This is a genomic window from Geobacillus thermodenitrificans subsp. thermodenitrificans DSM 465, assembly GCF_000496575.1.
Taxonomy (GTDB): domain Bacteria; phylum Bacillota; class Bacilli; order Bacillales; family Anoxybacillaceae; genus Geobacillus; species Geobacillus thermodenitrificans.
In genome coordinates this window covers 167,284-275,363 of record NZ_AYKT01000006.1, presented here as the reverse complement: position 1 = coordinate 275,363, position 108,080 = coordinate 167,284, and the positions used below count along the sequence as shown (strand labels likewise).

General features: G+C 48.9%; 101 protein-coding genes, 3 pseudogenes and 1 riboswitch (1 of these 105 running past the window's edge). Of the genes and pseudogenes, 88 read left to right on the top strand and 16 right to left on the bottom strand.

What is annotated here, in order from left to right; genetic code table 11:
* The 6 genes from comGC to DSM465_RS0108020 form a co-directional block, all read left to right on the top strand.
* A partial coding sequence (gene comGC, locus DSM465_RS0108045) for a competence type IV pilus major pilin ComGC (RefSeq protein WP_029761070.1) occupies nt 1-296 on the top strand: 296 nt, incomplete at its 5' end.
* A complete protein-coding gene (gene comGD / locus DSM465_RS0108040) occupies nt 286-723 on the top strand; it encodes a competence type IV pilus minor pilin ComGD (RefSeq protein WP_008879849.1) in 438 nt (145 codons plus the stop codon). The genes comGC and comGD, both read left to right, overlap by 11 nt.
* The gene (locus DSM465_RS0108035) at nt 707-1,033 is read left to right on the top strand and encodes a hypothetical protein (protein WP_011887799.1); all 327 of its coding nucleotides are present in this window, start codon (nt 707-709) and stop codon (nt 1,031-1,033) included. Before comGD ends, DSM465_RS0108035 begins: the two co-directional genes overlap by 17 nt.
* Complete coding sequence (comGF, locus tag DSM465_RS0108030; protein WP_029761069.1) at nt 1,012-1,455, top strand: competence type IV pilus minor pilin ComGF; 444 nt, start codon at nt 1,012-1,014, stop codon at nt 1,453-1,455. The genes DSM465_RS0108035 and comGF overlap by 22 nt, the downstream gene beginning before the upstream one ends.
* Nucleotides 1,456-1,588: 133 nt before the next feature.
* On the top strand, nt 1,589-1,978 hold the full coding sequence (comGG, locus tag DSM465_RS0108025; RefSeq protein ID WP_008879846.1) for a competence type IV pilus minor pilin ComGG: 390 nt from the start codon (nt 1,589-1,591) through the stop codon (nt 1,976-1,978).
* A 45-nt stretch (nt 1,979-2,023) separates the two neighbouring features.
* Complete coding sequence (locus tag DSM465_RS0108020; protein WP_008879845.1) at nt 2,024-2,203, top strand: YqzE family protein; 180 nt, start codon at nt 2,024-2,026, stop codon at nt 2,201-2,203.
* 76 nt (nt 2,204-2,279) lie between these two features.
* On the opposite strand, the gene DSM465_RS0108015 is transcribed toward DSM465_RS0108020, so the two are convergent.
* Nucleotides 2,280-3,074: a YqhG family protein gene (locus DSM465_RS0108015; RefSeq protein WP_008879844.1), complete on the bottom strand. Its 795-nt coding sequence runs from the start codon at nt 3,072-3,074 to the stop codon at nt 2,280-2,282.
* Complete coding sequence (locus tag DSM465_RS0108010; protein WP_011887795.1) at nt 3,061-4,725, bottom strand: DEAD/DEAH box helicase; 1,665 nt, start codon at nt 4,723-4,725, stop codon at nt 3,061-3,063. Before DSM465_RS0108010 ends, DSM465_RS0108015 begins: the two co-directional genes overlap by 14 nt.
* Before the next feature lie 217 nt (nt 4,726-4,942).
* Nucleotides 4,943-5,031: riboswitch (glycine riboswitch) on the top strand.
* Between the two features lie 189 nt (nt 5,032-5,220).
* On the opposite strand from DSM465_RS0108010, the gene gcvT reads away from it, so the two are divergent.
* The 5 genes from gcvT to DSM465_RS0107985 all read left to right on the top strand — a co-directional run bounded on the left by gcvT (nt 5,221) and on the right by DSM465_RS0107985 (nt 11,478).
* Nucleotides 5,221-6,318 (top strand): glycine cleavage system aminomethyltransferase GcvT, encoded by a 1,098-nt coding sequence (gene gcvT, locus DSM465_RS0108005; RefSeq protein ID WP_008879842.1) that lies wholly within the window; start codon nt 5,221-5,223, stop codon nt 6,316-6,318.
* A gap of 19 nt (nt 6,319-6,337) precedes the next feature.
* On the top strand, nt 6,338-7,684 hold the full coding sequence (gcvPA, locus tag DSM465_RS0108000) for an aminomethyl-transferring glycine dehydrogenase subunit GcvPA (RefSeq protein ID WP_029761068.1): 1,347 nt from the start codon (nt 6,338-6,340) through the stop codon (nt 7,682-7,684).
* The gene (gcvPB, locus tag DSM465_RS0107995; RefSeq protein WP_029761066.1) at nt 7,677-9,140 is read left to right on the top strand and encodes an aminomethyl-transferring glycine dehydrogenase subunit GcvPB; all 1,464 of its coding nucleotides are present in this window, start codon (nt 7,677-7,679) and stop codon (nt 9,138-9,140) included. Before gcvPA ends, gcvPB begins: the two co-directional genes overlap by 8 nt.
* 141 nt (nt 9,141-9,281) lie before the next feature.
* A complete protein-coding gene (locus DSM465_RS0107990) occupies nt 9,282-10,265 on the top strand; it encodes an aldo/keto reductase (RefSeq protein WP_008879839.1) in 984 nt (327 codons plus the stop codon).
* A gap of 22 nt (nt 10,266-10,287) precedes the next feature.
* Entirely contained in the window at nt 10,288-11,478 is a 1,191-nt protein-coding gene (locus DSM465_RS0107985; protein ID WP_008879838.1) for an ROK family transcriptional regulator, read from the top strand.
* Between the two features lie 63 nt (nt 11,479-11,541).
* Here the strand turns inward: DSM465_RS0107985 and DSM465_RS0107980 are convergent, their stop codons facing one another.
* A complete protein-coding gene (locus DSM465_RS0107980; RefSeq protein ID WP_008879837.1) occupies nt 11,542-11,916 on the bottom strand; it encodes a rhodanese-like domain-containing protein in 375 nt (124 codons plus the stop codon).
* Between the two features lie 212 nt (nt 11,917-12,128).
* Here DSM465_RS0107980 and DSM465_RS0107975 point away from each other — a divergent pair, with 212 nt between their 5' ends.
* From DSM465_RS0107975 to DSM465_RS0107935, 6 genes and pseudogenes are all read left to right on the top strand, one after another.
* The gene (locus DSM465_RS0107975) at nt 12,129-12,965 is read left to right on the top strand and encodes a lipoate--protein ligase family protein (protein WP_008879836.1); all 837 of its coding nucleotides are present in this window, start codon (nt 12,129-12,131) and stop codon (nt 12,963-12,965) included.
* 256 nt (nt 12,966-13,221) lie between these two features.
* Nucleotides 13,222-14,007, top strand: a pseudogene (locus DSM465_RS0107965) (ribonucleotide reductase N-terminal alpha domain-containing protein); the annotation flags it as partial.
* Nucleotides 14,008-14,651: 644 nt separating this feature from the next.
* Nucleotides 14,652-16,439, top strand: a pseudogene (locus DSM465_RS0107955) (vitamin B12-dependent ribonucleotide reductase); the annotation flags it as partial.
* 278 nt (nt 16,440-16,717) lie between these two features.
* Nucleotides 16,718-17,017 (top strand): DUF2089 family protein, encoded by a 300-nt coding sequence (locus tag DSM465_RS0107945; protein ID WP_008879832.1) that lies wholly within the window; start codon nt 16,718-16,720, stop codon nt 17,015-17,017.
* Entirely contained in the window at nt 17,017-17,304 is a 288-nt protein-coding gene (locus DSM465_RS0107940; RefSeq protein ID WP_008879831.1) for a hypothetical protein, read from the top strand. Before DSM465_RS0107945 ends, DSM465_RS0107940 begins: the two co-directional genes overlap by 1 nt.
* Nucleotides 17,305-17,478: 174 nt before the next feature.
* Nucleotides 17,479-18,891, top strand: coding sequence for a LysM peptidoglycan-binding domain-containing protein (locus DSM465_RS0107935; protein WP_011887791.1), 1,413 nt, complete (start codon nt 17,479-17,481; stop codon nt 18,889-18,891).
* Between the two features lie 252 nt (nt 18,892-19,143).
* On the opposite strand, the gene DSM465_RS0107930 is transcribed toward DSM465_RS0107935, so the two are convergent.
* Nucleotides 19,144-20,376 carry a dicarboxylate/amino acid:cation symporter gene (locus tag DSM465_RS0107930; RefSeq protein ID WP_008879829.1) on the bottom strand — a complete coding sequence of 411 codons (1,233 nt, stop codon included), beginning with the start codon at nt 20,374-20,376 and terminating at the stop codon, nt 19,144-19,146.
* Between the two features lie 382 nt (nt 20,377-20,758).
* On the bottom strand, nt 20,759-20,932 hold the full coding sequence (locus tag DSM465_RS19840; protein WP_223812889.1) for a hypothetical protein: 174 nt from the start codon (nt 20,930-20,932) through the stop codon (nt 20,759-20,761).
* A gap of 230 nt (nt 20,933-21,162) precedes the next feature.
* On the opposite strand from DSM465_RS19840, the gene DSM465_RS0107920 reads away from it, so the two are divergent.
* The 4 genes from DSM465_RS0107920 (at nt 21,163) to DSM465_RS0107905 (ending at nt 24,863) form a co-directional block, all read left to right on the top strand.
* Nucleotides 21,163-22,203, top strand: coding sequence for a DUF2332 domain-containing protein (locus DSM465_RS0107920; protein ID WP_011887789.1), 1,041 nt, complete (start codon nt 21,163-21,165; stop codon nt 22,201-22,203).
* A 102-nt stretch (nt 22,204-22,305) separates the two neighbouring features.
* Nucleotides 22,306-23,331 carry a spore photoproduct lyase gene (gene splB, locus DSM465_RS0107915; RefSeq protein ID WP_029761062.1) on the top strand — a complete coding sequence of 342 codons (1,026 nt, stop codon included), beginning with the start codon at nt 22,306-22,308 and terminating at the stop codon, nt 23,329-23,331.
* Between the two features lie 132 nt (nt 23,332-23,463).
* The gene (gene mntR / locus DSM465_RS0107910; protein ID WP_008879826.1) at nt 23,464-23,889 is read left to right on the top strand and encodes a transcriptional regulator MntR; all 426 of its coding nucleotides are present in this window, start codon (nt 23,464-23,466) and stop codon (nt 23,887-23,889) included.
* Nucleotides 23,890-23,978: 89 nt separating this feature from the next.
* On the top strand, nt 23,979-24,863 hold the full coding sequence (locus DSM465_RS0107905) for a patatin-like phospholipase family protein (protein WP_008879825.1): 885 nt from the start codon (nt 23,979-23,981) through the stop codon (nt 24,861-24,863).
* A gap of 111 nt (nt 24,864-24,974) precedes the next feature.
* Here the strand turns inward: DSM465_RS0107905 and DSM465_RS0107900 are convergent.
* Together DSM465_RS0107900 and DSM465_RS0107895 are read right to left on the bottom strand one after the other, a co-directional pair.
* A pseudogene (locus tag DSM465_RS0107900) lies at nt 24,975-25,328 on the bottom strand (SA1362 family protein); the annotation flags it as partial.
* A 22-nt stretch (nt 25,329-25,350) separates the two neighbouring features.
* Entirely contained in the window at nt 25,351-26,277 is a 927-nt protein-coding gene (locus DSM465_RS0107895; protein WP_171355469.1) for a DUF1385 domain-containing protein, read from the bottom strand.
* A gap of 195 nt (nt 26,278-26,472) precedes the next feature.
* On the opposite strand from DSM465_RS0107895, the gene DSM465_RS0107890 reads away from it, so the two are divergent.
* From DSM465_RS0107890 to spo0A, 26 genes are all read left to right on the top strand, one after another.
* Nucleotides 26,473-27,003 (top strand): YqhR family membrane protein, encoded by a 531-nt coding sequence (locus DSM465_RS0107890; RefSeq protein ID WP_008879822.1) that lies wholly within the window; start codon nt 26,473-26,475, stop codon nt 27,001-27,003.
* Between the two features lie 257 nt (nt 27,004-27,260).
* Nucleotides 27,261-28,322 carry a M24 family metallopeptidase gene (locus tag DSM465_RS0107885; RefSeq protein ID WP_008879821.1) on the top strand — a complete coding sequence of 354 codons (1,062 nt, stop codon included), beginning with the start codon at nt 27,261-27,263 and terminating at the stop codon, nt 28,320-28,322.
* Nucleotides 28,323-28,350: 28 nt separating this feature from the next.
* The gene (gene efp, locus DSM465_RS0107880; protein ID WP_008879820.1) at nt 28,351-28,908 is read left to right on the top strand and encodes an elongation factor P; all 558 of its coding nucleotides are present in this window, start codon (nt 28,351-28,353) and stop codon (nt 28,906-28,908) included.
* A 196-nt stretch (nt 28,909-29,104) separates the two neighbouring features.
* On the top strand, nt 29,105-29,386 hold the full coding sequence (locus DSM465_RS0107875) for a YqhV family protein (RefSeq protein ID WP_008879819.1): 282 nt from the start codon (nt 29,105-29,107) through the stop codon (nt 29,384-29,386).
* Nucleotides 29,387-29,447: 61 nt separating this feature from the next.
* Nucleotides 29,448-30,368: a stage III sporulation protein AA gene (gene spoIIIAA, locus DSM465_RS0107870; RefSeq protein ID WP_008879818.1), complete on the top strand. Its 921-nt coding sequence runs from the start codon at nt 29,448-29,450 to the stop codon at nt 30,366-30,368.
* Entirely contained in the window at nt 30,365-30,877 is a 513-nt protein-coding gene (gene spoIIIAB / locus DSM465_RS0107865; RefSeq protein WP_008879817.1) for a stage III sporulation protein SpoIIIAB, read from the top strand. Before spoIIIAA ends, spoIIIAB begins: the two co-directional genes overlap by 4 nt.
* A 17-nt stretch (nt 30,878-30,894) precedes the next feature.
* Nucleotides 30,895-31,101 (top strand): stage III sporulation protein AC, encoded by a 207-nt coding sequence (spoIIIAC, locus tag DSM465_RS0107860; protein WP_008879816.1) that lies wholly within the window; start codon nt 30,895-30,897, stop codon nt 31,099-31,101.
* Between the two features lie 6 nt (nt 31,102-31,107).
* Nucleotides 31,108-31,509: a stage III sporulation protein AD gene (spoIIIAD, locus tag DSM465_RS0107855; RefSeq protein ID WP_008879815.1), complete on the top strand. Its 402-nt coding sequence runs from the start codon at nt 31,108-31,110 to the stop codon at nt 31,507-31,509.
* A 12-nt stretch (nt 31,510-31,521) separates the two neighbouring features.
* Nucleotides 31,522-32,685: a stage III sporulation protein AE gene (spoIIIAE, locus tag DSM465_RS0107850; protein ID WP_008879814.1), complete on the top strand. Its 1,164-nt coding sequence runs from the start codon at nt 31,522-31,524 to the stop codon at nt 32,683-32,685.
* Nucleotides 32,686-32,695: 10 nt separating this feature from the next.
* A complete protein-coding gene (spoIIIAF, locus tag DSM465_RS0107845) occupies nt 32,696-33,307 on the top strand; it encodes a stage III sporulation protein AF (protein ID WP_008879813.1) in 612 nt (203 codons plus the stop codon).
* A gap of 5 nt (nt 33,308-33,312) precedes the next feature.
* On the top strand, nt 33,313-33,951 hold the full coding sequence (spoIIIAG, locus tag DSM465_RS0107840) for a stage III sporulation protein AG (RefSeq protein WP_008879812.1): 639 nt from the start codon (nt 33,313-33,315) through the stop codon (nt 33,949-33,951).
* Between the two features lie 23 nt (nt 33,952-33,974).
* Nucleotides 33,975-34,535: a SpoIIIAH-like family protein gene (locus DSM465_RS0107835; protein WP_008879811.1), complete on the top strand. Its 561-nt coding sequence runs from the start codon at nt 33,975-33,977 to the stop codon at nt 34,533-34,535.
* A gap of 146 nt (nt 34,536-34,681) precedes the next feature.
* Nucleotides 34,682-35,200 carry an acetyl-CoA carboxylase biotin carboxyl carrier protein gene (gene accB / locus DSM465_RS0107830; protein WP_008879810.1) on the top strand — a complete coding sequence of 173 codons (519 nt, stop codon included), beginning with the start codon at nt 34,682-34,684 and terminating at the stop codon, nt 35,198-35,200.
* Between the two features lie 15 nt (nt 35,201-35,215).
* The gene (gene accC, locus DSM465_RS0107825; protein ID WP_008879809.1) at nt 35,216-36,571 is read left to right on the top strand and encodes an acetyl-CoA carboxylase biotin carboxylase subunit; all 1,356 of its coding nucleotides are present in this window, start codon (nt 35,216-35,218) and stop codon (nt 36,569-36,571) included.
* A 10-nt stretch (nt 36,572-36,581) separates the two neighbouring features.
* On the top strand, nt 36,582-36,986 hold the full coding sequence (locus tag DSM465_RS0107820) for an Asp23/Gls24 family envelope stress response protein (RefSeq protein ID WP_008879808.1): 405 nt from the start codon (nt 36,582-36,584) through the stop codon (nt 36,984-36,986).
* A gap of 200 nt (nt 36,987-37,186) precedes the next feature.
* A complete protein-coding gene (nusB, locus tag DSM465_RS0107815) occupies nt 37,187-37,579 on the top strand; it encodes a transcription antitermination factor NusB (protein WP_008879807.1) in 393 nt (130 codons plus the stop codon).
* Nucleotides 37,580-37,669: 90 nt separating this feature from the next.
* Nucleotides 37,670-38,524, top strand: coding sequence for a bifunctional methylenetetrahydrofolate dehydrogenase/methenyltetrahydrofolate cyclohydrolase FolD (folD, locus tag DSM465_RS0107810; protein ID WP_011887783.1), 855 nt, complete (start codon nt 37,670-37,672; stop codon nt 38,522-38,524).
* Between the two features lie 11 nt (nt 38,525-38,535).
* Nucleotides 38,536-39,882 carry an exodeoxyribonuclease VII large subunit gene (xseA, locus tag DSM465_RS0107805; protein WP_008879805.1) on the top strand — a complete coding sequence of 449 codons (1,347 nt, stop codon included), beginning with the start codon at nt 38,536-38,538 and terminating at the stop codon, nt 39,880-39,882.
* Nucleotides 39,879-40,109 (top strand): exodeoxyribonuclease VII small subunit, encoded by a 231-nt coding sequence (locus tag DSM465_RS0107800; protein WP_008879804.1) that lies wholly within the window; start codon nt 39,879-39,881, stop codon nt 40,107-40,109. Before xseA ends, DSM465_RS0107800 begins: the two co-directional genes overlap by 4 nt.
* 3 nt (nt 40,110-40,112) lie before the next feature.
* Nucleotides 40,113-41,006: a polyprenyl synthetase family protein gene (locus DSM465_RS0107795; protein WP_008879803.1), complete on the top strand. Its 894-nt coding sequence runs from the start codon at nt 40,113-40,115 to the stop codon at nt 41,004-41,006.
* A gap of 264 nt (nt 41,007-41,270) precedes the next feature.
* On the top strand, nt 41,271-43,163 hold the full coding sequence (gene dxs, locus DSM465_RS0107790) for a 1-deoxy-D-xylulose-5-phosphate synthase (RefSeq protein ID WP_011887782.1): 1,893 nt from the start codon (nt 41,271-41,273) through the stop codon (nt 43,161-43,163).
* Between the two features lie 5 nt (nt 43,164-43,168).
* On the top strand, nt 43,169-44,014 hold the full coding sequence (locus DSM465_RS0107785; RefSeq protein WP_029761060.1) for a TlyA family RNA methyltransferase: 846 nt from the start codon (nt 43,169-43,171) through the stop codon (nt 44,012-44,014).
* A gap of 83 nt (nt 44,015-44,097) precedes the next feature.
* Complete coding sequence (gene ahrC, locus DSM465_RS0107780) at nt 44,098-44,547, top strand: transcriptional regulator AhrC/ArgR (protein WP_008879800.1); 450 nt, start codon at nt 44,098-44,100, stop codon at nt 44,545-44,547.
* A 144-nt stretch (nt 44,548-44,691) separates the two neighbouring features.
* Entirely contained in the window at nt 44,692-46,413 is a 1,722-nt protein-coding gene (gene recN / locus DSM465_RS0107775; RefSeq protein ID WP_008879799.1) for a DNA repair protein RecN, read from the top strand.
* Nucleotides 46,414-46,640: 227 nt separating this feature from the next.
* The gene (gene spoIVB / locus DSM465_RS0107770; RefSeq protein ID WP_011887780.1) at nt 46,641-47,936 is read left to right on the top strand and encodes a SpoIVB peptidase; all 1,296 of its coding nucleotides are present in this window, start codon (nt 46,641-46,643) and stop codon (nt 47,934-47,936) included.
* A gap of 291 nt (nt 47,937-48,227) precedes the next feature.
* Nucleotides 48,228-49,007, top strand: coding sequence for a sporulation transcription factor Spo0A (gene spo0A / locus DSM465_RS0107765; RefSeq protein WP_008879797.1), 780 nt, complete (start codon nt 48,228-48,230; stop codon nt 49,005-49,007).
* 131 nt (nt 49,008-49,138) lie between these two features.
* Here the strand turns inward: spo0A and DSM465_RS0107760 are convergent, their stop codons facing one another.
* Nucleotides 49,139-49,558: a hypothetical protein gene (locus DSM465_RS0107760; RefSeq protein ID WP_029761059.1), complete on the bottom strand. Its 420-nt coding sequence runs from the start codon at nt 49,556-49,558 to the stop codon at nt 49,139-49,141.
* 140 nt (nt 49,559-49,698) lie between these two features.
* The gene (locus DSM465_RS18885) at nt 49,699-49,851 is read right to left on the bottom strand and encodes a YycC family protein (protein WP_078172643.1); all 153 of its coding nucleotides are present in this window, start codon (nt 49,849-49,851) and stop codon (nt 49,699-49,701) included.
* A 108-nt stretch (nt 49,852-49,959) separates the two neighbouring features.
* Here DSM465_RS18885 and DSM465_RS0107750 point away from each other — a divergent pair, with 108 nt between their 5' ends.
* Nucleotides 49,960-50,694: a glycerophosphodiester phosphodiesterase gene (locus DSM465_RS0107750; protein WP_011887777.1), complete on the top strand. Its 735-nt coding sequence runs from the start codon at nt 49,960-49,962 to the stop codon at nt 50,692-50,694.
* Between the two features lie 3 nt (nt 50,695-50,697).
* Here the strand turns inward: DSM465_RS0107750 and DSM465_RS0107745 are convergent, their stop codons facing one another.
* Nucleotides 50,698-50,946, bottom strand: a complete 249-nt coding sequence (locus DSM465_RS0107745; protein WP_008879793.1) for a DUF2627 domain-containing protein — start codon at nt 50,944-50,946, stop codon at nt 50,698-50,700.
* A gap of 139 nt (nt 50,947-51,085) precedes the next feature.
* Here DSM465_RS0107745 and DSM465_RS0107740 point away from each other — a divergent pair, with 139 nt between their 5' ends.
* From DSM465_RS0107740 to DSM465_RS0107655, 17 genes are all read left to right on the top strand, one after another.
* The gene (locus tag DSM465_RS0107740; RefSeq protein ID WP_029761058.1) at nt 51,086-53,149 is read left to right on the top strand and encodes a sigma-54-dependent Fis family transcriptional regulator; all 2,064 of its coding nucleotides are present in this window, start codon (nt 51,086-51,088) and stop codon (nt 53,147-53,149) included.
* Between the two features lie 127 nt (nt 53,150-53,276).
* Nucleotides 53,277-54,188: a phosphate butyryltransferase gene (gene yqiS, locus DSM465_RS0107735; RefSeq protein ID WP_255350176.1), complete on the top strand. Its 912-nt coding sequence runs from the start codon at nt 53,277-53,279 to the stop codon at nt 54,186-54,188.
* A gap of 19 nt (nt 54,189-54,207) precedes the next feature.
* Nucleotides 54,208-55,308 carry a leucine dehydrogenase gene (locus tag DSM465_RS0107730; RefSeq protein WP_008879790.1) on the top strand — a complete coding sequence of 367 codons (1,101 nt, stop codon included), beginning with the start codon at nt 54,208-54,210 and terminating at the stop codon, nt 55,306-55,308.
* 56 nt (nt 55,309-55,364) lie between these two features.
* Nucleotides 55,365-56,477 (top strand): butyrate kinase, encoded by a 1,113-nt coding sequence (buk, locus tag DSM465_RS0107725; protein ID WP_011887774.1) that lies wholly within the window; start codon nt 55,365-55,367, stop codon nt 56,475-56,477.
* A 30-nt stretch (nt 56,478-56,507) separates the two neighbouring features.
* On the top strand, nt 56,508-57,929 hold the full coding sequence (lpdA, locus tag DSM465_RS0107720; RefSeq protein ID WP_011887773.1) for a dihydrolipoyl dehydrogenase: 1,422 nt from the start codon (nt 56,508-56,510) through the stop codon (nt 57,927-57,929).
* A gap of 85 nt (nt 57,930-58,014) precedes the next feature.
* Nucleotides 58,015-59,010 (top strand): thiamine pyrophosphate-dependent dehydrogenase E1 component subunit alpha, encoded by a 996-nt coding sequence (locus tag DSM465_RS0107715; protein ID WP_008879787.1) that lies wholly within the window; start codon nt 58,015-58,017, stop codon nt 59,008-59,010.
* Between the two features lie 14 nt (nt 59,011-59,024).
* Nucleotides 59,025-60,008 carry an alpha-ketoacid dehydrogenase subunit beta gene (locus DSM465_RS0107710; protein WP_008879786.1) on the top strand — a complete coding sequence of 328 codons (984 nt, stop codon included), beginning with the start codon at nt 59,025-59,027 and terminating at the stop codon, nt 60,006-60,008.
* A gap of 197 nt (nt 60,009-60,205) precedes the next feature.
* The gene (locus tag DSM465_RS0107705; protein ID WP_029761057.1) at nt 60,206-61,531 is read left to right on the top strand and encodes a dihydrolipoamide acetyltransferase family protein; all 1,326 of its coding nucleotides are present in this window, start codon (nt 60,206-60,208) and stop codon (nt 61,529-61,531) included.
* Between the two features lie 118 nt (nt 61,532-61,649).
* On the top strand, nt 61,650-62,627 hold the full coding sequence (locus DSM465_RS0107700; protein WP_029761055.1) for a YncE family protein: 978 nt from the start codon (nt 61,650-61,652) through the stop codon (nt 62,625-62,627).
* Nucleotides 62,624-63,298, top strand: coding sequence for a response regulator transcription factor (locus tag DSM465_RS0107695; RefSeq protein WP_008879783.1), 675 nt, complete (start codon nt 62,624-62,626; stop codon nt 63,296-63,298). The genes DSM465_RS0107700 and DSM465_RS0107695 overlap by 4 nt, the downstream gene beginning before the upstream one ends.
* 3 nt (nt 63,299-63,301) lie before the next feature.
* Nucleotides 63,302-64,708 (top strand): sensor histidine kinase, encoded by a 1,407-nt coding sequence (locus DSM465_RS0107690; RefSeq protein ID WP_029761054.1) that lies wholly within the window; start codon nt 63,302-63,304, stop codon nt 64,706-64,708.
* Between the two features lie 757 nt (nt 64,709-65,465).
* Nucleotides 65,466-67,514, top strand: a complete 2,049-nt coding sequence (locus DSM465_RS0107680) for a methylmalonyl-CoA mutase family protein (protein ID WP_029761053.1) — start codon at nt 65,466-65,468, stop codon at nt 67,512-67,514.
* Nucleotides 67,498-69,693 carry a methylmalonyl-CoA mutase gene (gene scpA, locus DSM465_RS0107675; RefSeq protein WP_008879779.1) on the top strand — a complete coding sequence of 732 codons (2,196 nt, stop codon included), beginning with the start codon at nt 67,498-67,500 and terminating at the stop codon, nt 69,691-69,693. The genes DSM465_RS0107680 and scpA overlap by 17 nt, the downstream gene beginning before the upstream one ends.
* The gene (gene meaB / locus DSM465_RS0107670; RefSeq protein WP_029761052.1) at nt 69,690-70,835 is read left to right on the top strand and encodes a methylmalonyl Co-A mutase-associated GTPase MeaB; all 1,146 of its coding nucleotides are present in this window, start codon (nt 69,690-69,692) and stop codon (nt 70,833-70,835) included. Before scpA ends, meaB begins: the two co-directional genes overlap by 4 nt.
* 27 nt (nt 70,836-70,862) lie before the next feature.
* On the top strand, nt 70,863-71,300 hold the full coding sequence (locus tag DSM465_RS0107665) for a BrxA/BrxB family bacilliredoxin (protein WP_008879777.1): 438 nt from the start codon (nt 70,863-70,865) through the stop codon (nt 71,298-71,300).
* 573 nt (nt 71,301-71,873) lie between these two features.
* A complete protein-coding gene (locus DSM465_RS0107660; protein WP_008879776.1) occupies nt 71,874-72,857 on the top strand; it encodes an aromatic acid exporter family protein in 984 nt (327 codons plus the stop codon).
* A 75-nt stretch (nt 72,858-72,932) separates the two neighbouring features.
* Nucleotides 72,933-73,439, top strand: a complete 507-nt coding sequence (locus tag DSM465_RS0107655) for a L,D-transpeptidase (RefSeq protein WP_008879775.1) — start codon at nt 72,933-72,935, stop codon at nt 73,437-73,439.
* A gap of 49 nt (nt 73,440-73,488) precedes the next feature.
* On the opposite strand, the gene prli42 is transcribed toward DSM465_RS0107655, so the two are convergent.
* Entirely contained in the window at nt 73,489-73,581 is a 93-nt protein-coding gene (gene prli42 / locus DSM465_RS19260) for a stressosome-associated protein Prli42 (RefSeq protein WP_012820630.1), read from the bottom strand.
* A gap of 150 nt (nt 73,582-73,731) precedes the next feature.
* On the opposite strand from prli42, the gene mce reads away from it, so the two are divergent.
* The 8 genes from mce (at nt 73,732) to DSM465_RS0107610 (ending at nt 82,828) form a co-directional block, all read left to right on the top strand.
* Complete coding sequence (gene mce, locus DSM465_RS0107650; protein WP_029761051.1) at nt 73,732-74,154, top strand: methylmalonyl-CoA epimerase; 423 nt, start codon at nt 73,732-73,734, stop codon at nt 74,152-74,154.
* Nucleotides 74,151-75,701, top strand: a complete 1,551-nt coding sequence (locus tag DSM465_RS0107645; protein ID WP_029761050.1) for an acyl-CoA carboxylase subunit beta — start codon at nt 74,151-74,153, stop codon at nt 75,699-75,701. Before mce ends, DSM465_RS0107645 begins: the two co-directional genes overlap by 4 nt.
* 314 nt (nt 75,702-76,015) lie before the next feature.
* On the top strand, nt 76,016-77,137 hold the full coding sequence (locus tag DSM465_RS0107640; RefSeq protein ID WP_008879772.1) for a tripeptidase T: 1,122 nt from the start codon (nt 76,016-76,018) through the stop codon (nt 77,135-77,137).
* A gap of 113 nt (nt 77,138-77,250) precedes the next feature.
* Nucleotides 77,251-77,724, top strand: a complete 474-nt coding sequence (locus tag DSM465_RS0107635; protein ID WP_008879771.1) for a chemotaxis protein CheW — start codon at nt 77,251-77,253, stop codon at nt 77,722-77,724.
* 80 nt (nt 77,725-77,804) lie between these two features.
* Nucleotides 77,805-77,987: a hypothetical protein gene (locus DSM465_RS0107630; RefSeq protein WP_008879770.1), complete on the top strand. Its 183-nt coding sequence runs from the start codon at nt 77,805-77,807 to the stop codon at nt 77,985-77,987.
* Nucleotides 77,988-78,138: 151 nt separating this feature from the next.
* Nucleotides 78,139-79,551 carry an NADP-dependent phosphogluconate dehydrogenase gene (gndA, locus tag DSM465_RS0107625; RefSeq protein WP_008879769.1) on the top strand — a complete coding sequence of 471 codons (1,413 nt, stop codon included), beginning with the start codon at nt 78,139-78,141 and terminating at the stop codon, nt 79,549-79,551.
* 321 nt (nt 79,552-79,872) lie between these two features.
* Complete coding sequence (locus DSM465_RS0107615) at nt 79,873-81,048, top strand: M24 family metallopeptidase (protein ID WP_029761049.1); 1,176 nt, start codon at nt 79,873-79,875, stop codon at nt 81,046-81,048.
* A 109-nt stretch (nt 81,049-81,157) separates the two neighbouring features.
* Nucleotides 81,158-82,828 carry a PucR family transcriptional regulator gene (locus DSM465_RS0107610; RefSeq protein ID WP_230459209.1) on the top strand — a complete coding sequence of 557 codons (1,671 nt, stop codon included), beginning with the start codon at nt 81,158-81,160 and terminating at the stop codon, nt 82,826-82,828.
* Nucleotides 82,829-83,179: 351 nt separating this feature from the next.
* On the opposite strand, the gene DSM465_RS0107605 is transcribed toward DSM465_RS0107610, so the two are convergent.
* The 4 genes from DSM465_RS0107605 to DSM465_RS0107590 all read right to left on the bottom strand — a co-directional run bounded on the left by DSM465_RS0107605 (nt 83,180) and on the right by DSM465_RS0107590 (nt 87,448).
* On the bottom strand, nt 83,180-84,340 hold the full coding sequence (locus DSM465_RS0107605; RefSeq protein WP_008879766.1) for a M20 metallopeptidase family protein: 1,161 nt from the start codon (nt 84,338-84,340) through the stop codon (nt 83,180-83,182).
* Nucleotides 84,341-84,419: 79 nt separating this feature from the next.
* Nucleotides 84,420-85,400 carry an electron transfer flavoprotein subunit alpha/FixB family protein gene (locus DSM465_RS0107600; RefSeq protein WP_029761044.1) on the bottom strand — a complete coding sequence of 327 codons (981 nt, stop codon included), beginning with the start codon at nt 85,398-85,400 and terminating at the stop codon, nt 84,420-84,422.
* A gap of 16 nt (nt 85,401-85,416) precedes the next feature.
* On the bottom strand, nt 85,417-86,193 hold the full coding sequence (locus DSM465_RS0107595; RefSeq protein WP_008879764.1) for an electron transfer flavoprotein subunit beta/FixA family protein: 777 nt from the start codon (nt 86,191-86,193) through the stop codon (nt 85,417-85,419).
* 28 nt (nt 86,194-86,221) lie between these two features.
* Complete coding sequence (locus tag DSM465_RS0107590; RefSeq protein WP_008879763.1) at nt 86,222-87,448, bottom strand: NAD(P)/FAD-dependent oxidoreductase; 1,227 nt, start codon at nt 87,446-87,448, stop codon at nt 86,222-86,224.
* Nucleotides 87,449-87,839: 391 nt separating this feature from the next.
* Between DSM465_RS0107590 and ehuB the strand changes: the two genes are divergently transcribed.
* The 15 genes from ehuB to DSM465_RS0107510 all read left to right on the top strand — a co-directional run bounded on the left by ehuB (nt 87,840) and on the right by DSM465_RS0107510 (nt 107,221).
* Complete coding sequence (ehuB, locus tag DSM465_RS0107585; RefSeq protein ID WP_029761043.1) at nt 87,840-88,706, top strand: ectoine/hydroxyectoine ABC transporter substrate-binding protein EhuB; 867 nt, start codon at nt 87,840-87,842, stop codon at nt 88,704-88,706.
* A gap of 58 nt (nt 88,707-88,764) precedes the next feature.
* Nucleotides 88,765-89,442, top strand: coding sequence for an amino acid ABC transporter permease (locus DSM465_RS0107580; protein WP_174375701.1), 678 nt, complete (start codon nt 88,765-88,767; stop codon nt 89,440-89,442).
* Nucleotides 89,442-90,155 (top strand): ectoine/hydroxyectoine ABC transporter permease subunit EhuD, encoded by a 714-nt coding sequence (ehuD, locus tag DSM465_RS0107575; protein WP_008879760.1) that lies wholly within the window; start codon nt 89,442-89,444, stop codon nt 90,153-90,155. Before DSM465_RS0107580 ends, ehuD begins: the two co-directional genes overlap by 1 nt.
* Nucleotides 90,152-90,955, top strand: coding sequence for an ectoine/hydroxyectoine ABC transporter ATP-binding protein EhuA (ehuA, locus tag DSM465_RS0107570; protein WP_008879759.1), 804 nt, complete (start codon nt 90,152-90,154; stop codon nt 90,953-90,955). The genes ehuD and ehuA overlap by 4 nt, the downstream gene beginning before the upstream one ends.
* Before the next feature lie 463 nt (nt 90,956-91,418).
* Complete coding sequence (gene proP / locus DSM465_RS0107560; RefSeq protein WP_029761041.1) at nt 91,419-92,903, top strand: glycine betaine/L-proline transporter ProP; 1,485 nt, start codon at nt 91,419-91,421, stop codon at nt 92,901-92,903.
* Nucleotides 92,904-93,083: 180 nt separating this feature from the next.
* The gene (gene eutB / locus DSM465_RS0107555; RefSeq protein WP_035498292.1) at nt 93,084-94,094 is read left to right on the top strand and encodes a hydroxyectoine utilization dehydratase EutB; all 1,011 of its coding nucleotides are present in this window, start codon (nt 93,084-93,086) and stop codon (nt 94,092-94,094) included.
* Between the two features lie 27 nt (nt 94,095-94,121).
* Nucleotides 94,122-95,558, top strand: coding sequence for an aspartate ammonia-lyase (gene aspA / locus DSM465_RS0107550; RefSeq protein ID WP_029761040.1), 1,437 nt, complete (start codon nt 94,122-94,124; stop codon nt 95,556-95,558).
* 68 nt (nt 95,559-95,626) lie between these two features.
* Entirely contained in the window at nt 95,627-97,363 is a 1,737-nt protein-coding gene (locus DSM465_RS0107545) for a PucR family transcriptional regulator (RefSeq protein WP_008879754.1), read from the top strand.
* A 951-nt stretch (nt 97,364-98,314) separates the two neighbouring features.
* A complete protein-coding gene (locus DSM465_RS0107540) occupies nt 98,315-99,499 on the top strand; it encodes a M24 family metallopeptidase (protein WP_029761038.1) in 1,185 nt (394 codons plus the stop codon).
* A 29-nt stretch (nt 99,500-99,528) separates the two neighbouring features.
* Nucleotides 99,529-100,533: a cyclodeaminase gene (locus tag DSM465_RS0107535; protein WP_029761037.1), complete on the top strand. Its 1,005-nt coding sequence runs from the start codon at nt 99,529-99,531 to the stop codon at nt 100,531-100,533.
* A 14-nt stretch (nt 100,534-100,547) separates the two neighbouring features.
* Nucleotides 100,548-101,744 carry a cystathionine gamma-synthase family protein gene (locus DSM465_RS0107530; protein ID WP_152524566.1) on the top strand — a complete coding sequence of 399 codons (1,197 nt, stop codon included), beginning with the start codon at nt 100,548-100,550 and terminating at the stop codon, nt 101,742-101,744.
* 78 nt (nt 101,745-101,822) lie between these two features.
* Complete coding sequence (locus tag DSM465_RS0107525; RefSeq protein WP_051358520.1) at nt 101,823-103,106, top strand: M20 metallopeptidase family protein; 1,284 nt, start codon at nt 101,823-101,825, stop codon at nt 103,104-103,106.
* Between the two features lie 4 nt (nt 103,107-103,110).
* Nucleotides 103,111-104,175, top strand: a complete 1,065-nt coding sequence (locus DSM465_RS0107520; RefSeq protein ID WP_029761033.1) for a homoserine dehydrogenase — start codon at nt 103,111-103,113, stop codon at nt 104,173-104,175.
* A 21-nt stretch (nt 104,176-104,196) separates the two neighbouring features.
* Nucleotides 104,197-105,636 carry an aldehyde dehydrogenase family protein gene (locus DSM465_RS0107515; RefSeq protein ID WP_008879747.1) on the top strand — a complete coding sequence of 480 codons (1,440 nt, stop codon included), beginning with the start codon at nt 104,197-104,199 and terminating at the stop codon, nt 105,634-105,636.
* A 217-nt stretch (nt 105,637-105,853) separates the two neighbouring features.
* Nucleotides 105,854-107,221 carry a glycoside hydrolase family 1 protein gene (locus DSM465_RS0107510; protein WP_029761032.1) on the top strand — a complete coding sequence of 456 codons (1,368 nt, stop codon included), beginning with the start codon at nt 105,854-105,856 and terminating at the stop codon, nt 107,219-107,221.
* 259 nt (nt 107,222-107,480) lie between these two features.
* Here the strand turns inward: DSM465_RS0107510 and DSM465_RS0107505 are convergent, their stop codons facing one another.
* On the bottom strand, nt 107,481-108,080 hold the 3' portion of the coding sequence (locus tag DSM465_RS0107505) for a cyclase family protein (RefSeq protein WP_008879745.1). Its footprint extends 18 nt past the window's final position; the window shows 600 of its 618 coding nt (coding positions 19-618); its start codon lies off the right edge, out of view; the stop codon is at nt 107,481-107,483.

The window sequence follows — 108,080 nt, the reverse complement described above, 5'->3', positions numbered from 1 at the left end:
ATAATGGGTATTCCCTAATATTTATTGAAATGCTCATTGTGTTAATGGTCATTTCAGTGTTGCTGTTAGTTGCGATTCCAAACATCACAAAGCATAACGGCATGATTAACGACAAAGGATGTGAGGCGTTTTTGAGCATGGTACAGGCGCAAGTGAAGGCATATGAGATGGAGCATAACAAAATTCCAACCGTTCAACAATTGCTTGATGGCCGTTATATTAAATCGGACAAATGCCCGAACGGTCATGCGATCAAAATTAACGAGAATGGCGATGTGAGCGAAATTGGCTCGTAACGGTGGGTTTACGCTGCTTGAAATGCTAGTCGTTTTGTCGATCGTGCTTCTGTTGGCGGCACTGGCCGTCCCGGAGCTTGGTGGGATCATGCAGCAGCGTGAGGAAGCGTATATGCTGGCGCTGCTGCGAGCCGATTTGTATGGCGCTCAGCAGCATGCCATCGCCAAGCGAGGGAAAGTATCCGTGTTTTTCACCGAAGGACGCGGTGAGTATCGGGTGGTTGATGCGGAGAGTGGTCAGCAGATCGTCGTCCGCACGCTCCCGGCGCCATGGCGGTTTCAGATTGGCACGCTGCGCAATCCGGTCGTCTTTACTGATAACGGCAATATTGAACAAGGCGGGACTGTTTGGGTAAAAAGTAGCGAAAACAGTTATAAAGTGACGTTTTTGCTCGGAAAAGGGCGGTTTTATGTACAAAAAATGTAGCGGCGGATTTTTGCTCGTTGAGGCGTTGTTTGCCCTAGCATTGTTATGGACGGCGGCTGTTGTCCTCCTTCCCTTGTATATGCAAATCACACTTGAGCGAAACAATCTCGTGCTCGAGGAAAAAGCGCACCGGCTGTTAACGATCGCTTTGTATGAAGAGCCGCTTGTCGGCGAAACGGCGGTGGCAGATGGACGAACGGTGTTTCGTTTGCAGGCGCGCAACGAAGGAGGGCAGATGTGGAAAGTATGCGTGCGTTGGAACGACTACGTCGGCCGCGAGGTGGAACGGTGCGGGTACGGCAAGCGGTAGCAGGGGGAGAGTCCGGATTTACGCTTTTGGAAGCGTTGTTGGCGCTGGCGGCCGCGTTGACCGTTGCTGCGATCATCCCGGCGCTGCTATCCGTCCGCCCGCTTGGTGCTGATGTGTCAGTTGATGGGTTTACGCACCTTGAGTGGCGTTTGTTTTTGCAGCAACTGCAAATCGAATTGCATGAAACGGAACGATGGTCGACGGACGGGGCGACGCTTTATTTGCAAAAATGGAATGGCGACAAGGTGAGCTTTTCGTTAGTAAAATCCAACATCATCCGCCAAGTGGACGGCACTGGCAACGAAACAGCACTTCGTCATGTGCGTGCTGTTTCATACAGTACGGGCATCCGTGGTCTGTTTGTGCAAGTGACAGCTACCGATGGAATGGTTTATGAAGCGTTTGTGGCGCGGGCGTTTTAGTGGGAGGATCTTTTACTGAATGGCTAGCGGCTCTTAGCAGCCGTTATACCTCCTTTCGCTTGCTTGGGCGACGAGCTGTATCGGCTTGAGAGCAAAGGACGGAGGAACAAAGAGAAAGGAGCAGAAGGGGAAGATGGGACGTCAGGACGGCGTCGTTTTTCCGCTTGTAGCGGTTGTTGCTTTGCTGCTCGCTTTTTCCGTCACGCACATCGTGCTTTTGTATGAAGTGGAACAACAGGCGGCGCATGCCGATCGACAGGCGGCCGAAGCCGATGAGCTCGTGCAGATGGCCGTGTTTGACGTGAAAGAACAAATCGCACTGTCGGATCCAACGATGACCGTGCGCGAAGGGGAATGGACGTACCCGCGCGGGACGGCTGTCTACCGTTGGGAAAAAGAAGGAGAAACGAGCGTCCGTGTCGCCTTGTCTGTCCGCTCGTCATCCGGATTTAGAAGAAGTGTCGTGTTTACGGTCATGCTTCCAGCGCTCCATATCACCGAGTGGAGCGAGCAAAACGATTAAAAAAGGAAAGAGACGGAAAAACTAAAAGGAAAAGGGGGGACTTTGATGGCGGTCAATGATTATGTCAAATTTGTCACCCAGCAGTTTGTCGCATACATGGATATGCCGAAAGAGGAACGGACACGGCGGCGAAGTGAGCGGAAACAAGAGAAGCCTCCGCTCTCTTACCGCCTGTTCGGGCTGATGCCGCTTTCGTTCCGCTTGTTGTTTCGGCGCCGCTCATGACGGACACCCGCTGGCCTTGTCGGCTGGCGGGTGTTTTTTGGTTGAAACGGCGCCAGATTGCCCGGTTATAGGGGTGTCATGAGGAGCGGGGCATTAAATAGAACAGGCCGCCGTTAATGATAGAAACGGTGATGCGCGGTTTATATTGCTTTTCAAGCGCTTCTTTTTCGATATAATAGCATTCTGGCTTTTCTTCTGTATCTTTGTAAAACTCATCAAGCAGCGCCAAATCATCGGCCCAGCGTTGGCGCGCTTCGTCGGCCCATGTGTGGTCGTCAGCGGCGATGCGGCCGCGAATATATTGTTCAAGGCGGCTGATGCCGCTTCGTGGCTTAATGAGCGGAGAAATGGTGAAGCAATAATCCGGGATTTTCGGCGTCAACCGCCGCTCACGCAGCCGTTCATGAAACGATTCGATGATTGTTCCACTGATTAGATGAAGACCAAGTGAAACGAGATCATCTTTTTTTCGGTCGCATTCATACGAAATGACAACGTTCATGCCAAGCCACGGATGAAGGGCAGCATTTCCATTGAGCGGGGACTCTGGTTCTTCGTACAGCCGGATAAAGCTGCCGCGTTTTTGGGCCGAGCGGAACAGCTGGTGCAGCCGTGGCGCTCCGAAATGAAGCCGTTCTCCTTTTAGCTTGTTCGTCTGCTCGTTTGGACGGGTGATCAGTGTCAGCTGCATCGGTTGCGGAACGCCGCCCGTCCGTTCGATGTAATGCCAATAGAACGGCCGATTCATCAGTTCTTTATCCATTTCTGCCGTCAGCTGGATCGTCATATAGTTGTCGTTTGCTTCTAAAAAGGTGCAGCCGTTCGCCGTAAAGTAACGCTCGACAAAACGGCGGATTTCATGTTGCTGCATGCCGTTCGCCCCCTTTTTTTCCGAGTTGCTCCGCCAGCTCGATCATGGCCATAATATTTTCCATTTTAATTTTCATTTCCCCTTCGCTCCGCGAATGGACGAGGGCGTCTTCAAAATAATGCTCGAGGTTGGCGAGGTTCATTTTTGCCAAAATGTCATCCAGTTCACCAACGACTCGCTCGAATAAGCGGATTTTTTCGTACAGAAGCGTTAAAATATGTTCTTCAACCGTCTGTTTGACGGCGAAATTGTAAATGTGGACATCATCCGTTTGGCCGAGCCGGTGGACGCGGCCGATCCGTTGCTCGAGGCGCATCGGATTCCACGGCAGGTCGTAGTTGATGACGTAGCGGCAAAATTGCAAGTTGATCCCTTCACCGCCCGCTTCGGTGGCGATAAACACTTGAGCATGGTTTTTAAACAGCTCTTGCATCCAGTCTTTTTTGCCGCGCCGGAAGCCGCCGCGGAACGGGACGGACGAAATGCCGTGCTGCTTTAAAAACCATTGCAAATAGAGCTGTGTCGCCCGATATTCGGTGAAAATAATCACTTTGTCATTAATGGAGCGGATGAGCTCGAGCGCTTTTTCCGCCTTTGAGTTCGTTGTGACAGCGTTGATTTTTTCAAGCACATGTTCAAGCGCTTCCGGAACCGCCCCTTCACACTTATCGATCATGTTTTTAATCGTTAAAAACAACGCTTCACGACTGCTGCACGCTTCGCGAAGGAGCGTGATAAGCGAAAACGAACCGGCGAACGATTCATGGCGGAGCGCCTTTACTGCCTCATACAGTTCGCGTTCTTCGTCTGTAAACTCGATCAACACCGGCTCGACGTGGCGTTTTGACCATTCGATCGGTGTGTCGGCACGACGGTTGCGGATCATCACTTTGTTGACGAGCGCTTTTAAATGATCGTTTGTTTGCACCGCTCGCGTTTTGCCATACGTTTTCGCAAACTGTTCGGCGTTGCCTAAATGGCCAGGTTTCAGGAGCGAGACAAGGTTGAAAATTTCTTCGATCCGGTTTTGGATTGGCGTTGCTGTCAGCAGCAAACAAAACTTCTTTTTTAAATTTTGCACAAACTCGTAGTTTTTCGTTTTGTTGTTTTTTAATTTGTGCGCCTCATCGATGATGATCATATCATACGGCTGCTCGTAAATGATGTCGCGGTGCGGCGGTTTTTTCGCTGTATCGATCGATGAGACGACGATGTCGCATTGTTCCCATACATAGCTCTTTTTTTGCTGGACGGCCGGGATGAAAAACTTTTCGTTCAGCTCTTTCACCCATTGTGAAACAAGGGAGGCGGGAACGAGAATGAGCGCTTTTTTGACAAGACCGCGAATCATGTATTCTTTGAGGACGAGCCCCGCTTCAATCGTTTTGCCAAGACCCACTTCATCGGCCAAAATCGCTTTGCCATTCATCTCTTCGACGACGCGGCGCGCCACTTCAAGCTGGTGCGGCAGAATCGTTAAATGCGGCAAATGTTTCGGTGCCTGCAAGCCGTTAAATTCCGGCACGCTTAAATGATGGGCGGCCTCTAACGCTAACTCGTACATTTCCCAGCTCGCCCATGGACCGTCTTTTTCGACGCGCTCAAGAAACTCCTCCTTCCATGTTTCGTCCATTTTTATCTCGATGTCCATGGCCATCCCCTTCCCTTGTTACGAATATTTGTGTGGATGATAGGTTATATGTTAAACAAAATAAGAACAATTTTGTATTTAATTCCTATGAAAGTTCGATTATTTTCTATTGCCCTTTTTATGTGGTTAATGGTAGTATAAATTTAGAACATTCTTATGAATGATTGATAAGGGCGTTTTTAGTATGCCCGCTTTGGAAAAATTTATGAATCGGCGGATGACGGCAAGGGGAGAGACTACGGAATGTAGCGCCGAAGGAGCAAGCGGAAACGCGAATCTCTCAGGCAAAAAGACTCTTGCTTGACGCAGCTCTGGAGAGCGTCTGCCCATAGGCGGACCACCCAAGAGGAAACCGCTCGGCCAGCGTCAACGGCTAATGGCTGTGTCGATCGATGGTCGACGGGAAACTTTCAGGTGCCAGGACAGAGCCCCCTTTTATATAAAGGGTGGAGTCTGTCCTTTTTTTGCGTCACAGATTAAAAAGGAGGGAATCGGATGCTGAAGCGCACGCCACTTTTTCCGGTATATGCCCGTTACGGCGCCAAGACAGTTGAATTTGGCGGCTGGGAAATGCCGGTGCAATTTTCAAGCATCAAGGAAGAACACAATGCTGTAAGAACGCGCGCCGGGCTGTTTGATGTTTCCCATATGGGGGAAATCATCGTCCGCGGCGGTGGCAGTCTCCCTTTTTTGCAAAAACTGATGACGAACGATGTCGCTAAGCTGCGGCCGGGACGGGTGCAATATACGCTCATGTGTGATGAAAGCGCTGGCACCGTTGATGACTTGTTGATTTATCAAAAAGGGGAAGACGACTATTTGCTTGTCGTCAACGCTGCAAATACGGAAAAAGATTTTGCGTGGCTAAGCGAGCACGCAGATGGTGACGTCGAACTCGAGGATGTGTCGGCGGAAACGGCGTTGCTTGCTTTGCAAGGGCCAGCTGCCGAACGCGTGCTGCAAAAATTGACCGATATGGATTTGTCGGCGCTGCGTCCGTTTTCGTTCCAAGATGGTGTGGAAGTGGCCAGCGTAAAGACGCTCGTTTCCCGTACCGGCTATACCGGTGAGGACGGGTTTGAACTATACTGTCAAGCGGAAGATGCCATTACTTTATGGGAGGCTATCTTAACGGCTGGAGCTGAGGACGGCGTCCTCCCGTGCGGGTTAGGGGCGCGTGACACGCTCCGCTTTGAAGCGTGTTTGCCGCTTTACGGCCAAGAACTCTCAGCAACGATCTCGCCGCTTGAAGCCGGGCTCGGCTTTGCCGTCAAAACGGAAAAAGAGCCGCCATTTATCGGCCAAGCCGTGCTGAAGCAGCAAAAAGAAGCTGGGCCGCCGCGTCGGCTTGTCGGCATCGAGATGATCGATAAAGGCATTCCGCGCCACGGTTACCGCGTGTTTGCCGCCGGCGAAGAAGCTGGCTTCGTCACAACCGGCACGCAGTCGCCGACGTTGAAAAAAAACATCGGTCTAGCTCTTGTCAAAGCGGAAGTGGCTGCGATTGGCCAAGAAGTAGAAGTGGACATCCGTGGCAAACGATTGAAAGCAACCATTGTACCGACCCCGTTTTACAAGCGGGCCAAGTCATAAGTAAGGGGGAAGGAAAACTGTGCTCCACCGTTATTTGCCGATGACGGAAGAAGACAAACAAGAGATGTTGAAGACGATCGGTGTTGCCTCGATCGATGAGCTGTTCGCTGACATTCCGGAACAAGTCCGCTTCCGCGGTGAACTGAATGTGAAACGGGCAAAATCGGAATCGGAACTGTGGAAAGAGTTAAGTGCGCTGGCGGACAAAAACGCTAATGCGAGACAATATGTTTCTTTTTTAGGTGCCGGGGTGTACGATCATTATATTCCGGCCGTCGTCGACCATGTTTTAATGCGTTCCGAGTTTTACACGGCGTATACGCCGTACCAGCCGGAAATTTCGCAAGGCGAGCTGCAGGCCATTTTCGAATTCCAAACGATGGTGTGTGAGCTGACCGGCATGGACGTCGCCAACTCGTCGATGTATGACGGCGGCACGGCGCTTGCAGAAGCAGTGCTGCTGAGCGCGGCCCATACGAAGCGCCGCAAAGTGCTTATCTCTAACGCCGTCCATCCGCAATATCGTGAAGTCGTGCGCACGTATGCGAACGGACAGCGGCTTGAGGTGAAAGAAATTCCGTATAACGGCGGTGTCACTGATCTTGAGGTGCTTGCAGCCGAAATGGGAGACGATGTGGCGTGCGTTGTAATCCAATATCCAAACTTTTTCGGCCAGATTGAGCCGCTTAAAGCGATTGAGCCGCTCGTCCATGAAAAGAAGAGTTTATTTGTTGTTGCTAGCAATCCGCTCGCCCTTGGTGTTTTGACCCCGCCTGGGGAGTTTGGGGCCGACATCGTCGTCGGTGATATGCAGCCGTTTGGTATCCCGATGCAATTTGGAGGTCCACACTGCGGTTATTTTGCCGTCAAAGCGCCGCTCATGCGGAAGATTCCGGGGCGTCTTGTCGGGCAGACGACCGACGAGGAAGGTCGCCGTGGATTTGTGTTGACGTTGCAGGCACGTGAACAGCATATACGTCGCGATAAAGCGACATCGAACATTTGTTCAAACCAAGCGTTAAACGCCTTGGCTGCTTCAGTGGCGCTCTCGGCGCTCGGCAAGCGGGGGGTGAAAGAGATGGCGACGATGAACATGCAAAAGGCGCATTATGCGAAAAGCGAGCTCCAAAAACGCGGCTTATTATCGCCATTTGCCGGCCCGTTTTTTAACGAGTTTGTCATCCGGCTCAACCAGCCGGTCGATGATGTCAACGCCCGCCTGCGGCAAAAAGGGATCATCGGCGGCTATAATCTCGGCTTCGATTATCCGGAGCTTGCCAACCATATGCTCGTTGCTGTCACAGAACTGCGGACGAAGGAAGAAATCGATCGGTTTGTAAACGAATTGGGGGATGGCCATGCATAACGATCAACCGCTCATTTTCGAACGAAGCAAGCCAGGACGAATTGCCTACAGCTTACCGACACTTGACGTTCCTGCTGTTGATGTAAGCGAGCTTGTGCCGGCTGATTATCTTCGCACTGAGGAGCCGGAGCTGCCGGAAGTGTCAGAATTGGACTTAATGCGCCATTATACCGCGCTCTCCAAGCGGAACCACGGCGTCGATTCAGGATTTTACCCGCTCGGGTCGTGCACGATGAAATACAATCCGAAAATCAATGAAAATGTCGCCCGTCTCGCCGGGTTTGCTCACATCCATCCGCTGCAGCCGGAGGAAACGGTGCAAGGGGCGCTTGAACTCATGTACGACTTGCAAGAGCACTTAAAAGAAATTACCGGAATGGATGCAGTTACGCTGCAACCGGCGGCTGGCGCTCACGGCGAGTGGACCGGGCTGATGATGATCCGTGCCTATCACGAAGCAAACGGCGATTTCGGACGGACGAAAGTGATCGTTCCTGACTCGGCGCACGGCACGAATCCGGCGTCGGCAACGGTTGCCGGCTTTGAAACAGTTACGGTTCGCTCGACTGCTGATGGACTTGTTGACTTAGAGGACTTAAAGCGCGTTGTCGGCCCGGATACAGCGGCGCTTATGCTCACAAACCCGAACACACTCGGGCTGTTTGAAGAGCAGATCGTCGAAATGGCAGAAATCGTCCATGAGGCGGGCGGCAAGCTGTATTATGACGGCGCGAACTTAAACGCCATTCTTGGTAAGGCGCGACCAGGTGATATGGGCTTTGACGTCGTCCATTTGAACTTGCATAAAACGTTTACCGGCCCGCACGGCGGCGGGGGCCCAGGTTCTGGTCCGGTCGGGGTGAAAGCTGACCTCATCCCGTTTTTGCCGAAGCCGGTCATTGCCAAAGGAGAAAACGGCTATTATCTCGATGACGATCGCCCGCAATCGATCGGACGTGTCAAGCCGTTTTACGGCAACTTCGGGATCAATGTCCGGGCGTACACGTACATCCGCTCGATGGGGCCGGACGGCTTAAAAGCGGTGAGCGAATACGCCGTCTTAAACGCCAACTATATGATGCGTCGACTTGCCGACTATTACGATTTGCCGTATAACCGCCATTGCAAGCACGAGTTCGTTCTCTCCGGCAAACGGCAAAAGAAGCTTGGAGTCAGAACGTTGGATATAGCAAAGCGGCTGCTGGATTTTGGCTTCCATCCGCCGACGATTTACTTCCCGCTCATCGTTGAAGAGTGCATGATGATCGAACCGACTGAGACCGAATCGAAAGAAACGCTTGACGCGTTTATCGATGCGATGATTCAAATTGCCAAGGAAGCGGAAGAAACTCCGGAAATCGTCCAAGAAGCGCCGCATACGACTGTTGTTAAACGGCTCGATGAAACGACTGCGGCCCGCAAGCCGATTTTGCGCTATCAAAAAACGAGAAACTAATACCGATAAGCGGCTCGTCCAAAAATGGGCGGGCCGTTTCGTTTAGCCCGGCTGCGCCGCTATTGCAGCGTTGACAGAAAAGTTTAGTTAGTTTATCATATAAACTAATGGCGGTGATCCATGAATAAGGGGGAGTGAGACATGCAATACCGGCAGTTAGGAAGTACCGACCTTCGAGTGAGCGAACTCAGCTTCGGTACGTGGGCGATCGGCGGCTCATGGGGGAAAGTCGACGATCAAGAATCGTTGCGCGCCCTCGCCTACGCCATTGAGCAGGGGGTTAACTTTTTTGATACGGCTGATGTGTACGGCAACGGCCATAGCGAGGAGCTGTTGGCGAAGGCGACAAAAGGGAAGGAAGACCGCATCTACATAGCAACGAAGTTTTGTCGCGCCGGCGATATCCATGACCCAAACAACTATTCCGAAGCGTCCGTGCGCGCATATTGTGAGGCAAGCTTAAAACGGCTCGGCCGCGAGACGATTGATTTGTATCAAATTCATTGCCCGCCGTTTTCCATTTTAAAGCAAGGCGCCGTGTTTGAAGTGTTAGAGAAGTTAAAGCAGGAAGGAAAAATCCGCTATTACGGCGTCAGCGTTGAAACGATAGAAGAAGGGCTGTACGTCATCGAGCATTCGCAGGCAAGCGCGCTGCAAGTCATCTTCAACATTTTGCGGCAAAAGCCGCTCGAGCGTCTGCTTCCGGAAGCGAAACGGCGCGGCGTCGGCATTTTGGTCCGCCTTCCGCTCGCCAGCGGACTGCTGACTGGTAAGTTCACGAAGCAAACGACGTTTGCTGAGGATGATCACCGCCATTTCAACCGCAACGGTGAACAGTTTAATGTAGGGGAAACGTTCGGCGGCTTGGAGTTTGAAAAAGGGGTGGAGCTCGCCGACAAGCTGCGTTGGATTGCCGATGGGCGCGGCAGCATGGCGAAAGCGGCGCTCCGATGGGTCATTGACCATGAAGAAGTGACGTGCGCCATTCCAGGATTTAAAACGGTGAAACAAGTCGAAGAAAACTTGGCGGCGTTGGCGGTGCCATCGTTCAGTGAAGAAGAAATGGCGCGGCTTCGCCAGTTTTACGAGACTGAAGTGCATCCGCACATTCGCGGGGCATACTAAAGAAAAAAGGATGACTAGTCACGTGCGGACAGGAAACATTACTCTTGTCAAAAAAATGAATAAACAGCTTGTGTTGAAATTGATTCGCGACCAACATCCGATTTCACGCGCCGACATTGCGAAAATAACCGGATTGAACAAAGCGACCGTTTCCGCTCTCGTCGATGAACTCATTGACGAGCATTTGGTCCACGAAAGTGGAATCGGCGTTTCGACTGGCGGCCGACGCCCGCTGATGCTTCGCTTTAACGCCGACGCCGGCTCGCTCATCGGCGTTGAGCTTGGCGTCAATTATTTATATGCTGTTTTGACGAACTTAAATGCCGAAATCATTTGGGAGCAGCGGCGCTCGTTCCGCCCAGAGGAGGGGCAGGAGGCAATTGTGAGTGAGATGGTCGAACTGATTGAGGCGGCTATCCGTCGAGCGCCAGCAACGCCGTACGGTGTGATGGGGATTGGGATCGGTGTCCCTGGCATCGTTCACACAGAAAGTGGGACGGTCATTTTCGCGCCGAACTTGCGCTGGGGCGATGTGTCACTTGCCTCGGCTTTGCAAAAACAGTGGCCGCAATATCCGGTCATCGTCGAAAATGAGGCAAAGCTGGCGGCGCTCGGAGAAAAATGGTTCGGCGCCGGCAAGGAGTTTGCCCATTTTGTTTATATTAGCGCCGGCATTGGCATCGGCGCCGGCGTCGTCCTTCATCATCAGCTGTATCGAGGGGTGAACGGGCTGGCGGGTGAAATCGGCCATCATACGATCGACTTAAACGGTGTCCGCTGCAACTGCGGCAACATCGGCTGCTGGGAAATGTACGCGTCGCAAAAATATATTGAACGCCGTTTGGCGGAAGAGGGACGTGTAGAGTGGCTTGACGACCGCTTTTCCATCGCCGCGATGGCGTTGGCGGCCGAAAGCGATGACCAGCTGGCGCGTATTTTGGAAGAAACGGGCCGCTATCTCGGTATCGGGCTGCTGCAGGTGATTTATGCGTACAACCCAGAGGCAGTCATTATCGGCGGTCCGCTCGCCAGCGCCGGTGATTATATACTCCGAGCAGCGCGCAAAGAAGTGGAAGAGCGCATTCTCGTCAAAAATGAAAATGAGCCGTACATGATTGTCTCGGAGCTGAAAGAAAAAAGTTGCGCCATTGGCGCAGCCGCGTCGGTATTAGAGGCGGTCGTTCTGCCGCCGGAATTTGAATCATCGCTTTAATCGCTGCAAGCGAAAAGAGGCGTTCTGCTTTTTTCTAGCAGAGCGCCTCTTTTTTTGCAATAGCTAGGAATTTTTCTTTACTTTCCCCGTCCATTTTTTAAATCCGCCTTTTAAATGGTACAAATTGCGGTATCCTTTTCGGTAAAGCATTTGTGCGGCCCGCCCGCTGCGCAGCCCGTTTTGGCAATATAAATAAATGGGCTGGTCTTTGCGGAGTTCTTTCATGCGCATACGCAGCTGAGTGAGCGGAATGTTGCGCGCCCCTAAAATATGTCCACCCGCGAATTCATCCGGTTCACGGACATCGATTAATTGCGCTTTTCGATAGCCGGCGCGGAACTCTTCTTCCGTCAATGCTTTGACAATTCTCCGTTGCCACAAATAGGTGATGACGGAATATACGAGGATTGCGCCAAGAATAATAAGCAATGCTTCCACCCGTTAGGCCTCCTTTCCCTTCGTCCACTATTCCTATTATATAGAGTTGTCTCCTAGAAGCAAAGTGTTTTCATAATGTCATTTTTCTTCCCTTAGCCGGCGTTGTTTGCTAAACTAGTAAAGGTGACAGAGAAGGCGGCCTAATCCGCCTTGCGGACAAGCCGCTGTAACGCCCTATATCGCATGCTCGAAATCGTAGAGAAGGTGAAACGATGGCAAAAGAAGTGTGGCGCTTTATCGATTCCGGCGACTGTTCGCCGTCGTTTAATATGGCGCTTGATGAGGCGCTCTTGGATTGGCACAGCGCGGGGAAAATTCCGCCGACGGTCCGCTTTTACGGTTGGAATCCGCCGACATTGTCAATCGGCTATTTTCAAAAAGTGGAGAAAGAAATTGATTTAGAGGCGGTGAAAAGGCACGGCCTTGGCTTTGTCCGCCGTCCGACCGGGGGGCGCGGTGTCTTGCATGACAAAGAATTAACGTACAGCGTGATCGTGTCAGAATCGCACCCGGACATGCCGCAGACAGTGACGGAAGCGTACCGTGTCATTTCCCAAGGCATTTTGGAAGGATTTCGCTTCCTTGGGCTTGACGCGTATTTTGCCGTGCCAAAAACCGAAGAAGAAAAAGCGGATTTGCGCAGCCCGCGTTCAGCCGTTTGCTTTGACGCACCATCATGGTACGAACTCGTTGTCGAAGGACGAAAAGTGGCCGGTAGTGCACAAACGCGTCAAAAAGGCGTCATCTTGCAGCACGGCTCGATTTTGCTTGATTTGGACGAAGACTTGCTGTTCAGCTTGTTTAAATATCCGAATGAGCGGGTGAAAGAGCGGCTGCAGCGCAATTTTAAAAACAAGGCGGTCGCGATCAACGAGCTGACGGAGCGAACGGTAACGATTGAGGAAGCGAAAGAGGCGTTTTACAAAGGGTTTGAAAAAGGTTTGGACATCTTGTTGGAGCCATATACGCTGACGGCTGAAGAGTTGGCGTATGTCGAGGAGCTGGCGCGGACAAAGTACGAAAGCGATGAATGGAACTTTAAGCGCTAAGCAGCAATGTGGAAAATCATTCATTTTCCGGCAAAAACGGCATCATCCATCTGGTTTTCTCCGCTTTTCGCCGTTTTTTGCCTTTTTTTCTGCTTGACAAAAATGAAATCATTTGTTCTAAATCACAATATATAGTATGATTTTCTTTAAAAATCATACTATATATTGTTTTTTTCTGTTTTGTATGGTAAGGTAGAGAAGACAGGACAACTTTGCCAAAACGTGAGAGATTATATAAAAGAGGAGAGATAGGAGAATGACGGTGGCGTCGTCCGAAAAAATGAAAATTAATATTGAGAAGCTAAACGAGGATATTCGTTTGTTTCCGCAAGTGCATCCGATTACGCCGGACATGCACATCACTCATAAAGGCGTGTCCCGTCTAGTAATGCTTGACCGGTATTCGTTTAAGGATACGGAAAAGCTGACGTTGGCGCCGGGCGATTTTGTCGTATTGACGATCAAGGAGGATCCGAAATTTCCAGCCCGTGGTCTCGGCTTTATTGTCGATATCGACTGGGACGCGAAAAAAGCGCGCGTGTTGATTGATGATGAATACCGGCATGTGCTTGAAGGCGAGGAGGCAGAAACGGGCATTGTGCTCCGCTCGCTTGACATTATCGACAAGCCGCTGGAAATTTTTTATGAACAAATCGCGAAACGGAACGCAACTGGGCTGGCTGCTGTAGAGAAAACAGAGGAAAAGCGCAACGAGTGGTTCCAAAAATTTTATGAGGAACTCTCGAGCATGAACTTTGTCCCGGCCGGGCGCGTGTTGTACGGAGCGGGTTCGGGCAAGGAAGTGACGTATTTTAACTGCTATGTGATGCCGTTTGTGAAAGATTCGCGGGAAGGCATTTCCGAACACCGAAAGCAGGTAATGGAAATTATGAGCCGCGGCGGCGGGGTTGGCACGAACGGTTCGACATTGCGGCCACGCCATACGCTCGCGCGCGGGGTAAACGGTAAATCATCTGGATCGGTTTCTTGGCTTGATGATATTGCCAAACTGACCCACCTTGTTGAACAAGGTGGCTCCCGTTGACTAGGGCGCAAAACGGCGGGAGTAAAATCTCGCGAATTGCTGGAACACCCTAAAGCCAACTTGACCACAACGGAGCTGGTGACAGCAGACGTGACGGTTGGAAAACAAGTTGGATGCAACAATGGGCAACCAGCAGCCGAGCATCTCTGGAAACGGAGATGAAGGTTCAACGACTATTGAAACTTCCTACAGCCCTCGGTACACTCAGGATAACGAACACGGTTTCGTGGGGGAGGGCTATGGAAGGAGTAAATCGTATCCCGCGGCAACGGGGATACGAGGCGCGAGACAGGGAAGAGATAATGAAAAAAGCGAAATATCTACATGAAGAGGGATATCGTCACGTTAAAATCGCCATGATGTTGGGGATTTCCAGGGGAACCTTAATGAGATGGAATAAAGAGCAAGGAGTATTCCAAACTAGAGCACCTGGAGAGGCTGGTAAGTTAGCAGTAAAAAATATCGTTATAACGAGAACTGTTTTTCTAATATCAGAACCCCGAATCAGGCTTATCCTTAGGTTAAACCGTAAATACGAGATATTCTCTTCCCTGATGATATAGTCTGATCTCCGACCGAAAGGCGGAGAGCTAGGCAGAAATGACCTAGCCCGCTCGTAGAAGCGAGCGAGTAACAATGTGCGCGGCGCCCAAATGATCATGCTTGCCGACTGGCACCCGGACATTATCGAATTTATCGTCTCGAAAATGCAAAACCCACGCATCTTGCGCTACCTGCTCGAAAATACCGAAGATGAAGCCATTCAAAAAGCGGCGCGCGATAAACTGAAATTTACGCCGCTTACCGATCGGGAACGAGTGATGTACGAAGCGATTGTCCGGTACAAAAACGAGCCTGACTACGGTGGATTTACCGAAGAAATCATTAAAGACGCTGAAGAAAAACTGCGCACCGGCGGTACATATACCGTCCATAACCCCGACTTTTTAACCGGTGCGAATATTTCGGTCTGCTTAACAAAAGAGTTCATGGAGGCGGTCGAAAACGACGATGAATATGCACTGCGCTTCCCGGATGTAGAAACCTATTCCGAAGAAGAAATGCGCATTTATAACGAAAAATGGCATGAAGTTGGCGATGTGCGCGAATGGGAAAAAATGGGATACCGTGTCCGCGTCTACCGGAAAATCCGCGCCCGTGAGCTATGGAAGCTGATCAACATTTGCGCGACGTACTCCGCCGAGCCAGGCATTTTCTTCATCGACAATGCGAATGATATGACGAACGCCCGTGCGTACGGACAAAAAGTTGTTGCAACTAACCCATGTGGGGAACAACCTTTAGCACCATATTCTGTCTGCAACCTTGCCGCCATCAACTTGGCGAACATGGTCGATAAAGAGCGGAAAGTCGTCGACTATGAAAAACTGAAACGCACCGTCGAGATTGGCGTGCGAATGCAAGACAACGTTATTGACGCAACGCCGTATTTCCTTGAGGAAAATAAAAAACAAGCGCTTGGTGAGCGCCGCATCGGCCTTGGCGTTATGGGATTGGCTGACTTGCTCATTTACTGTGAAAAAGAGTACGGTTCTGAAGAAGGAAATCAACTCGTGGATGAATTGTTCCAAACGATCGCCACAACCGCTTACCGAGCGTCGATCGAACTGGCGAAAGAAAAAGGCAGCTTCCCGTTCCTTGTCGGCGAGACGGAAGAAGAAACGCGTCAACTGCGCGAAGCGTTCATCAACACCGGCTACATGAAACGGATGCCAGAAGACATTCGCCAAGATATTTTACAATACGGCATTCGCAACTCGCACTTGCTGACGGTGGCGCCAACGGGATCGACCGGAACGATGGTCGGCGTCTCGACCGGGCTTGAGCCGTACTTCTCGTTCGCATACTACCGGAGCGGCCGCCTCGGCAAATTTATCGAAGTGAAGGCCGATATCGTCCAAGAATATTTAGACAAGCATCCGGAAGCCGACCCGAACCATTTACCGCATTGGTTTGTGACGGCGATGGACTTGTCACCGGAAGCGCATGCTGATGTGCAATGCATCATTCAGCGCTGGGTCGACTCGAGCTTGTCGAAAACGGTCAATGCGCCAAAAGGTTACACGGTCGAGCAAGTACAAAAAGTGTATGAGCGGCTATGGCGCTGCGGCGCGAAAGGCGGTACCGTCTATGTTGACGGCAGCCGTGATGCGCAAGTGTTGACGCTGAAAGCGGAAGAAAATACGGTCGAAGAGCAGCTGGAGCTCATTCCGGAAGAGACAGAAGAACAAGCGAAGAAACGCACTGTCGTTCTTGTCGATACGATTCAAGATGTGCGCTCCACTGATGTGACGATCGGCTCGGAAATTGGCAACATTTGCCCGATTTGCCGCGAAGGGACGATCGAAGAAATCGGTGGCTGCAATACATGCACGAGCTGCGGCGCTCAGCTAAAATGCGGGCTGTAATCGGTTGAGTATGTAAATTTAAAGTGTTGGATCATTGATCATAAAGTCCGATAAAACAACCTCTTATGTATTGTGAAACATAAGAGGTTGTTTTTTTATTATTGAACAAAAATGAGAAGTTTTGTTTTAAAAAGAGTCCTTTTGAATGTAATACAGTTTGAATCTTTTTTATTTAAAAAACACATTAATAATATATTTAAAAAAATAAAAAAACACTTTAATTTATTTAATAAGTATGTTAAAGTTAAATTGATAATATAAAAGAGAGGAGGGAGAATATGGATATAAATCATATCCCAAATTGGGTTTTATCCTTGGAAAACGAGGATTTGGAATTTATTAAAAATTTTGTTTTGAGCTCAGGTTCTTTAAAAGAAATGGCGAAGATGTATGAAGTATCGTATCCAACCGTAAGACTTAGGCTTGATCGTTTAATCGAAAAAATAAAAGTGAATGATTCATTAGAAAATGAGGAGTTTATTAAGTTTATCAAGCGTCTATCCATTGATGATCAAATAAGCGTAGAAGTAGCTAAATTAATTATTGAAAAATATAAACAGGAAAAGGGGGAGAGATAATGGACCTTGGAGCTTACGGAGTGTTTATTGTTGCTGGTGTTTTAGCAGTTCAATTCTTCCTTTCGACGAGGAATCGTGCATATTGGGGGGCAATTCTGCCAGTTGCTTATATTGTGGTGTTAACATGGATGTTAATATCCGAGCGAATGGAAAATGCTATTGCGTATGTCCTTTATTTATTGCTCGGTTTGCTTTTTCTTATTGCTGAATGGCAAAGTGGCCGAAAATATCTATATAAGAAAAGAAAAAATGAATTAGATAAAATGAAAACTCTCGACTTGAAATAGAAATAAACATTTACGTATATATTCAAAAGAAATTTAAACAAATTAGCCATTTTCAGAACTGATATACTTGCAACAAACGCTGGTTTCCATTGTGAAACCAGCGTTTTTTTTACATAAAAAAGAGGAGGAAAAATATAGTGATAAAAGGAGAGGAGAAACGAAGGGGGAGTGGCGATGATTATTCATGTCGTCCAGCGCGGGGAAGCGCTTTGGCAGCTGGCCCGCCGCTACGGTGTCCCGTTCGAGCGGCTCATTGCTGCCAATGAGCTGAACGATCCGAATCGGCTTGCTACCGGGCAAGCGGTTGTCATTCCGGTGCCGTATCGCTATCATACCGTTCGTGCAGGGGAAACGTTATGGCAGATCGCCCATTCGTATGGAGTGACGGTCGAAGCGATCGTACAGGCGAACCGAATCGCCAACCCGGCGCTCATTTATCCAGGCACAGCATTGTTGATCCCAGCTCGCATTCATACGGTGCGTGCGGGGGAAACGTTAGGGCAAATTGCCGCCGCCTACCAGGTCAGCGTCCAGCAAATCATTGAGTTTAATCCGATTGCCGATCCGAATATGATCGTTCCCGGACAGCGGCTTGTCATTCCACCAGCCAAACCGATCATTGACGTGAATGCATTTACGATCGACCAGGGGGAGAAAGGGGCGGAACAAGTGCGTGAAGTTGGCCGCCATTTGACATATGCCGCCCCGTTTGCCTATACGATGCGCGCTGATGGTGGGCTGAATCCCATCAATGATGTGGCGATCATTCAGGCCGCCTCTGCTGCGCGCATCGTGCCGATGATGACGATCACGAATTTTACGTACGAAGACCCAGGCTCGCGGCTAGCGCAAACGATTTTAGCTGACGTTGCACTGCAAACGCGGTTGCTTGACAATATCATTCAAGTGATGCGAGCGAAAGGGTACCGGGCGTTGAATGTTGATTTTGAAAATGTCTACCCGTCCGACCGTGAGCGGTACAATGCGTTTTTGCGGCGGGCGGCAGCTCGGCTTCACGCGGAAGGATATTTGCTATCGACATCGCTCGCGCCCAAAGTCAGCGCGGAACAAAAAGGATTGCTGTATGAAGCGCACGATTATCCAGCTCACGGGCGCATCGCCGATTTCGTCGTGCTCATGACGTATGAGTGGGGCTATCGGTTTGGACCGCCGCAAGCGATTTCTCCGGTGAATCAAATTCGGCGCGTACTTGATTATGCCGTGACGGCGATCCCGCGAGAGAAAATCATGATGGGGTTTCAAATTTATGCCCGTGATTGGGTGTTGCCGCACGTGCAAGGACAAGAGGCAGAAACGTTCAGCCCGCAAGAAGCTGTGGAGCGCGCCATTCGCTACGGAGCATCCATTCAGTACGACCCTGTGGCCGCCTCGCCGTTTTATCGCTACACGGATGAGCAAGGACGCCGTCACGAAGTATGGTTTGAGGATGCTCGCAGCGCGTTGGCGAAGTTTGAGCTGGTGAAAGAATACAGGTTGCGTGGAATCAGCTACTGGGTGCTCGGGTATCCGTATCCGGAAAACTGGGTGCTGTTAGAAGACAATTTCCGCGTCCGCAAGCGCGGATAAGTCAAGTAGTTAGCGTGTATGTGCTAGTCATAGGGCATATGCTTTTCCCTTACGTTTTGAAGTTCGAGCTGCTTTTTCAATTGGTAGATTTCGGTGGTCATGCTGGCCGATTTTGCTACTCACGTATTCAATGTTTGCATTGTGTTAATATGCAATGCTCGCCGGTTCGCTCGTTCTTGTTTTTTAAAATGGCTTCGCGTCTTTTCCCTATGGATTCACAGTGTGAACGAAGGAAGAAAAAAAGCGTCCTAATTAGGACGCTTTTGTACCAACTTCTGCGTACTTCTTCTCTGTTTCAGCAACGATTACGGCACAAGCGGCATCACCGGTAGTATTGACAGCAGTGCGGGCCATGTCTAAAAGCCGGTCGATGCCGATGATCAATGCGATCCCTTCGACAGGGAGGTTGACGGAATTCAGCACCATCGCCAGCATCACTAATCCGACACCGGGCACACCCGCCGTTCCAATGCTGGCCAATACAGCCGTTAATACAACCGTTGCTAATTGCGAGATAGTAAGGTCAATACCGTAAGCTTGAGCGATAAATATAGTGGCGACCCCTTGCATAATGGCCGTGCCATCCATATTGATGGTTGCTCCTAATGGCTGCACGAAACTGCTAATGTGTTTAGGCACACCGAGTTTTGTTTGGGCCACGTTCATTGAAATCGGCAGTGTCGCGTTACTGCTCGATGTGCTGAACGCCACTCCCATCGCCGGAGCGAACTGTTTGAAAAAGGAGAACGGATTGCGCTTGGCAAACAGGTAGAGCGATGAGCCGTATGTGAACAGCATATGAAGGATCAAACTGAAAAGAACGACAAACATGTACATTCCCATCGAGCGGATGGCGTCCATTCCTTGGCTGCCGACGGCGGAGGCGATTAAGCCGAATGCACCATACGGGGCAAACCGCATAATGACAGTGACTAAATACATCATCACTTCATTGCCTTGCTCCATGAGTTTGAACAAGCCAGCTGTTTTTTCTCGCAACATCGAAAGCGCAAACCCGACAAAGATGGAAAAAGCGATAATTTGCAGCATGTTTCCTTCTGCAAACGCTTGAACAGGGTTTTTTGGAATAATGTTTAATAAAGTTTCTGACACAGGTGGTGCCTCTTTTGGTTCAAATTGAGCCTGGCTGATGTTAAAGTCGCCGACGCTCCCAGGTTTGGTTACTAACGCTAATGAAATGCCGATAACAATGGCGATGGCTGTAGTGATGAGGAAATACGAAATGGTTTTGATTCCGATTCGTCCGAGTTTTTTTGGATCTCCTAGTCCGGCTGTCCCTAATACGATGGAAAAAAAGACGATAGGTACGACGATCATATTAATTAAATTTAAAAAGAGTTTACCGAGAGGCGTAAACACATATGTGTTGACTATATCAAATGATTGGGGGAAAAGAAGGTTGAAGGCCAGTCCGACGATGGATCCAAGTACGAGTGCGATAATGATTTTTAACGATAACTTCATACAATCCCTCCAATTCTTTTAACAAAATGTAATGTTATTGTATCTTACATTTCGTGCCTTAACAAGGTAGAAACAAAAAATTTTTTGTTTAGTTAGAATAATTTTTAAGGTGCAGGTGATCTAGACGCGGTCGAAAAATGATGTCAAATGAAAGAAGAGAGCGATTTTCCTTCCTCCCTAAACCATACTAGTATCGAATCTAGGGAGGATAGCATCGAAAGTTCTATGAAAGTTAGAAGACAACTTCCGATAAGCCAGGGGCTAGAGCGTATGCGCTTTTCCTTTGTAGTTTGACGTTCGAACTGCTTTTGAGCGGATAAAATTTGGTGTCATGTTGACTAACTTTGCCGTTCACGTATTCGATGACGATGTTCGTGTTGCATCAATCATTCGACAATCGTTCAAACATACGGCGATGGTCGGCCAGTTCGTCTTCGATTTTTTTGAAGTGGCTCCGCACCTCGATGATGAAATGATCCAGCTTGTCCTCACGATGGATTTGCCGTTCCCCGAGGCGGTCAACTCGTTTATGAATCGGTTGCCGTTTTTCCTTCAACACTGCACGAAGCGATCAATCAGCTCGCGAGACAGCGTAACTCTCTCTCGTCCGTTTAGTTTTTTTGCGGTTGCGCGCTTATCATGGTGTATCGCAAAGTCGGATAAATGCTTGAGAGGAAAACGAGTCGGTGGCAACGAAATAGTGAGCGAAAGGATCGAATTGGTTCGTTGGATTCCGATCGAGACGCAAAGAAGTTTGTGAAAGGTTGAAGAAACGAGGGGATCAACTTGAATTTCGCATGGATTGCCGAACGGTTTCGGCGTTTTGCCGTCCATGAATGCCGAGGATCTAGTCCGTTGTATGAACATCTCTCTTTTCACATCGCTGCAGATGAGAAGCTTCTCTGTCTTGCTTCGCACGCTCGCAGCGGCCAGCCAGTTCCCAACTTGTTGTTTGGGGCAGTACATGATTTGCTGTTGAAAGGGTATGAACATGAGTTGCGAGAGTTTTACGGAAGTATCGTTAAGAAGCCACGGCCGCCGGCAACTGCTTTTCCTTATTTCCGTGATTTTTGCCTTTGTTACTGGGAAGATCTGAAAGACATATTGGCTTATCGGCTCGTGCAAACAAATGAAGTCCGGCGCTGTTCGTATTTATATCCTGTTTTTTGCTGGATTTACGAACAAGTGAAAAAGCCTTTGTCACTCATTGAAATTGGCACAAGCGCCGGTTTGCAACTGGTGTGGGATCAGTACCGGTACAATTATGGACAGCAAGGTTCCTATGGAAATGTATATTCTGATGTTCTTATTACCTCAAACATTCATGGAGACAGGTCGCCTTTTTTATTACTGGAAAGCCCGCCGGTTGCCGAACGGATCGGTATCGATTTGCATGTGATTGACTTGAAAAAAGAGGATGATCGACGATGGATGGAGGCGCTCATTTGGCCTGAACATCATGATCGGCGCCAACTGTTTGCACAAGCGGCCCGTCGACTTGAACAAATGCCGGTGCGCCTGATCGAGGGGGACGGGGTCAAACTTCTTGCTGAGATCGTGGCACAAGTTCCGTCGGATACTGTTGTTTGCATTTTCCATACGCATGTCGCAAACCAAATGTCCGAGGAGGCAAAACATATGTTGATGGAACAGATTCACGAAATCGGCTGTCAGCGGGATTTGTTCCATGTGTATAACAACATGTGGGATCGGAAATTGCATCTGGATGGCATGATTGACGGCCGAGAATATCGGAAAATCGTGGCTGAAACCGATGGGCATGGTCGTTGGTTTCGCTGGGAGATGAACATATCAAATTGGGGGTAATGAGCCTTCCATGAAAAATGATGCCAAGCAAAAGAAGCACGCGATTTCCCTCCATCCTTGAATCATACTAACATCAAATACGGAGAACATGGAGGGAAATGAATGAAACCGTTTGTGCCCAAACTTGTGTATTTCGAGCCGGAGGCGTTGTCGTATCCGCTCGGGAAAGAACTGTATGAGAAATTTACGCAAATGGGAATTGAGATTCGGGAGACGACGTCACACAACCAAGTGCGCGGCATTCCTGGAGAGACGGAGCTGGCGCGGTATCGAAACGCGAAATCGACGCTCGTTGTTGGTGTACGGCGGACGCTGAAATTCGATTCCTCGAAGCCGTCCGCGGAGTATGCGATTCCATTGGCGACCGGATGCATGGGCCATTGTCATTATTGTTATTTGCAAACGACATTAGGAAGCAAGCCGTACATTCGCGTGTATGTCAATTTGGACGACATTTTCGCGCAGGCACAAAAATATATTAACGAGCGCGCGCCCGAGATCACCCGTTTCGAGGCGGCGTGCACGTCCGACATTGTCGGGATTGATCATTTGACCCATTCGCTGAAAAAAGCGATCGAGTTTATTGGTGCGACCGACTACGGCCGGCTCCGGTTTGTGACGAAATATGAGCATGTTGACCATTTATTGGATGCCCGGCATAACGGTAAGACGCGGTTTCGCTTCAGCATCAACTCCCGCTATGTCATCAACCATTTCGAGCCGGGAACGTCCTCCTTTGACGGGCGGCTTGCAGCGGCGCGCAAAGTGGCCGGCGCCGGCTATAAACTTGGCTTTGTCGTCGCGCCGATTTACCGGCATGAAGGTTGGGAACGAGGGTATTTCGAATTGTTTCAGGAGCTCGCTCGGCAATTGGAAGGGATGGACTTGTCGGATTTGACGTTTGAGCTTATTCAACACCGGTTTACCAAGCCGGCGAAACGAGTGATTGAGCAACGATATCCGAAAACGAGACTTGACCTTGATGAGACGAAGCGGAAGTACAAATGGGGGAGATATGGGATCGGCAAGTATGTGTATCGTGACGAGGAAGCGAAGGAGCTCGAAGACACAATGCGCCGCTATATTGAACAGTTTTTTCCGGGCGCTTATGTGCAATATTTTACGTAATCCCCTCTGTATGATATAATGGTATTGATTGCTATTTTTTTGCCTGTCAGGAAGTCCAGGGGATACGAATCGTCATGGATGGAATGGCTTCGTTATGCTATGGCAGGTGAACATGGCAGGAGGGGACAAACGTTGCCGACACCGAGCATGGAAGATTATATTGAACAAATTTATATTTTGATTGAAGAGAAGGGCTATGCCCGCGTCTCTGATATCGCGGAGGCGTTGTCCGTCCATCCCTCCTCGGTGACGAAAATGGTGCAAAAGCTCGATAAGGATGAATATTTAGTGTATGAAAAATACCGTGGTCTCGTTTTGACGCCGAAAGGGAAGAAAATTGGCCAGCGGCTCGTTTATCGTCATGAGCTGCTTGAGCAGTTTCTTCGTTTGATTGGTGTCAACGAGGAAAACATTTACCACGACGTGGAAGGGATTGAACATCATTTGAGCTGGAACGCCATCGACCGAATTGGCGATTTAGTGCAATATTTTCAAGAGGACGAACGCCGCATAGAAGCGCTTCGCAATATCCAAAAGCGCAATGAACAAGGAGAGTAAGCCGTTGCTTGCTCTTTTTTGTTTTCCGTACTAAACGCCTCTCCTTTTTCTTACATATTGTATAAAACGGTGAGAAGGGGGAGGCAGCAGTGGACATCGATATCGTTTTTTCTGGGGGTGGAGTGAAAGGATTTGCCTTGATTGGAGCGTATGAGGCCATTGAGGAAAAAGGGCTGCGCTGGAAACGGCTTGCCGGGACGAGTGCGGGGGCGATGTTGGCCGCGCTGCTAGCGGCAGGCTACAGTGCTCGCGAGATCGCGGACTTGCTTGGGGAGTTGGAACTTAAGCAGTTTTTGGATGAATCGGCGTCATGGCTTCCCTTTTCCATCTGGAAGTGGGTGCGTCTCTATTGGCATCTCGGTCTTTATGAAGGAAAAGTGCTTGAACAGTGGCTTGAGTCGGTGCTTGCCGCCCGTGGGGTGCGGACGTTTCAAGATGTGCCGGCCGGCAGTTTGTATATCGTCGCCTCTGATGTCACAAACGGTCGCATCGTCGTGCTGCCGGACGATTTAAACGAATATGGCATTGACCCGAGCTCGTTTTCCGTCGCCAAAGCGGTGCGGATGAGCGTTAGCATTCCTTATTTTTTCGAGCCGGTTCGCCTCCAAGGGAAAAACGGTACGGCTCTCATCGTCGATGGGGGGGTGTTGAGCAACTTTCCGCTTTTTCTCTTTGATGAGGAAAAGCGGACGAAAAAGCGACCGGTGCTTGGCATCCAGCTGAGCGCTAAGCCAGGCGAGCGACCAAGACAAAAAATCTCCAATGCTTTACATTTGTATGAGGCGCTGTTTGAAGCGATGAAAGAGGCGCATGACGCCCGCTACATTTCCCGCCGCCATGAAAAAAATATCGTCTTTTTACCGGTAAAAAACGTCATTTCGACCGAGTTTTCTGTCGATCCGGAGGTGCGGCGAAATCTTATCGATTACGGGCGCGAGCGGACGCGGCAATTTTTGCAGCAATGGGCATACTAGGTAAGGAACGGTGTGATTGCGACACCCTCGATGAAGAAAATCGGATAATCACGCGCCAAGGAGCATCACCCTTCTCTCGCGGACAGCGGTAGACAAAAAAAGAATCAAGCTAAAACGAAGCTCGATTCTTTTTTTGCCTTTTTTTCCATCGATCACGGTTAAATGCGGGGTTGCTGTCCGCTTTTTCAGCGGCCGTTTCAGTTTCGCCGGCTTTGGCTGCTTGCGCCCGGAACGGGGATGGAGCTTTTTCGACTGCCGCACCGCTTTTAAATACGACAACCGTTCTTTATCGAATCGACGTTGATACACGAAACGATAAAAGAGATAAATTGCGGCTACAAACATTGCAACAAACAACAGCTGGCGGAACAGCACCGTCGGATGGGCAAAAAGGGTATAGACAATACCAAGCGTTCCAAGCAAGATCATGAGACCGACGAGTGGGTGAATGGCCCTGCGCCGCAATGAATCCACCCCCTTTAGTCAATTACTGTGCCGCTTTTTTCGCTTCAGCTTCCGCTTCCAACTGAAGAAGCTGCTGAAACGAGGCGATGGCCACTTCCACTTGAGCATCGTCTGGTTCTTTTGTCGTCAGCCGCTGCAGCCATAGCCCAGGGTAGCCGAGCCAACGCAGCAGCGGAACATCTCTCAATTTATTTGTAAACTGCAATACTTCAAACGAAACGCCAAGTACAACAGGAATTAAGGCAAGTCGGTTAACAATCCGCAGCCAAAGCGGATCGGTCGGCACGAACAAATAAAGGAATAAGCCGACGATGACCGTAAATAAAATAAAGCTGCTGCCGCACCGATAGTGAAGGCGCGAGGCGCGCTGAACATGCTCAACGGTTAGCGGCCAGCCCGCTTCATAGGCGTTGATGACTTTATGTTCCGCACCGTGGTATTGGAAGACGCGCTTCACAAGCGGCGTTAACGAAATAAAGTAAATATAGCCAAGCAGCAGAGCAAGTTTAAAAACCCCTTCAAGCAAAATCTGTCCTGTCTTCCCGGGGACAAGCGGTTTGAAAGAAGCAGCGGCGAGCGCCGGGATGAGTGTAAAAATCGTTTTGGCGAATAGAAACGACAGTACACCGATGGCCGCAGCGCCGAGAATGAGCGTCAGTTTGGAGCTGCTTTCCTCAACCGCCTCCTGTTCCTCCCCTGGAGCCACCTCATACCGCTCACTCGCAAACTGTAAATGTTTGGCTCCGTTCGCACTCGCTTCGATAATGGCGATGATGCCGCGAACGAACGGAATTTTCTTAAAGGCGGCCAGCGTCGGATTGGCGCGGCGCGGCAAGGAAAAGTATTCAATCGTTCCATCATTGCGGCGAACAGCGGTGACAGAGTGCGTTTTGCCGGCAAACATCACTCCTTCGATGACCGCTTGGCCGCCGTATAACGGTTTATCCATTTGTTTCATCAAGCAAACACCAACCTATTTTTATGTTTATTATTTTATTCTACAGGAAACGTTCGGAAACCTCTAGGTTGATGTTATTGTTATGATTGCCAAAAAATCCATTATTTACACAACGCCAATCATTTTTTTCGCTTGATTCATGGTGCGACAAGCTGTAGGTCATACTAACGGACAAGGAGGTGCAGCATGATGGCGGAACAACAAGGAAAGCTCGAGCAGGAGAAAACAGAGCGGCCCATGACACTCCTGCAAAAAACGATCATTATCGGATTTGTCGGCGGGGTGTTTTGGAGTCTAATCGGCTATTTAGCCCACTTTTTCAACTTTAGCGAAATCAGCCCAAACATGATTTTGACTCCTTGGGTCGCCGGTGAATGGAAACACGGAAAAGTGGGCAACTATGTGGCAATCGTGTTGATCGGTGTCATTTCCATTGCCGCGGCGCTTCTTTACTATGCGTTGCTGCGAAAAATTCGTGGTATGTGGCCAGGCATTTTATACGGTGCTGCGTTGTGGGTTGTGATCTTTTATTTATTCAATCCGTTATTTCCAAACGTCCAACCGGTCGCTGATTTGAACATGAATACAGTCATTACGACACTTTGTTTATACATTTTATACGGGGTGTTCGTCGGATATTCGATTTCCTTTGAGACACAGGAAATGAATCGGGGATCTCAAAGCGCCGGGAAAGAGGCAGCGAAGGAAGGAAGTTGACGAAGAGCTCCTTCATTTAACTTAACAAAAATGATGCCCCTTCTGTAAAACCGATGTATAGCGGAAACTTCTCCTCTTATGGTAAAATAAAGAAGGTTTTCGTGCGATTTGGCATCGCGTTATAGCTGGTGACGAACGGTCGTGTCAAGCCGATGAATGGCGCCTCCTTTGGCATGATCGTAGCTGAAAAGCCCCCATTTCATGGTCTACTGACGCGTGGGGGAGAGGGCAAATTCACGGGAAGAGGAGAATGAAGGATGGAAAAGCTGGAAAAACTTCGGGCGCTTCTTGAGGAGCAGCATATTGATGGGCTTTTAGTGACAAACGGCTACAATCGACGTTACATCACTGGGTTCACCGGCACGGCCGGCGTCGCGATTGTCAGCCGTGAAGGGGCGGTTTTTATTACAGATTTCCGCTATGTCGAACAAGCATCCAAACAAGTCGAAGGCTTTGAGATTGTTCAACATAGCGGGCCGATCATTGAGGAAATTGCGAAGCAAGTAAAGCGGCTTGGTATCGGAAAGCTTGGCTTCGAGCAGGAACATGTAACGTATGCGGCATATAAAGCGTATGAGGAAGCGATCAGCGCCGAGCTTGTGCCCACGGCTCATGTAGTGGAAAAGTTGCGCTTGATTAAGTCGGAAGCAGAGATTAAGATATTAAAGGAAGCAGCGGAAATCGCCGATGCAGCATTTGCCCATATTTTGTCGTTCATCCGTCCGGGCGTCAAAGAAATCGAAGTAGCGAATGAGCTCGAGTTTTTTATGCGCAAGCAAGGAGCGTCTTCTTCTTCCTTTGAGACGATCGTCGCGTCCGGTTACCGTTCGGCGTTGCCGCACGGGGTGGCGTCAGAGAAAACGATTGAGCGCGGCGAGCTTGTCACGCTTGATTTCGGGGCTTACTACAAAGGATATTGTTCCGATATCACAAGGACGGTTGCCGTCGGCGAAATCAACGACGAACTGAAAACGATTTATGATATCGTCCTTGAGGCGCAGCGGCGCGGTATGGACGGTCTTAAGGCAGGCATGACCGGCAAAGAGGCTGATGCGTTAACGCGCGATTATATCCGCGAAAAAGGGTACGGCGACTATTTCGGCCATTCGACGGGCCATGGCATTGGTCTTGAGATTCACGAAGGGCCGACGCTTTCGTTCCGTTCTGATGTGGTGCTCGAGCCGGGCATGGTCGTCACCGTCGAGCCGGGCATTTATATCCCGGGACTTGGCGGGGTGCGCATTGAAGACGACACAGTCATTACTGGCGACGGGAACGAAGCGCTCACTCATTCGCCGAAAGAACTAATCATTTTATAACGGATTGCGTGAGGAGGAATTTCAGTCAATGATTTCAGTGAACGATTTTCGCACAGGGCTTACGATTGAGGTCGACGGCGAGATTTGGCGCGTCCTTGAGTTCCAGCATGTTAAGCCGGGCAAAGGGGCGGCGTTCGTCCGTTCGAAGCTGCGCAACTTGCGTACCGGCGCCATTCAAGAGCGGACGTTCCGCGCTGGCGAAAAAGTAAACCGGGCACAAATTGATACGCGCAAAATGCAATATTTATACGCTAACGGCGACTTGCATGTCTTTATGGATATGGAAACATACGAACAAATCGAGCTGCCAGCGAAACAAATTGAGTATGAGCTGAAGTTCTTAAAAGAAAACATGGAAGTATTTATCATGATGTATCAAGGCGAAACGATCGGTGTTGAGCTGCCGAACACCGTCGAGTTGAAAGTCGTTGAAACAGAGCCGGGCATCAAAGGTGACACGGCTTCCGGCGGTTCGAAGCCGGCCAAGCTCGAAACCGGTCTTGTCGTTCAAGTGCCGTTTTTCGTCAATGAAGGCGACACGCTCATCATTAACACGGCTGACGGTACGTACGTTTCGCGGGCATAAGCAGCCAAAAAGGGACAGCACCAGTCCGGAAAATTCCGGACTGGTGCTGTTTTTTTATGCATGAAAGCAGATTGGCTGGTTTTCATGCCGCTTTGATGTTCATCTCTGTTTTCACCGCCAAAAACTTCTTCTGAAATGGCTTGTTCCCGCATACGTTTGTACTAATCAATCCCATTTTTCGAAACAGGAGGGGCCTATGAAACATTGGCTGCGATCGTTCGATCCGTCCGTGTTGGCGATGGCCAGTATGCGGATGTTATCGGCGTTCATTGAACTCTGCGCAGCGTTATTGATGTTGGCGTTCAACGATGTCAAAAAAGCGCTCGCCATCAACGCTGGACTCGCCGTCGTCGGCCCGACTGTGATGATCGTGACGATGACGATCGGGCTGCTTTCACTGGCGGACGAGCTTTCGTTTTCCCGTCTTGGACTTGTCGCGCTTGGGGTGGCACTCATTTTGTTTGCTATTTACAAGTAAGGAATAAACGGCATATTCCGCCCATACATATGAACTAGTCCACGAGAAAAGGAGGAGGGCCATGGAAGCGGTATGGGGAATTTTGCCGAAAACGATCGCTATGGCGGTGCAGCAGCTCCCTTCATGGCGTGACGGAATTGAAGAAATCCGTATCCGCGTCTCCCGGCCGCTTGAGGTGATTGCCAACGGAACGGCCCGCTTATTGCCATATGAGGTAACGAAAGAGGATGGCGTGCAGTTACTGAACAAATTGAGCCGTTATTCAATTTATGCTGTCGAAGAAGAGCTAAAGCGCGGGTTTATGACGATCGAAGGGGGGCATCGCGTCGGGCTCGCCGGCAAGGTCATCACAGAAGGCGGCAAGGTGAAGGCCATTCGTGACGTTGCCTCTTTTAATATCCGCATCGCCAAAGAACAAGTCGGCATCGCCGATCCACTGATTCCGTATGTGTATGATGGACGTTGGTGCCACACGATGATCATCGGTTCACCGCAAACTGGAAAAACGACGTTGCTGCGCGACGTAGCGCGCCTTATCAGCAGCGGAACAGAGCGCATCCCAGCGCAAAAGGTGGCGATCGTTGATGAGCGCTCGGAAATCGCCGGCTGTGTGAAAGGGATTCCGCAATTTTCTTTCGGCCCGCGTCTCGATGTGTTGGATGCCTGTCCGAAAGCGGAAGGAATGATGATGATGATCCGCTCGATGAGCCCGGATGTCATTATCGTCGATGAAATTGGGCGTGAGGAAGATAGTGAAGCGGTGCTCGAGGCAGCGAACGCCGGCGTCTCTGTATGGACGACCGTGCATGGTCGCAGCATCAAAGACGTTCAACAGCGGCCGACGCTAGGTTCGGTGATGGAGCAAAAGGTATTTGAACGGTTTATTGAACTGACGAACATCCCCCATCCTGGCGCGATCCGGCGCATTCTCGATGCCAGTGGGACGGTGTTGTATGAACAACGGACGGTGGTAAGCCGATGAAATGGTTTGGTGCATTGCTCATCATTGCCGCATCGACATGGCTAGGATTCGCGGCCGCCCATGCTTTGTATGAGAGACCGCGCCAGCTCCGCCAACTGAAAGCAGCGCTCAGGGCGCTTGAGGCTGAAGTGATGTACGGGCATACGCCGCTCGCTGAAGCGTCTGCCCATATCGCTCGGCAAACGGCTACCCCAGTATGCGAGTTGTTTTTTCGGTTTGCCGAGACGTTGCGCAACGAAGAGACGAGCGTGGTGGAGGCATGGGAGAAAAGTTTACAAGCCTCATGGGGGAAAACAGCGCTGAAACAAGGGGAATTGGAAGTGATGAAGCAATTTGGTGCCACGCTCGGCCAGTATGACCGGCTGACGCAGCAAAAGCAAATCGCGTTGGCGCTCGCCCATTTAGAGCGGGAGGAAGAGGAAGCGATCGACAATCAAGCTCGCTATGCCAAAATGGCGAAAAGTTTAGGTGTGTTGGCCGGGCTGCTGCTCGTTATTTTACTCATGTAGACAGGAGGCAGGAATGAATGGGCATCGATGTCGATATCATTTTAAAAATCGCCGGCGTCGGCATCGTCATCGCGTTTTTGCATACGGTGCTCGATCAGATGGGACGGAAAGAATACGCCCAATGGGTGACGCTGCTCGGCTTTATTTATATTTTGTTTATGGTCGCCTCGATTGTGAGCGATTTGTTCCAAAAAATTAAAGACGTCTTTTTGTTTCACGGGTAGGGGGGATTGGCCATTGATATTTTGCAAATTGTCAGCCTCGGGTTGATTGCGACGTTTTTAGTTGCATTGTTAAAGGAACAAAAATCAAACCTCGCCTTTTTATTAACGGTTTTTGTTGGCTGCACGATTTTCTTGCTGCTTGTTGACCAAATTAGTGAAATTTTGCTGATGCTGCGGGAAATGGCGGAGGGCGCCCATATCCAAATGGTGTACTTAGAAACGATGTTGAAGATTATCGGCATTGCCTACATTGCCGAATTTGCCGCACAAATTTCCAAGGACGCTGGTCAAGGGGCGATTGCCGCCAAAATTGAGCTCGGCGGCAAAATTGTCATTTTGGCGCTTGCTGTTCCGATTTTGACCGCCATTATTGAAGCGGTCGTTAGCCTCATTCCGACGGCACGATAAGGAGGGAACGAATTGAAACGGACAGCGTTCCTTATGGCCGGACTGCTTTTTCTCTTTTTTTGTCCGCTAGTTGTACAAGCTGAAAGCAACGAGCCGTCTATCAGTGAGCAGCTCGCCCGGCTTGATGTGAGCGATATTCGCCGCTATTGGGAAACGATCGTCAACGAATACGGCGGCTTTTTGCCGGAAAGCGAAAAAGGATCACTTGCCGATTTTTTAAGCGGTGAGCGGCAATGGTCGCCTGCTGAATGGCTGAAAGCGCTCACCCGTTACTTATTTTACGAATTGCAAGTAAACGGGAAGTTGCTCGGCACGCTCATTTTGCTCGCTGTATTCAGCACGGTGCTGCAATCATTGCAAAACGCGTTCGCTCAGCAGGAGGTGAGCAAAATTGCCCAAGCGGTCATCTATATGGTGCTGTTGCTGATTGCTCTAAATAGCTTTCGCCTCGCTGCTGACTATGCACTTGGGGCAGTGCAGACGATGAGCCATTTCATCATCGCTCTCATCCCGCTGCTGCTCGCGCTGCTTGCTTCTTCTGGCGGGGTTGTATCGGCAGCGTTTTTTCACCCGATCATTTTGTTTTTGATGAACACAACAGGGACGGTCGTTGAATATGTCACATTGCCCCTTTTGTTGCTGGCGGCGCTACTTGCTATTGTCAGCACGCTCAGCGACCGGTATAAGGCGACCCAGCTTGCCGATTTGTTGAACAAAGTCGCCCTCGGTTTGCTCGGCATCATTTTAACGGTTTTTCTTGGGGTGATGTCAGTGCGTGGGGCAACAACGGCGGTGGCGGATGGCGTCGCTTTAAGGGCGGCGAAGTTTGTCACCGGCAACTTCATTCCAGTCGTCGGCAAACTGTTTACTGATGCCGCCGATACAGTTGTCGCTGCTTCCATGCTGCTGAAAAACGCTGTTGGGTTAGTTGGGGTAGCGATTTTATTAATGATCGCTCTCTTTCCAGCGGTGAAAATTTTCGCGATTGTCATCGTCTACAAACTATCAGCCGCCTTATTGCAGCCGCTCGGCGGCGGGCCGGTGCTTTCATGCCTCAACATCATCAGCAAAAGCATCGGCTATGTGTTAGCGGCGCTGCTCATCGTATCGCTGATGTTTTTCCTCAGTCTTACGGTTATGGTCATGGCAGGGAACATTACGATGATGGTCCGCTAGGAGGAACGGTATGCAGTTTGTCATTGAATGGGTTACGAACATCATTTTGTTTTTGCTGTTTGCCATCGTCATCGACTTTTTGCTGCCGTCCGGAACGATGCAAAAATATGTCAAAATGGCCATCGGACTCATGCTGTTGCTCGTGATGCTCAGGCCCGTGCTCCAGCTCACCTCGATTGATCCGGAACAGCTAGTCGCTTCGGCAATCGCCCGTTTTTCCGACGGCCAAACGAGCGATGAAACGATAAAAAATCAAATCGAGCAAAAGAAAAAAGAAATACAAGCTTCACAACGCGCATATATTTTAGAACAAATGGCTGTCCAGTTGGAAAACGACGTAAATGAGGAGTTGATGGAAAAGTATGGATTGAAGGCTGATGTCAACATTTACGCTGATGACAAAGAAAGTTGGCGCATGCCGGATGACATCGAGAGGATCGAAGTCGTACTTTCTAAACAACAACCTGCCGGGACGGTGGAGCCGGTCATCATCGATACGACGAAACCACCGGCTTCGCTTGAGGGCGATGCATCGCTGGCCGAAGAGGTGCGCACCTTTCTCGCCGGCAAGTGGGAAGTCGATAAAAATAAAATTGCCGTACAAATTAGGGGGAGGGAATAGGGGGGATGCTCCAGTTTATAAAACGGCTCTTCTCCTCGCCGCCGAAAGAAGGGGACGGGGATGGAGTCCGAAAAAAAATGCCGTTTTCCTATGTTGTGGCCCTGTTGTTGGCCGGCGTTGCGCTTATGGTAGTGAGCCACTTTACGAAAAGTGGGGAAGATGTTCCGGCAACGCCTTCCGCTGAGCAATCAGATGCTCCATCCGAGCCGGCGTTTTTGTCAAGCAAAGAGACGAAAGAGAAAGTGATTGCCGCCTATGAGGAAAGGTATGAAAAAGAATTAAAAGCCGCACTCGAAGCCATTGAAGGAGTGGAGGATGTCACCGTAGTTGTCAACCTTGATTCGACAGAGTTGAAATTATTTGAGAAAAAACGATCGACCCAGAAGCAAACAACGAAGGAAGGCGACAAGGAAGGCGGAAAACGGACGATTGAAAACGAGTCAACCAATGAAGAAGTGATCATTATCCGCAACGGCGAAGAAGAAACGCCGCTTGTTGTCGCCACGAAAAAGCCTGACATTCGTGGCGTGCTTGTCGTCGCTAAAGGAGCGGACAACTTGCAAATTAAAAAATGGATTGTCGAGGCTGTGACGCGAGTGTTAAACGTTCCAAGCTATCGCGTCGCTGTCTTGCCGAAAAAATGACCGGGTAAGGGGAGGAGATCGGCATGTTGAAAAAACAAACCGTGTGGCTGTTGACGATGTTAAGCTTAGTGGTTGTGCTATCGGTCTATTACGTGACGGCACCAAAAGAGATGGGGGACAGCACAGCGTTTACCACCAATGGCAAAGCAGATAAAACAAAAGAACAGCCAAGTGTCTCCATTGAAGAAACGGGGGCGAAAGACAATCCATCAAAAGCTGACAAAACAGACGATGATTTGTTTATGGCGCTGCGCATGAAAATTGAAGATGAACGAAGCCGGCTGCGCGATGAGCTGAACGCCATCGTCGCTTCGGCGAACGCGACGGCGGAAGAGAAAAATGAGGCGTTGGATAAAATTGAACAGCTGCAAGCTCTGTCTGAAAAAGAAGCGACATTGGAGACACTTATTAAATCAAAAGGCGGTTATGAAGATGTGTTCGTGCGCGCTGATGACGACCAAGTGCGCGTGACGATTAAAGCGAAAGAAAGCTCAGCCAAATCGGCCAACGAAGTGATCCATATGGTGAAAAAGGAAATTCCGGACGCCGAATATGTGACCGTTGAGTTCCAGCCGGCGGGATGAACGTGCTGCTCGATATAGGAGCAGCTTCTTTTTTGCACAAAAACCTTTTGTTTGTCCTATGGTTGTGTGTATAATCGTTATGAGCGCGTTTTATTACCTTCTGCTAAGAATGGACTTCTTGACAATGGAAGAAAGGTGTGAGGTCGATGAAAATTCAAGAAATCCGTGAATTGATTCGGTTGGTTGACCAATCTTCGATCGACGAATTTGTATACGAACAAGGTGAAACGAAAGTACATATGAAAAAAGCCGCGACGGCTGTTGCAGCCGAGCCGACGGTAGCCGTACAGGCGACGCCTGCTGCTCCGGTCGTTGTTGAACCGGCTCCGACAGCTCCTCCGGTTCAAACAGCCGCTCCGGAAGCGCCGGCTCCAGAAGCGGAAAAACCAGCTGCTCCGGAAGTCAAGCAAGCGCCAGAGGGCAACTTCCACCAAATTACGTCGCCGATGGTCGGCACGTTTTACGCTGCTCCGGCGCCAGATAAGCCGCCTTATGTGAAGCCGGGCGATAAAGTGAAAAAAGATACGGTTGTTTGCATTATTGAAGCGATGAAGCTGTTTAATGAAATTGAAGCGGAAGTCGACGGCGAAATTGTCGAGGTGCTCGTGCAAAACGGCCAGCTCGTCGAATACGGCCAGCCGTTATTTTTGGTCAAGCCTGAATAAGGGAGAGAACGGAGAATGATCAAAAAAGTGTTAGTGGCAAACCGCGGGGAAATCGCTGTCCGCATCATCCGCGCTTGCCGCGAGCTCGGCATTGAGACGGTCGCCGTGTTTTCGGAAGCTGATCGCGACGCCCTGCATGTGCAGCTCGCGGATGAGGCGTACTGCATCGGACCGACCGCTTCAAAAGACAGTTATTTAAATTTCACGAACATCATGAGCGTCGCCACGCTAACCGGTTGTGACGCCATTCACCCGGGTTACGGATTTTTGGCGGAGAATGAGGCATTTGCCGAGCTGTGCCGTGAGTGCAATGTTACGTTTATCGGTCCGAGTCCGGAAGCGATTACAAAAATGGGCATTAAAGATATCGCTCGCGAGACGATGCGTGAAGCCGGCGTGCCGATCGTGCCCGGATCGCGCGGAGTGATTGAAAGCATTGATGAAGCGCGGGCCATCGCCGCAGAGATCGGCTACCCGGTCATCATTAAAGCGACGGCCGGCGGCGGTGGAAAAGGGATTCGCGTCGCCCGCAACGAAGAGGAGCTCATCAAAGGGATTAACATCACTCAGCAAGAAGCGGCAACTGCATTCGGCAATCCAGGCGTGTATATTGAAAAGTATATTGAAGATTTTCGCCATGTTGAGATTCAAGTGCTGGCCGATTCGTACGGCAATACGATCCATCTCGGCGAGCGCGACTGCACGATTCAGCGCCGGCTGCAAAAGCTTGTTGAAGAAGCTCCATCGCCAGCGCTCGATGATGAGATTCGCCAAAAAATGGGCGAAGCGGCGGTCAAGGCGGCAAAAGCGGTCAATTACACCGGCGCCGGCACGGTTGAATTTATTTTCGACCACCGGAACAACGAGTTTTATTTCATGGAGATGAATACGCGCATTCAAGTCGAGCATCCAGTCACCGAGTTGATCACTGGCGTCGATTTAGTGAAAGAGCAAATCCGCATCGCATCCGGTGAAAAGCTGTCCCTCACCCAAGAGGACGTCGTCTTTAACGGTTGGGCGATTGAATGCCGCATCAACGCGGAAAATCCGGCGAAAAACTTCATGCCGTCGCCGGGGAAAATCGCCATGTACTTGCCGCCAGGTGGGCCGGGTGTGCGCGTCGATTCCGCTGCTTATCCAGGTTATGCGATTCCGCCGTATTACGACTCGATGATCGCTAAATTGATCGTCCATGCACCGACGCGCGAGGAAGCGATCGCCCGCATGAGACGAGCGCTTGGCGAGTTTATCATCGAAGGCATTCATACGACGATTCCGTTCCACATAAAATTAATGGAGCATGAGAAATTTCAAAGCGGCGAGTTTAATACAAAGTTTTTGGAGTTATATGATATTATGAAGGCGGAATAGGAGGTGCCTTATGTCTGAACATGTGTTTGAACCCAGTCAGGAGTATGCTGGGCTTGGCAAAGTGGAAATCGCACCGGAGGTCATTGAAGTGATCGCCGGCATCGCGGCGAGCGAAGTTGACGGCATCGCGCAAATGCGCGGCAATTTCGCCGCCGGCGTCGCGGAACGGTTCGGCAAAAAATATCATGGCAAAGGTGTGAAAGTCGACTTGCGCGACGACGGCGTCGTGATCGATCTGTACTGTCTTGTTCAATTCGGCGCATCGATTCCAAACGTGGCGAAAAAAGTGCAAGAAAATGTGCGCCAAGCGCTTTGGAACATGACTGGCTTGGAAACGAGCGAAGTAAACGTCCACATTGTCGGCATCCAGTTTGAGACCGGAAAGCCGGAGCAAGATGCGGTCGAACAACGGTAACGCAACAAAAGGCAGCTGCTTTCGAAGCAGCCGCCTTTTGTTTTTTTCGCCAAAGTTTGTTATTGTAATGAACGGGGCCGTTAGCACGGCTAGCGGTAGCAAACCGGTATCGCTAATGATTTGTGGGAAAGGGCTGGCTTTTTCCGAAAAATATGATATGATTTCAATATAAATGTTCGTGTTTAGGGAGGAGGAAGGTAATGAAGCGGCATGAAGCACGCGAAAAGGCGTTACAGGCGCTATTCCAAATCGATGTTGGTCACATTCCTCCTGATGAGGCGATCGGCAATGTGACAGGAAGCGGCGAAGTGGATCCGTTTTTGCGCCAGCTCGTATTCGGTGTTATTGAGCACCGGGCGGAAATTGACGAGCTGTTGCGCTCGAATTTGGAAAAATGGAAGCTCGAGCGGGTCGCCAATGTTGACCGGGTTATTTTACGAATGGCGACGTATGAAATGAAATATGTCGATGACGTGCCAGTGAGTGTCAGCCTCGATGAGGCGGTTGAACTAGCGAAAAAATTTGGCGATTGGAAATCCGGAAGCTTTGTCAACGGCGTGCTTTCAAAAGTGAAAGCGGCGTTGCAAAAGTAACAACCGCAAGCAGCAAACGAAGTTTCGATTTACCTAGGTGTAGGCGGACTCATATTGACCAATGAATGAGGAGAGGGGAAGCGAGACACAATGACAGCACAAATCATTAGCGGAACGGAATTGGCAAAAACGATTCGCGCCGAATTGGCGGATGAAGTAGCAAAGTTAAAGGCAAACGGCATCGAACCGGGACTGGCCGTCATTCTTGTTGGCGACGACCCCGCATCGCATTCCTATGTGAAAGGAAAACAAAAAGCGTGTGCCGAAGTCGGCATTCGTTCACTCCTTTACACATTTCCGGCCACGATCAGCGAAGAAGAGTTGCTCGCCAAAATTCAAGAGCTGAACGCTGATCCGACAGTGCACGGCATTTTAGTGCAGCTGCCGCTACCTGCTCATATTCGCGAGTGGTCGGTGATTGAAACAATCGCTCCGGAAAAAGATGTCGACGGGTTTCATCCGATTAATGTTGGAAAAATGATGATCGGCCAGCCGGCGTTTCTTCCGTGCACCCCGCACGGCGTACTGGTGATGGTCAAATCGGCCGGCATCGACATCGCCGGAAAGCATGTTGTCGTCGTCGGACGCAGCAATATCGTCGGCAAGCCGGTCGGCCAGCTGTTTTTGCGTGAACATGCGACCGTCACCTACGCTCACTCGAAAACACCGGATTTGGCCGCCATCACCCGCCAGGCTGACATTTTAATCGTTGCTGTCGGCAAGGCACGCCTTATCGGCCCGGAACATGTGAAGCCGGGAGCGGTCGTCATTGACGTCGGCGTCAACCGACTGGAGAGCGGCAAATTGTGCGGTGATGTCGATTTCGACGCCGTCAAAGAAGTGGCCAGCTATGTGACGCCGGTGCCGGGAGGGGTCGGGCCGATGACGATTACGATGCTGTTGCACAATACGATGGAAGCAGCACGGCAGCTCGCTGCGAAGTGAGGGCGTTTTTTGTGGAAGTAAAATACGTGACCGTCGGAGCGCTGACAAAATACATCAAGCGCAAATTCGACGTTGATCCCCATTTGCGCGATTTATGGATAAAAGGTGAGATTTCAAACTTTAAACAGCATTCGCGCGGCCATATGTACTTTACATTAAAAGATAGCGAGGCGCGCATCGCCGCGGTCATGTTCGCCGGCTACAATCAGCATTTGCCGTTCCGCCCCGAAGACGGAATGAACGTGCTCGTACGCGGGGAAATTTCCGTCTATGAACCGAACGGCAACTATCAACTATATGTGAAAGAAATGCAGCCGGAAGGCATCGGCCGCCTATATTTAGCGTACGAACAGCTGAAACAGCGGCTTGAAGCGGAAGGGCTGTTTTCGTCGGCTCATAAAAAGCCGCTGCCAGCGTTTCCGCGCTGTGTCGGCGTCGTCACGTCACCGACCGGGGCGGCGGTGCGGGATATTATGACGACGATTCGTCGTCGCTATCCGCTCGCGAAAGTCATTTTATTTCCAGCGCTCGTGCAAGGGGAAGGGGCAGCGCCGTCGATCGTGCGCGCTATCGAGCGGGCGAATGATTTTAGCGAGGTTGACGTGCTTATCGTCGGTCGCGGGGGCGGCTCGATTGAAGAGCTGTGGGCGTTTAACGAAGAAATCGTCGCCCGCGCCATTTTCGCTTCCCGCGTGCCGGTCATTTCCGCCGTCGGCCACGAGACGGATTTTACCATCGCCGATTTTGTCGCGGATTTGCGGGCGCCAACGCCGACGGCGGCGGCTGAGCTGGCAGTGCCGCACATCGGGGAGTTGGCTGAGCGGATCGCCGAGCGGAAATGGCGGCTCATCCGTGCCATGAAAGAGCGGCTGGCGGCCAACCAGGAGCGGCTCGCTCGACTACAGGCGTCGTACGCATTCCGCTATCCGAAGCGTCTTTATGAACAAAAAGAGCAGCAGCTCGACGCGTTGCTCGAACGACTCGCCCGCCAACGCGAACGGCTGGTGGATAAAAAACGCCAGCGGCTGCGAGAATTGCACCTGAGACTGTGGCGCCATCACCCGGAGGCGGAGCTTGAGCGGATGAAAGAGCGGCAAAAAGCGACCGCCGTCGCGCTTGAAAAAGCGATGCGCACCGCCTTGGAGCGCCATGCGTTCCGCTTTCGTTCCCATGTCGCTCGGCTGGAAGCGCTCAGCCCGCTCCGCATCATGGAACGCGGCTATAGTTTGGTGTACAATGAGCGGCACGAGCTTGTGAAACGGATCGGTCAACTCCAGGTCGGTGAGCGCCTGTCCATCCGGGTTCAAGACGGACAAGTCGATTGCCAAGTGATGGGAGTGGAGGAAAAAACGACATGAGCGAAGAAAAAGAAATGACGTTTGAAGAAGCAATGAAACAGCTGGAATCGATCGTTGAAAAATTGGAAGAGGGAAACGTGCCGCTTGAAGATGCCATTGCCTTTTTTCAAGAAGGCATGAAACTGTCGAAACTTTGCCATGATAAATTGCAGCACGTTGAAAAACAGCTCGAGTATATGTTGCGCGAAGACGGCGAGCTCGTTCCTTTTTCGCCAGAGGAGGCATGACAGGTGGCGTCGCTTGAGATTGAACAATTTTTAAACGAGCAAAAACAGGCTGTTGAGGCGGCATTGTCTCGCTACATTGCTCAGCTTCATGGTCCGGAGACGCTGAAAAAAGCGATGGCTTACTCGCTTGAAGCCGGCGGCAAGCGCATTCGCCCGCTCTTGTTGTTGTCAACGATTCAAGCGCTCGGCCAAAATCCGTCGCTCGGCCTGCCGGTGGCTTGCGCGATTGAAATGATCCATACGTATTCGCTTATCCATGACGATTTGCCGAGCATGGACAATGACGATTTACGGCGCGGCAAGCCGACAAACCATAAAGTGTTTGGTGAGGCGATGGCCATTTTGGCGGGAGATGGGCTGTTGACGTACGCGTTTCAATTGATCGCCGAGATCCATGATGAACGTGTGCCTGTTGATGTCCGGCTGCAGTTGATCGCAGAGCTGGCGAAAGCGGCTGGCCCGGAAGGGATGGTGGCCGGGCAAGTCGCTGATATGGAAGGAGAAGGAAAAACACTGGCGCTCGCCGAACTGGAATACATCCACCGTCACAAAACCGGAAAAATGCTGCAATATAGTGTGCATGCCGGGGCGCTACTCGGTGGCGCCGATGCCCGGCAAATGCGCGAGCTTAACGAATTTGCCGCTCATTTAGGTCTCGCCTTTCAAATTCGTGACGATATTCTTGACATTGAAGGAACGGAAGAGAAAATTGGAAAACGGGTCGGCAGCGACCGTGAAAATCATAAGGCCACCTACCCGGCGCTGCTGTCGCTTGCCGGTGCAAAAGAAAAACTGGCGTTTCATATTGATGCGGCGAAGCGTCATTTACAGCAAGCTGATGTTGATGGTGCCACGCTCGCCTATATTTGCGAACTTGTCGCTGTCCGCGACCACTAATCATGAGACAGCCGCCTTCGCTCCGCGTTTGTTTTGATTCGGAACCGAAGGCGGCTGTTTTTTGTTCTCCGTTCGACAAGTAGGTGCCACAACTCCCCGCCCGATTCTTTCTGCATTTCTTTTGTGCTATACTCACAGAACGGACGGCATGGCCTTGCTTCATCGGCAAAAGTCGATTTTTCGTGCCGAATCATGTATAATAATACTACCTGTATCATGGGAGAACCGGCTCGGAGAACGACCAAATGAAAGCGAGTGATCTTGTTGGACTTAACGAAAATTGAACATCCGCGCGTGGTAAAAACCATGTCGATTCCCCAGCTGAAACAGTTAAGCGCCGATATCCGGCGATTTTTAATTGAAAAGCTGTCGAAAACAGGCGGACATATCGGTCCAAATTTAGGGGTCGTCGAGCTGACGATCGCCCTTCATCGGGAGTTTGACAGCCCGAAAGATAAGCTCATTTGGGACGTCGGCCATCAGTCGTACGTGCATAAAATTTTGACCGGGCGCGCCGCCGAGTTTGATACGCTTCGGCAATATAAAGGGCTGTCGGGGTTTCCGAAGCGGAGTGAAAGCGAGCATGATGTCTGGGAAACCGGTCATAGCTCGACATCGCTGTCGGCAGCGATGGGAATGGCGATCGCCCGCGATTTGAAAGGGACGGATGAATACATTGTGCCGATTATCGGCGATGGAGCGTTGACCGGTGGGATGGCGCTTGAGGCGCTCAACCATATCGGTCATGAAAAAACGGATATGATCGTGATCTTAAACGATAATGAAATGTCCATCGCCCCGAACGTCGGAGCGTTGCACAACATTCTTGGCCGACTGCGCACCGCCGGCAAATACCAATGGGTCAAGGACGAGCTCGAACTGTTGCTCAAACGCATTCCGGCGGTCGGCGGCAAGTTGGCGGCGACCGCTGAGCGGTTGAAGGACAGTTTAAAGTACTTGCTCGTTTCCGGCGTGTTTTTTGAGGAGCTTGGGTTTACGTATTTAGGTCCGGTTGACGGCCACGATTTTGAGGATTTGCTTGAAAACTTGCGCTATGCGAAGAAGGTGAAAGGCCCGGTTCTTGTGCACGTGATCACGAAAAAAGGGAAAGGCTACAGCCCGGCAGAAAATGACAAAGTCGGCACGTGGCACGGCACAGGGCCATACAAAATCGAAACTGGTACCTTTGTCAAGACAAAAGAAGGGGGACCGTCATGGAGCGGGCTGGTCAGTGAAACAGTACGCCGGATTGCCCGCACTGACCCGCGCATTGTCGCCATTACACCGGCGATGCCGGTTGGTTCGAAGCTTGAAGGGTTTGCGAGCGAATTTCCGGATCGGATGTTTGATGTTGGCATCGCCGAACAGCATGCGACGACGCTTGCGGCCGGACTGGCAACGCAAGGGATGAAACCGTTTTTGGCCATTTACTCGACGTTTTTGCAGCGGGCATATGATCAAGTGGTTCATGACGTATGCCGGCAAAATTTAAACGTCTTTTTCGCCATTGACCGCGCCGGACTTGTCGGTGCTGACGGCGAAACACATCAAGGGGTGTTTGACATCGCCTTTTTGCGCCATGTGCCGAACCTTGTTTTGATGATGCCAAAGGATGAAAACGAAGGCCAGCATATGGTGTACACTGCCCTCCGCTATGATGACGGGCCGATCGCCATGCGTTTTCCGCGCGGTAACGGACTTGGCGTTCCGCTTGATGAGGAACTGAAAGAAATTCCGATCGGCACATGGGAGGTGCTGCGCGACGGCAGCGATGCGGTGATTTTAACGTTTGGGACGACGATTTCGATGGCGCTTGAGGCGGCTGAACAGTTGGCGAGAGACGGCGTGTCGGTGAAAGTCGTCAATGCCCGCTTTCTGAAGCCGATGGATGAAGCGATGCTTCACGAATTGCTCGAGAGCCGTCTGCCGATATTAACGATTGAAGAGGCGGTCTTGCAAGGCGGTTTTGGCAGTTCCGTGCTTGAATTTGCCCATGACCATGGCTACCACCAGGCGGTCATTGAACGGATGGGCATTCCTGATCGCTTTATCGAGCATGGAAGTGTCAGCGAGCTGCTGGACGAAATCGGGCTGACGGCAGCCCATGTCGCTGATCGCATCAAAACGATTATGCCAAGAAAACAGAAAAGGGCTTGAGAAAGATGAAAGGAAAGAAAGAACGGCTCGATGTGTTGCTTGTTGAACGCGGGTTGGCAGAAACGCGGGAAAAGGCGAAGCGGGCCATCATGGCCGGGCTTGTCTATTCAAACGATGTCCGGCTCGAGAAACCCGGAGAAAAAGTGCCGGCTGACATCCCGCTTGAGGTGAAAGGCAATCCGCTTCCATATGTCAGCCGCGGCGGCTTAAAATTGGAAAAAGCGTTGCGTGAGTTTCAGATCAGCGTTGAAAATAAAATTGTGCTTGATATCGGCGCGTCGACTGGCGGATTTACTGATTGTGCTTTACAACACGGAGCGAAGTTATCGTACGCCGTTGACGTCGGCTATAACCAGCTCGCGTGGAAGCTTCGTCAGGACGAGCGCGTCGTTGTCATGGAGCGAACGAACTTCCGTTACGTGACGCCAGATTTGTTTACAAAAGGGATGCCGGAAGTAGCGGTTATTGACGTATCATTCATTTCGCTTCGACTCATTTTGCCTGTCGTTAAGACGGTTATTGTGCCGGGCGGTGATGTGATCGCCCTCGTCAAGCCGCAGTTTGAAGCCGGCAAGGAAAACGTCGGTAAAAAAGGGATCGTCCGCGATCCGGATGTTCATCGGGAAGTGCTTGAGTCGATCGTTCAATTTGCCTGTGCCGAAGGGTTCGATATCCTCCATTTGTCTTATTCGCCAATCACCGGCGGCGACGGCAACATTGAGTTTTTGCTTCATGTCGTCTATTCTGGTGGAGAGAAAGGCGAAAATCGTCTTTCGGCGCCGATCGCCCATATCGTGAACGAGGCGCACGATCGCTTGCGGACCGGACAACGAGAATCAGATGCTAAATAAGCGTCTTCTGTGAAAAAGGTGGGCCCCTGCAGGGCGGAACGGGCAGAAAACCTGCATCTTTGAACATAAGGAGGTGGCTCGATTTGAACAAAGGGCAACGGCACATAAAAATTCGCGAAATTATTATGAACAGCGACATCGAAACGCAAGACGAGCTCGTCGACCGGCTGAAAGAAGCGGGCTTTAACGTTACTCAAGCGACCGTATCGCGCGATATTAAAGAGATGCAGCTCGTCAAAGTGCCGATGGCTAACGGCCGCTATAAATACAGCCTTCCGTCCGATCAGCGCTTCAATCCGTTGCAGAAGCTGAAACGGGCGCTTGTCGACGTGTTCATTAAGCTAGATGGAACCGGCAACTTGCTCGTGTTGCGGACGTTGCCGGGCAACGCTCACGCCATCGGTGTCTTGCTCGACAATTTGGATTGGGGTGAAATCGTCGGCACGATTTGCGGTGACGATACGTGCCTCATTATTTGCCGGACGCCGAAAGATGCAAAAAAAGTGTCCAACCAGCTGCTGTCAATGCTCTGACCGAGGACCGGCCCGACGTTCCCCCCCCGTGCTAGGGAGAAGGAAAACGGGAACGGTCCTCAATTATGAACGTGAACGCATGTTCGATAACAAGAATGAAGATGGACAACATACGCGCCATTCGAACGTTCAAGGGGTGATGGGATGCTCGCCGAGCTGTCGATTAAAAATTTCGCGATCATTGAATCGCTATCTTTGTCCTTTGACAAAGGACTGACAGTGTTAACCGGCGAAACAGGGGCTGGTAAATCGATCATCATTGATGCGATTCATCTATTGATCGGCGGGCGCGGTTCCGCCGAATTTGTCCGTTTCGGCGCGGAAAAGGCAGAAATCGAAGGGCTGTTTTTGCTTGATGATGACCGCCACCCATGTTGCCAAAAGTGCGCTGAGGTCGGCATCGATGTGAGCGAAGGAATGGTCGTTTTGCGCCGCGACATTTTGGCTAACGGCAAAAGCGTCTGCCGCATTAACGGCAAGCTGGTGACAACCGCCATATTGCGGGAAGTTGGAGCGACGCTTGTCGATATTCACGGTCAGCATGAACATCAAGAGCTGATGGATCCATCGCGTCATTTACCGCTTCTTGATGAATTCGGCGGTGCGGAGATGGCGGAGGCGCTCGCACGCTACCGCGCTGTCTATGAACAGCATGAAGCGTTGGTGAAAAAATTAAAAAAGCTGAGTGAAAATGAACAGCAAATGGCGCATCGACTTGATTTATTGACATTTCAGCTGCGCGAAATCGAACAGGCCACACTCGAGCTCGGAGAAGACGAACGGCTGATGGAAGAAAAAGTGCGCATTGTCAACTTTCAAAAGATATACAGTGCCATCCAAAAAAGCTATGAAGCGCTCTCCGGTGAAGGACGCGGCCTTGATTCGATCGGGGAAGCGATGGGCCACCTCGATGATGTCGCCGCGATGGATGCTGCGCTGAAGGAGGCGTACGAAACAGTTGCCAACAGCTACTATTTGCTTGAAGAAGTGATGTACAAGCTGCGCGACCAGCTCGAGGAGCTTGAGTATGACCCGGCGCGGCTTGACGCCATCGAAAGCCGCCTCGCTGAAATCCAGCAGTTAAAACGAAAATACGGCGCAACGATCGCTGATATTTTGCAATATGCTGAGGCGATTGCTGAGGAAATCGAGACGATTGAAAACCGTGAGACCCATGTGCATGAACTTGAGCGGCAGCTCGCAGCAGTGACAAGCGATTTGCTGATGGAGGCGGAAAACGTGACCAACGTTCGCCGCACTTACGCCCGGGAGCTGATTGAACGCATTCACCAAGAGTTAAAAGATTTGTACATGGAGAAGACGCAGTTTGACATCATCTTTGCGAAACGTGAAGGACCACTCGATGCTCCATTGGTTGATGGCGTGCCGGTTAAGTTTCACGAAGATGGCATCGACGTCGTTGAGTTTTACATTTCGACGAACGTCGGCGAGCCGTTGAAACCGCTCGCTAAAGTTGCTTCGGGCGGTGAATTGTCACGGATTATGTTAGCGTTGAAAACGATTTTTTCCAAACATCAAGGGGTGACGTCGATTATTTTCGACGAGGTGGATACAGGCGTCAGCGGTCGTGTTGCCCAAGCGATCGCCGAAAAAATTTACCGCATTGCCAGCGGTTCACAAGTGCTTTGCATTTCTCACCTGCCGCAAGTGGCTGCCATGGCGGACACGCATTTATTCATCGCCAAAGAAACGGACGGAACGCGGACGAAAACAGTGGTGAAAAAGTTGGATGAGGAGGAGAAGGTGAAAGAAATCGGGCGAATGATTTCCGGCGTCGAAATGACGGAGTTGACAAAACAGCATGCCAAAGAACTGTTAGAACTGGCGGCCAAAATGAAACAATAACATTTACTTCCAGACCGTGTACGGTTGCTTGATTTGTGCTGAGTCTTTCCCTCACCAAGCCGTCTGATTTGACGGCAGGCGTTTGATGTGCTGCTGGGGATGTAATGCTATCCATCCTAGGCAGCTTTTTTTATTCGTGCCGCGATTATATTTTCCCCTGTTCAGGCAAAATTAAAACTGTAACCGTTTTTGTATGGTGTAGGCGGGAGCGAGGAGAGTGAACGACATTGAATAGAGAAACGGCGCGAAAAATGATAGGAGTGCTTCTCCTTGGGATATTGATGGTCATCGGTTTTTCCAAGCCAATGAAAGAATATTGGCAAATTCCGAAACAGCTTGTGCTGTTTGAAGGAGACGCGGTCAAGTTTGAAGCCGCCTCTCTTCCGGTGCAAGCAACCGCCAATGACCGAAACGCTCCCGAAACGCTCGAAGTTGAGCGAAAAAACGGTTCGTTGTCTGTAAAAGCGAAACAAAGCGGACAGGAAACAATGGTTTTGCAAGTTGCAGGGATGCCGGTTAAGCAAGTGGATGTCAACGTGTTGCCAACGCTGAAAGTCGTTCCCGGCGGGCAATCGATCGGTGTGAAACTCAATACGGTCGGTGTTCTTGTCGTTGGTTACCATCTCGTGGAAACCGAAAACGGAAAAAAATCGCCGGGGGAAGCGGCTGGTATTCAAGTTGGCGATATCATTACCGGCATTAATGGTAAAAAAATTGAAAACATGAGTGACCTCTCCCCTTTCATTGAGGAAGCTGGCAAAACAGGAAAACCGCTTCATCTGCAAATTCTGCGCGACCAGCATTCCATGACAACGAAGCTCGTTCCACTGAAAGATAAGCATGACGACGTGTACCGCATCGGTTTATACATCCGCGATTCTGCCGCTGGCATCGGGACGATGACATTTTATGACCCGAAATCGAAAAAATATGGCGCACTCGGCCATGTCATTTCCGATATGGATACGAAAAAACCGATTGTTGTCCAAGACGGACAAATTATGCGCTCGACCGTTACGTCTATTGAAAAGGGGACGAGCGGCAATCCAGGGGAAAAATTAGCTCGCTTCTCCGATGGCGGGGAAGTCATTGGTACCATTACGAATAACAGTCCGTTTGGCATTTTTGGCAAACTGACAAAATCGTTGCCAGATGGCCCGATTACGAATCCGATTCCGGTCGCATTGGCGAGTCAGGTGAAAGAAGGGCCGGCGAAAATGTTGACGGTGGTGGAGAATGACAAAGTCGAACAATTTGATGTGGAAATTGTTAACACCATTCCGCAAAAATTCCCGGCGACAAAAGGGCTTGTCATTCGCGTCACCGACCCGCGGCTGTTGAAGAAAACGGGCGGTATCGTCCAAGGGATGAGCGGCAGTCCAATTATTCAAGATGGAAAGCTCGTTGGTGCAGTGACGCATGTTTTTGTCAACGATCCGACATCGGGCTATGGTGTCCATATCGAATGGATGTTGCAGGAAGCAGGAATCGATTTATATGGCAAACAAAGAAAAGCGAGCTGACCGAGTCGGCTCGCTTTTTTGGTCGTTGCAAAATTTTTTTCAAAAAAGGCGGCAAAATTTTTGCTGATTTGGCATAGATATTTGGTGAAACATCCGTTAAAATGAAACGTGTAAAGATTTTTCGACAAATAAGCATTTTTTGGAAGCGAACGTTGTCTAATAGGCTCGCTTTTTGTTATAATTTTTATTTTTTGCTAATTGATGAAAAATAAAAGGATTTTTTGCCACTGTTGTCGAATGTACGTTAACGGAATATTACATAGCAAGAAAAAATGGGGGAGGACGATTGGTTTGAGCATTAAAGTGTGCATTGCCGACGATAACCGTGAATTGGTGACGTTGCTTGATGAATATATTTCGAATCAGTCGGACATGGAAGTGATTGGTACAGCATATAACGGCCAAGACTGCTTGCATATGCTTGAAGAGAAGCAGCCGGACATTTTGATTTTGGATATCATTATGCCACATTTGGACGGGTTGGCCGTGCTTGAGAAAGTTCGTACTAGCTTTGAGCACCAGCCGAACGTTATCATGTTGACGGCGTTTGGTCAGGAAGATGTGACGAAAAAAGCGGTCGAACTCGGCGCTTCCTATTTTATTTTAAAACCGTTTGATATGGAAAATTTAGTTCATCATATCCGACAAATTTACGGAAAAACCGCACCGGCTGCTAAAAAAGTAGCCCCGGCGTATCAAGCGCGCGACAATAAGCCGAAAAACTTGGATGCGAGCATTACGAGCATCATCCATGAAATCGGCGTCCCGGCCCATATTAAAGGGTATTTGTATTTGCGCGAGGCGATCGCCATGGTGTATCACGACATCGAATTGCTCGGTTCGATCACTAAAGTGCTGTATCCTGATATCGCTAAAAAATACAACACGACCGCCAGCCGTGTCGAGCGAGCCATCCGTCATGCGATTGAAGTTGCATGGAGCCGAGGCAACCTCGAATCGATTTCCTCGCTGTTCGGCTACACTGTCAGCGTCTCGAAAGCGAAGCCGACGAATTCCGAATTTATCGCGATGGTAGCCGACAAGCTAAGATTGGAACATAAGGCGTCGTAACGATGAGAGAAAATCATGGCATGACGTCAGGTGTCCCATGGATGGGACACCTTTTCCTGTTGATGATGCACAATGCGGTTCAAGGCCGGTGATTCGCCTAGTGTGCCAAAGGCGTTTCGTTTTGCCTTCTCTTATTTGTATTTATACCAAGCGATCCAGCCCTTTTCTTGATGTTTGGCTACAAATATGACTCCTTCCGACAAACTTGCACTAGGCAGCAATTTAGGGAAACGGAGTTTGACGACCCATGAATGTTGGGCGATTGGTTTGCCGCATAACGATTCGGCCATTTGAACATAAGGGGTTTTTGATTCAGCGAGCATCAGCGCTTCTTCCACTTCCCATTCACTGTACTCTTTCCCCGGATAAAGCGAAGGGATTATCGTTTTTAATGCGTGAAGAAGTTCCGGTTTGTCTGCCGAAGAAACGGGCGCGAGTTCCGAAGCATTGGGACACTGTTCGCCTGCATAGGAGTGCGTCGGATAGGCATAGAACAAGATTGAAACAAACGACAATATCAAAAAATAAACCATGAGAAGATGTTTTTTCATCTATCATCACCCCATGGTTTATATTCCCCAAATATGTAAAGAGCATAACTGTTCCATCACGCTGCTCATCGGAAAAGAGTGGAAAAGTTTAAACACAACGGTGATGGCACTCGAGTTTTTCACATTGGGATGCCAAATGGTTAGGATGGGTCATGTTCGTTTTCCTTTTTCTCGAGCTCGAGCAGTTTTTGCATTAAAATGTGCGGGGGCATATGCATCACCCGTTCAATCGGGATTCCGAGCGCTTTAGCTAGTTTTTGCGCCGTTTCCAACGAAATTTTCAGCGGTTGCATCATGTTCACCTCATTTCATCATACATTAGTTTTAGTATAACGAATGATCGTCGGCGTCGGCTAGTCCTGTTGGCCGAACGGTCATTATACACGAAAGGGAGAAGACGAATGACACTGATTTTTGCCCATCGTGGCGCGGCCGGAACTCACCCGGAAAACACGATGGTGGCGTTTCGCGAAGCGGAAAGAGTAGGGGCTGACGGCATTGAATTGGATGTACAGCTCACCAAAGACGGTGAAATCGTCGTTATTCATGACGAGACAGTCGATCGGACGACCGACGGAAGTGGCTGGGTGCATGACATGACGTACCGCGATTTGCGCAAGTTGAACGCAGCGGCGAAATGGGGAGGTCGATACGGACATTGCCCAATTCCTCATTTGGAAGAAGTGCTCGCTTGGCTCGAACCGACAAAGCTTTTCATTAACATTGAGTTGAAAAATAACCGCATTCCCTATGAAATGCTCGAACAAAAAACGATCGCCCTTGTTCGCCGCTATGGGCTTGAGAAACGGACAATTTTTTCGTCGTTCAACCATAACAGCATGCGTTTTTGCCGAATGGTTGCGCCGGAGATCGAAACAGCGCTTCTTTATATGGAGCCGCTCTACGACCCGTGGACGTATGTCAAGGTGATGAAAGCAGACGGGTTGCATCCGTACTATCGTACAGTGACGGCTACATTTGTTGCGAATGCGCAACGTCGCGGGCTGGCTGTTCGGCCGTTTACGATCAATAAGCCGGAAGCGATGAAAACAATGTTTGCCTACGGGGTTGATGCTATTTTTACCGACCATCCTCGCCGTGCGAAAGAATGGAAGGAAAAACGCCTTAACGAATGACCGTTAAGGCGTTTTTCGTTTGCGTTGAAAACGAGCTTGCACTTTGTTTCGTTTCCGGTCACGGTGCAACAAAAAACCGCCGATAAATGCCAAACCGGCAGCAAACAGCGCAAGCCCGGCGAGAAATTGCAGCCATAAGGCGGCAAACGGCGGCTGTATCACGCCAAATAGCGCATCGCGCATCCATTTAATGCCGAGCGCTGCCGCCAAGCCGGGGACAACTAAAATCAACAGCGCAATCATTCGCTCCATCGCAATCGTGTTCCTTTCCAAAAAGAAGTCGCTTCATCGACTATCATAGCGGTTATCGACTGTTTGTCAAGGAAAGAAAAAACAAGTATGATAAAAATGCCTGCAAAATTTGGCATGAAATAAAGAGTGGTGAACCGTGATGAAAAAAGTGATCATTATTGGTGCCGATGCGCGGGGGACGTCATTGCTGAAACTGCTTCATGAAGCCTCGGGATTTGCCGTCATGGCGGTGATTGATGTCGATGACAATGCCCCAGGGCTGCAGCTGGCGCGGAAGTGGGGCATCGTTGCTTCCAATGACTGGCGTCCGTGGATGGATAAACCACTTGACTTGATTATTGAAACAACCGGCAGGGCGGACGTCCTTGAAGAGATCCGCCAGTTGGCGCCCAAAGGGGCGAACATCGTTCCAAGTGCGGTTGCGAGAATGATGGCCGAGCTCGTCGAAGAAAAGGAAGCACTGATTGCTGAACTGAAAAGCGAGGCGACTCGGCGTGCACTCATTTTTCACTCGTCCCACGATGGCATGATAGTCGTTGATGAATATGCTTACATTACCGATATGAATGAAAGCGCTGCTGAGCTGCTTGAGGTGGATAAAGACAAAGTCATTGGCGAGCACATTTTATCGGTCTTGCCATCAAGCGGTTTACCGCGTGTGCTGAAAACGAGGCAGACGGAGTTTCACCAAGAAGTGGAGTTGGCTAATGGAAAAAAATTGATTACCACCCGCATCCCGATTATCGACGAGAGCGGGAAGTTGTTTGGAGCGCTTGCCGTATTCAAAGATATTACTGAACTGGTCGCTTTAGCCGAAGAAATCACGGACTTAAAAGAAATGCGCATGATGCTTGAAGCGATTATTCATTCGTCGGAAGAAGCGATCTCAGTCGTTGATGAAAACGGGAATGGCATTTTGATCAACCCAGCGTATACTCGTCTCACCGGCTTGACGAAAGAGGAAGTGATCGGAAAGCCGGCGACCGCCGACATCGCCGAAGGAGAAAGCATGCATATGCAAGTGTTGAAAACGCGCCGGCCAGTGCGCGGAGTGCGCATGAAAGTCGGCCCTAAAAACCGCGACGTTGTCGTCAATGTTGCCCCGATCATTGTTGATGGCGTATTAAAAGGGAGTGTCGGCGTCATTCATGACGTGTCGGAAATCCAGCGGCTAACGGCTGAACTGAACCGGGCGCGGCAAATTATTCGCACGCTCGAGGCGAAATATTCGTTTGCTGATATTATCGGTGAAGCCGACGAGATGAAAGTGGCGATTGAGCAGGCGAAACTGGCAGCGAAAACGCCTGTGACGATTTTGCTGCGCGGCGAATCGGGGACAGGTAAAGAGCTGTTTGCCCATGCCATTCATAATGCCAGCGATCGGAAGTATAACAAGTTTATCCGTGTCAATTGTGCAGCCATTCCGGAAACATTATTAGAGAGCGAACTATTTGGCTATGAAGAAGGGGCGTTTTCCGGCGCGAGGCGCGGCGGAAAGCGCGGGTTGTTTGAAGAAGCAAACAACGGAAGTATTTTTCTCGATGAAATTGGTGAATTGTCAGCGAGCACGCAAGCGAAGCTGCTTCGCGTCTTGCAAGAGAGAGAAATTGTTCGCGTTGGCGGAACGAAGCCGATTCCGATCAATGTTCGCGTCATTGCCGCGACGAATGTCAATTTAGAAAAAGCGATTGCCGACGGCACATTTCGCGAAGACTTATATTACCGGCTCAATCGGATGCCCATTTATATCCCGCCGCTGCGTGCCCGCAAAGAAGACATTCCGGCTCTTTGCCGACACTTGATCCAAAAGCTGAACCAAGATTACGGCCGCAACGTCGAAGGGGTGACGAACGAAGCGATGGCACGGCTTTTGGCCTATGATTGGCCAGGGAACGTCCGCGAACTTGAAAATGTGCTCGGACGGGCGATGATTTTCATGAAGTTTCACGAGGTGATGATCGATGTTGAGCATTTGCCGCCCCTTGCCACACCATCGCCGACGACAGTGTCCCGCGTCGAAGCGGAAGAACCGCTTCGGCCGCTTGATGAGATGGTCGGTGAGTACGAGGCGCGTTTGTTAGAGCGGGCGCTCCGACGTTATCATGGCAATAAAACAGCGACTGCCCGGGCACTCGGCATTTCAGTGCGCAACTTGTACTATAAATTAGAAAAATACGGACTTGACAAAAAAAGCATGCAGTAATTTTCATACAATGAAAAAAGTTGCATAATTTCATTCTCATGCAATTGTTATTTTTAAGCGCTTTCACACTTTTGTAATTGGCACGGTTTTTGCATATAAAAAAGTGCCGCACGATTTGCAGAAAAGGTTGGTGCAGACGATGAAGTTGAGATCATTAATCGAAGAGGCAAGCCAATGCCAAGGCCAGACGGTGGCGGTGGCAGCGGCGGAAGATGAAGAAGTCATCGAAGCGGTGGCGATGGCGCTTGAACATCGCCTCGGTCGGTTCGTGTTGTACGGTGACCGTGAGCGGATCGGCCGCTTGCTGAAAGAAAAGGGATGCACGCGCTCTTCCGATGTCGAGATTGTCCACGCGAATTCAATCGGTCAAGCGGCGGAGCTTGCCGTGCGCGCCGTTCATTTGAACGAGGCCGACGCATTGATGAAAGGGCACGTGCCGACAGCGACGCTCCTGAAGGCGGTGCTCAATAAAGAGTACGGGCTACGCACTGGGAGAGTTCTTTCTCATGTTGCTGTCTTTGACGTACCGGCGGCGGATCGGCCCATCATCGTGACGGATGCGGCCATGAACATCGCGCCCGATTTGGAGCAAAAAGTGCAAATTGTGAATAACGCTGTCAGCGTGGCACGGTCGATCGGCATTGAGAAGCCGAAAGTGGCGGCCTTGGCGGCGGTGGAAACAGTCAATCCGGCCATGCCGGCAACGCTTGATGCCGCTGCGCTTGCTATGATGCAAAAGCGAGGACAAATCAGCGATTGCTTGATTGATGGACCGCTTGCATTAGACAACGCTGTGTCCATGACGGCAGCGAAGCATAAGCGGATTGAGAGCGATGTGGCTGGACAGGCTGACATTTTGCTTGTTCCTGACATTGAATCCGGCAATATGTTGTATAAGTCGCTGATCTATTTTGCAAACGCACAGGTTGGAGCGGTCATCGCTGGAGCGAAGGCGCCAATCGTTTTGACGTCGCGTGCCGACTCGGCGGAAAGCAAATTATATTCGCTCGCTCTTGCGATCTGTTCGGCAACAAAATGAATGGAGGAGGCCATCAAAGATGGAATTGTTTAAATATATGGAAACGTATGATTACGAACAAGTGCTGTTTTGTCAAGATAAAGAATCGGGGTTGAAAGCGATCATTGCTATTCACGATACGACACTTGGCCCGGCATTGGGTGGTACGCGCATGTGGATGTACAATTCGGAAGAGGAAGCGCTCGAAGATGCATTGCGCCTCGCCCGCGGCATGACGTACAAAAACGCGGCAGCCGGTCTTAACTTAGGCGGCGGCAAAACGGTCATCATCGGCGATCCACGTAAAGATAAAAATGAAGCGATGTTCCGTGCATTCGGCCGTTTCATTCAAGGATTGAATGGTCGCTATATCACGGCTGAAGACGTCGGTACGACGGTTGCCGATATGGATATCATCTATCAAGAGACAGATTACGTCACTGGCATTTCACCGGAGTTCGGTTCATCTGGCAACCCATCGCCAATGACGGCTTACGGTGTTTATCGTGGAATGAAGGCGGCGGTAAAAGAAGCGTTCGGCAGTGATTCGCTCGAAGGAAAAGTTGTTGCCGTCCAAGGGGTTGGCAATGTCGCCTACCACTTGTGCCGTCATTTGCATGAAGAAGGCGCTCAACTTATCGTTACCGACATTAACAAAGAAGCGGTGGCCCGTGCCGTTGAGGAATTTGGTGCGAAAGCGGTCGACCCGAATGACATTTATGGTGTGGAGTGCGACATTTTTGCTCCGTGCGCACTTGGCGGTATCATCAATGATCAAACGATTCCGCAACTGAAAGCGAAAGTGATTGCTGGATCGGCGAACAACCAACTGCGCGAGGCGCGGCATGGTGATATCATCCATGAAATGGGCATCGTTTATGCTCCGGACTATGTGATCAACGCCGGCGGCGTCATTAATGTCGCTGATGAGCTTTACGGCTACAATCGCGAACGGGCGATGAAAAAAGTGGAACAAATTTACGATAACATTGAAAAAGTGTTTGCGATCGCTAAGCGTGATAACATTCCGACTTATGTTGCGGCCGATCGGATGGCTGAAGAACGGATCGAAACGATGCGCAAGTCGCGCAGCCAATTTTTACAAAACGGCCATCATATTTTAAGCCGCCGCAGCCGTTAACAGCGGCAAGGGGCGGTTCCCCGCCCCGCTGGCGGCAAACGGAGGGACAAACAACGATGCAAGAGCAGAAGTTCCGTATTTTAACAATCAATCCAGGTTCGACCTCAACGAAAATAGGGGTATTTGAAAATGAACGGCCGCTATTGGAAAAAACGATCCGCCACGATGCGGAGACGCTTCGGCAATATAAGACCATCATCGATCAGTATGAGTTTCGTAAGCAAACGATTTTAGCCGCTTTAGATGAAGAAGGGATCAACTTATCGAAATTAAGCGCCGTCTGCGGCCGTGGAGGGCTTCTCCGTCCGATTGAAGGCGGAACGTACCGTGTCAATGAGGCCATGCTTGAAGATTTGCGCCGCGGTTACTCCGGACAGCATGCGTCCAACCTCGGCGGCATTTTGGCGCATGAGATTGCCTCGGCGTTAAACATTCCGGCGTTTATCGTTGACCCGGTTGTCGTCGATGAGCTTGAGCCGATCGCCCGGGTCAGCGGCTTTCCACTCATTGAGCGGCGCAGCATTTTCCATGCTTTAAACCAAAAGGCCGTCGCGCGCCGTGTTGCCCGGCAGCTTGGCAAGCGGTATGATGAGTTGAACTTGATCGTCGCCCATATGGGCGGCGGCATTACGGTAGGCGCTCATAAGCAGGGACGGGTTGTCGACGTCAATAACGGTCTCGACGGGGAAGGGCCGTTCAGTCCGGAACGCGCTGGAACGGTGCCGGCTGGTGATTTGGTCGCTCTATGTTTTTCAGGTGAATATTACCGCGATGAGATCATGAGCATGCTTGTCGGCCGCGGCGGTCTTGTCGGCCATCTTGGCACGAACGATGCGGTGAAAGTCGAAAAAATGATTGAAGCCGGGGACGAGCAGGCGAAACTGGTGTATGAGGCGATGGCGTACCAAGTGGCAAAAGAAATCGGCGCGGCAAGCGCGGTGCTAGCTGGCAAAGTTGACGCCATTGTTTTGACCGGTGGACTAGCATACGGCAAATCGTTCGTCGAACAAATTACCCGCCGTGTCCAATGGATCGCTGATGTTATCGTCCACCCGGGTGAAAATGAACTGCAGGCGCTCGCTGAAGGCGCATTACGCGTCTTGTGTGGCGAGGAGGAGGAAAAAACGTATCTAGGTGAAGCGGCTTCGCCGGTTTTAGCCCGGCGTTGATGCGGCAACGGACAGAAAGGGGAAGGCAAGATGGCAAAAGAATACGATGTTGTCATTCTCGGCGGAGGCACGGGCGGCTATGTGGCGGCCATTCGCGCATCGCAGCTCGGCTTGAAAACGGCAGTCGTCGAAAAAGGAAAGCTCGGTGGCACGTGTCTGCACGCCGGTTGCATTCCATCGAAAGCGCTGCTCCGAAGCGCCGAAGTGTACGCACAAACGAAACAAGGTGAGACGTTCGGCGTCATCGCTGGTGATGTGCGCCTCGATTTTGCCAAAGTGCAGGCGCGCAAAGCGGCCATTGTTGACCAACTCCATAAAGGCGTTCAGCACTTAATGAAAAAAGGAAAGATCGATGTGTATGCTGGGACGGGCCGTCTGCTAGGTCCATCGATCTTTTCGCCGCTGCCGGGAACGGTGTCGGTGGAAATGAACGACGGCAGCGAAAACGAAATGCTCGTCCCGAAATTCGTCGTTATCGCCACCGGCTCGCGGCCGCGCACGCTGCCGGGGTTGGAGGTGGACGGCGAACTTGTCATAACGTCCGACGAGGCGCTGCAAATGGAGACGCTCCCGTCGTCCATTTTAATCGTTGGCGGCGGGGTGATCGGCATGGAATGGGCGTCGATGTTGAATGACTTTGGGGTTGACGTCACGGTGTTAGAGTATGCAGACCGCATTTTGCCGACGGAAGATGAAGATGTGTCAAAAGAAATGGAAAAACTGCTCCGCCGCCGTGGCGTTACGATTGTCACCGGGGCGAAAGTGCTGCCGGAAACATTGGAAAAAGGAAACGGCGTGACCATCCAGGCGGAACATAACGGCGAACGGAAAACATTCACGGCCGACAAGATGCTTGTTTCCGTCGGACGGCAAGCAAACATTGAAGGAATCGGTCTCGAAAACACCGACATCGTCATTGAAAATGGCTATATTCAAACGAATGAGTTTGGTCAAACGAAAGAGGCGCATATTTACGCGATTGGCGATGTTATCGGTGGCTTGCAGCTCGCCCATGTCGCCGCTCATGAAGGCATCGTTGCTATCGAACATTTGGCAGGGCACAATCCGGCGCCGATCGATTACGCGATGGTGCCACGCTGCATTTACACTCGGCCGGAAGCCGCGGCAGTTGGTTTGACGGAACAAGAAGCGAAAGCGAAAGGCTATGACGTCAAAGTCGGCAAGTTTCCGTTTAAAGCGATTGGCAAGGCGCTTGTGTTCGGGGAAGCAGAGGGATTCGTCAAATTCATCGCCGACCGGAATACGGACGACTTGCTTGGCGTTCATATGGTTGGGCCACATGTGACCGACTTGATTTCCGAAGCGGGACTCGCCCGTGTGCTTGATGCTGCTCCGTGGGAAGTGGCGCATGCGATCCATCCGCACCCGACACTCTCCGAAGCATTGGCAGAAGCTGCGCTTGCCGTCGATGGCCGAGCCATTCACTTTTAATTTTGCCGCATGAGGACGAAAGATTGGCAACAGGCAGCTTACATAATGAGCTGCAATGGATTTTTAATTAAGGGAGGTTGTTCCGATGGCGCAAAACCGTCACCAAGCGCTCGGATTAAGCGATGACACTGTGTTGCAAATGTACGAAACGATGCTTCTCGCCCGCAAGCTCGATGAGCGGATGTGGCTGTTAAACCGCGCTGGGAAAATTCCGTTTGTCATCTCGTGCCAAGGGCAAGAAGCAGCGCAAGTCGGCGCGGCGTTTGCTCTTGACCGGACGAAAGACTACATCTTGCCATATTATCGCGATATGGGCGTTGTCTTGACGTTCGGTATGACGCCGACGGAATTGATGCTTGCCGCGTTTGCTAAAGCGGAAGACCCGAACTCCGGTGGCCGACAAATGCCGGGCCATTTCGGACAAAAGAAAAACCGAATCGTCACCGGTTCCTCGCCTGTGACGACACAAGTGCCACATGCAGTTGGTTTTGCTTTGGCGGCGAAAATGGAAAAGAAAGATTTTGTCGCCTTCGTCACGTTCGGGGAAGGATCGTCGAACCAAGGCGACTTCCATGAAGGAGCAAACTTTGCCGGCGTTCATAAACTCCCTGTCATCTTTATGTGCGAAAACAACAAGTACGCCATTTCCGTGCCGATTTCGAAACAATTGGCGTGCGAAAAAGTATCCGACCGCGCCATTGGCTATGGCATGCCGGGCTATACGGTCGATGGCACGGACCCGCTTGAAGTGTACCGCGTCGTCAAGGAAGCGGCTGACCGCGCTCGCCGCGGTGAAGGGCCGACGCTCATTGAGGCGGTGACATACCGATTGACGTCGCACTCGTCCGATGACGATCACCGCGTCTACCGGACTGAGGAAGAATTGGCTGAAGCACGCGCCAAAGATCCGATCGTCTCGTTTGCCAATTACTTAAAAGAAGTCGGTGTCTTAACTGATGCGCTTGATGAAGACATTCAAGCACGTGTCATGAAACAAGTGAACGAAGCGACTGACTATGCGGAAAAAGCACCGTACGCCGAGCCGGAACATGCGCTTCGCTACGTGTATGCCGAGGAGTAAGGGGGAATTAGACGATGCCTGTTATTTCATATATTGATGCGGTCACGATGGCTATTCGCGAAGAGATGGAACGCGATTCGCGCGTGTTTGTATTAGGGGAAGACGTCGGGCGAAAAGGCGGGGTGTTTAAAGCGACGCAAGGATTGTATGAGCAATTTGGCGAAGAGCGCGTCATCGACACGCCGCTTGCCGAATCGGCGATTGTCGGTGTCGGCATCGGTGCGGCGATGTATGGCTTGCGCCCGATTGCCGAAATTCAGTTTGCGGATTTCATCATGCCTGCAGTTAACCAAATTATTTCTGAAGCGGCGCGCATCCGTTATCGTTCCAACAATGACTGGAACTGCCCGATTGTCATCCGTGCCCCGTACGGCGGTGGGGTACATGGCGCTTTGTACCATTCACAGTCGGTAGAAGCTGTGTTCGCCAACCAGCCAGGGCTGAAAATCGTCATGCCGTCGACGCCATACGATGTGAAAGGGTTGCTGAAAGCAGCAATTCGCGATGAAGATCCAGTGATCTTTTTTGAGCATAAGCGCGCTTATCGTCTCATTAAAGGGGAAGTGCCGGAAGACGACTATGTATTGCCGATCGGCAAAGCCGATGTCAAACGCGAAGGCGATGACATCACGGTGATCACATATGGGCTTTGTGTTCACTTCGCCTTGCAGGCAGCTGAACGCGTCGCCCAAGACGGCATTTCGGTCCATCTGTTGGATTTGCGCACCGTTTACCCGTTAGATAAAGAAGCGATTATCGAAGCAGCAAGTAAAACCGGGAAAGTGCTGCTCATTACGGAAGACAATAAAGAAGGCAGCGTCATGAGTGAAGTCGCCGCCATCATCGCTGAACATTGCTTGTTTGATCTCGATGCGCCGATTATGCGCCTTGCCGGTCCAGATGTTCCGGCGATGCCGTATGCGCCGACGATGGAAAAATTCTTTATGGTCAACCCGGAAAAAGTGGAAAAAGCGATGCGCGAATTAGCGGCATTTTAATGCGTGAATCAAAGACGTCTCCCGCTTCGAAGAAATCGCAAAGTGGGGAATGTTGGTTCGGTGCCGCCTGACATTGTGGAACAGAAGGAAATCCATGGAGGAATCCCATCCTGTGAAGAGGTTCCCCCCTGCCCAAAGCGGATGTGGCGGGGGATGTCACGGCAAAGACATTGCAACAGAGATAGGAGGGTATCGATGTGGCCATCGAACAATTGACGATGCCTCAGCTCGGGGAAAGTGTTACGGAAGGCACAATCAGTAAATGGCTCGTTTCCCCGGGCGACAAAGTGAACAAATACGATCCGGTTGCCGAAGTGATGACTGATAAAGTGAGCGCGGAAATTCCGTCGTCATTTGCCGGCGTCATCCGCGAGTTGATCGCCAAAGAAGGAGAAACGTTGCCGGTCGGCGCCCCGATTTGCACAATCGAAGTCGAAGGCGCTGCACCAGCTCCGGAAGCGAAGCCGACGGAAGAGACAGCAGGAACGAAAAAGGAAAATGAAAACAAAGCTCCCGCGGCTAAACAGGCTGGCAAGGCCAACAACGGCCGTTACTCCCCGGCTGTGCTCCGTTTGGCCCAAGAACATGGAATTGACCTTGAACAAGTCAAAGGCACTGGTCTTGGCGGGCGAGTGACGCGCAAAGATTTGCTTAAGTTGATCGAGTCCGGCCAAATTCCGAAAGCGGAAGCGGCAGAACAGGCGGCACCAAAGGTCGAGACGACAGCTCCGGACGTCGCTCCATCTCAGCCGGCTGCTGCCGCACAAACCGCGCCGGTGACGACGTCGACGAAGCCAGCGGCGCCAACGATCGAAGTAGGAGCGGGCGATATCGAAATTCCGGTCACCCCGGTGCGCAAAGCGATCGCTGCGAACATGCTCCGAAGCAAGCACGAAGCGCCGCACGCATGGACGATGGTCGAAGTCGACGTGACGAACCTTGTCGCTTATCGCGATGCCATCAAAGACGAATTCAAGCGGCGTGAAGGCTTCAACTTGACGTACTTTGCCTTTTTCGTCAAAGCGGTCGCTCAAGCGTTGAAAGAATTCCCGCAGCTGAATTCGGTGTGGGCCGGCGATAAAATCATCCAGCGCAAGGACATCAACATCTCGATTGCCGTCGCGACCGATGATGCGTTGTTCGTTCCGGTCATCAAGCACGCCGATGAGAAAACGATCAAGGGGATTGCCCGCGAAATCGCCGAACTGGCAGCGAAAACGCGCGCCGGCAAACTTCGTCCGGAAGATATGCAAGGCGGCACGTTCACCGTCAACAACACTGGCGCGTTTGGCTCAGTGCAGTCAATGGGTATTATCAACTACCCGCAAGCTGCCATTTTGCAAGTGGAAACAATCGTCAAACGCCCGGTCGTGAAAGACGGCATGATTGCCATCCGCGACATGGTCAACTTGTGCCTGTCGCTTGACCACCGCGTCCTAGACGGTCTCGTTTGCGGCCGCTTCCTCGCCCGTGTCAAAGCGATTTTGGAAAACATGAACAAAGACAATACACCGGTTTATTAACGGTCCCCCCATCGCCATCGGTGGCGATGGGGGTTTTTGCATGGTACGATTTCAAACTTCTTTCACAAATGTCATGTATAATGGAAACAGAAGTCCATGTACGAAGGGGAAGCCATAGATGAAACGAGCGAGCGTGTGGGTGCTTTGTATATGCTTATGGGTCATCAGCGGTTGTGCCAAACCATCGTTTCCACCGATAGACAACTCGCTTTCTGTCGTTATCAGCCTTGATGTGAAAGGGGAAACGGTCACCTTTTTGAATGCGAAAAACGGGAGAGTCATCGCTCGTTGGGAAATCAACAAACCGTTCCGCGGCGGCGCGCTAAGCCCGGACAGGCGGACGCTTCTGTTGTACGGCCCTGATTTGGATCGGGTCTATCGCTACAATCTTGCCACCGGGAAGCAGCTTGACGAGTGGAAAACGGGGAGCGGCATCATCAGTGCCACCGCTACGCCGGATGGCAGCACATGGTTTTTTGGCGACAACCAACACCATGCGGTTCGTGTATGGAGCGAGAATGGCAAGGAACTCACCCGCCTGCGCGTCGGCCATTCTCCACTCACCCTTCTTATTAATGACGCTGGAACGGAGCTGTACGCCATCGATTTTCAAGCTGGCCGCACCTTTGTCATTGATGCAGTCCACCATCGCCTCATTCGTTCGTTCGCCGTGCCGAGGATGGCGCTGGGCGGACTCGTGCGCGAGCAGCAAGGGGAGCTTTGGGTTGGCGGGCACGGCAGCGGAAGTCGTGTGGAAACGAACATCCATGTCTATTCGCTGCCAGACGGCCGGTTGCGGCAGATGATCGCCGCCCCGGTCATGCCGATTGATTTTATTGAAACAGACCGCGGTGTGTTTGTATTAAGCCACGGCTCCAACACCATGCACCGATTTGCGCCGGACGGAAACCGGCTTGCTTCCATGTCCGTCGGCGCCAACCCGTTTGCCATGGAAGCGGCAGGAGGCCGTTTGTATATTGCGAGTTATGACAGCGATGAAATCATCGTGGTCGACGAGGCGACGTTGCGGCCGCTCGCTCGTTGGAAAACAGGGGATGGACCGCTGCAACTGCTGATTCGGGAGGGACGAACGTGAGTGAACGGACCGTTTTAATCGTGGATGACGAAGAGGAGATGCGGCTGTTAGTCAGCATGTATTTGGAAAACGCCGGCTTTTGCTGTTTGGAAGCCGGAGACGGTGACGAAGCGTTGACGGTGTTGGCGCGTCGTTCGGTTGATGCGATTTTGCTTGATGTGATGATGCCAAACCAAGACGGCTTTTCCGTCTGTGCCCGCATTCGCGAGCAGTCGGATGTGCCGATTTTGTTTTTGACCGCTCTCGGAGAAGAGTGGGATAAAGTGAAAGGATTCAAGCTCGGCGGCGATGATTATATCGTCAAGCCGTTCAGCCCGGGTGAGCTTATTGCCCGCCTTGAGGCGGTGCTGCGCCGGACGTGGCGCGGTCGCGAGCGCGATGGACAGCTACAATTTGGCAACCTTGCGATCGATGAAAAAGGGCGGAAGGTGACCGTTGGGAGCGAGCCGGTGAGGTTGACGTTAAAAGAGTTTGAACTGTTGCTGTTTTTGGCCAAGCACCACGGTCAAGTGTTCAGCCGCGACGATTTGCTCGTCAACGTGTGGGGATATGATTACACAGGAAATGCCCGCACAGTCGATACGCATGTGAAGACGCTGCGCATGAAACTGAAAGACGCTGGCCGCTATATTCAAACGGTATGGGGCATCGGCTACAAATTTGAGGGATGAGTGATGAAACGGCTTCGTTTAGGGCAAAAAGTATGGCTGTCGATCGGAGCGGCGATCTTCGTGACGCTGGCGTTTTCATTTTTGCTGTTAAATTACTTTTACCGAACGGTGTACGTGAAAGAAGTCGAACGAATGTTGATTGCTGAAGGGACAAGCCTAGCTCATGATTATCGAGGAGGGACGGTCACCGAGGCCTATCGGCGTCAAATCGAATGGTATGACGAAAAATCAACGGCAACGATCTTGTTGATTGACAATCCGCGCGAATTGAGCGCTTGTTGGCCGTTTCCGGTCCATTATGACGCGTTAGTCAGCGGTCGCGATCGGGAAACGCTGCTGCACGGCAAGCCGGTGATCAAAACGGGGTATGAAAAGCGCTTCGACCGCCGTGTGATGGCGGTTGTCGTCCCGCTTCTTGATGAGAAGCGACTTGAGGGAGCGATTTATTTGTATATGCCCCTCGCCGACGTTCAAGAAGCAACCAAACGGGCAGCCGCCGCGTTTTGGCCGTTTGCTGCCTTGTTCGCTGCCGCGTTGTTGTTCGTTGGCAAGCGAATGGTGCGCCAAATGACCGAGCCGCTCCAAGCGATGGAAAAAGCGGCTGGACGTATGGCGAAAGGGGATTATGGCGCAGCCATTTCAGTGCGCACGGACGATGAGATCGGCCGTCTCGCTCAAGCGTTTAACCAAATGGCGGACGCCATCGCCAAAGAAGACGAGCGAAAGCGTGAATTTTTAGCGAACGTCTCGCACGAATTACGCACGCCGTTAAGCTATATAAAAGGCTACAGTGAAGCGCTCCTCTCCGGCCTGGCGAGAACGAAGGAAGAAGAGCAGTCGCACCTTCGCCTCATCCACCGTGAAACGGAACGGATGGAGCGGCTCGTCCGCGACTTGCTCGATTTGGCTCAACTTGAAGGGCAAAGCGTGCCGCTCGAGCGCGCTCCAGTGGCGTTCGCCCAAGTGATCGAGGATGTCATGGACATGTATCGCCCAATCATAACCAAAAAACGGCTGACACTCACGTGCGACCTCGACTATGAGCTTATCGTTGACGGCGATGCCGATCGGCTCGAACAAGTCGTGCGCAATTTACTCGACAACGCCATCCGCTACACCCCGGAAGGCGGCGCGGTGACGGTGCGGCTTTCCCGTTTTTCAGACACAGAAGGCGAACTCGTGATCCGAGATACGGGCAAAGGCATCCCGAAAGACCAGCTTCCGCTTCTCGGCCAGCGCTTTTTCCGCGTCGACCGCGCCCGCACCCGCAAAGAAGGAGGCACTGGCTTAGGGCTTGCCATCGTCAAACAAATTGTCGCCCTTCATGGCGGTGCGATTCAGTTCGACAGCGACCTCGGCCAAGGAACGACCGTATCTGTCCGCCTGCCGCTCGTTCAAGAAGAGGAATAAGGGTTCTAAACGTGGAAGTTTCAATGTGTCTCATCCATGACCTGGCGGATCAAGTAGTGGAAGTTGATTTATGTGAGAAAATAGAGGGCGTTGGAGTTTTGTGGAATTTACAAATCGGGACGATATCTTTTCCATTTGTTGAAGGACTTTGTGATCGATTGACGAAACGTTTTCCGGAATAGAAGGTAGGTGAAAATCAGCCGTTTGCCTTCGAGCAATCTTGGGGAAAAGAAACATGAGGGCATGTAGTTTCTTAAATTGAAAAACTAAATGAACTTATCCTCATTTTCCGTTAAGTAACCAGTTTCCTAGGGTGTCTCGAAAGCAATGAGACACCTTTTTTACATGGAAGACTGGTAAAACTCAACTTTTTGACCATACCAATGGAACAGAACCAACCAAGTTTCTCGAATTGAGAAATAAAAAAAGCGATTCCTCATTCGGCAACAGGGATGAGGTTATGAAATCGCTGACTATATCAATTCAAAAATGGTTCACTAACCTTTTTTGGTTCACATACGTTCTTAGTGAAGCAAAAAAGTTCCCACAAAGTCTTGTCTCACTCTTCGTCTTTTTGTTCATTGCCCAAAATCAGCCTATGTACTACAATAAACATAGAACCCGTTTTTTCCCACGGAAGTGCATCTGCTCGTTTGGTATGAGACATCTCCGGACGTTGACGGCTTCAGGTGGGTAAAAGGCGGCGAAAAACGAAAGCGGTTTCTTTTTGGAGAAAGACGCGAAAGGGGATGGGGAAATGAGTGATGTCGCGAAGATGAAGGAAGCGGCGTTTTCAGCTCCGACGGTTGAGGAGTGGGAGCGGGAAGCGGAAAGATCGCTGAAAGGAAAGCCGCTCGAGCGGCTTCATTCGATGACGTACGAAAACATAGCGGTCAAGCCGCTTTATACACGCCGAGATGTAGAGGCGCTCGGCTCGCTTGAGCAGTACCCGGGCTTTGGCCAGTACGTGCGCGGGACGCGGCCGGAAGGATATCGGAGCGAGCCATGGAAGGTGAGCCAGGAAATTTCGGCAATGAGCCCCTCTGAATGGAACGAGGCGATCAAGCACGACTTGCAAAAGGGACAGACGGAAATCCATCTTTCCCTTGAACGGCTGCCGTTTGCTGTTCAGTCGGTCGATGATGTGGCTGCAATGTTTGCTGGCGTGCCGCTCGATCGCTATTCGCTCCGTGTGGACGCGGGGACGCAGTCGCTTCCGTTTTTAGCGTTGCTGGCTGCGTATTTGCAAGAACAAGGAATATCACTCTCAGTCGTGCGCGGCGCGATCGGTATAGATCCGCTTGGAGTGTGGGCAGAAGGCGGGGCGCTGCCGAGGTCGCTCGATGGGTTGTATGATGAAATGGCGGAAGCGGTGAAGTGGGCGAAGGAACAAATGCCTTTCGTTCGCACGATTTTCGTGCGTGGAGAGCCGTATCATAACGGCGGAGCGAACGCTGTGCAGGAGCTCGCGTTTTCGTTGGCGACGGCGGTCGAGTACATCCGTGCAGGGCTGGATCGTGGTCTGACTATCGATGACATCGCTACGCGGATGCAAGTGTCGTTGTCGGTCGGAGCTGACTTTTTCATGGAAATTGCCAAGTTGCGGGCAGCGCGGCGGTTGTTTGCGCAAGTGATCGGAGCGTTTGGCGGCGGTGAATCAGCAAGGCGGATCGAACTGCATGTGCGCACATCGCGCTTTACCAAAACCGTGTACGACCCGTATGTGAACATGCTTCGCGCGGGAGCAGAAGCGTTTGCGGCCGTTGTTGGCGGTGCTGATGGCGTGCATGTGTCACCGTTTGACGAAGCGATCGGACTCGCTGATGAGTTTTCACGGCGCATCGCTCGCAACACGCAGCTTATTTTGCTTGAAGAGGCACATCTCGCCCATGTCATCGATCCGGCGGGCGGCTCGTATTATGTTGAGACATTGACGGCTAAACTCGCTGAAGAAGCATGGAAGCTGTTCCAACAAGTTGAAGAAAAAGGCGGTATGAAACAAGCGCTTCAAGACGGCTTCGTGCAGGCAGAAGTAGCGACAGTGGCCGAGCAGCGGCTTGAGCGCGTCAAACAGCGGAAAGAAAAAATCGTCGGCACGAATGTGTATGCGAACTTGGCGGAAACGCCGATTCAAAAGCCGGAACAAGCTGAAGTGAATGAGGTGCTCCCGGTAGAGGAAACGCGGGTGTCGGATCTTCGCGCTACGCTTGCGAATGGAAAATGGATGGAAGCGATGATTCGTGCGGCTCGTTGTCGAGCAACCGCTCGGGAAATGGTGGCAGCGCTCGCAGATGGAAAGGCACCTGTACGCATTACGCCCATTTCGCCATGGCGTTTAGCCGAGCCGTTTGAGCAGTTGCGACAGGCGGCGGAAAAGCATGCGGAACGCACCGGAGAGAAGCTCACCGTTCATTTGATTGCGCTCGGACCGCTTGTTCGCCATCAGGCGCGTACCGATTTCATTGCCGGGCTGTTTGCAGCCGGCGGGGTGACGGCCGAGCGGAGCAACGGCTTCGCATCGGTTGAGGAAGTGGTCGAATGGGTGCGGAACACGAACGGGACGCATTACGTCATCTGCGGCGCCGACGCTGATTATCCATCGTTCGTTCCCGCGTTGGCCGAGGCGTTTAAGCAGGCAAAGCCGAATGCGAAGCTGTATCTTGCTGGAAAACCGCCGGAAGAGCTCGAAAAAACGTATGCTGCTGCTGGCGTAGATGGGTCGATTCATCTCGGTTCGAACGCTTACGATGTCATTGTGGCGTTTCTCACGGAAAGAGGGGTGGCGTTTGATGGCGAAGTACGTTGACTTTACAAATATGACGCTCTCCACGGCAGCGGCCGATGTGGATGAGAAACAGTGGAGAGACGCGGTGGAGCGGCGCGTGCAAGCGTCGATCGATGAACTGTTGTTCCAGACGAATGAGCACATTGCGGTGAAGCCGCTTTATACAAAGAAAGACATCGATGGGCTCGATTTCCTTGATTATATGCCCGGCTTGCCGCCGTATTTGCGCGGGCCGTATCCGACGATGTATGTCGCACGGCCGTGGACGATCCGCCAATACGCCGGCTTTTCGACGGCTGAGGAAAGCAATGCATTTTATCGGCGCAATTTGGCGATGGGGCAAAAAGGGCTGTCGGTCGCTTTTGACCTTGCCACCCATCGTGGCTATGACTCCGACCATCCACGCGTCGTCGGCGATGTCGGCAAAGCAGGGGTCGCCATTGATTCGGTGCTCGATATGAAAATTTTGTTTGACGGCATTCCGCTCGATCAAATGTCGGTGTCGATGACGATGAACGGAGCGGTGCTCCCGATCATGGCGTTTTACATCGTCACTGCTGAAGAACAAGGAGTGACGCAAGACAAGCTGTCGGGAACGATTCAAAACGATATTTTGAAAGAATACATGGTGCGTAACACGTACATTTATCCGCCGGAAATGTCCATGCGCATCATTGCTGATATTTTCGCCTATACGGCCAAATACATGCCGAAATTCAACAGCATCAGCATTTCTGGCTATCATATGCAGGAAGCTGGGGCGCCGGCCGACTTGGAGCTGGCATACACGCTTGCCGATGGGCTCGAATATGTGCGCACCGGTCTGAAAGCGGGGATTGACATCGATTCATTCGCTCCAAGGCTGTCGTTTTTCTGGGCGATCGGCATGAACTATTTTATGGAAGTGGCGAAAATGCGGGCGGCGCGTCTCATGTGGGCGAAAATGATGAAAACGTTCAATCCGAAAAATCCGAAATCGCTCGCATTAAGGACGCATTCGCAAACATCGGGATGGAGTTTGACCGAGCAAGATCCGTTCAACAATGTTGTGCGTACGCTCATTGAAGCGCATGCGGCAGCGATGGGGCATACGCAGTCGCTTCATACGAACGCCCTTGACGAAGCGATTGCCTTGCCGACCGACTTCTCGGCACGCATCGCCCGTAATACGCAGCTGTACTTGCAGGAAGAGACGGGCATTTGTCGGACGATCGACCCGTGGGCCGGCTCGTATTACGTCGAGACGTTGACAAACGAATTGATGAAGCGGGCGTGGGCGCATATTGAAGAAATCGAAAGCTTAGGTGGAATGGCGAAAGCGATCGAAACCGGCATTCCGAAAATGCGTATCGAAGAAGCGGCAGCTCGGCGTCAAGCGCGCATCGATTCAGGAGCAGAAACGATTATTGGTGTCAATCAATACCGTCCGGAAAAAGAAGAGCCAATCGACATTTTGGAAGTTGACAACACTGCTGTGCGCGAGCGGCAAATCGAACGACTGAACGAGCTAAAGGCGACGCGCGATAACGAGCAAGTCGAAGCAGCACTTGCTGCGATTACGAAAGCGGCGGAAACGGGCGAAGGAAACTTGCTTGAGCTCGCCGTCCAAGCAGCGCGCGTCCGTGCAACACTCGGGGAAATTTCGTACGCCATTGAAAAAGTGGCGAAGCGTCATCGCGCTACGATTCGTTCGATCAGCGGCGTTTACAGCTCGGAGTATAAAAATGAAGCGCAGCTTGAACGGGTGAAAGCGAAAGTGGCGCAGTTCGCGGAACTAGAAGGGCGGCGTCCGCGCCTGTTGGTCGCAAAAATGGGACAGGATGGCCATGACCGTGGGGCGAAAGTGATCGCCACCGCGTTTGCTGATTTAGGGTTTGACGTTGATATCGGACCGCTGTTTCAAACACCGGAAGAAACAGCGCGCCAAGCGGTCGAAAACGATGTACACGCCGTCGGCATCAGTTCGCTCGCCGGTGGACATAAGACGCTCGTGCCCCAGCTCGTTGCGGAGCTCGAAAAACTTGGCCGCGACGATATTTTAGTTATCGTCGGCGGCGTCATTCCGCCGCAAGATTACGCGTTTTTATATGAGCACGGAGCCGCTGCCGTCTTCGGGCCGGGCACGGTGATTCCGGAAGCGGCAGAAACCGTATTAGACGAAATTTATGCTCGACTCGGCTATGAGGAAGTGAGCGAATGAACGGTGAGGAGAAACAACAAGAACGAGCAGGCGGCGAAGGTGCGGTAGACGGTCAAGGGAAGCGTCCGGAATGGGCGGACGGCGAGAGCGCGTCATCGTACGTGCAAGCTAAGCGCCCGTCGGCGCCCAAGCGGCTTGTGAAACGAAAAGAACGGTCGGTCGCTGATTACGTCCAAGGAGTGCTGGCCGGCGACCGCACCCTTTTAGCCCAGGCGATTACGCTTGTTGAAAGCAATGCGGCGAGGCATTTAGAGCTTGCCCAACAAGTGTTGAATGAATTGTTGCCGCATGTCGGCCGTTCGATTCGCATCGGCGTTACTGGCGTGCCGGGAGCGGGGAAAAGCACGTTCATTGAAGCGTTCGGTACGTTTTTATGCGAACAGGGGCATCGCGTCGCCGTCCTAGCCGTCGATCCGACGAGCTCGTTGACCGGCGGCAGCATCCTCGGCGATAAAACACGGATGGAGACGCTCGCCCGGAATCCGCGCGCTTTCATCCGTCCGTCTCCATCAGGCGGGGCGCTTGGTGGCGTGCACCGGAAAACGCGGGAGACGATGATGCTTTGCGAGGCGGCCGGTTATGACATTATCCTCGTTGAGACGGTCGGCGTCGGGCAAAGCGAGTTTGTCGTCCGTGGGATGGTTGATTTTTTCCTTCTTTTGGCGTTAACTGGCGCCGGCGACGAACTGCAAGGGATGAAGCGCGGCATTATGGAGCTGGTCGATGCCATCGTCATCAATAAGGCAGACGGTGACAATAAAGAAAAAGCGCGGGCCGCGCAAAAAGAGTACAATCAGTTTCTTCACTATTTGCGCCCGGCCACGCCCGGCTGGCAGACGAAAGCGTACACATGCTCCGCCTTGTTGGGAGAAGGAATCGCCGACATTTGGCAAGTCATTGAAACGTTTGTCAAAACGACGAAGCAATCCGGCGTGTTTGATGACCGCCGCCGCCAGCAACAAAAAGACTGGATGCATGCGATGATCAAAGAATATGTAGAAACGCGCTTTTTCGCCGATCCGATCGTGAAAGAAAAGCTCCCGGCGCTTGAGAACAGCGTTATTTCCGGCTCGAAACCGGTCACTGCCGCTGTCAGGGAGCTGATCGAAGCGTATGAACGGGGGATTGGCGGTCAAATATGATATGATAAAACGTAAGGAGGTGTCATGATGTTCCAATTTCAATTTCCGCTCTACAATGATTTTGTAGAACAATCCCGCCGCGAAGCGGTCGAAGCCGGATTTGAAGAGCTGCGCACGCCAGAAGACGTCGACGCTGCGTTTCGTCGTCCAGGCACGACGCTCGTACTCATTAACTCCGTGTGTGGATGCGCCGGCGGCATCGCTCGTCCCGCTGCGGCCCATGCGGTTCATTATGACAAGCGGCCCGACCATTTGGTGACCGTCTTTGCCGGCCAAGATAAAGAGGCGACCGCCCGGGCTCGTGAATACTTTGTCGGTGAGCCGCCGTCCTCGCCGTCATTCGCCCTGCTTAAAGACGGCAAACTGTGCGCCATGATTCATCGCCACGACATCGAAGGGCATGAGCCGGTCGCTGTCGTGCAAAAGCTGCAGGCGCTGTTTGATGAATATTGTGAGGAAGTGTGAACAGGAGAAACCCGGAGTGAGAAAAATTCAACCTCCGGGTTTTTTGTGTCGTTGCTACCTATTCTCCGTAGGCTGGGATTGGCTTCCGGACATCAGCCATCCCTATTGAAAGAGATATGTTTTAGGTGATTGAAGGAAATAAACAACCACTCCCCCCCCCGCCTTTTATCGCACCAGTCATGTGCTTCGGCTGTTCCCCCATTTGAAAAAAATATTATTGCCACCTCTGTGCATCGATGACACCGGCAAGCAAAAGCAGAAAATCCAAGAGGGTATGGACGACATCATCAGCCTCTACTTGTTTGACAAGGTCTTCTCTTTGATTCGCTGAACGAAGCCATTAAGCACGAAATTGATCGCGATGGGAAAACGATTGATAAAACACTCATGGTAAGTTGAGGAGGCCTGTCCTGCGTGTTTAGTAGGCGGCCGCTTTTTTTACTTGTCCGTGGCCGGGTCGAGTAGGTTTTTGGTGACGGATGTGCGGGACAAGGGCTGCCTATTTTTTCTTGCATCGAAAGCGCCGTCATCGGTACAATGAAGTCGGCAAACATGGGTAAAGGAGACAGCACGATGAAAATCGGCTATCGGACGTTAAAAACGGCGGTGGGGGCAGCGCTGGCGATCGCCATCGCTCAGCTGATTGGCCTCCATAATTTTGCTTCCGCCGGCATTATCGTCATTTTGTGCGTCCAAGTGACGAAAAAACGCTCGCTTGAGGCCGCGCGGGCCCGTTTTACCGCATGCGTTGTCGCGATTGGGTTTGCCGCGCTGTTTTTTACCGTTTTCGGCTACCATCCGTGGACGATTGGGTTGCTATTGCTTTTGTTCATTCCAGTGACCGTTCGGCTGAAAGTGAATGAGGGGATCGCGACGAGCTCGGTTATTATTTTGCATTTGTATGCGGCTAAAGAACTGACATGGGCGCTCATCGTCAACGAGCTGCTGTTGGTCATCGTCGGCATCGGCGTCGCCCTGCTTGTCAACATGTACATGCCGAGCGCCGAAAAACAGCTGAAGGAGTATCGGCGCATCGTGGAAGATTTGTTCCGCATTATTTTAAAAGAAGTCGTCCGCTACTTGCGCACAAATGAACTCGACTGGGATGGCAAAGAGCTGCCGTTGACGGCTGATATGCTTGAACAAGCAAAAAAACTTGCCATCCGCCACGCCGACAATCAACTATGGCGCAACGAAGATGAGTATGTCCGCTATTTCCGGATGCGTGAACGTCAGCTCGAGATTATTGAGCGGATGTTGCCGCTAGTGACATCGCTTACTTATACGGTCGAACAGCGGATCATGGTTGCCGATTTTATCGATGAACTGAGCGACGCTATTCATCCAGGTAATACAGCCGACCGCTTTTTGCGGCGTCTGGCGGCAATGCGCGAGGAATTTAAAGAGATGCCGCTTCCGAAAACGCGCGAACAGTTTGAAGAGCGGGCGGCGTTGTTTCATTTAGTGCGCGAATTGGAGCAATATTTGATTATTAAAAGCCAATTCCATCCCGGAAATGAAGCAGAAAAGAGGCGTCGTTTGTTGCCGTTTGGCTGAACGAAGTGATGTGCATACCCCCATCTTGGTTAGCGCACACTAAAGCTAAACGTCAGCAAAGGGTGGGGGCTTGATATGCGTAAATCGTTAGCGCTCTGCCTGCTGCTTAGTGCGCTGTTGGTCGTGCCGTTTCAGACGGCGGCGGAGATGAAGCCGCTGGTGATTGTGAACAAAGCGATCAATAAGCTTGCACTCATTCGTGATGGGCGCATTGAAGCAGTTTATCCGGTGGCGACGGGGATGAATGCTGGACTGACACCGGAAGGAATGTTTACGGTGACGGTGAAGGCGGAAAATCCGTACTATCGGAAAAAGGGCATTCCAGGCGGAGCACCGAACAACCCGCTCGGCACGAGATGGATCGGTTTTAATGCGCGGGGGACGGATGGGCGCATCTATGGCGTCCACGGGACAAACAACCCCGCATCGATTGGAGGTTATGTTTCGCAAGGCTGTGTGCGCATGCATAACCGCGATGTTGAGCATTTGTACGAACGGGTACCGATCGGCGCCCGTGTGCTCATTCTTCGCAGCAACGAGTCATTTTACGCCATTGCCAAACGATACGGCGCTGTCCAATGAAAAACGCAAGCTTCCCTATTTTGGAGCTTGCGTTTTTTGCTGAGTGCGGCTAAAACCACATGCTGATGCCGGCAAGGAGCGTCGTCAGCAGCATGCAAATGAGCATCAAGTAAACAACGAATTTTTGCGTTTTGCGCGACAACGGTTTTTCCTCCTCCCCGTCCGCTGTTCTGTTTTTATTGTAACCGCACGCGGCGGAGCGGACAAGGAAAAACAAAAAGAAGGATTTTTTGTCGAAATGGCGAATATACATTACGATTCAGAATTATTTCGCAGCAAAGGGGACGAAATCATGCATGTAAAAAAAGTCGATCATATTGGCATTGCCGTCCGCTCAATCGAGAAAGCGCTTCCGTTTTATACGGATGTGCTCAGGCTGCCGTTTCTCGGCATTGAAGAAGTCGAATCGGAGCAGGTGAAAGTAGCGTTTTTGCAGGCTGGGGAAGCGAAAATTGAACTGCTTGAGCCGCTGTCGCCAGAGAGCGCGATAGCGAAATTTATCGAAAAGAGAGGGGAAGGCATCCATCACGTGGCGCTTGGTGTCGATGACATCACTGAGCGCATCCGTGAGCTGAAGGAGCATGGCATCCGTATGATTCAAGAAATGCCAAAACGCGGCGCCGGCGGGGCATGGGTGGCGTTTATGCATCCGAAGTCGACTGGCGGCGTTTTATACGAACTTTGCGAACGGTCGAACATGGAGGGACAACAATGAGCGACATGTATGACAAAATTAATGAGTTGTACGACCGCCGCCGTGAAATCGAGCTGGGCGGCGGCGATAAGAAAATTGAACAGCAGCACGCGAAAGGGAAGCTGACGGCGCGTGAGCGGATTGACTTGCTTTTAGACGAGGGGACGTTTGTCGAACTCAATCCGTTCATCGAGCATCGCTGCACTGATTTTGGTCTTGGCGAAAAAAAGGGGCCGGGGGATGGGGTCGTTACCGGCTACGGGAAGATCAACGGACGCACCGTCTTTGTATTCTCACAAGATTTCACGGTCTTTGGCGGCGCACTCGGGGAAATGCACGCGAAAAAAATTACGAACATTATGGATTTGGCGGCGAAAACCGGAGCCCCGGTCATCGGCTTGAACGATTCGGGCGGTGCCCGCATTCAAGAAGGGGTGTTGTCGCTTGATGGATACGGGCATATTTTTTATCGCAACGCCATCTATTCTGGGGTGATCCCGCAAATCTCCGTTATTATGGGGCCGTGCGCAGGCGGGGCTGTCTATTCGCCGGCCATCACCGATTTTGTGTTCATGGTCGAAAAAACGAGCCAAATGTTCATCACCGGGCCGAAGGTGATTGAGGCAGTGACCGGTGAGAAAATCAGCGCTGAAGATTTAGGGGGTGCACGCGTTCATAATACGATTAGCGGCAACGCCCATTTTGCGGCGGCGAGTGAAGAAGAAGCGCTCGCTAACGTGCGGCTGTTGCTCAGTTATTTGCCGTCAAATAATAACGAAAAACCGCCGCTTGGCCCTGTTCCCGACGGGGATGACTACCGTCCTGATTTGGCTGACGTCGTGCCGATTGACGCTGTCCGTCCGTACGATGTGCGCCACGTCATTGCTCAAGTCGTCGATGACGGATCGTTTATGGAAGTGCAAAAAGATTTCGCTAAAAACATTGTCATCGGCTTTGCCCGCATTAAAGGGGAAGTCGTTGGGCTTGTGTGCAACCAACCGAAATTTATGGCGGGTGGACTTGACATCGATTCGTCAGATAAAGCCGCGCGTTTTATCCGCTTTTGCGATTCATTCAACATCCCGATCATTACATTTGAGGACGTCACCGGATTTTTCCCGGGCGTCAAGCAAGAGCACGGCGGCATCATCCGCCATGGGGCGAAAATTTTGTACGCCTACTCGGAGGCGACAGTGCCCAAAATTACTGTCATTTTGCGTAAAGCTTACGGTGGTGCGTACGTCGCCTTAAACAGCAAGTCGATTGGAGCCGATGTCGTTTATGCATGGCCGAACGCTGAAGTGGCGGTCATGGGGCCGCAAGGGGCGGCGAACATCATTTTCGCAAGCGAAATTGCAAACAGCCCAAATCCGGAAGAAACGCGGGCGCAAAAAATTGAAGAATATCGTGAAAAATTCGCCAACCCGTACGTCGCCGCCAAATACGGCATGATCGATGACGTCATTGACCCGCGTGACACTCGAATAAAACTTATTCAAGCGCTCGAAATGCTCCGCTATAAACACGAAGAGCGGCCGAAGAAAAAACATGGCAACATTCCGTTGTAAGCGATAGAAGGCGCCTAACAAGCAATGGGCGCCTTTTTCGCAGCAAACAATCGTTGAGATGGGAGTCGTGTTGCTCAGTCTTTCATCACGCCAAGGTGTGAGAACGTGGACAAACCGAGGTTTTGTCTCTGACAGTTGAAAAAACAGACAAGTAACGTTTGGTCAAAGCTATGTTAAACGTTTTTATTTGGAAGATATTTGCTCAATCGACAGCCATCAATCGTTTACTCACACTGTTTCAGCGTCTAGTTTGGCGTTGAGTGGAAACTTCCGGTATACTTAAATTGGAATCCATACATAGGAGGAAGAAACAGATGGTCAATGAAAAGCGTCTCGTTGACGAGTTTTTAGAGCTCGTACAAATCGATTCGGAAACGAAGCATGAAGGCGACATCGCCAAGGTGCTGAAACAAAAGTTTGAGGCGCTCGGCCTTGAGGTCATCGAAGACGATGCCGCCGCAAAAACAGGGCACGGGGCCGGCAACTTAATTTGCACGCTCGCAGCGACAAAAGACGGGGTGGATCCGATTTACTTTACTTCTCACATGGATACGGTCGTGCCTGGTAAAGGGGTGAAGCCATCGATCCGTGATGGCTATGTCGTCACCGATGGGACGACGATTTTAGGTGCGGACGACAAAGCCGGCTTGGCGGCAATGTTGGAAGCGATTCGGGTGTTGAAAGAACAAAACATCGCCCATGGTACGATTCAGTTTATCATCACCGTCGGGGAAGAATCGGGGCTCGTTGGAGCGAAGGCGCTCGATCCGTCGCTCATTCAAGCGAAATACGGCTATGCGTTAGACAGTGACGGCAAAGTCGGTAACATTGTCGTCGCCGCACCAACGCAGGCGAAGCTGAAAATCGTTGTGCACGGCAAAACGGCCCATGCCGGTGTCGCTCCGGAAAAAGGGGTTTCGGCGATTACGCTGGCCGCCAAAGCGATCGCAAAAATGCCGCTCGGCCGTATTGATGAGGAGACGACGGCGAACATCGGCCGCTTTGAAGGCGGTATGCAAACGAACATCGTCTGCGACCGCGTCGATATTTTGGCCGAAGCCCGTTCGCTCGTCCCGGAAAAAATGGAAGCGCAAGTGGCGAAGATGAAAGAGGCGTTTGAAACGGTTGCTGCGGAAATGGGCGGCCGCGCTGAAGTTGAGGTCGAAGTGATGTACCCAGGTTTCAAATTCAGCGACGGCGATCATGTCGTTGAGGTCGCCAAACGAGCAGCGGCGAGCATCGGCCGGCCGTGCGAGCTGCAGCAAAGCGGTGGCGGCAGCGATGCTAACATCATCGCCGGTTTCGGCATCCCGACTGTCAATCTCGCTGTCGGCTATGAAGAAATTCATACAACAAATGAACGGATGCCGATTGAAGAGTTGGTGAAACTGACGGAAATGGTCGTCGCCATTATCGAAGAAGTGGCCAAAGGTTAACGAGCATCCTGCAAACGGATGCTCTTTTTTCTTCGGACGCTGAAAATTCGGCGAACATCGGCCGATAAAAAAAGTAGGCAAGATTTGTGAATCACAGGAGAGGTGGCGGGGGAATGGACAAATATGTTGTCTTTCGCGTCGAGCGGGAACAATACGTCATTTCGATTGCTTATGTCGTCTCGATTGAAAAAATGACCGCGCCAACTGCCGTTCCGCACATGCCGGATTACATGGCCGGTGTCGTGCGCATTCGCGGCGAGCTCGTTCCAGTATTGGACATGCGGAAGCTGCTGTATGGCCGCGCCATCGAGGAAACGGATCAAACACGCCTCATCGTCGCCGCGGTGGACGATTTGTCAGTCGCCTTTATCGTTGATGAGGCGAAGGAGATCGCTGATATTGGACAGGACGCCATTCAGCCGCTCCAGCTGATGTCTGCGGAGCGGACGCCGTATTTAGTTGGGATGGCAACGTTGCCAGACCGACTGTTGACCGTGCTCGATCCACGCGTTTTGTTCAACCATTTGGAGGAAGCGGAAGAGATTAGAGAGCAAGTGGCTGCTGTTCAATCCGATGAACCGGTATAGGTGTTTGCCTATACCGTTTTGTTTTCCGCGCATATCCTAACCATGGAAGCAAGTTGATACACAAAAAAGGAGGGTGCTCCATGGTTCGACCGTTCGGCCCGTATATGGGCGGCTATTACCCGCCGTACTTCGGCGGCTATGGCTACCACCATTATCCTTATGGGTACGGAGGATATGGCGGTTACCATCACTTCCCGTATGGCATGCATTACGGCCATTATCCATTTTCACCTTACGGTTTCCCGCATCACGGAGGTTATTAAGCACGGAGGAGGGGCGTCATTCCCCTCCTTTTGCATACCGTAAGAGCTGTTTATAAGGCGTTCATAAATCGGTTTAGAAAAACTTGCAGGCAAGCGTCAAATTATGATATGTTGTTTGGTGAATGAACAAAAACAGAAAGGAACGTTGGCAATGGCGAAACAGCAAATTGGTGTCATCGGACTGGCGGTCATGGGGAAAAATTTGGCGCTGAACATTGAAAGCAGAGGCTATTCGGTGGCGGTGTACAACCGTTCACGCGAAAAAACGGATGAATTTTTGGAAGAAGCGAAAGGAAAAAACATTGTCGGTACATACAGCATCGAAGAATTCGTCAACGCCTTAGAAAAACCGCGGAAAATTTTGTTGATGGTGAAAGCGGGCGCGCCGACGGATGCAACGATTGAACAGCTGAAGCCGTATTTGGAAAAAGGCGATATTTTGATCGATGGCGGCAACACGTATTTTAAAGATACTCAGCGCCGCAACGAAGAGCTGGCCAAACTCGGCATCCACTTTATCGGCACTGGCGTCTCCGGCGGTGAGGAAGGGGCGCTGAAAGGTCCATCGATCATGCCAGGAGGCCAAAAAGAAGCGCATGAACTCGTGCGTCCGATTTTCGAAGCGATCGCTGCCAAAGTCGACGGCGAGCCATGTACGACATATATCGGTCCAGACGGTGCCGGTCATTATGTGAAAATGGTGCATAACGGCATTGAATACGGCGACATGCAATTGATTGCTGAAGCGTATTTCTTGCTGAAACATGTGCTTGGCATGGATGCCGCTGAGCTGCACGAAGTGTTTGCCGACTGGAACAAAGGGGAACTGAACAGCTACTTAATCGAAATTACAGCCGATATTTTCACGAAAATCGACGATGAAACCGGCAAGCCGTTGGTCGACGTCATTTTGGATAAAGCCGGACAAAAAGGGACGGGCAAATGGACAAGCCAAAACGCCCTTGATTTAGGTGTGCCGCTGCCAATTATCACCGAGTCGGTATTCGCCCGCTTTATCTCGGCGATGAAAGACGAGCGCGTCAAAGCTAGCAAACTGTTGTCTGGCCCGGCGGTGAAGCCGTTTGAAGGCGATCGAGATCACTTCATTGAAGCGGTGCGCCGCGCTTTGTACATGAGCAAAATTTGCTCGTACGCCCAAGGATTCGCGCAAATGAAAGCTGCATCCGATGAGTATAATTGGAACTTGCGTTACGGCGATATCGCCATGATTTTCCGAGGCGGCTGCATCATCCGCGCGCAATTTTTGCAAAAAATTAAAGAGGCGTACGACCGCGATCCAGCGCTTCCGAACTTGTTGTTGGATCCATACTTCAAAAACATCGTCGAAAGCTACCAAGATTCGCTCCGTGAAATCGTCGCTACTGCCGCAATGCGTGGCATCCCAGTGCCGGCGTTCGCAAGTGCTCTCGCGTACTATGACAGCTACCGCAACGAAGTATTGCCGGCCAACTTAATCCAAGCACAACGCGATTATTTCGGCGCTCACACATATGAACGCGTTGACAAGGAAGGCATTTTCCATACGGAATGGCTTGCGAAATAAGCAAGATCCATGGCAGCCCCAACCGGGTAAACTGGTTGGGGTTGTTTTTTTGTTTTCTGGCCATTCATAAAAAAGCCCTCTTGAAGTGCTTTCTAGCCGAGGCGATCGAAAAGGTTGAGGTCATCGAATGTTTGTTTCGTTTTTAAATATGTCTAAAATGTACAAAAAGTTCAGATAAAAATCTAACAGCATGTAGAATGATCGTTTTGTTTTCGTATCGTATGATTTTTATAAACAGTCCCTGCTCTTTCCTAGCTTTTCAACGTCTAGGATGGCTGAGCTGCCTAACAGACTCAGTAAAAATAGCGAGGTGGTTGAATCATGTTACCGTTTGAGAAAACGGAGTATCAACATCGTGAAAAAAGGATAAAAAAGAGCATGGAAGCGCAAGGAATCGAAGTATTATTCGTTACAGATCCAGCGAATATGAACTATATAACAGGATACGATGCTCTGTCTTATTATGTGCCTCAAGGGGTAATCGTCTCATCTTATTTGAAAGAACCTATATGCATCATACGGCAGCAAGATGTATACTGTGCGCTCCACACCACTTGGATGTCAAAAGAAAGCATCATACCGTATCCTGACAAATATTTGTGGGAACCGAAAGTGCTTCATGTCATGGATTTTGTAGGAGATGTGTTGAGGGAAAAGGGACTCCATAATAAAAGAATCGGGGTCGAGCTCGATAGTTATTATTTTAATGCTCATTGGTATCACAGACTAGAAAAAAGTTTGCCCGATGCAGAATTGGTAGATGCGACATCACTTGTAAACTGGATAAGGGGGCAAAAATCAACAAGAGAATTAGAATACATGCAAATAGCTGCAAGAATTGTAGAAAAAGCAATGTACAACGCCATAGAAAACATCGATGTTGGCGTAAGGGAATGCCGCGTTGCGGCAGGAATTTATAGTGACTTATTGAATGGGACAGGGGTATATGGCGGCGAATATCCATCACTTTCACCGATAATGCCTGCAGGAGAAAGAACCGCAGGGGCGCATTTTTCATGGACAACAGAAGGCAAATATCAAAAAGATCAGTTAGTATATATGGAATTGTCAGGAAGCTATAAGCGCTACCACGCTCCTTTAACAAGAACGGTCTTTATTGGGAAACCGCCTGAGAAAGTACGCGAAACGGCAAAAATAGTAATAGAAGGCCTAAATGTGGCATTATCCACGATAAAACCAGGAGTGACATGTGAAGAAGTCGAGCAAGCATGGCAAACAACGATCAATCAATATGGGCTGGAAAAAGAGTCTAGAATGGGATATACAGTTGGTCTAAGCTATCCGCCTGTATGGACAGAAAACACAGCGTATTTTAAACCCGGAGAGAAGACGGTACTAAAACCGAACATGACTTTTCATATCATGCCCGGAATGTGGCTTGACGGTTATGGAGTCGCAATAACCGAAACCATAAGAGTGACTGAAAACGGTTGTGAAACAATCACAAAATTTCCAAGGGAATTATTCATTAAATAGAAAGTATATGTCATTATAAAAATTTACAAATGCACATCTACTCATTTGGAGTACGTGTGCTTTTATTATTATGATAAAAAGCCTGCTGGAGGTCATTATGTGGCTTTCGATGAAAGATGTGTTGGATACAGAGATTTTATCGCCGGCAAAGGTGCGAACGGCTATACACAGACTTGAAAATATTCCAGTCGAGTGGGTATCGGTCATGGAATATCCCGTTGAGGATTATATTCGCAAAAATGAATTCGTATTAAGCACAGGCATTGGCTGTCATGAAGACATAGATGTATTTCGAAATTTTGTTCTTGATGTTTTGCATTCCGGGGCTTCCGCGTTAGCCATTGCTTTAGGGAGATATATCAAGGAGATACCGATGGAGATCATTCATTTAGCCGAGAAACATGGGTTTCCTATTATCGAACTCCCTTGGAACATTCGGTTTTCTGATATTGTCCAAGCTGTGCTGAGCAGGCTCAACCATTGGCACACACACACCATGAATCACTATGAAAAAATCCAAAAAGAACTTCTTCATCTATTTTTGTCAGATGGAACGTTATCACAAGCTGCCGATATCATCGAACAAGAAATAGGAACGCCGGTTGTTATTGTAGATGTTCATGGAGTTGTCAAGGGGAAGAGCAAAAATTCCGATTCGTTAATGATGAAACTGGAAAGCCATGTACGGCCACTTTCCTATCACGAAGTTCTGGACAGGTCGAATAATTACGCCATCGATATTGACTCGCTCGATGTTACAGATTCTATTCTTCAAGCGAGCATCCGGACGACTAATCAAAAAACAAATGGATTTTTGCTTTTCGAATACTCAAAAGCAGTTAGATCCGATCCAGTGATTACTAAGGAACAACAGTATATGCTAGAGTATATCACAACGGCTGTATCGTTATGGTTTCAGAAGGAAATGGCTATTAAAGAAACAGAATGGCGATTAAAAGATGATTTTGTTTGGAGTCTAGCTAGCGGAGAGTATCATTCTTGGGATTATATTTTGTCAAGGGCTAAATCTTTAGGATACAACGTGAATCTCCCGTATGTGTGTGTGATTGGTTTTGCCGAGAACCTCAAGAGCCTTTTCCAGAAAATAAAGCCGAATAAAATCACATACGAGCAGTGGATGCCGTCGATGATTCGTTCCATTGAGGAGCAAGTTGTGTTAGCTGGTAAATGGATTCATAAAGAAGTGATGGTCACTTATCAACAGGAACGTTTGATCATCTTTTTAGAAACGACGCTAAATCAAGTACAGGATGTAGTGAATCTCTTTCTTGATCATGTAGAAAATAGGTTAAAAAAACGATTCCCTGGGCTAATGATGTCGTGGGGAATCGCAGAACAACAGGCGGGGATTCGAACGTTCCATGATAGTTTCAATAATGCCAAAATTGCGTTAGATATAGGACGCCGGCAAATGGGGCCAGGCTATCGATATACTCAAGTGAATACGAGCATTTTTCGCATTTTATTGCCCCTCTCTAAAAATCCCGATGTATTAGGAATAGTGTTATCTACCATCGAACAATTAATTGACTATGACAACCATCGGGGAGGGGATCTCGTTCACACGCTAACTACTTATATTCGAAATCAAGGAAATATTAGCCAAACAGCTCGGGAACTTTGTGTTCATCGACACACTTTGTTGTACCGGTTAAAAAAAATTGAATCTCTGACCGGGCGATCCTTGATGAATCCAGATGATCTCTTTTTGCTCGATCTTTGCATAAAGTTATGGATGATCGGGTTTGATCAGTCGTAAATACACTAATGAGCATTCGTAACGATTCACGCCAAGTACACAGTAAAACATACAAATCAGGAGAGAAACGATGAGCATCTTATGACTCGTCAATTGCCCCTCGTTTTTACGACATGCCGCAACGGGATGTCCGGTCATGAACGAACATGTCGATCAATGATCGACGTGCGCCGCTTCCCTGTCTTGAGCAAAGGGGGAATGAATCCGCAGCGGATGATGACGAATAGTAATCTTCCTGTTTTTATGAACGACAATTAAAAAGGAAGGATAGCCCAAAAATATGTTTTTGGGCTATCCTTAACGATAGCTCTCCCCAATGGGATTTGCAGTTAACAGGAATCGTGATTTGAGCTATTGTAAATATTCCAGTGCTAATCGATAAAACCATTGTACTGCAAGAGGCAAGACACTTTCGTCAATTTGAAAACGAGGATGGTGATGCGGATATATAGGATGATTAGGATCGCCGGCCCCAACAAAGCAAAAGGCCCCCGGAATTTCCTTCAGATAATAAGAAAAGTCTTCCCCCACCATAACCGGTCTCATGATTCTTGTATTTTCAACGCCGAAGACCTCTTTGGCCACACCGATCACCATCTCCACTTCTTTGTCGTGATTTATGACGGCAGGATATCCTTGTCGATAGTTCATCGTTATCTTAGCACCATATATTTTTTCTAACCCCTCTATTAACTCTTCTAGCCGAGTTTGCAATGTTTTTCTTACTTCTGGAGTAAAGCTTCGCACGGTTCCTTCTAATAATGCGGTGTTTGCGATGATGTTAAAAGCTGTACCAGCATGAAGTTTTCCAAAGGTAATGACGCCTGATTCTAACGGATCGATATTGCGGCTAATAATATGCTGAGCTGACATAATCAGGTGTGATGCGATAACAATGGAATCGATGGCTTTATGGGGCATTCCGCCGTGCCCGCCTTTTCCTTCTATCTCAATCATGAAATGATCGGTTGAGGACATCATAGGACCATAACAAGTCCAAAATGTACCTGAAGGGAATTCAGACCAAAGATGCAAACCAAATATGGCGTCCACACCATGCAAAACTCCTTCTCGAATCATTCCGATAGCACCGCCAGGGCTTAATTCTTCTGCAGGTTGGAAAATAAACCGCACGTTTCCTTTCAACTTGTTTTTTTGTGCTGCTAATAATGCTGCGGCTCCCATTAAAATCGCAGTATGTCCATCATGCCCACACGCATGCATGACACCGGGAATCTTTGACGCAAAGGGTAATCCGGTTTCCTCTTGGATGGGCAAAGCATCCATATCTGCTCGAAAAGCAATTGTTGGGCCTTTCTCTGAGCCGATTAAATCGGCAACAACACCGTATCCGTTAACATTTTCTTTTACGTGTAGACCTATGCTTTTTAGGAATTCCCCAACTACTTTCGAAGTTCTTTTCTCTTCGAAAGACAGTTCAGGGTATTGGTGAAAATATCTTCTCCACTTGATCACTTCTGTTGATATCGTCTGATGAGAGTTTTTAATCATTTTTCCATCATCCTTTTTGTCCGAATATTACGTTTTAACCGGGTGAAAAATATCACCCGGTTAAGATGAAATACATGATTTAGTTCATTACAGTGTTATTTTTAGAAAGCAATTTCTTAAACTCCTCAGTTAATAGAGGGACGACTTCAAACAAATCCCCGACAATTCCATAATCTGCGACATGGAATATATTTGCTTCGGGGTCTTTGTTGATCGCCACGATCACTTTGGAATTGGACATTCCCGCTAGATGTTGAATCGCGCCTGAAATGCCGCATGCGATATATAAATCTGGAGTGACTACTTTGCCGGTTTGCCCAATTTGCATAGAATAATCGCAATAACCGGCATCGCAAGCAGCACGGGACGCACCGACAGCCCCGCCAAGTACATCCGCTAACTCTTGCAGCAATTGAAATCCTTCTGGTCCTTGTACTCCGCGCCCTCCCGAAACAATGATTTTTGCTTCTGAAAGATCTACTTTTCCAGACGTTTTCTTTACAATCTCTTTTACTACTGTTCGTAGTTCTTTTATTTCTGCTTGTAATTTGATCGTTTCACTGACAACAGGGTTTTCCACCGCTTCGATATTGTTTGGGCGAATCGTGGCCATAAAGAGTCCGTCTATGATTCGTTTTTTCTGAAACGCTTTTCCGGAATAGATCGGTCTTGTGAAGATGATGTCATGGTCCAAGTCGATACTCGTACAATCTGAAACTAATCCAGCCTTTAGTCGTGTTGCTACACGCGGGAACAAATCTCTTCCAATGGAGGTGTGTCCTGTTAATAAGATTTGTGGCTGTATTTTGTCAATGACTTGCAACAATGCTTGTTTATAGCCATCTGGGGTGTATCGGTTTAAGGCCTCATTCTCCACAACATAAACTTTTTGTGCGCCATATCTGGCCAGTTCGTTGCTATATTTTTCTGCATCGCTTCCAAATAAGCAAGCAACAATCTCTCCATCGCCTGCGATTCGTCTAGCAACTGTTAACACTTCAAAAGAGACATTACGGAGCTTTCCATTTTTGATTTCAGCAAGTACAAGGATTCTCGTCATCTCTCTCTCCCCCTTTTCAATGTGAAACGACCTTCGCTTCATTACGCAGCAAGTGCACCAATTCTTTCACCTGATCTGACAATTCTCCGGTAAGAATTCGTCCTGCTTCTTTTTTAGGCGGCAAATAATGTTCAAAGGCAATCGATTTTGCTTCAAGCTCCTGTTCGTTGAGGCCCAAATCTTCAATATCTAGCCGTTCTATCGGTTTCTTTTTTGCTTTCATAATTCCCGGCAACGATGGATAACGAGGTTCGTTTAATCCTTGTTGCGCCGTAACTAAGATAGGTAAGGACGATTCAACCATTTCCATATCTCCTTCTACATCTCTTTCCGCTTTGACCAGCTCTCCATCAATCTCCAACTTGACAACTGTTGAGATATGAGCAATATCTAATTCCTCGGCAACGCGGGGACCGACTTGGCTCGCTCCGTTGTCTACGGACATATTTCCGCACAGAATGATGTCGTACTCTCGCTCTTTGATGGCAGTGGCTAGTATTTTAGCAATACTATATTCGTCTAAGAGTTGATTTTCGTCTTCTTCAATAAGGACCGCTTTGTCAGCTCCCATGGCTAGCGCTGTGCGCAGAGAGCTTTCGGCTTCGGAAGATCCAATGGTCATGACTGTAACCTCTCCGCCATGTTTTTCTTTTAGCCGGATCGCTTCTTCAATGGCATACTCATCGTAGGGGTTAATGATGAATGCCGCATGATCCTTAACAATTTGGCCGTTTTGTATAGTTATTTTTTCTTCTGTATCGAATGTTTGTTTCATAAGAACGATGATATTCATCCTTCAGTCCTCCTTTACGTTGTATCATTTACACATGGTGATTAACGGTAGTGGAATATGGGTGTTCTGGTTTAAGCAAGTCGTTTTCTTCAAAGCGGGTTAATCGGAAAGGAGCTAGACTAATGCCTTCTTGTTGACTTTGTCCTTGTAACACCATATCTGCCGTCAGTTTTCCGACAACTGGTGTAATTTTAAAACCATGCCCGCTGAATCCAGCACAAAGATAAATCCCTTCTATAGGTGCAGGGCAAATAAAAGGAATTCCATCCGGAGTCATTTCATAAGCAGCTGAGTAACTTGTCAGCAGCTTTGCTTGATCCAACGATGGGAAGGCGCTGAGAAATTTTATAATGGCCTTTTCAATGGCTTTTTCAGTTGCGTGTTTAGGATAGTTATCCGCATCGTAGTCAGCCGGCTCTATATATTGCGGGTCGGAATGATCAGCGTTTCCCAATAGTAAGTGACCACTGCTCACCTCAGGTTTAATATATTGATCGTGTTTGAAATCACCGAAAGAAGGAACAATTCCCATAGGTACTCCTGGGGAAATATACACAAGTTGGGCGCGTTGCCCTTTAATCGGTACATCTATTCCTATATTTTTCATTAATAGATGCGTGCCAATTCCAGCAGCTACAATAACGCAGGGGGAATAGATCGTTTGGTTATCCATTGTTTCGACGCCAATAACGGAGCTTCCGTCTTTGTCAACAAGGATCTGTTTCACTCCGCAATACTGTTTGATCGTAACCCCTAATGCTCTCGCCGCATTGGCATACGCTTGATTGGTAAGGACGGGGTCACCGTACCCACCTTCAGGTTCGTAGGAAAACGCACCAAATTGATCCGTATCAATGTGGGGCCAAATTTCCTTTTTGACTTCCTCCTTGGATACCATCCTTGTGTTGACACCGTTTCGTCGCTGCATTTCTACATTCTTTTTCAGTGTATCGATATTTTCATAATCAACCCCAAACAAATATCCTACTGGTTGATATCCAACATCACTGCCTAAAATTTCGTTAGCATATTTGAATGTTTCTAGACTCTGGACAGCCATTCGTGTAAGAATTTCGTAACTGTAATGCCCACGCAAAACACCGCTCGATTGCCCGGTTGCTCCTGAGCCAATCGATTTCTTTTCCAAAACGACGATGTTTTTCACATTTCTTTTGGCTAGTTCGTACGCGGTGCTACAACCCATGAGCCCTCCGCCGATGATGATTACATCAGCTGTCTTTGGCATATCTCCCATTTTTGCTTTCGCCTCCCTTTTGTGAATTAGTGTGGAATCGTTATTTTCTGTTTTTTCAAAAACATCATACTTGTTGGCGAGGGAGAAGATCATCGGCCATTTTGTTGGAAATATGAAAGAGACATTTTATACATTTTTCCTTCCTTCTCGTGAATGGGGTTGAATGATTTGGAGCTTGTTAAAAGAAATAACGGATGCCAGGAACAAACGCTTCTAAGACTCTTGGTAAAATGAGAGATCGATGAGGAAATTGTTTGAACAGGCAGGCTTAATACAACAGTTTGTATAACAGGGAATAGAGAAATTAATACATGTTGATGAATATTATTGCATTTTATATTTTTTTAAAATTTAAAATATAAGGAACAATGAAAAAACAGGAGGGGATCGGATGAAGAAAGTCATTTTGTATTTAGGGTTATTCGCCTTGTTAATCGGGATGGTTGGCTGCAGTTCCAGTCAAACTTCAAGTTCTGACGACACGTTAGAGGCGTTAAAGAAAAAAGGTGTTGTTTATGTAGGATTTGCGAATGAAAAACCATATGCCTATGAAGAAAATGGGGAATTAAAAGGAGAAGCGGTCGATATTGCCAAAGAGATTTTTAAACAGCTCGGTATTGAGAAAGTGGAGGGGCGGCTAGCGGAGTTTAACGAACTAATTCCGGGATTAAATGCTGGTAAGTTTGACGTGATCACAGCAGGGATGGCCATTTTGCCGAACCGATGTGAGAAAGTTGATTTTGCCGAGCCGGAATACCAAGTTGGTGATGCATTAGTCGTCAAAAAAGGGAATCCTAAAAATCTTCATAGCTATGAAGATATTGCGAAACTACCGGATGTCAAAATTGCCGTGATGTCGTCTGCCATGGAAGTAGATTATTTAAAACAATCAGGGGTGAGAGAGGAGCAAATCGTTCTTGTCCCTGACATTCCGGCCGTCATCGATGCGGTAAAAACCGGACGAGCTGATGCGGCAACGGGAACGCAGTTGACGATGAAAGAAGCGTTGCAGTCAGCAGGACAGAAAGAACTGGAATTAGTCAGCGATTTTAAACAGCCGGATGTTGAAGGGATTCCGAGCTACGGGGCAGCGGTCTTTCGGCAAGATGATGATCAATTGCGGGAAGCATACAACAAAGAGTTGCAAAAGTTAAAAGATTCAGGCAAATTGTTAGAGATTTTACAGAAAAACGGTTTCGGTGAAGAAAACTTGCCGGGAGATATGACGACGGCACAACTTTGCGGCAACAGCCAGTGAAGCAAACAACAGACATCGCATAAAAAGAAGAGGATAGAAAGGGTGATTTGTTATTTCGATTCAAACTATTGTAGAAGTATTCCATATTCTTTCGAAAGGAATTCAAACGACATTATTGCTATTAATCACATCCGCATTTTTTGCCTTTATTATTGCCATTATCGCAGGATTGGGAAGACTGGCGAAATCGAGATGGATTCGTTGGACAACCAATATATATGTTGAATTTTTCCGCGGCACATCCTTAGTTGTTCAACTGTTTTGGGTTTATTATGCCCTGCCCATGCTAGCGAAGGCCATTCCATTTTTGCCGCCGTTAAATCTTTCTTCTTTTTGGGCAGGGGTCATTGCTGTCTCGCTCAACTATGGAGCCTATGTTTCCGAGACAGTCCGCAGCTGTATTCTCGCTGTGGATCGAGGGCAGCATGAAGCAGCAATTGCTCTAAATATGACTCGTTTTCAACGGATGAGATTAGTCATTTTGCCGCAAGCGGTGCGAATGATGCTCCCCGATTTCGGAAACAACTTGATCCAAATGTTAAAATCAACCTCCCTTGTTTCGCTCATTGGATTGACCGATATTACGTATGCGGGAATGGTCTTCCGCAACAGTAATATTGATCTGGGGATTCTTGTTTTCGCCATGATGCTTGTGTTCTATTTCCTCATCGCTCTTCCGCTTATTTGGCTAACCCGGCGTGCGGAACGAGCGGTGTCAAAGGGGATGGCGAGCTAATGATTTGGGATTGGAATATAGTGAAAGATGTATTTCCGTTAATTTTTCGAGCCATGTGGCTGACGCTGGGGCTTACCTTGGCTTGTTATGCCGTCTCGTTAGTGCTTGGCATCATCTGGACGCTGCTGCGTCGTGCACCATGGGCGTGGTTTCGATGGACTGTGAACGGAGTGTTAGAGTTTATTCGTTCAACCCCTCCTCTTGTTCAGTTGTACTTCCTGTTTTACGCTTGGCCGCTTGTACCGCACGTCGGGGTAACGCTCTCTCCAATTGCAGCAGCGATCATCGGGTTGGGCGTGCATTATAGCACATATACGTCTGAAGTATACCGATCGGGCATTGATGCAGTGGATAAGGGGCAATGGGAAGCCGCCTTGGCGCTCAATTTTTCCCGGGCTCGCACATGGACAAAAGTGATCTTGCCGCAGGCAATCCCGCCGATCATCCCAATGCTTGGAAACTATTTGATCATTATGTTCAAAGAAATTCCAACTACTGCATCGATTGGGGTGATGGGGATGATGTTAACGGCCAAAATGTATGGAGCCCAACACTGGGTGTATCTCGAGCCGTTTACGATCGTTGCCTTTTTCTTCTTATTATTAAGTTATCCGTCATCGTTATTCGTTCAATGGTTGGAAAAGAAAATGAATCGGCGATTTGATAAAAACGAGGTGTTGCATGAAGCAAAACAGAAGGGAGTGGTTGTATGACTAGACCGATGGTGAGCTACAAAAATGTTCGGAAATCGTTTGGACAAATAGAAGTGTTAAAAGGGGTTAATTTGGAGATCGGTGAAGGGGAAAAAGTGGCCCTCATAGGTCCGAGTGGCTCTGGCAAGACGACGTTAATTCGTATGCTGATGACCTTAGAACAACCAACTTCTGGAGTGATCGAAGTTGACGGTACACCATTGTGGCATATGGAAGTGAACAAAAAGCTTGTGCCAGCGAATGAAAAACATTTGAGAAATGTAAGAAAAAATATTGGTATGGTATTTCAGCATTTTAATCTATTTCCCCATATGACGGTTCTTGAAAACTGCACGGTAGCTCCGATTCATGTGCTCGGATTATCGAAGAAAGAAGCGAGAGAAAGAGCAGTAGAAATGCTTGAGAAGGTAAAACTTGGTGACAAGTTGGATGTTTATCCGTCGCAATTATCAGGCGGGCAAAAGCAGCGGGTCGCGATGGCAAGGGCGTTAGTGATGCGCCCGAAGGTAATGTTGTTTGATGAAGTGACTTCGGCATTAGATCCTGAACTGGTTGGAGAAGTGTTAGAAGTCATTCGTGAGCTCGCACACGAAGGAAAGATGACGATGATTTTAGTAACCCATGAGATGGAATTCGCCCGGGATGTCGCTGATCGCATCGTATTTTTGGACAATGGTTATATCGTTGAGGAAGGACCGCCTGAGCAAATTTTTGAATACTCATCCAACGAGAGGCTAAAAAGGTTTTTAAGCCGGTTCCGTTTACATTCTGTATACCCATTAACGACACGTTCCGTTTAGTTCATAGGAGTCAGCTTTTCACGTTGAGCTTCATCTTCGCCGAGAAGTCTCCCGCCGTGAAACGAAGGAGAGTGGGAGATGAATCGGTTGTTTTTCTTTATTGGGGCTGATCGAATATAGAAATTTGATAAGATAGAAAGGTAATGAACGGTTCTTGAAGGTTGGCTTTTTTTGATTTCTTAAAGGATTTACATATCCAGTCTCTCAACTATATGGCAAATTGTGCAATGAACATAGAAATATTCATACAAATTTGCGGATGTTTTTTATGCTGATTTTTTTTAAAATTTTAAATATAAAAAGTTTGGTTGGTTTAATTCTAGTAAAAGAAGGTGAAAGCGATACCAAAGTCGTCATTCGTTCATCCAAGGAATTTTCCTTTCAGCAAAACGTTTTATGTTCAGGAGCCATTGCTCCTATCAGAAAGCTGACATAGAAACTGTCATGGTAAAGGAGAGTTGTTATGAAGAATAGGACAAGGAATAGTGTAGACAGGTCCAACAGGATATTGAAAAAAGAAGATATTACCATTGTTGACACTAAGCTTGCCAAAAAGGCGGTAGTTGCTACATCTTTAGGAAATGCAATGGAATGGTTTGATTTTGGCCTCTATTCTTACTTAGCAGTGACCCTAGGAAAAGTATTCTTCCCTGAAACAGACCCTTCTTTGCAAATCATTTATTCATTCGCTACTTTTGCAGTCGCATTTATTGTTCGCCCGATTGGCGGTATGTTTTTTGGAATGTTAGGGGACCGAATTGGTCGTAAAAGCGTTTTATCAATTACATTGATCATGATGGCGGCTGCAACCTTCAGTATCGGTTTAATTCCAAGTTACTCCTCTATAGGCATCACCGCTCCTATTTTATTGCTTGTTGCTCGGCTGGTCCAAGGATTTTCCACCGGGGGAGAATATGCAGGAGCTATGACATTCATCGCCGAATCAACCCCTGACAAAAAGCGCAGTTTTATGGCGAGCGGCCTAGAAGTTGGTACACTTGTCGGTTTTTCTGCTGGTGCTGGATTAGTGACATTGTTAACCTTCCTTCTTGGTCCTGAAAAAATGATTGAATGGGGATGGAGACTTCCATTTTTAATCGCTGGTCCTCTAGGACTCATTGGTCTATACTTACGCTCTCGACTTGAAGAAACACCTGCTTTTCAGGCTATCATCAATGCGACGGAAGAAGAAAAACAGCGTGCTTCACTTAAAGAAATTGTCATTTACCATTGGAAGCCGCTCTTAGTATGTATCGGAATTGTTGTGTTTTACAATGTAGTCGACTATATGGTATTGACTTATATGCCATCGTATATGATGCAAGAACTTGGCTATGGTGAAATGAGAGGATTAGTTTTAACTTTAGTTTCTATGTTTATGATGATCCCTTTCATCCTACTTATGGGTTATTTGAGTGATCGAGTTGGCCGTAACCGTATTGTCATCGGAGCGTTAATTGGAGGCATTGTCCTTAGTATACCTGCCTTTACGTTAATTAAGAGCGGAAATAATTATACCGTTTTTTTAGGCTTGTTCCTGATCAGTATTTTGCTGACTGCTTTTCAAGGTGCGCTTCCGGCGCTGCTCCCTTCCTTGTTTTTTACAAAGGTTCGTTATGGATCACTGGCTATCGCCTATAATGTATCCACATCGTTATTTGGGGGGACTACACCACTCATTCTCGCTTGGTTAATTAGCAAGACGCAGAACGATATGATTCCAGCTTATTACTTAATGGGTGTTTGTTTAGTTGGTTTGGTTATTGTTTCCTTGTTTGTAAAAGAAACAGCTGGAAAGTCGCTGCGTGGATCTGCTCCGGCTGTCGAAGATCCAAGTGAGATCGGGGAAATATTAAAAAATCCGGATAAAGCTCTTTGGTGGAAAGAAGAGTTGACAGGCGAACAGATGGAGGATAATTATAAACCAAAAACATACGTAAATACGTAAATATACATCGCTATGCCCGTGGTACTAATCAGACATGATTCAACTAGTACCACGGGTATTATTCGTACAAGGTTATTAAAGTTGTATGAAAAAATATTTTTTTACTATTCAATTTTGATAATTGAGTACAGAAAATTCATACTATATAATCCTTGGTAAAGTATGAATAATCAAGGAGTGATGATCTTGGGAGATTTACAAACGATAAGAGAAGAACTATCGATCAGAGATATATGGGAAGCGCGGAAAAGAATTGTTTCAATTGTAAATAAAACTCCGTTAATACAGTCGTTTGTTTTATCAGAAAAGGCCGGACGCCCTGTCTATTTAAAACTTGAAAATGTACATGATATTGGGGCCTTCAAAGTTAGGGGGGCTGCCAACAAAATATTAAGTTTGAGTGAGGATGAAAAGAAAAAAGGGGTTGCGACGTTTTCCACCGGGAATCATGGCATGGCGGTTGCTTATGTAGCGAAATCCCTTGGCATTAACGCGGTTGTTTGTATTTCGAACCGCGTTCCGGAGGCGAAGTTGGAATCATTAAGAAGATTGAACGCCCAAATTGAAATATACGGCCATAGCCAAGATGATGCGGAAGAATATTGTTATCATTTGGCCGAAAAGAAAGGATTAACGATTATCCCCCCATTTGACGATCCACATATTATTGCAGGTCAAGGAACTATTGGATTAGAAATCGTCGAGGACGTTCCACATGTAACAGACGTCATCGTTCCTCTTTCCGGGGGAGGGCTTTTGTCAGGAATCGGTTTAGCTTTAAAATCAATCGATCCTAATATTCGGGTCATCGGTGTTTCTGCTGAACACGCACCAGTTATGTATGAGAGTTTGAAGGCACGAAAAGCTGTAAAAATAGAAGAAAGAGATACGCTTGCTGATAGTTTGCTTGGTGGCATTGGCATGGATAATCAGTACACTCTTCAAATGGTCGGTCAATATACAGATGATATTTTACTGATATCGGAAGAGGAGATTGCCTATAGCATGGCTTTTATGATGGATAAACACCATATGATTATAGAAGGAGCAGCGGCCACAGGTGTTGCGGCCGTTTTAGAAAATAAGCTTCCTCGTCATGATGGTGCGATTGTGATCGTGATCAGTGGACATAATGTAGATCTTTCTGTGCTTTTCCAATTGATTCAGCGTTACAACGATTTGTCTCATTAAACCACTAACAATAAGAGGTGGGACTCGATGGTAACCGCTAATACCAATAGTAAGGTTCGGATTGAAAGGGATTTCCTAGGGGATAAAGAAGTTCCGATAGATGCTTATTATGGGATACAAACATTAAGAGCCCTAGAGAACTTTCCTATTACCGGATATCGAATTCACAAGGAATTGATTAAAGCTTTGGCGATGGTGAAGAAAGCAGCTGCCTTAGCCAATATGGACACAAAACGATTAAAAGCTGAAATAGGCGAGGCCATCGTTAAAGCTGCAGATGAAATCATTGCAGGAAAATGGCATGAGCACTTTATCGTTGATCCTATACAAGGCGGAGCGGGTACATCGATAAATATGAATGCAAATGAAGTCATCGCCAATCGTGCTCTCGAATTGCTTGGATATGAAAAAGGAGAATATGGTTATTTAAGTCCAAATAATCATGTGAATATGTCTCAGTCAACCAACGATGTTTTCCCAACAGCGGTTCATATTGCCTTACTAAACTTACTAGACAAACTGCTCCATACGATGCGATATATGCATGCAGTGATGAAGGAAAAAGCCCGGCAATTTGACCATGTCATTAAAATAGGCCGCACCCATCTTCAAGATGCTGTACCCATTCGTTTAGGGCAAGAGTTTGAAGCATATAGCTGCGTGTTAGAGCGTGATATCCAACGCATCGATCGCTCCCGTCAATATTTATATGAAATCAATATGGGAGCCACCGCAGTCGGGACGGGGTTAAATGCTGATCCCCGATATATTGAGGGTGTTGTCAAATATTTATCAGAAATTAGCGGGTTGCCATTAGTTAGAGCTGAACATTTGGTGGATGCAACACAAAATACGGATGCATATACAGAAGTATCGTCCGCTCTAAAAGTGTGTATGATCAATATGTCTAAAATAGCCAATGACTTGCGTTTAATGGCGTCAGGACCTAGAGCCGGTTTGGGAGAAATTACATTGCCGCCCCGTCAGCCTGGCTCGTCTATTATGCCAGGTAAAGTTAATCCTGTTATGGCCGAGGTGATTAACCAAGTCGCTTTCCAAGTGATAGGCAATGACCATACGATTTGTCTTGCTTCTGAGGCAGGTCAACTGGAACTAAATGTAATGGAACCTGTGCTCGTCTTTAATCTGCTTCAATCGATTACGATAATGACGAATGCGTTTCATGTGTTTACAAATTATTGTTTAAAGGGTATTGAAGCCAACGAGGAACGTTTGAGACATTATGTAGAAAAAAGTGTCAGTGTGGTTACAGCTGTTAGCCCATATATCGGATATGAAACGGCCGCACGTATTGCTCAACAGGCGATCTTAGAAGGGGAATCCATCCGTAAACTATGTTTGCAATACGGTTTGTTAACGGAAAAAGAATTGGATCATATTTTAGATCCTTATAAAATGACGAGTCTAGGCATCCCCAGTGTTATTTCTTTTGACAAGCCCTAATTTTTTCTATTTGTAATGTGGTATTATATATTTGATACCTAGGCTTGAACAGTCAAAAGGAGGATAGCATGCTAACAGTAGGGGATGTGCTTAAATTTGAGGTGATGAAAAACGCCAGGGTTAGAACGGGAAAACAGTTACTCGAAGAGAAAAGCGTTCAATGGATTTCTGTCATTGAAATGCCTGTGGAGAATTTTGTGCGAAAAAATGAAGTCGTATTGAGCACGGCTGTTGGATGCGGCCATGACCCTGAATTGTTTGGACAGTTTGTCAAAGATATCATTCAATCAGGTGCATCTGCACTGATGATTGCTCTTGGGAGATTTATATTTGAGATTCCAAAAGAAGTTATTGAGATGGCAGAACGGAATAAGTTTATTATCATCGAAATTCCATGGGAAGTTCGCTTTTCTGATATTACCCAAGAAGTTGTAAGAGCATTAAATGATATCCAATATAAGGAACGAAGAAAATCCGAGAGGATACAGCAGGAATTGTTAAAATTGATTTTAAAGGATACGGATCTTAATAGAATTCTTCAGTTTGTCTACAATCATATCGGTTCTTCTATATTAATGACTGATCGCACAGGAATGATTCAGTCACAAATCAATTTAGACCCGACTTTTATCGACAGATGGAAAAAGTATGTTGATGAGGGAATTATTCCTATACAAAAAACCGACTCGCATTTAACCCAGGATCCTATGTTCCACAAATTCAGAATTACGGAAATAGAAGGTCGATATATCATACAACTTCCTGTATTAGAAATATCAAGTGATCCGAAAGGTTATTTATTTGTTGTATTACCTTCTCACCTATCGATCGAGTCGTTTTTAACACAATATCGGATCAACGTACTAGAACATGCTGCAACAACGATTAGTCTTTGGCTCTCACGCAAAAATGCGATTGAAGAAACCAAAACGCGTCTCCGTGGCGATTTTGTACAAGAACTGGCTCAAGGGGAGCTAACCTCTTGGGATCAAGCCAATTCCAAGGCAAAGTTATTGGGGTATAACATAAAAATCCCATATCTCTGTATCGTCGGGGTTCCTGAAAACTTCACGACCCTTTTTCAGAAGAGGAAACATGAGTATGACTCGTTTGAGCATTGGTTAGACAATATGTTTCGTTATATTGAAGAAGAAATTTTTTATGCTGCCCAATCTTTAAACAGGCAAGTCATGATGACGCACCAGGAAGAGCAACTCATTCTTTTTTTTGAAGCTTCCAAAGAAACGAAAAATGAAACCCCTTTCAATTTCTTAGACCTCGTAGAGCGACGCTTGAGAAATTTAGTTCCTGATGTTGTCATATCATGGGGGATTGGAAGCCATCAGGAAGGGTTAGAGGGGTTTAAGAAAAGTTACGAAAACGCGAAAATGGCTTTATATATTGGCAGAAATAAAAAGGGACCCGGGCACCGTACGACGTACGAAAGCACCCGTATGGATCGAGTTTTATTAAATATCGCTCAAAATGACGAAATGAAAGAGATCATTATGTCCACAATCGGACCATTGATCGAATATGATCATCAACGAAATATGGATTTGATCGGTACGTTTGTCACTTATAATCAGTGTCACGGTAATGTTAGCCAAACAGCCCGATTGCTGAACTTGCATCGGCAGTCCTTATTGTACAGGTTAAGAAAAATCGAATCGTTGACAGGGCTTTCTCTTGTTGATTCGGATGATTTGTTTTTATTAGATTTGAGCATTAAAATTTGGAAAATGGGTCTTTATGGAATGAATGAAGGCAATGATGAAGAGGAGTTTAGCAGTGTAAATCCATAAAAGATGTAGGTGCCTATACTTGATTATAAAGTTTTTTGTCAACATCATTGATTTGTGCCCCGAGCTCGACAGTCACTAGGCAAACAAAATGCCTCTCAACCCTTGACACAAAAGGGATGAGAGGCATTTAAACATACTTCGAGTGTGTATGTAGGCGCAATCATGGATGCCCGCCATCTTCAGAGGCGGCTTCAGCTCAAGAGCCGCAAGGAATAGCGACGATTGGGGCGTTCAACGACCGGAAGACGTGCTTGATATTACCCAGTTGCTTATATGTAGGCGACATCCTCGGCAGACAAAGTGTCATCGAAGGTTCGGATGAGAGCTTTGCCCTCATCTTTTCCCGCATCACGCCCCGCTTCCTTGTTGATACGAAGAGTTTCATTCCCAAAGGAGAAAGAAATCACGAAATGCTTTTCGTCAGACGCTTCAAGCCGGTGCGATCAACCTCGTCTTCGCCTCTAAACGAATAGATGGATGTTTGTCCTTCGGATTCCATTTGTTATGAGCAAGCTGCAGATACGCCACGGTTGTTCCTTCTTTGTTTATGTGTATAACTCATTGTATGTTCATTCCTATATTGTTAAACTTGTATAACTATTTTTATCGTTAGATTGGACAAATTGTATGCGCGTGAAATGTAGCGTTTTATCTAAGATTCAGACAGCAAAATCATTTTAGCTTTTCATGCGCCTAAAATAGCCGCAAAACGCTTGAGCTGAAGGTGTAAGCAGCCATTTGTATATTCGAGAAGGAGGCAGCGCTTGCTCTCCGGATGATGTAGTACAGAGACTCCGAGCTTTTTCTAATAATTTGACTAGGACTCTTTTTGAAAGTTCATACACTTTTGCAGATGATAAATATTTCCCTGTTTTACTATAATAAGCTTAACAATTGATTGTTTTTAAAATTCTAACAAATGATAAAACAGGAAGGAGAGGAAGCATTCGGATGTCATTTAGCATAGCTGAGTATAAAGAGAGAATAAGGAAAACAAAAGAAGAAATGGATAAAAAGGGGATCGAAGTTTTACTTGTTACCGATCCGGCCAATATGAATTACTTATCTGGCTATGATGGATGGTCGTTTTATGTACATCAAATGCTTGTCATTATCGATGAAGAGGAACAACCGATTTGGATTGGGCGAGGACAAGATGCGAATGCTGCAAAAATAACAACTTGGATTTATCACGAAAATATTATTCCTTATCCAGATGATTATGTACAGTCTGAAACAAAACATCCTATGGACTTTGTAGCCGATATTCTAAGACAAATTGGACAAGATAAACGTTCCATCGGCGTAGAAATGGATAATTATTACTTCACGGCTAAATGTTATGAACGCTTAAAGCAAGGGTTGCCTAACGCTTCGTTTAAAGATGCAACACTTTTAGTCAATTGGGTTCGCATTGTGAAATCGGATACAGAAATTGAGTATATGAAGCGGGCTGCTAAAATTGCTGAGAAAGCCATGATGGCGGGAATCGAATTAATCGCCGAAGGCGTTCGGGAATGTGATGTGGCTGCGAAAATTTTCCACACACAAATTACGGGAACGGAAGAGTTTGGCGGTGACTATCCAGCCATTGTCCCATTGCTCCCTTCAGGGGAGAAAACGTCCACCCCTCACTTAACATGGACAGATGAACGTTACAAAAAAGGCGACACCGTCATTATAGAATTGGCAGGATGTTATAAACGTTACCACTCGCCGCTTGCTAGAACAGTCAATATTGGCAAACCTTCTGATCAAGTAAAAATGCTTTCTGACGTCGTACTAGAAGGAATCAATGCTTGCCTTCACATGATTAAACCTGGTATTACGTGTGAGGAAATCGAGGAAACGTGGAGAAAAACCATTGAGAAGAGCGGGATTGTCAAAGATTCACGTCTTGGCTATTCCGTTGGATTGAATTATCCGCCAGATTGGGGTGAACATACAGCAAGCATCCGTAAAGGGGATAAAACCATTTTGCAGCCAAATATGACGTTCCATCTGATTCCAGGAGTTTGGCTTGATGACTACGGATTTGAGGTCAGTGAAGCCATCCGGGTAACGGAAAACGGCTGTGAAACATTTGCATCAATTCCAAGGAAATTATTTATCAAGGATGATATATTAATCGGTTAATTTGGAATTTAGCGAGGTGAATCGAACGAATGATCATTTTTACAGAATCAGAACTTAAGCAATATGTTCAATTAAATTTGGAGGCTATATCTATTATCGAAGAAGCGTTTACTAAGTTAGCCGGGAATGAAGTAGTGATGCCCCCTATTATGCGTGTGGATATTCATGATGAAAATGGGGAAGTTGACGTCAAAACTGCTTACATCAAAGGCAAAGAGATGTTCGCTATTAAAGTCTCCTCAGGATTTTTTAATAACTACAAACTCGGGCTCCCGAGCGGGAACGGGCTGATGATGTTAATTAGCACAAAAACAGGAGTTCCGCAGGCACTGCTCCTAGATAATGGCTATTTAACAGATGTTCGTACAGCGGCAGCCGGAGCGATTGCCGCGAAATACCTATCTAGAGATCACATTGAAACAGTTGGCGTAATTGGAGCCGGAGGGCAGGCAAGGTTTCAAGTACGGGCATTAAAATTGGTGCGCAATTTCAAAAAGGTGCTTGTATATTCTCGCTCAATTGAGCGCGCCAAACGATATGCCAAAGATATGTCTGAGGAGCTTGGCATTGATGTTGTAGTAGCTGACAGCGCAGAAACGGTTGTCAGAAATAGTGATACGGTGATCACGACCACTCCTTCGAAGGAACCCATTGTCAAGGCAGAATGGCTTCATCCTGGGCTCCATATTACGGCTATGGGATCTGATGCTGAGCATAAGCAGGAATTAGAAGCCGAGGTATTGGTCCGGGCTGATAAGCTGGTATGTGATACAAAAGAGCAATGTGCCCGGTTAGGTGAACTCCATCACGCGCTGGATCAAGGGGTACTTACGATTCACTCTCCTATTGTTGAACTTGGCCAGCTCACGTCGGGTCAATGCATTGGACGGGAGAATGACGAGCAAATTACGGTTTGTGACTTGACAGGGACAGGGGTGCAAGATACCGCCATCGCTTTATTTGCTTACCATGAAATGAAAAAACGGAATTTGGGATTGAAGGTTGAGAATCAAGTAGCCTTATTAAAACAATAATGGAGGGAAAGCATATGTTCAATGATATTAAAGTAGGAACAAACGCAGTCTGGGCAGGAGAAAAAGAGTATTTAGTTCATGGAGCGACGCAAGTTCCGGTAGTTCTCAGTGTTTCTTATGGATACGACGATATTGATGAATGGTATGATGTAGCGATCGGGAAGAAAAAAGGGCATATTTACGGACGCAATACGAATCCGACGGTTCAAGCATTTGAAGACAAAGTGAAAATTCTTGAAGGAGCTGAAGCCGCTACTAGCTTTTCAACAGGGATGGCTGCAATTAGCAACACCTTAGCAACGTTTCTTGTTCCAGGTGACCGTATTGTCTCTATTAAGGACACGTATGGCGGCACAAATAAAATCTTTACCGAGTTTCTTCCACGCCAACAAATTGATGTAGTTCTTTGCGAGACAGGCAACCACGAACAGATTGAAGAAGAAATTGCAAAAGGATGCAAAATCTTATATTTAGAAACACCTACGAACCCAACTGTAAAGATTACAGATATTGAACGTATGGCAAAAGCCGGCCATGAAGTTGGAGCATTGGTCATTATTGACAATACATTCGCCACGCCAATCAACCAAAATCCTCTTTCATTAGGTGCGGACTTAGTCATCCATAGTGCAACAAAGTTTTTAGGGGGCCACGCAGATGCATTAGGTGGCGTTGTATGCGGGCCGAAAGATCTGATTGATAAGATTTATCACTATCGTGAGATTAATGGAGCGACAATGGATCCGATGGCTGCATATCTCATTTTGCGCGGTATGAAAACTCTCCATCTTCGTGTGCAGCGGCAATGCGAAAATGCGATGGCTCTTGCAAAATATTTGCAAACGAAAGATATTGTAGAAACTGTTTATTATCCTGGTCTTGAAACGCATAAACATCATGACATTGCCAAAAAGCAAATGCGAAACTTCGGAGGAATGCTCAGTTTTGCGGTGAAAGGCGGAATTGATACAGTAAGAGAATTTCTGCCAAAACTTCAATTTGCTAACCGAGCCGCGAACTTAGGTGCTGTAGAAACAATCGTTGGTCCGGCACGTACAACAAGTCATGTCGAGTGTACTCCGGAAGAGCGGGCGGCTATGGGAATTCCTGAAGGCCTCGTTCGGGTTTCTTGCGGCATTGAAGATATTGAAGACATTATTGCCGATTTTGAGCAAGCATTTCAACATGCTGAAAGCCTTTTGAAAATTTAACTGCAGTGCTTATCAGGGGAGTATAACAAAAAAAGATGATGGAACAACTGAATGACGAACTTTTCCCATCCGTGATGGATGGGAAAAGTTTTCAATGAGCATGCATATGGAAAGGAGGCGGGGATTTTGAGAGTCAACGATAAACCGATTCGCGAGCGGGCCAATTGGATATCGAACCAATTAGTTGAATGGCGGCGTACGCTTCACCAATATCCTGAGCTCAGTTTTCAAGAATTTCAGACTGCTAAATTTGTCGCTCAGACGTTACGGGACATAGGAGGGATAGATGTCCAAACAGGGGTCGGCGTCGACACGGGGGTTGTTGGGGTGTTGACATCTGGTGACGGTCCGACTATTGCTGTACGGGCTGATATGGATGCATTACCGATTCAGGAAGAAAATGAAAAAGCATATCGTTCGAAAAATGACGGTGTGATGCATGCCTGCGGTCATGATGCCCATACAGCAATTCTATTAGGAGTAGCGACTATACTGGCGCCTCTTTTTCAAAGCGGAGAATTAAAGGGAACTGTAAAGTTTGTTTTTCAACCTGCGGAAGAAAGCACTGATGAATATGGATTGTCAGGATCACCATATATGATTCGGGCAGGCGTATATGACCATGTAGATGCCGCCATCGCCTTGCATATGTGCCCATGGCTTCCGGTCGGAGCTGTTCAAATCAATGATGGCTACAGTATGGCAAATGTGGATGTGTTTCGAGGGAAAATTTATGGTACAGGCGGCCATGGAGCTTACCCTGAGCTTGGAACAGATCCGATTTGGATGCTTGGGCCAGTGATGCAAGCTTTGTATGGAATCACTTCACGCAAAGTCTCTTCATTGGACGCCGCTGTGATCAGTATAGGTAGAATACAAGCTGGATCCGCTAGCAATATTATCCCGACTGAAGTATTTATCGAAGGTACGATGCGGAGCTATACTCCTGAGGTGCGTGATTTATTGGAGTTGGAACTAAAGAAAGCGTTTTCTATAGTGGAAAATTTGGGTGGGAGTTATTCACTGCATGTTGAGCGCGGAGAGCCCGCTTTGAATAATCATTCTGTCGTCAATCGCTGGATTACAAAAACCGTTTCAGAGATATACCCTGACTTTCAAATTGTTAAAAAGCCATTCGGGCTGGGTGGAGAAGACTTTGGTTATGTGAGTCAAAAAATTCCTTCTTCGTTATTCTTTTTAGGATGTGCCATTCAAGATGGAGTGAAAAGAGAGTTACACACCCCCATTTTCGATATTGACGAAGCGTGTTTGCCAATCGGTACAGCGATTTTAGCACAAACAGTTGTTCATTTTTTGAATGGTAAAGTTTCCTTGTCAGCAAATGAGATGTTGGAGGTATAATCATATGGTTCATAAACTAGCACTCATTGGATTTGGCGTTGTCGGTCAAGGGTTAGTGGAAATTTTATTAAATAAACAAGAAAAATTACAAAAAGAAGAAGGCTTTGAAGCGGTTGTTGTAGCCATTTCGGATTTAATGAAAGGATCGATTTATCATCCAGATGGTTTACATCTTGAGACAGTCTTGAAAGTGCTAAAGGAAACAGGGAATATTGAGAACTATCCTGATGTGCCAGGGATTATAAAAGGGTGGGACAGCTTTAAAACCATTCGTGAAACGAACGCTGATACGATTGTGGAAGTTTCCTATACCGATGTGAAAACAGGACAGCCCGCCATCGATCATTGCAAGGCTGCTTTTGAAAGCGGGAAAAATGTCATTATGACAAACAAAGGACCGGTCGCATTAGCGTATAAAGAATTGTCGCAAATGGCTAAGAAGTATGGAGTGTACTGGGGATTTGAGGGAACGGTAATGAGCGGAACCCCAGCGTTAAGAATGCCGATTACATCTCTGGCAGGCAATGATATTACAGAGATCAAAGGAATTTTAAATGGAACTACCAATTATATCCTTACCAAAATGGAAGAAGAAGGATGGACATATGAAGAAGCGTTAAGAGAAGCGCAAAGGCTTGGTTACGCTGAAGCTGACCCTACTAGTGACGTCGAAGGGTATGATGCAAAATTTAAAATTGTTATTCTAGCTAATTATGTGATGAATGTCCCTTTGTCAGCAGAGGAAGTCATATGCAAAGGAATTACAGATATTACCTTAGACGATATTGAGGAAGCAAAACAGCAAGGAAAAAGATGGAAACTGATAGCGAAAGTTCGTAAAGAGCAGGATAAAGTAATCGCCTCTGTCGCTCCGGAAAAAGTGGATTTAACAGATCCCCTCGCATCAATTAGCGGTGCCACGAATGCCGTTACGTACGAATGTGATCTTCTCGGCCCAGTCACATTAGTAGGCGCGGGAGCAGGAAAAATGGAAACGGGTTTTTCGCTTCTTATCGATCTCATCAATATCCAACGCGCCGCTCATCAGCAAAAGTTAGTGAAAATTTAATTGGGGAAAGGTGGTATGTTAATGACAACTCAAGTGATTGGTCGAAAAATGTATTTGGCAGGAAAGTGGGTAAAAAGAGATCGGATTATAGAGGTGCGCGATCCTCAAGATAATAGTCTGATTGATACTGTCCCCGCTGCTTCTGTAGAAGATATGATTCAATGCATTGAGGAGGCAAAAGAAGGGGCACGGGTTGCTGCTTCGATGCCTGTTTATAAACGTATGGAAATCATTCATAAAGCAGCTGATTATATTGAAGCAAATGATGAGAAATTCGCGAGAACGATCGCTCGTGAAGGAAGTAAGACGATCCGTGAAGCAAGAAAAGAAGTAAAAAGATGCATTCAAACCCTTCGTATTAGTGCGGAGGAAGCAAGAAGAATTAATGGAGAAACCATCCCTTTCGATCAGATGGAAGGCAGCGAAAATCGAGTTGGGTATTATTACCGCTTTCCTATAGGGATTGTAGGGGCTATTACCCCGTTTAACGATCCGTTAAATCTTGTTGCTCATAAGGTAGGACCAGCAATCGCTGCTGGGAATGCCATTATTGTAAAACCATCAACATTGACTCCGTTAAGCGCGCTTTTGCTTGCAGAAGCATTTGATGAAGCCGGTCTTCCGCCTAAAATATTGTCTGTTGTCACTGGTTACGGAAGCGAGATTGGCGATGTTCTCGTTACGCATCCTGATATTCGAATGATTTCGTTTACAGGCGGGGTTGAAGCAGGTGAGGAAATTATCCGGAAAGCCGGGTTGAAAAAAATCAGCATGGAGCTCGGCTCGAACTCTCCAGTGATTGTATTAGAGGACGCTGATTTAGATGAGGCTGTAGAATCGACGGTTTCAGGGGCTTTTTGGGCGGCTGGGCAAAATTGCATCGGTGTTCAGCGTGTCTATGTTCAAGAGAGTATTATGGATGCGTTCCAAAAGAAATTTGTGGAACGTACCAATCAGTATTGTGTTGGGGATAAACAGTCAGAACTCACGGACATGGGACCGCTGATCACAGAAAAAGAGGCGATTCGTGTTGAACATCTAGTCAATGAAGCCGTTGAAGCCGGAGCCATACTGCTAACTGGCGGAAAACGCAGCGGAGCTTTCTATTGGCCCACGGTATTAACAAACGTCCCCGAGGAGTGTCGAATCGCAAAAGAGGAAGTATTTGGCCCTATTGTTCTTCTTTATCCGGTGAAAGATCTGGATACAGCCATAGAGAAATCCAATGCTGTCAACTATGGATTACAAGCCGGCATTTTCACAAACAATTTGCAAAAAGCGTATAAGGCGATTGAGAAAATGGATGTCGGTGGTATCATGATTAATGATAGCAGTGATTACCGAATTGACGCGATGCCATTTGGGGGAGTCAAAAAATCGGGGCTAGGGCGTGAAGGAATTAAATTTGCGATCCAAGAAATGACGGAACCAAAAGTCGTTTGCTTCAAATTGTGCAACTAAAAGGCGAATGCATTCTTTTTTCTTCCCATAGTGATGAAGCCTTGCTGCGTCATCAACTATGGGATATATTTTTGTTAATAGTATATCAGTACCCACAGCGCTGTTTAGGAGAAAAATAACAGAATTTTTAGATGAAATCATAGTAGGTGGGCGGTCAGGCGAATGGTTATGAGTTGGGAAGCAAGCATGAAAACTTACATAGCAGGAGGGAGATTAAGTGCCATCACAACGCCAATCGATCATCCCCGACAACTTTTTATGGGGCGGGGCAGTGACGTCGTTCCAAACGGAAGGGGCATGGAATGAAGATGGAAAAGGGCTATCGATCGTCGATGCGCGCCCAATTCCAGAAGGCCATTCCGATTGGAAAGTGGCAGTCGACTTTTACCATCGCTATAAAGAAGATATTGCCTTGTTTAAAGAGTTGGGCTTCACCGCCTATCGAACGAGCATTGCTTGGACGCGCATTTTTCCGGACGGGGAAGGGGAGCCGAATGAAGCGGGCTTGGCGTTTTATGACGCCGTGTTTGACGAATTGAGAGCAAACGGCATCGAACCGGTCATTACGCTGTACCATTTTGATTTGCCGCTGGCGTTGGCGAAAAAGTATAACGGCTTTGCCTCACGGAAGGTCGTCGATTTGTTTGAACGGTACGCACGCACCGTATTCGAGCGTTACCGCGGGAAAGTGAACTATTGGCTGACGTTCAATGAACAAAACCTAGTGCTGGAAAACCCGCATTTATGGGGGGCAATCTGTCCAGATGATGAAGACCCGGAAGCGTTTGCCTACCGCGTCTGCCATCATGTTTTTATCGCCCACGCCAAGGCGGTGAAGGCGCTGCGCGAGATCGCACCAGAGGCAAAAATTGGTGGGATGGTGACGTATTTGACGACATATCCGGCTACATGCCAGCCGGAAGATGCCTTGGCCAATGTGCAGGCAAAAGAGCTGCTCAGCGATTTCTTTTTTGATATGTTCGCCCGTGGCGCCTATCCGCGCTATGTGACCAACCGGCTCGAGAAAAAGGGGATTCGCTTGCCGCTCGAAGCGGACGATGAGGAACTGCTGCGCACGCAGACAGTTGACTTTTTGTCGTTCAGCTATTACCAAAGCCAAATCGTCCGCCATCAAGAATATGACGAGCGAATCATCAGAGGGCTTGAGCCGAACCCTCACTTGCCGAAGACGAAATGGGGATGGTCGATCGATCCGATCGGCTTGCGCCTTGCGTTGAAAGATGTGTACGCTCGCTACCAGATGCCGATTTTCATCACCGAAAACGGGATCGGGTTGGAAGAGGAGCTGAATGAGAACGGCACGGTTGAAGATGACGAGCGAATCGACTACTTGCGCCGCCATATCGAGCAAATGAAGATGGCGATGGAAGAAGGAGTCGAGGTGATCGGCTATTTAATGTGGGGGGCAACCGATTTGTTGAGCTCGCAAGGAGAGATGCGCAAACGGTACGGCGTCATTTTCGTCAATCGCGATGACCAAAACTTGCGTGATTTAAAGCGCTATAAGAAAAAAAGCTTTTACTGGTTCCAACGCGTCATTCGCACGAACGGGGAGGAATTGTAAAACAAAAACAAGCTTCAGAAGAGGCGGGGAAACCCCGCCCCTTTTTATCAGTTCTTTGGACGCCGGTGGCGAATGTCTCATCGTGGAAAATGGTTGTCTCAACAATATCCTCAGCTGGATTCGCCTTGATGAGCAGCGATCTACGCATCAATCAAATCCATATTGTTCTCGCTACAATCTCAAAGTGCCTGTTGAATGTAACGAAAGCGATATGAGAACGAATCGTAAAAAGCCGATCCCTTAATGGGATCGGCTTTTTTTACGGTTCGCGGTCAAACAGTAAAACGCGCGCCGGGGCGGCATCTGTGCCGACGAGTTTGAGCGGGGCGGCGACCATGAAGTACGGGCCTTCTGGGACGTCTTTTAACCGCAGCCCTTCGATGACGATGACGCCAGCCGAAAAGAGCGTTTTATGGGTCGGATGGCCTTCTTGCGCCCGTTCGATGCCGAGCGCATCGATGCCGACGCCGCGGATTTGTTTGTCCGCTAAATAGCGGGCGGCATCTTCAGCGACGAAAATAAACTCAAAGTTAAAGGCATCCTCGAGCGAGTTTTTCGTTTTGAACAAGACGAAGTCGCCTTCTTGAATGTCAAGATGGGCGATGTCGTTTTTTGTGATCCGATCGTTGACATGTGTCAAATCAAATAGTTTGCACGGGCCGACGAGGTGGTCAAGCGGGATCGTTTCAAATGTGGCGCCGCCTTCGACCATATGGAGAGGGGCGTCAATGTGCGTGCCGGTATGCACGTCCATGTCAATGCGCGATTCCGTCACATAGCCGTTCGTAACCGTCGTGCGTTTCGGCTGTTTTTCCGGTTTGTTTTTGTAGACCGGCATGCCTTCGTAAATGGGGGCAGT

Coding starts and splice junctions, on each gene's coding strand:
- DSM465_RS0108035 (WP_011887799.1), top strand. CDS start 707: ATGTACAAAAAATGTAGCGGCGGATTTTTGCTCGTTGAGGCGTTGTTT.
- comGG (WP_008879846.1), top strand. CDS start 1,589: ATGGGACGTCAGGACGGCGTCGTTTTTCCGCTTGTAGCGGTTGTTGCT.
- DSM465_RS0108020 (WP_008879845.1), top strand. CDS start 2,024: ATGGCGGTCAATGATTATGTCAAATTTGTCACCCAGCAGTTTGTCGCA.
- DSM465_RS0108015 (WP_008879844.1), bottom strand. CDS start 3,074: ATGCAGCAACATGAAATCCGCCGTTTTGTCGAGCGTTACTTTACGGCG.
- DSM465_RS0108010 (WP_011887795.1), bottom strand. CDS start 4,725: ATGGACATCGAGATAAAAATGGACGAAACATGGAAGGAGGAGTTTCTT.
- gcvT (WP_008879842.1), top strand. CDS start 5,221: ATGCTGAAGCGCACGCCACTTTTTCCGGTATATGCCCGTTACGGCGCC.
- gcvPB (WP_029761066.1), top strand. CDS start 7,677: ATGCATAACGATCAACCGCTCATTTTCGAACGAAGCAAGCCAGGACGA.
- DSM465_RS0107990 (WP_008879839.1), top strand. CDS start 9,282: ATGCAATACCGGCAGTTAGGAAGTACCGACCTTCGAGTGAGCGAACTC.
- DSM465_RS0107975 (WP_008879836.1), top strand. CDS start 12,129: ATGGCAAAAGAAGTGTGGCGCTTTATCGATTCCGGCGACTGTTCGCCG.
- DSM465_RS0107945 (WP_008879832.1), top strand. CDS start 16,718: ATGGATATAAATCATATCCCAAATTGGGTTTTATCCTTGGAAAACGAG.
- DSM465_RS0107940 (WP_008879831.1), top strand. CDS start 17,017: ATGGACCTTGGAGCTTACGGAGTGTTTATTGTTGCTGGTGTTTTAGCA.
- DSM465_RS0107935 (WP_011887791.1), top strand. CDS start 17,479: ATGATTATTCATGTCGTCCAGCGCGGGGAAGCGCTTTGGCAGCTGGCC.
- DSM465_RS0107930 (WP_008879829.1), bottom strand. CDS start 20,376: ATGAAGTTATCGTTAAAAATCATTATCGCACTCGTACTTGGATCCATC.
- splB (WP_029761062.1), top strand. CDS start 22,306: ATGAAACCGTTTGTGCCCAAACTTGTGTATTTCGAGCCGGAGGCGTTG.
- DSM465_RS0107895 (WP_171355469.1), bottom strand. CDS start 26,277: ATGGATAAACCGTTATACGGCGGCCAAGCGGTCATCGAAGGAGTGATG.
- DSM465_RS0107890 (WP_008879822.1), top strand. CDS start 26,473: ATGATGGCGGAACAACAAGGAAAGCTCGAGCAGGAGAAAACAGAGCGG.
- DSM465_RS0107885 (WP_008879821.1), top strand. CDS start 27,261: ATGGAAAAGCTGGAAAAACTTCGGGCGCTTCTTGAGGAGCAGCATATT.
- efp (WP_008879820.1), top strand. CDS start 28,351: ATGATTTCAGTGAACGATTTTCGCACAGGGCTTACGATTGAGGTCGAC.
- DSM465_RS0107875 (WP_008879819.1), top strand. CDS start 29,105: ATGAAACATTGGCTGCGATCGTTCGATCCGTCCGTGTTGGCGATGGCC.
- spoIIIAA (WP_008879818.1), top strand. CDS start 29,448: ATGGAAGCGGTATGGGGAATTTTGCCGAAAACGATCGCTATGGCGGTG.
- spoIIIAB (WP_008879817.1), top strand. CDS start 30,365: ATGAAATGGTTTGGTGCATTGCTCATCATTGCCGCATCGACATGGCTA.
- spoIIIAC (WP_008879816.1), top strand. CDS start 30,895: ATGGGCATCGATGTCGATATCATTTTAAAAATCGCCGGCGTCGGCATC.
- spoIIIAF (WP_008879813.1), top strand. CDS start 32,696: ATGCAGTTTGTCATTGAATGGGTTACGAACATCATTTTGTTTTTGCTG.
- spoIIIAG (WP_008879812.1), top strand. CDS start 33,313: ATGCTCCAGTTTATAAAACGGCTCTTCTCCTCGCCGCCGAAAGAAGGG.
- DSM465_RS0107835 (WP_008879811.1), top strand. CDS start 33,975: ATGTTGAAAAAACAAACCGTGTGGCTGTTGACGATGTTAAGCTTAGTG.
- accB (WP_008879810.1), top strand. CDS start 34,682: ATGAAAATTCAAGAAATCCGTGAATTGATTCGGTTGGTTGACCAATCT.
- accC (WP_008879809.1), top strand. CDS start 35,216: ATGATCAAAAAAGTGTTAGTGGCAAACCGCGGGGAAATCGCTGTCCGC.
- DSM465_RS0107820 (WP_008879808.1), top strand. CDS start 36,582: ATGTCTGAACATGTGTTTGAACCCAGTCAGGAGTATGCTGGGCTTGGC.
- nusB (WP_008879807.1), top strand. CDS start 37,187: ATGAAGCGGCATGAAGCACGCGAAAAGGCGTTACAGGCGCTATTCCAA.
- folD (WP_011887783.1), top strand. CDS start 37,670: ATGACAGCACAAATCATTAGCGGAACGGAATTGGCAAAAACGATTCGC.
- DSM465_RS0107800 (WP_008879804.1), top strand. CDS start 39,879: ATGAGCGAAGAAAAAGAAATGACGTTTGAAGAAGCAATGAAACAGCTG.
- DSM465_RS0107785 (WP_029761060.1), top strand. CDS start 43,169: ATGAAAGGAAAGAAAGAACGGCTCGATGTGTTGCTTGTTGAACGCGGG.
- recN (WP_008879799.1), top strand. CDS start 44,692: ATGCTCGCCGAGCTGTCGATTAAAAATTTCGCGATCATTGAATCGCTA.
- DSM465_RS0107760 (WP_029761059.1), bottom strand. CDS start 49,558: ATGAAAAAACATCTTCTCATGGTTTATTTTTTGATATTGTCGTTTGTT.
- DSM465_RS18885 (WP_078172643.1), bottom strand. CDS start 49,851: ATGCAACCGCTGAAAATTTCGTTGGAAACGGCGCAAAAACTAGCTAAA.
- DSM465_RS0107750 (WP_011887777.1), top strand. CDS start 49,960: ATGACACTGATTTTTGCCCATCGTGGCGCGGCCGGAACTCACCCGGAA.
- DSM465_RS0107745 (WP_008879793.1), bottom strand. CDS start 50,946: ATGGAGCGAATGATTGCGCTGTTGATTTTAGTTGTCCCCGGCTTGGCG.
- DSM465_RS0107740 (WP_029761058.1), top strand. CDS start 51,086: ATGAAAAAAGTGATCATTATTGGTGCCGATGCGCGGGGGACGTCATTG.
- DSM465_RS0107730 (WP_008879790.1), top strand. CDS start 54,208: ATGGAATTGTTTAAATATATGGAAACGTATGATTACGAACAAGTGCTG.
- buk (WP_011887774.1), top strand. CDS start 55,365: ATGCAAGAGCAGAAGTTCCGTATTTTAACAATCAATCCAGGTTCGACC.
- lpdA (WP_011887773.1), top strand. CDS start 56,508: ATGGCAAAAGAATACGATGTTGTCATTCTCGGCGGAGGCACGGGCGGC.
- DSM465_RS0107715 (WP_008879787.1), top strand. CDS start 58,015: ATGGCGCAAAACCGTCACCAAGCGCTCGGATTAAGCGATGACACTGTG.
- DSM465_RS0107710 (WP_008879786.1), top strand. CDS start 59,025: ATGCCTGTTATTTCATATATTGATGCGGTCACGATGGCTATTCGCGAA.
- DSM465_RS0107700 (WP_029761055.1), top strand. CDS start 61,650: ATGAAACGAGCGAGCGTGTGGGTGCTTTGTATATGCTTATGGGTCATC.
- DSM465_RS0107690 (WP_029761054.1), top strand. CDS start 63,302: ATGAAACGGCTTCGTTTAGGGCAAAAAGTATGGCTGTCGATCGGAGCG.
- DSM465_RS0107680 (WP_029761053.1), top strand. CDS start 65,466: ATGAGTGATGTCGCGAAGATGAAGGAAGCGGCGTTTTCAGCTCCGACG.
- scpA (WP_008879779.1), top strand. CDS start 67,498: ATGGCGAAGTACGTTGACTTTACAAATATGACGCTCTCCACGGCAGCG.
- meaB (WP_029761052.1), top strand. CDS start 69,690: ATGAACGGTGAGGAGAAACAACAAGAACGAGCAGGCGGCGAAGGTGCG.
- DSM465_RS0107665 (WP_008879777.1), top strand. CDS start 70,863: ATGTTCCAATTTCAATTTCCGCTCTACAATGATTTTGTAGAACAATCC.
- DSM465_RS0107660 (WP_008879776.1), top strand. CDS start 71,874: ATGAAAATCGGCTATCGGACGTTAAAAACGGCGGTGGGGGCAGCGCTG.
- DSM465_RS0107655 (WP_008879775.1), top strand. CDS start 72,933: ATGCGTAAATCGTTAGCGCTCTGCCTGCTGCTTAGTGCGCTGTTGGTC.
- mce (WP_029761051.1), top strand. CDS start 73,732: ATGCATGTAAAAAAAGTCGATCATATTGGCATTGCCGTCCGCTCAATC.
- DSM465_RS0107645 (WP_029761050.1), top strand. CDS start 74,151: ATGAGCGACATGTATGACAAAATTAATGAGTTGTACGACCGCCGCCGT.
- DSM465_RS0107640 (WP_008879772.1), top strand. CDS start 76,016: ATGGTCAATGAAAAGCGTCTCGTTGACGAGTTTTTAGAGCTCGTACAA.
- DSM465_RS0107635 (WP_008879771.1), top strand. CDS start 77,251: ATGGACAAATATGTTGTCTTTCGCGTCGAGCGGGAACAATACGTCATT.
- DSM465_RS0107630 (WP_008879770.1), top strand. CDS start 77,805: ATGGTTCGACCGTTCGGCCCGTATATGGGCGGCTATTACCCGCCGTAC.
- gndA (WP_008879769.1), top strand. CDS start 78,139: ATGGCGAAACAGCAAATTGGTGTCATCGGACTGGCGGTCATGGGGAAA.
- DSM465_RS0107615 (WP_029761049.1), top strand. CDS start 79,873: ATGTTACCGTTTGAGAAAACGGAGTATCAACATCGTGAAAAAAGGATA.
- DSM465_RS0107610 (WP_230459209.1), top strand. CDS start 81,158: ATGAAAGATGTGTTGGATACAGAGATTTTATCGCCGGCAAAGGTGCGA.
- DSM465_RS0107605 (WP_008879766.1), bottom strand. CDS start 84,340: ATGATTAAAAACTCTCATCAGACGATATCAACAGAAGTGATCAAGTGG.
- DSM465_RS0107600 (WP_029761044.1), bottom strand. CDS start 85,400: ATGACGAGAATCCTTGTACTTGCTGAAATCAAAAATGGAAAGCTCCGT.
- DSM465_RS0107595 (WP_008879764.1), bottom strand. CDS start 86,193: ATGAATATCATCGTTCTTATGAAACAAACATTCGATACAGAAGAAAAA.
- DSM465_RS0107590 (WP_008879763.1), bottom strand. CDS start 87,448: ATGGGAGATATGCCAAAGACAGCTGATGTAATCATCATCGGCGGAGGG.
- ehuB (WP_029761043.1), top strand. CDS start 87,840: ATGAAGAAAGTCATTTTGTATTTAGGGTTATTCGCCTTGTTAATCGGG.
- ehuD (WP_008879760.1), top strand. CDS start 89,442: ATGATTTGGGATTGGAATATAGTGAAAGATGTATTTCCGTTAATTTTT.
- ehuA (WP_008879759.1), top strand. CDS start 90,152: ATGACTAGACCGATGGTGAGCTACAAAAATGTTCGGAAATCGTTTGGA.
- proP (WP_029761041.1), top strand. CDS start 91,419: ATGAAGAATAGGACAAGGAATAGTGTAGACAGGTCCAACAGGATATTG.
- eutB (WP_035498292.1), top strand. CDS start 93,084: ATGATCTTGGGAGATTTACAAACGATAAGAGAAGAACTATCGATCAGA.
- aspA (WP_029761040.1), top strand. CDS start 94,122: ATGGTAACCGCTAATACCAATAGTAAGGTTCGGATTGAAAGGGATTTC.
- DSM465_RS0107545 (WP_008879754.1), top strand. CDS start 95,627: ATGCTAACAGTAGGGGATGTGCTTAAATTTGAGGTGATGAAAAACGCC.
- DSM465_RS0107540 (WP_029761038.1), top strand. CDS start 98,315: ATGTCATTTAGCATAGCTGAGTATAAAGAGAGAATAAGGAAAACAAAA.
- DSM465_RS0107535 (WP_029761037.1), top strand. CDS start 99,529: ATGATCATTTTTACAGAATCAGAACTTAAGCAATATGTTCAATTAAAT.
- DSM465_RS0107530 (WP_152524566.1), top strand. CDS start 100,548: ATGTTCAATGATATTAAAGTAGGAACAAACGCAGTCTGGGCAGGAGAA.
- DSM465_RS0107525 (WP_051358520.1), top strand. CDS start 101,823: ATGGGAAAAGTTTTCAATGAGCATGCATATGGAAAGGAGGCGGGGATT.
- DSM465_RS0107520 (WP_029761033.1), top strand. CDS start 103,111: ATGGTTCATAAACTAGCACTCATTGGATTTGGCGTTGTCGGTCAAGGG.
- DSM465_RS0107515 (WP_008879747.1), top strand. CDS start 104,197: ATGACAACTCAAGTGATTGGTCGAAAAATGTATTTGGCAGGAAAGTGG.